General features: G+C 75.0%; 100 protein-coding genes, 4 pseudogenes and 2 riboswitches (1 of these 106 only partly in view). Of the genes and pseudogenes, 46 read left to right on the forward strand and 58 right to left on the reverse strand.

What is annotated here, in order from left to right; translation table 11 throughout:
• Positions 1-345: 345 nt before the first annotated feature.
• Complete coding sequence (locus ACY34I_RS19875) at positions 346-1,209, reverse strand: alpha/beta hydrolase family protein (RefSeq protein WP_462756476.1); 864 nt, start codon at positions 1,207-1,209, stop codon at positions 346-348.
• Between the two features lie 118 nt (positions 1,210-1,327).
• Between ACY34I_RS19875 and ACY34I_RS19880 the strand changes: the two genes are divergently transcribed.
• Positions 1,328-1,876 carry a CGNR zinc finger domain-containing protein gene (locus ACY34I_RS19880; RefSeq protein ID WP_462756477.1) on the forward strand — a complete coding sequence of 183 codons (549 nt, stop codon included), beginning with the start codon at positions 1,328-1,330 and terminating at the stop codon, positions 1,874-1,876.
• Positions 1,877-2,013: 137 nt separating this feature from the next.
• Here the strand turns inward: ACY34I_RS19880 and ACY34I_RS19885 are convergent, their stop codons facing one another.
• Together ACY34I_RS19885 and ACY34I_RS19890 are read right to left on the reverse strand one after the other, a co-directional pair.
• On the reverse strand, positions 2,014-2,784 hold the full coding sequence (locus ACY34I_RS19885) for a DUF5995 family protein (RefSeq protein WP_148801079.1): 771 nt from the start codon (positions 2,782-2,784) through the stop codon (positions 2,014-2,016).
• 106 nt (positions 2,785-2,890) lie between these two features.
• Complete coding sequence (locus tag ACY34I_RS19890) at positions 2,891-5,833, reverse strand: helix-turn-helix transcriptional regulator (RefSeq protein WP_462756478.1); 2,943 nt, start codon at positions 5,831-5,833, stop codon at positions 2,891-2,893.
• Positions 5,834-6,023: 190 nt separating this feature from the next.
• Between ACY34I_RS19890 and ACY34I_RS19895 the strand changes: the two genes are divergently transcribed.
• Complete coding sequence (locus tag ACY34I_RS19895; protein WP_462756479.1) at positions 6,024-8,258, forward strand: adenylate/guanylate cyclase domain-containing protein; 2,235 nt, start codon at positions 6,024-6,026, stop codon at positions 8,256-8,258.
• Between the two features lie 832 nt (positions 8,259-9,090).
• Here ACY34I_RS19895 and ACY34I_RS19900 read toward each other — a convergent pair.
• From ACY34I_RS19900 to ACY34I_RS19920, 5 genes are all read right to left on the reverse strand, one after another.
• Positions 9,091-9,657: a dienelactone hydrolase family protein gene (locus tag ACY34I_RS19900; RefSeq protein WP_462756480.1), complete on the reverse strand. Its 567-nt coding sequence runs from the start codon at positions 9,655-9,657 to the stop codon at positions 9,091-9,093.
• 55 nt (positions 9,658-9,712) lie between these two features.
• On the reverse strand, positions 9,713-10,819 hold the full coding sequence (locus ACY34I_RS19905) for a nucleotide disphospho-sugar-binding domain-containing protein (RefSeq protein ID WP_462756481.1): 1,107 nt from the start codon (positions 10,817-10,819) through the stop codon (positions 9,713-9,715).
• Positions 10,820-10,867: 48 nt separating this feature from the next.
• A complete protein-coding gene (gene paaI, locus ACY34I_RS19910; protein WP_462756605.1) occupies positions 10,868-11,260 on the reverse strand; it encodes a hydroxyphenylacetyl-CoA thioesterase PaaI in 393 nt (130 codons plus the stop codon).
• A gap of 37 nt (positions 11,261-11,297) precedes the next feature.
• The gene (gene paaK, locus ACY34I_RS19915) at positions 11,298-12,620 is read right to left on the reverse strand and encodes a phenylacetate--CoA ligase PaaK (RefSeq protein WP_462756482.1); all 1,323 of its coding nucleotides are present in this window, start codon (positions 12,618-12,620) and stop codon (positions 11,298-11,300) included.
• A 94-nt stretch (positions 12,621-12,714) separates the two neighbouring features.
• Positions 12,715-13,164 carry a MarR family winged helix-turn-helix transcriptional regulator gene (locus ACY34I_RS19920; RefSeq protein ID WP_462756483.1) on the reverse strand — a complete coding sequence of 150 codons (450 nt, stop codon included), beginning with the start codon at positions 13,162-13,164 and terminating at the stop codon, positions 12,715-12,717.
• Between the two features lie 137 nt (positions 13,165-13,301).
• Here ACY34I_RS19920 and ACY34I_RS19925 point away from each other — a divergent pair, with 137 nt between their 5' ends.
• The 3 genes from ACY34I_RS19925 (at position 13,302) to crcB (ending at position 15,551) form a co-directional block, all read left to right on the forward strand.
• Positions 13,302-14,525 carry an MFS transporter gene (locus ACY34I_RS19925; RefSeq protein WP_462756484.1) on the forward strand — a complete coding sequence of 408 codons (1,224 nt, stop codon included), beginning with the start codon at positions 13,302-13,304 and terminating at the stop codon, positions 14,523-14,525.
• Between the two features lie 184 nt (positions 14,526-14,709).
• The gene (locus tag ACY34I_RS19930) at positions 14,710-15,192 is read left to right on the forward strand and encodes a FluC/FEX family fluoride channel (protein WP_462756485.1); all 483 of its coding nucleotides are present in this window, start codon (positions 14,710-14,712) and stop codon (positions 15,190-15,192) included.
• Positions 15,189-15,551 (forward strand): fluoride efflux transporter CrcB, encoded by a 363-nt coding sequence (gene crcB / locus ACY34I_RS19935; RefSeq protein WP_462756486.1) that lies wholly within the window; start codon positions 15,189-15,191, stop codon positions 15,549-15,551. Before ACY34I_RS19930 ends, crcB begins: the two co-directional genes overlap by 4 nt.
• Positions 15,552-15,607: 56 nt before the next feature.
• Here the strand turns inward: crcB and ACY34I_RS19940 are convergent, their stop codons facing one another.
• From ACY34I_RS19940 to cobN, 13 genes and pseudogenes are all read right to left on the reverse strand, one after another.
• The gene (locus ACY34I_RS19940; RefSeq protein WP_462756487.1) at positions 15,608-18,667 is read right to left on the reverse strand and encodes an AfsR/SARP family transcriptional regulator; all 3,060 of its coding nucleotides are present in this window, start codon (positions 18,665-18,667) and stop codon (positions 15,608-15,610) included.
• 434 nt (positions 18,668-19,101) lie between these two features.
• Positions 19,102-20,769: a uroporphyrinogen-III C-methyltransferase gene (gene cobA, locus ACY34I_RS19945; protein ID WP_462756488.1), complete on the reverse strand. Its 1,668-nt coding sequence runs from the start codon at positions 20,767-20,769 to the stop codon at positions 19,102-19,104.
• Positions 20,766-21,359 carry a precorrin-8X methylmutase gene (locus tag ACY34I_RS19950; protein WP_462756489.1) on the reverse strand — a complete coding sequence of 198 codons (594 nt, stop codon included), beginning with the start codon at positions 21,357-21,359 and terminating at the stop codon, positions 20,766-20,768. The genes cobA and ACY34I_RS19950 overlap by 4 nt, the downstream gene beginning before the upstream one ends.
• A gap of 131 nt (positions 21,360-21,490) precedes the next feature.
• Positions 21,491-21,667, reverse strand: a pseudogene (locus tag ACY34I_RS19955) (4Fe-4S binding protein); the annotation flags it as partial.
• Positions 21,655-23,484, reverse strand: coding sequence for a precorrin-3B C(17)-methyltransferase (cobJ, locus tag ACY34I_RS19960; protein WP_462756490.1), 1,830 nt, complete (start codon positions 23,482-23,484; stop codon positions 21,655-21,657). The pseudogene ACY34I_RS19955 and the gene cobJ, both read right to left, overlap by 13 nt.
• Entirely contained in the window at positions 23,481-24,749 is a 1,269-nt protein-coding gene (cbiE, locus tag ACY34I_RS19965; RefSeq protein WP_462756491.1) for a precorrin-6y C5,15-methyltransferase (decarboxylating) subunit CbiE, read from the reverse strand. The genes cobJ and cbiE overlap by 4 nt, the downstream gene beginning before the upstream one ends.
• Positions 24,746-25,891 carry a cobalt-precorrin-5B (C(1))-methyltransferase gene (locus tag ACY34I_RS19970; protein WP_462756492.1) on the reverse strand — a complete coding sequence of 382 codons (1,146 nt, stop codon included), beginning with the start codon at positions 25,889-25,891 and terminating at the stop codon, positions 24,746-24,748. The genes cbiE and ACY34I_RS19970 overlap by 4 nt, the downstream gene beginning before the upstream one ends.
• On the reverse strand, positions 25,888-26,796 hold the full coding sequence (gene cobM, locus ACY34I_RS19975; RefSeq protein ID WP_462756493.1) for a precorrin-4 C(11)-methyltransferase: 909 nt from the start codon (positions 26,794-26,796) through the stop codon (positions 25,888-25,890). Before cobM ends, ACY34I_RS19970 begins: the two co-directional genes overlap by 4 nt.
• Entirely contained in the window at positions 26,793-27,551 is a 759-nt protein-coding gene (gene cobI / locus ACY34I_RS19980; protein WP_462756494.1) for a precorrin-2 C(20)-methyltransferase, read from the reverse strand. Before cobI ends, cobM begins: the two co-directional genes overlap by 4 nt.
• The gene (locus ACY34I_RS19985) at positions 27,548-28,924 is read right to left on the reverse strand and encodes a cobyrinate a,c-diamide synthase (protein ID WP_462756495.1); all 1,377 of its coding nucleotides are present in this window, start codon (positions 28,922-28,924) and stop codon (positions 27,548-27,550) included. Before ACY34I_RS19985 ends, cobI begins: the two co-directional genes overlap by 4 nt.
• Complete coding sequence (cobO, locus tag ACY34I_RS19990) at positions 28,918-29,529, reverse strand: cob(I)yrinic acid a,c-diamide adenosyltransferase (RefSeq protein WP_462756496.1); 612 nt, start codon at positions 29,527-29,529, stop codon at positions 28,918-28,920. Before cobO ends, ACY34I_RS19985 begins: the two co-directional genes overlap by 7 nt.
• A 71-nt stretch (positions 29,530-29,600) precedes the next feature.
• Positions 29,601-31,880 (reverse strand): annotated as a pseudogene (locus ACY34I_RS19995) (VWA domain-containing protein); the annotation flags it as partial.
• A 29-nt stretch (positions 31,881-31,909) separates the two neighbouring features.
• Positions 31,910-35,584 carry a cobaltochelatase subunit CobN gene (gene cobN, locus ACY34I_RS20000; RefSeq protein ID WP_462756497.1) on the reverse strand — a complete coding sequence of 1,225 codons (3,675 nt, stop codon included), beginning with the start codon at positions 35,582-35,584 and terminating at the stop codon, positions 31,910-31,912.
• 424 nt (positions 35,585-36,008) lie between these two features.
• Positions 36,009-36,138, reverse strand: a riboswitch (cobalamin riboswitch).
• A gap of 344 nt (positions 36,139-36,482) precedes the next feature.
• Here cobN and ACY34I_RS20005 point away from each other — a divergent pair.
• Positions 36,483-37,172, forward strand: a complete 690-nt coding sequence (locus ACY34I_RS20005) for an MBL fold metallo-hydrolase (protein WP_462756498.1) — start codon at positions 36,483-36,485, stop codon at positions 37,170-37,172.
• A 56-nt stretch (positions 37,173-37,228) separates the two neighbouring features.
• Positions 37,229-38,824 (forward strand): glycosyltransferase 87 family protein, encoded by a 1,596-nt coding sequence (locus ACY34I_RS20010; protein ID WP_462756499.1) that lies wholly within the window; start codon positions 37,229-37,231, stop codon positions 38,822-38,824.
• 17 nt (positions 38,825-38,841) lie between these two features.
• Here the strand turns inward: ACY34I_RS20010 and ACY34I_RS20015 are convergent, their stop codons facing one another.
• Together ACY34I_RS20015 and ACY34I_RS20020 are read right to left on the reverse strand one after the other, a co-directional pair.
• Positions 38,842-39,174, reverse strand: a complete 333-nt coding sequence (locus tag ACY34I_RS20015) for a hypothetical protein (protein WP_148801083.1) — start codon at positions 39,172-39,174, stop codon at positions 38,842-38,844.
• Between the two features lie 122 nt (positions 39,175-39,296).
• Positions 39,297-40,526: an MFS transporter gene (locus tag ACY34I_RS20020; RefSeq protein ID WP_462756500.1), complete on the reverse strand. Its 1,230-nt coding sequence runs from the start codon at positions 40,524-40,526 to the stop codon at positions 39,297-39,299.
• A gap of 158 nt (positions 40,527-40,684) precedes the next feature.
• Between ACY34I_RS20020 and ACY34I_RS20025 the strand changes: the two genes are divergently transcribed.
• Together ACY34I_RS20025 and ACY34I_RS20030 are read left to right on the forward strand one after the other, a co-directional pair.
• Positions 40,685-41,674 carry a LacI family DNA-binding transcriptional regulator gene (locus tag ACY34I_RS20025; protein ID WP_462756501.1) on the forward strand — a complete coding sequence of 330 codons (990 nt, stop codon included), beginning with the start codon at positions 40,685-40,687 and terminating at the stop codon, positions 41,672-41,674.
• A gap of 214 nt (positions 41,675-41,888) precedes the next feature.
• The gene (locus ACY34I_RS20030; RefSeq protein WP_462756502.1) at positions 41,889-42,584 is read left to right on the forward strand and encodes an alpha/beta hydrolase; all 696 of its coding nucleotides are present in this window, start codon (positions 41,889-41,891) and stop codon (positions 42,582-42,584) included.
• A gap of 8 nt (positions 42,585-42,592) precedes the next feature.
• Here the strand turns inward: ACY34I_RS20030 and ACY34I_RS20035 are convergent, their stop codons facing one another.
• From ACY34I_RS20035 to ACY34I_RS20045, 3 genes are all read right to left on the reverse strand, one after another.
• The gene (locus ACY34I_RS20035; RefSeq protein WP_462756503.1) at positions 42,593-43,687 is read right to left on the reverse strand and encodes an FUSC family protein; all 1,095 of its coding nucleotides are present in this window, start codon (positions 43,685-43,687) and stop codon (positions 42,593-42,595) included.
• A 264-nt stretch (positions 43,688-43,951) separates the two neighbouring features.
• Positions 43,952-44,368: an NUDIX hydrolase gene (locus tag ACY34I_RS20040; RefSeq protein ID WP_462756504.1), complete on the reverse strand. Its 417-nt coding sequence runs from the start codon at positions 44,366-44,368 to the stop codon at positions 43,952-43,954.
• 31 nt (positions 44,369-44,399) lie between these two features.
• Positions 44,400-45,296, reverse strand: a complete 897-nt coding sequence (locus tag ACY34I_RS20045) for an aminoglycoside phosphotransferase family protein (protein ID WP_462756505.1) — start codon at positions 45,294-45,296, stop codon at positions 44,400-44,402.
• A gap of 288 nt (positions 45,297-45,584) precedes the next feature.
• On the opposite strand from ACY34I_RS20045, the gene ACY34I_RS20050 reads away from it, so the two are divergent.
• From ACY34I_RS20050 to ACY34I_RS20130, 17 genes are all read left to right on the forward strand, one after another.
• Positions 45,585-46,418, forward strand: a complete 834-nt coding sequence (locus ACY34I_RS20050; RefSeq protein WP_462756506.1) for an LppM family (lipo)protein — start codon at positions 45,585-45,587, stop codon at positions 46,416-46,418.
• A 100-nt stretch (positions 46,419-46,518) separates the two neighbouring features.
• On the forward strand, positions 46,519-46,863 hold the full coding sequence (locus tag ACY34I_RS20055; protein WP_462756507.1) for a hypothetical protein: 345 nt from the start codon (positions 46,519-46,521) through the stop codon (positions 46,861-46,863).
• A gap of 15 nt (positions 46,864-46,878) precedes the next feature.
• On the forward strand, positions 46,879-47,487 hold the full coding sequence (locus tag ACY34I_RS20060) for a glycine zipper family protein (RefSeq protein ID WP_462756508.1): 609 nt from the start codon (positions 46,879-46,881) through the stop codon (positions 47,485-47,487).
• Positions 47,484-48,164: a carboxypeptidase-like regulatory domain-containing protein gene (locus ACY34I_RS20065; protein ID WP_462756509.1), complete on the forward strand. Its 681-nt coding sequence runs from the start codon at positions 47,484-47,486 to the stop codon at positions 48,162-48,164. The genes ACY34I_RS20060 and ACY34I_RS20065 overlap by 4 nt, the downstream gene beginning before the upstream one ends.
• A gap of 22 nt (positions 48,165-48,186) precedes the next feature.
• Entirely contained in the window at positions 48,187-49,404 is a 1,218-nt protein-coding gene (locus ACY34I_RS20070) for a phage tail sheath family protein (RefSeq protein WP_462756510.1), read from the forward strand.
• A gap of 1 nt (position 49,405) precedes the next feature.
• Positions 49,406-49,888: a phage tail protein gene (locus ACY34I_RS20075; RefSeq protein WP_148801047.1), complete on the forward strand. Its 483-nt coding sequence runs from the start codon at positions 49,406-49,408 to the stop codon at positions 49,886-49,888.
• Positions 49,863-51,326 carry a hypothetical protein gene (locus ACY34I_RS20080; RefSeq protein WP_462756511.1) on the forward strand — a complete coding sequence of 488 codons (1,464 nt, stop codon included), beginning with the start codon at positions 49,863-49,865 and terminating at the stop codon, positions 51,324-51,326. The genes ACY34I_RS20075 and ACY34I_RS20080 overlap by 26 nt, the downstream gene beginning before the upstream one ends.
• Entirely contained in the window at positions 51,326-52,084 is a 759-nt protein-coding gene (locus ACY34I_RS20085; RefSeq protein ID WP_462756512.1) for a CIS tube protein, read from the forward strand. The genes ACY34I_RS20080 and ACY34I_RS20085 overlap by 1 nt, the downstream gene beginning before the upstream one ends.
• 115 nt (positions 52,085-52,199) lie before the next feature.
• Positions 52,200-53,771 carry a phage baseplate assembly protein V gene (locus ACY34I_RS20090; RefSeq protein ID WP_462756513.1) on the forward strand — a complete coding sequence of 524 codons (1,572 nt, stop codon included), beginning with the start codon at positions 52,200-52,202 and terminating at the stop codon, positions 53,769-53,771.
• Complete coding sequence (locus ACY34I_RS20095; RefSeq protein ID WP_148804535.1) at positions 53,771-54,109, forward strand: hypothetical protein; 339 nt, start codon at positions 53,771-53,773, stop codon at positions 54,107-54,109. The genes ACY34I_RS20090 and ACY34I_RS20095 overlap by 1 nt, the downstream gene beginning before the upstream one ends.
• Positions 54,106-54,540, forward strand: coding sequence for a GPW/gp25 family protein (locus tag ACY34I_RS20100; protein WP_148804536.1), 435 nt, complete (start codon positions 54,106-54,108; stop codon positions 54,538-54,540). Before ACY34I_RS20095 ends, ACY34I_RS20100 begins: the two co-directional genes overlap by 4 nt.
• Entirely contained in the window at positions 54,537-57,281 is a 2,745-nt protein-coding gene (locus ACY34I_RS20105) for a putative baseplate assembly protein (protein WP_462756514.1), read from the forward strand. The genes ACY34I_RS20100 and ACY34I_RS20105 overlap by 4 nt, the downstream gene beginning before the upstream one ends.
• A complete protein-coding gene (locus ACY34I_RS20110; RefSeq protein WP_462756515.1) occupies positions 57,262-57,807 on the forward strand; it encodes a phage tail protein in 546 nt (181 codons plus the stop codon). The genes ACY34I_RS20105 and ACY34I_RS20110 overlap by 20 nt, the downstream gene beginning before the upstream one ends.
• Positions 57,804-58,727, forward strand: a complete 924-nt coding sequence (locus ACY34I_RS20115; RefSeq protein WP_462756516.1) for a carbohydrate-binding protein — start codon at positions 57,804-57,806, stop codon at positions 58,725-58,727. Before ACY34I_RS20110 ends, ACY34I_RS20115 begins: the two co-directional genes overlap by 4 nt.
• Before the next feature lie 22 nt (positions 58,728-58,749).
• Entirely contained in the window at positions 58,750-59,229 is a 480-nt protein-coding gene (locus ACY34I_RS20120; RefSeq protein WP_462756517.1) for a hypothetical protein, read from the forward strand.
• 42 nt (positions 59,230-59,271) lie between these two features.
• On the forward strand, positions 59,272-60,042 hold the full coding sequence (locus tag ACY34I_RS20125; RefSeq protein ID WP_462756518.1) for a hypothetical protein: 771 nt from the start codon (positions 59,272-59,274) through the stop codon (positions 60,040-60,042).
• A gap of 92 nt (positions 60,043-60,134) precedes the next feature.
• Positions 60,135-61,142, forward strand: coding sequence for a LacI family DNA-binding transcriptional regulator (locus ACY34I_RS20130; protein ID WP_462756519.1), 1,008 nt, complete (start codon positions 60,135-60,137; stop codon positions 61,140-61,142).
• A 26-nt stretch (positions 61,143-61,168) separates the two neighbouring features.
• Here the strand turns inward: ACY34I_RS20130 and ACY34I_RS20135 are convergent, their stop codons facing one another.
• Positions 61,169-61,843 carry a response regulator gene (locus ACY34I_RS20135; protein WP_462756520.1) on the reverse strand — a complete coding sequence of 225 codons (675 nt, stop codon included), beginning with the start codon at positions 61,841-61,843 and terminating at the stop codon, positions 61,169-61,171.
• A complete protein-coding gene (locus tag ACY34I_RS20140) occupies positions 61,840-63,030 on the reverse strand; it encodes a sensor histidine kinase (RefSeq protein ID WP_462756521.1) in 1,191 nt (396 codons plus the stop codon). The genes ACY34I_RS20135 and ACY34I_RS20140 overlap by 4 nt, the downstream gene beginning before the upstream one ends.
• A 131-nt stretch (positions 63,031-63,161) precedes the next feature.
• Between ACY34I_RS20140 and ACY34I_RS20145 the strand changes: the two genes are divergently transcribed.
• Positions 63,162-63,869: a hypothetical protein gene (locus tag ACY34I_RS20145; protein ID WP_462756522.1), complete on the forward strand. Its 708-nt coding sequence runs from the start codon at positions 63,162-63,164 to the stop codon at positions 63,867-63,869.
• Positions 63,870-63,923: 54 nt separating this feature from the next.
• Here the strand turns inward: ACY34I_RS20145 and ACY34I_RS20150 are convergent, their stop codons facing one another.
• Positions 63,924-64,574: a DedA family protein gene (locus ACY34I_RS20150; protein WP_462756523.1), complete on the reverse strand. Its 651-nt coding sequence runs from the start codon at positions 64,572-64,574 to the stop codon at positions 63,924-63,926.
• Between the two features lie 125 nt (positions 64,575-64,699).
• Here ACY34I_RS20150 and ACY34I_RS20155 point away from each other — a divergent pair, with 125 nt between their 5' ends.
• On the forward strand, positions 64,700-65,470 hold the full coding sequence (locus ACY34I_RS20155) for an HD domain-containing protein (protein WP_462756524.1): 771 nt from the start codon (positions 64,700-64,702) through the stop codon (positions 65,468-65,470).
• Positions 65,471-65,596: 126 nt separating this feature from the next.
• Here the strand turns inward: ACY34I_RS20155 and ACY34I_RS20160 are convergent, their stop codons facing one another.
• The 3 genes from ACY34I_RS20160 to ACY34I_RS20170 all read right to left on the reverse strand — a co-directional run bounded on the left by ACY34I_RS20160 (position 65,597) and on the right by ACY34I_RS20170 (position 68,433).
• A complete protein-coding gene (locus ACY34I_RS20160) occupies positions 65,597-66,880 on the reverse strand; it encodes an RNA-guided endonuclease InsQ/TnpB family protein (protein ID WP_462756525.1) in 1,284 nt (427 codons plus the stop codon).
• Between the two features lie 177 nt (positions 66,881-67,057).
• Entirely contained in the window at positions 67,058-67,606 is a 549-nt protein-coding gene (locus ACY34I_RS20165) for an NERD domain-containing protein (protein ID WP_462756526.1), read from the reverse strand.
• Positions 67,607-67,677: 71 nt separating this feature from the next.
• Positions 67,678-68,433: a hypothetical protein gene (locus tag ACY34I_RS20170; protein WP_462756527.1), complete on the reverse strand. Its 756-nt coding sequence runs from the start codon at positions 68,431-68,433 to the stop codon at positions 67,678-67,680.
• Positions 68,434-68,731: 298 nt separating this feature from the next.
• Between ACY34I_RS20170 and ACY34I_RS20175 the strand changes: the two genes are divergently transcribed.
• Positions 68,732-69,790, forward strand: coding sequence for a hypothetical protein (locus ACY34I_RS20175; RefSeq protein ID WP_462756528.1), 1,059 nt, complete (start codon positions 68,732-68,734; stop codon positions 69,788-69,790).
• Here ACY34I_RS20175 and ACY34I_RS20180 read toward each other — a convergent pair.
• The 4 genes from ACY34I_RS20180 to ACY34I_RS20195 form a co-directional block, all read right to left on the reverse strand.
• Complete coding sequence (locus ACY34I_RS20180) at positions 69,772-70,482, reverse strand: VOC family protein (RefSeq protein WP_462756529.1); 711 nt, start codon at positions 70,480-70,482, stop codon at positions 69,772-69,774. The genes ACY34I_RS20175 and ACY34I_RS20180 overlap by 19 nt on opposite strands.
• A 143-nt stretch (positions 70,483-70,625) precedes the next feature.
• Positions 70,626-73,709: an NACHT domain-containing protein gene (locus ACY34I_RS20185; protein WP_462756530.1), complete on the reverse strand. Its 3,084-nt coding sequence runs from the start codon at positions 73,707-73,709 to the stop codon at positions 70,626-70,628.
• A gap of 105 nt (positions 73,710-73,814) precedes the next feature.
• On the reverse strand, positions 73,815-75,029 hold the full coding sequence (locus ACY34I_RS20190) for an RNA polymerase sigma factor (RefSeq protein ID WP_462756531.1): 1,215 nt from the start codon (positions 75,027-75,029) through the stop codon (positions 73,815-73,817).
• A 3-nt stretch (positions 75,030-75,032) separates the two neighbouring features.
• Positions 75,033-75,383, reverse strand: coding sequence for a YciI family protein (locus tag ACY34I_RS20195; protein ID WP_462756532.1), 351 nt, complete (start codon positions 75,381-75,383; stop codon positions 75,033-75,035).
• Between the two features lie 212 nt (positions 75,384-75,595).
• Here ACY34I_RS20195 and ACY34I_RS20200 point away from each other — a divergent pair, with 212 nt between their 5' ends.
• The 7 genes and pseudogenes from ACY34I_RS20200 (at position 75,596) to ACY34I_RS20230 (ending at position 81,267) form a co-directional block, all read left to right on the forward strand.
• On the forward strand, positions 75,596-76,279 hold the full coding sequence (locus ACY34I_RS20200; RefSeq protein ID WP_462756533.1) for a carbon-nitrogen hydrolase family protein: 684 nt from the start codon (positions 75,596-75,598) through the stop codon (positions 76,277-76,279).
• Entirely contained in the window at positions 76,273-76,770 is a 498-nt protein-coding gene (locus ACY34I_RS20205) for a 2-thiouracil desulfurase family protein (RefSeq protein ID WP_462756534.1), read from the forward strand. Before ACY34I_RS20200 ends, ACY34I_RS20205 begins: the two co-directional genes overlap by 7 nt.
• Before the next feature lie 266 nt (positions 76,771-77,036).
• Positions 77,037-77,783 (forward strand): lysozyme, encoded by a 747-nt coding sequence (locus tag ACY34I_RS20210; RefSeq protein ID WP_462756535.1) that lies wholly within the window; start codon positions 77,037-77,039, stop codon positions 77,781-77,783.
• Between the two features lie 117 nt (positions 77,784-77,900).
• Positions 77,901-78,575: a peptidoglycan recognition protein family protein gene (locus ACY34I_RS20215; protein ID WP_462756537.1), complete on the forward strand. Its 675-nt coding sequence runs from the start codon at positions 77,901-77,903 to the stop codon at positions 78,573-78,575.
• A gap of 70 nt (positions 78,576-78,645) precedes the next feature.
• Positions 78,646-79,221 (forward strand): annotated as a pseudogene (locus tag ACY34I_RS20220) (NADAR family protein); the annotation flags it as partial.
• Between the two features lie 151 nt (positions 79,222-79,372).
• The gene (locus ACY34I_RS20225; RefSeq protein ID WP_462756538.1) at positions 79,373-79,888 is read left to right on the forward strand and encodes an NUDIX domain-containing protein; all 516 of its coding nucleotides are present in this window, start codon (positions 79,373-79,375) and stop codon (positions 79,886-79,888) included.
• Positions 79,889-79,977: 89 nt separating this feature from the next.
• On the forward strand, positions 79,978-81,267 hold the full coding sequence (locus ACY34I_RS20230) for a sulfite oxidase (protein WP_462756539.1): 1,290 nt from the start codon (positions 79,978-79,980) through the stop codon (positions 81,265-81,267).
• Positions 81,268-81,396: 129 nt separating this feature from the next.
• Here ACY34I_RS20230 and ACY34I_RS20235 read toward each other — a convergent pair whose 3' ends face one another.
• From ACY34I_RS20235 to ACY34I_RS20245, 3 genes are all read right to left on the reverse strand, one after another.
• Positions 81,397-81,936 (reverse strand): RNA 2'-phosphotransferase, encoded by a 540-nt coding sequence (locus ACY34I_RS20235; protein ID WP_462756540.1) that lies wholly within the window; start codon positions 81,934-81,936, stop codon positions 81,397-81,399.
• 242 nt (positions 81,937-82,178) lie between these two features.
• On the reverse strand, positions 82,179-83,228 hold the full coding sequence (locus ACY34I_RS20240; protein WP_462756541.1) for an aldo/keto reductase: 1,050 nt from the start codon (positions 83,226-83,228) through the stop codon (positions 82,179-82,181).
• A 92-nt stretch (positions 83,229-83,320) separates the two neighbouring features.
• The gene (locus ACY34I_RS20245; RefSeq protein WP_462756542.1) at positions 83,321-85,288 is read right to left on the reverse strand and encodes an ABC transporter ATP-binding protein; all 1,968 of its coding nucleotides are present in this window, start codon (positions 85,286-85,288) and stop codon (positions 83,321-83,323) included.
• Between the two features lie 246 nt (positions 85,289-85,534).
• Between ACY34I_RS20245 and pgi the strand changes: the two genes are divergently transcribed.
• Positions 85,535-87,169: a glucose-6-phosphate isomerase gene (pgi, locus tag ACY34I_RS20250; protein WP_462756606.1), complete on the forward strand. Its 1,635-nt coding sequence runs from the start codon at positions 85,535-85,537 to the stop codon at positions 87,167-87,169.
• Positions 87,170-87,272: 103 nt separating this feature from the next.
• Here the strand turns inward: pgi and ACY34I_RS20255 are convergent, their stop codons facing one another.
• The 3 genes from ACY34I_RS20255 to ACY34I_RS20265 form a co-directional block, all read right to left on the reverse strand.
• Positions 87,273-87,683, reverse strand: coding sequence for a type II toxin-antitoxin system Phd/YefM family antitoxin (locus ACY34I_RS20255; RefSeq protein ID WP_462756544.1), 411 nt, complete (start codon positions 87,681-87,683; stop codon positions 87,273-87,275).
• A gap of 56 nt (positions 87,684-87,739) precedes the next feature.
• Positions 87,740-88,300: a GNAT family N-acetyltransferase gene (locus ACY34I_RS20260; protein ID WP_462756545.1), complete on the reverse strand. Its 561-nt coding sequence runs from the start codon at positions 88,298-88,300 to the stop codon at positions 87,740-87,742.
• A gap of 86 nt (positions 88,301-88,386) precedes the next feature.
• A complete protein-coding gene (locus ACY34I_RS20265; RefSeq protein ID WP_462756546.1) occupies positions 88,387-89,715 on the reverse strand; it encodes a hypothetical protein in 1,329 nt (442 codons plus the stop codon).
• A gap of 175 nt (positions 89,716-89,890) precedes the next feature.
• Here ACY34I_RS20265 and ACY34I_RS20270 point away from each other — a divergent pair, with 175 nt between their 5' ends.
• The 5 genes from ACY34I_RS20270 (at position 89,891) to ACY34I_RS20290 (ending at position 94,343) form a co-directional block, all read left to right on the forward strand.
• Positions 89,891-91,441, forward strand: a complete 1,551-nt coding sequence (locus tag ACY34I_RS20270) for an NAD(P)/FAD-dependent oxidoreductase (RefSeq protein ID WP_462756548.1) — start codon at positions 89,891-89,893, stop codon at positions 91,439-91,441.
• 82 nt (positions 91,442-91,523) lie between these two features.
• Positions 91,524-91,635: riboswitch (SAM riboswitch) on the forward strand.
• Between the two features lie 32 nt (positions 91,636-91,667).
• Positions 91,668-91,793 (forward strand): hypothetical protein, encoded by a 126-nt coding sequence (locus ACY34I_RS20275; RefSeq protein WP_255472008.1) that lies wholly within the window; start codon positions 91,668-91,670, stop codon positions 91,791-91,793.
• Between the two features lie 104 nt (positions 91,794-91,897).
• A complete protein-coding gene (locus ACY34I_RS20280; protein ID WP_462756549.1) occupies positions 91,898-92,761 on the forward strand; it encodes an ABC transporter substrate-binding protein in 864 nt (287 codons plus the stop codon).
• A 41-nt stretch (positions 92,762-92,802) separates the two neighbouring features.
• The gene (locus tag ACY34I_RS20285; protein ID WP_148797632.1) at positions 92,803-93,600 is read left to right on the forward strand and encodes an amino acid ABC transporter permease; all 798 of its coding nucleotides are present in this window, start codon (positions 92,803-92,805) and stop codon (positions 93,598-93,600) included.
• Positions 93,597-94,343 carry an amino acid ABC transporter ATP-binding protein gene (locus tag ACY34I_RS20290; protein WP_462756551.1) on the forward strand — a complete coding sequence of 249 codons (747 nt, stop codon included), beginning with the start codon at positions 93,597-93,599 and terminating at the stop codon, positions 94,341-94,343. Before ACY34I_RS20285 ends, ACY34I_RS20290 begins: the two co-directional genes overlap by 4 nt.
• Positions 94,344-94,419: 76 nt before the next feature.
• On the opposite strand, the gene ACY34I_RS20295 is transcribed toward ACY34I_RS20290, so the two are convergent.
• The 6 genes from ACY34I_RS20295 to tnpA form a co-directional block, all read right to left on the reverse strand.
• Complete coding sequence (locus ACY34I_RS20295) at positions 94,420-95,133, reverse strand: RibD family protein (RefSeq protein ID WP_462756553.1); 714 nt, start codon at positions 95,131-95,133, stop codon at positions 94,420-94,422.
• The gene (locus tag ACY34I_RS20300; RefSeq protein ID WP_462756554.1) at positions 95,130-95,783 is read right to left on the reverse strand and encodes a GTP cyclohydrolase II; all 654 of its coding nucleotides are present in this window, start codon (positions 95,781-95,783) and stop codon (positions 95,130-95,132) included. Before ACY34I_RS20300 ends, ACY34I_RS20295 begins: the two co-directional genes overlap by 4 nt.
• A gap of 70 nt (positions 95,784-95,853) precedes the next feature.
• Positions 95,854-96,735 (reverse strand): lysylphosphatidylglycerol synthase domain-containing protein, encoded by an 882-nt coding sequence (locus ACY34I_RS20305; RefSeq protein ID WP_462756608.1) that lies wholly within the window; start codon positions 96,733-96,735, stop codon positions 95,854-95,856.
• Positions 96,736-96,929: 194 nt separating this feature from the next.
• Positions 96,930-97,739, reverse strand: coding sequence for an SAM-dependent methyltransferase (locus tag ACY34I_RS20310; RefSeq protein WP_462756555.1), 810 nt, complete (start codon positions 97,737-97,739; stop codon positions 96,930-96,932).
• Complete coding sequence (locus ACY34I_RS20315; RefSeq protein WP_462756556.1) at positions 97,736-98,773, reverse strand: glycosyltransferase family 4 protein; 1,038 nt, start codon at positions 98,771-98,773, stop codon at positions 97,736-97,738. The genes ACY34I_RS20310 and ACY34I_RS20315 overlap by 4 nt, the downstream gene beginning before the upstream one ends.
• Positions 98,770-99,237 (reverse strand): IS200/IS605 family transposase, encoded by a 468-nt coding sequence (gene tnpA, locus ACY34I_RS20320; RefSeq protein WP_462756557.1) that lies wholly within the window; start codon positions 99,235-99,237, stop codon positions 98,770-98,772. The genes ACY34I_RS20315 and tnpA overlap by 4 nt, the downstream gene beginning before the upstream one ends.
• A gap of 15 nt (positions 99,238-99,252) precedes the next feature.
• Between tnpA and ACY34I_RS20325 the strand changes: the two genes are divergently transcribed.
• Positions 99,253-100,545 carry an RNA-guided endonuclease InsQ/TnpB family protein gene (locus ACY34I_RS20325; protein WP_462756558.1) on the forward strand — a complete coding sequence of 431 codons (1,293 nt, stop codon included), beginning with the start codon at positions 99,253-99,255 and terminating at the stop codon, positions 100,543-100,545.
• Between the two features lie 20 nt (positions 100,546-100,565).
• On the opposite strand, the gene ACY34I_RS20330 is transcribed toward ACY34I_RS20325, so the two are convergent.
• Positions 100,566-100,964 (reverse strand): 6-pyruvoyl trahydropterin synthase family protein, encoded by a 399-nt coding sequence (locus ACY34I_RS20330; RefSeq protein ID WP_462756559.1) that lies wholly within the window; start codon positions 100,962-100,964, stop codon positions 100,566-100,568.
• A 3-nt stretch (positions 100,965-100,967) separates the two neighbouring features.
• Positions 100,968-101,945 (reverse strand): zinc-dependent alcohol dehydrogenase, encoded by a 978-nt coding sequence (locus ACY34I_RS20335; RefSeq protein ID WP_462756560.1) that lies wholly within the window; start codon positions 101,943-101,945, stop codon positions 100,968-100,970.
• 93 nt (positions 101,946-102,038) lie between these two features.
• Between ACY34I_RS20335 and ACY34I_RS20340 the strand changes: the two are divergent.
• Positions 102,039-102,740: pseudogene (locus ACY34I_RS20340) on the forward strand (CDP-alcohol phosphatidyltransferase family protein); the annotation flags it as partial.
• Positions 102,741-102,892: 152 nt separating this feature from the next.
• Positions 102,893-104,701: a sulfatase-like hydrolase/transferase gene (locus ACY34I_RS20345; RefSeq protein WP_462756561.1), complete on the forward strand. Its 1,809-nt coding sequence runs from the start codon at positions 102,893-102,895 to the stop codon at positions 104,699-104,701.
• Between the two features lie 56 nt (positions 104,702-104,757).
• On the opposite strand, the gene ACY34I_RS20350 is transcribed toward ACY34I_RS20345, so the two are convergent.
• The 6 genes from ACY34I_RS20350 to ACY34I_RS20375 all read right to left on the reverse strand — a co-directional run bounded on the left by ACY34I_RS20350 (position 104,758) and on the right by ACY34I_RS20375 (position 110,309).
• Entirely contained in the window at positions 104,758-105,039 is a 282-nt protein-coding gene (locus ACY34I_RS20350) for a hypothetical protein (protein ID WP_462756563.1), read from the reverse strand.
• A gap of 110 nt (positions 105,040-105,149) precedes the next feature.
• Entirely contained in the window at positions 105,150-106,211 is a 1,062-nt protein-coding gene (locus ACY34I_RS20355; RefSeq protein ID WP_462756564.1) for an ABC transporter ATP-binding protein, read from the reverse strand.
• Positions 106,208-107,008 carry an ABC transporter permease gene (locus tag ACY34I_RS20360; RefSeq protein WP_462756565.1) on the reverse strand — a complete coding sequence of 267 codons (801 nt, stop codon included), beginning with the start codon at positions 107,006-107,008 and terminating at the stop codon, positions 106,208-106,210. The genes ACY34I_RS20355 and ACY34I_RS20360 overlap by 4 nt, the downstream gene beginning before the upstream one ends.
• Complete coding sequence (gene modA / locus ACY34I_RS20365; protein WP_462756610.1) at positions 107,005-107,772, reverse strand: molybdate ABC transporter substrate-binding protein; 768 nt, start codon at positions 107,770-107,772, stop codon at positions 107,005-107,007. The genes ACY34I_RS20360 and modA overlap by 4 nt, the downstream gene beginning before the upstream one ends.
• Before the next feature lie 11 nt (positions 107,773-107,783).
• A complete protein-coding gene (locus tag ACY34I_RS20370) occupies positions 107,784-108,185 on the reverse strand; it encodes a TOBE domain-containing protein (protein ID WP_462756566.1) in 402 nt (133 codons plus the stop codon).
• Positions 108,186-108,278: 93 nt separating this feature from the next.
• Positions 108,279-110,309, reverse strand: a complete 2,031-nt coding sequence (locus ACY34I_RS20375; RefSeq protein WP_462756567.1) for a heavy metal translocating P-type ATPase — start codon at positions 110,307-110,309, stop codon at positions 108,279-108,281.
• An 82-nt stretch (positions 110,310-110,391) separates the two neighbouring features.
• Here ACY34I_RS20375 and ACY34I_RS20380 point away from each other — a divergent pair, with 82 nt between their 5' ends.
• Positions 110,392-110,775 carry an ArsR/SmtB family transcription factor gene (locus tag ACY34I_RS20380; protein WP_462756569.1) on the forward strand — a complete coding sequence of 128 codons (384 nt, stop codon included), beginning with the start codon at positions 110,392-110,394 and terminating at the stop codon, positions 110,773-110,775.
• Between the two features lie 4 nt (positions 110,776-110,779).
• Here ACY34I_RS20380 and ACY34I_RS20385 read toward each other — a convergent pair whose 3' ends face one another.
• Both ACY34I_RS20385 and ACY34I_RS20390 read right to left on the reverse strand, forming a co-directional pair.
• The gene (locus ACY34I_RS20385; RefSeq protein WP_462756570.1) at positions 110,780-111,082 is read right to left on the reverse strand and encodes a GNAT family N-acetyltransferase; all 303 of its coding nucleotides are present in this window, start codon (positions 111,080-111,082) and stop codon (positions 110,780-110,782) included.
• A 21-nt stretch (positions 111,083-111,103) separates the two neighbouring features.
• Positions 111,104-113,088 carry the 3' portion of a heavy metal translocating P-type ATPase gene (locus ACY34I_RS20390; RefSeq protein WP_462756571.1) on the reverse strand. The gene runs 79 nt beyond the window's last position, so 1,985 of the gene's 2,064 nt are visible here — the last part of the coding sequence; the start codon falls outside the window, past its right edge; its stop codon occupies positions 111,104-111,106.

Consider the following 113,088-nt stretch of genomic DNA (forward strand, 5'->3'; position numbering starts at 1 on the left):
GCGGACAGGTGGCGCCCGTCAGCGCGTAGCCGTCGGATGGGGGCCTCGCGGGACAGCGGTGTGCATGAGCGGTCAACGCGTGGGCGGCGGTCCGGGCGGCCGGGACCAGAGCGACGATCTGCGGGCCTCGGTCCCGGACCAGAGCGACGATCTGCCGGCCTCGGTCCCGGACCGGTGTGTGTCGCTCGCCCGCCGGTCCGGGACCGCCGAACGCGGTCCGGGACCGCCGAGCGCTGGTCCGCTGAGGCGGGACCGCGGCGGTGGCGTCCCGGACCGCGGGCAGGCCCGCCCACCCCGCGGGCCGGGACCGGCCGGCACCCCCCGGGCCGGCCGGTCCCCCTTCGGTCAGTCCCGCAGGTCCAGCCGATCGGCGAGCCAGGCGAGCCGGTCGTCGCGGACGCTGGTCGCACCCAGGTCGTGCTCCTCACCCGGGTAGAGCGACACCCGGGCCTGCGGCGCGGCGGCGGCGAAGGCCGCGCGGGCCGCCGGACCGACGAACCGGTCCCCGCCCGCGAACTGCAGGTACGCCCCGGCGCCGAGCCGCCCCACCAGGTCCACCGGGTCCAGCCCGGCGAAGACCGCCCGGTACGCCGCCCGCTCCCCCTCGGGCAGCTGGAGCCAGTACAGGTCGAACCAGTTCGCCCAAGTGGCGTCCGGCGCGAGGAGCACCGCCGTGCGCAGCCCCGGCTCCCCGGCGGCGAGGTTGGCGGCGTACATGGCGCCGTAGTCGTGGCCGACCACGGCGGTGCGGGCCCGGTCGACGCCGGGCTCGGCGAGCAACCGCCGGTAGGCGTGCCGCACCGCGTCGAGCTGGGCGGTCACCGCCGCCCGGTCCCGGGCGTCGCCGACCGGGTCGCCCGCCCACGGGAAGGTGAGCTGGGGCAGCACCGAGACCACGCCGCGCCCGGCCAGGGCGGTCGCCTCGGCGAGGAACTCCGTCCGGTCCTGGTTGACCCGGCCCGGCTCGAACCAGTGCAGGTCCAGCACGCCGGCCAGCCCGGCGCCGGACTGCTGCGGTCGCACCAGGTACGCCCGGACGGCCGGCTGCCCGGGCACCGGGATCTCGATGTCCCGGACGAGCACGGCGTCCCGGTGTCCCCCGGCGGTCGCGGCGGCGGCCGGCGCCTCCGCGTGCGCCCCGCCGGCACCGACGAGCGCGCCGGTGACCAGCAGCACGGCCGTGGACACGAGTGCGGGCAGTCGTCGCACCACATACCTCCATAAGTTTTTAAAGGCGTTTTACAGATGATGACGCTAGGATGGCGGGCGACGATCGGTCAAGCGGAGGGGCAGGCGTGTCGGCAACCGGACGGCGGAGCGGGCGCGGATGAGCGCGGTGCCACCCCTGGAGCCGGCGCTGCGGCTGGCCGTCGCGCTGCTACACAGCTACTGGGTGCTCCAGGACCCGGTCGACCAGCTCTCCGTGGCCCGACTCCGGGCCGCCGGCCGGGAACTCGGCCTTACCGAGGTGACCGACCCGATCGGCGACGCCGAGCTGCCCCGGCTGCGGGAGCTGCGGGCCCGGCTCTACGAGGTCTTCGCCGCACCCGACCCGGCCGCCCGGGTGGCCACCCTCAACGACGTGCTGACCGAGGTCAGCGCCGGCACGGTGGTCGAGGCCACCCCGGACGGCGCGCTGCGGCTCACCCCGCTGCCCCGGCCCGGCCCGATCGGGCCGTTCGCCGCCGCGGTCACCGGAGCTCTGGCCCGGGCCGCCGCGACCGGCGGGGCGGAGCGGTTCGGGGTGTGCGCCGCCGACCCGTGCCGGGCGCCCTACCTCGATCGGACCCGGGCGGGCCGGCAACGGTACTGCTGCGAGCTGTGCAACAACCGGGCCGCCGCGGCGGCGTACCGGAGCCGGACCCGGCGCGGCTGAGGCGTCCGGCCGACGCGGCGGGCGGCGGTGCGGCCGACCTCGGACAGGTGGGTCGGCTGGGCGTCGAAGGCGCCATACGACGGCGTCCCCGCGCTCCGCCCCCCTGAACCCCGGAGCGCGGGGACCCCCCGTCCCGGCTACTGCAGGAACGCCCCGAGGGGCGAGAGCAGCAGCCGGCCGAGCAGCGCGGCGTTGTCGTCCAGCCGCGTCCGCTCACACTCGCGGGCCTCCGGATCGTGCCGGCAGCGCCAGATCTTCTGCGCGTTGCGCCAGGCCACGTTCCGGGTGTACTCCACCAGTTCGCCCTGGTACCAGTCGTCGATGTCGCCGTTCAGCATGTCGATCATCAGCTGCCAGTTGTCCAGGTAGCCACGGCGCAGCCCCGGGATCTTCTCGGCGAAGATGTTGTTGATCTCCAGGTAGTCGCGGTGCTGCTCGCTGCCGTCGACCGGCTCGGACTCCAGGCTGTCGAACGTGGTGACCAGCGCGAACGGCAGGTCGTAGTTGATGTGCGCGTTGACCCCGGCCGCGGCGGACGGCAGCGGCCGGGCGTCCGGACCGCGCATCCGCTGGAACAGGCACGACCACGCCTTCGGGGTGTTGGGGCTGGACTCGGTCCAGAACCGCAACGCGTCGAAGTAGCGGGTGGCGAACTCCACGTCCAGCCGGGCCAGGAAGACCGGGTCGGTGAACCGCTCGTCGTACAGGCCGTTCAGGACGCTCGTGGTGATGGTCAGGTAGAGCTTGTTGAAGTCGGCGAGCGGGCAGCTCTCCTCCAGCGGAGGCAGCCGGACCAGCAGGTCCTGGAGCTTGGTGAGGTGGTCGACGACCGCCGGCACGTCGGCGGGGTGGTCGGCGAGCAGCCCGACGATGTCCTGGTGCACAGGACCCCAGACCGGTTCAGTCATCTCTCCTCCACGGTGGCCGGGACGCCCGCGGGCGCCACGGTGACGCTGGACAGCCTTCCAGCCGGCGTACGCCGGCCGGATCAGTAGAACGACGTATTCGGCGCGTCTACTCCGGGCGGTTGCGCAGGAAGATCGCGCTCGCCTGCACCCGGGTGCGGACCTGGAGCTTGTCGAAGATGTGCGACACGTGCACGCCGATGGTCCGCTCGCTGATGAACAGCCGCTGACCGATCTCCCGGTTGGTCAGTCCCTCCGCGACGGCGGCGAGCACCTCGCGCTCCCTAGCGGTGAGCACGGCCAACTCGTCCACCGCCGGCCCGGCCTCCGCCGCCGCCTTCCGGGGCCGGGGCACCGGGCGGGCGGCGGCCGAGCTCTCCTCCAGGGTCACCCGGGCCCGGCCAGCCAGGGTACGGATCTCCGAGCTCAGCGGCACCGCGCCCAGCCCCTGCGCCATCTGGTACGCCTGCCGCAGCAGCCTGCCCGCCGTGGCCGGCTTGCTGCGCCGGGTCAGCAACGCCTCGGCCTGCCGCAGCCGCGAGTACGCCGCCGGGTACGGGTGGTTGCGGTGGTCCCACAGCTCCGCCGAGCGGGCCCACAGCTCCGGGTCGCCCTTGCCGTCCAGCCGGCTCACCTCGGCGTCGCACAGCGCCAGGAACCCGTCGGCGACGTAGCGCACCGGGGCACCGGCCTTCTCGCTCTTGCCGGCCACCCGGTCGGCCACCTCGCGCAGCCGACGCACCGCGGTCGGGTCCACCTCGACGGTCCGGCTGGCGTGTGCCTCCGCCTCCGCCCGCAGCCCGTGCCAGGCCAGCGTGGCGAGCACGATGACGTCGTCCGAGCGGCTCTCGGTGAGACCCCGCTGGACGGCCTGCCGGGCCAGGTCGTGCCGCCCCTGCCACATGGCCAGCCCGGCGCGCAGGATCAGCATCGGCAGCACGTGCCGGGCCCCGCCGCCGGCCAGCACCGTGGCCACCGCCTCCAGATCCCGGTCCGAGGCCTCGACGTCGCCGTACCCGACGGAGAGCCGGCAGCGGGCGAGCAGCAGCTCCACCGCGTCGGCGCCGGAGGGGCGGTGCCGCAGCGCCGCCGCAACCACCTTCTCCGCCTCGGCCCACTGGCCGACCCGGAACAGCCCGTTGGTGGCGATGGCCAGCAGCCGGGTCTCCCAGGTGCGGCCGAGCCCCAGCTCGGCGACCCGCTCGGCACCCCGGCGGGCGACCACCACCCCCTCCTCCAGGATGTTCAGCGGACCGGTGAGCAGCTCCGCCAGATGCAGGTACGCGCAGGCGACATCCTCGGGGCGGCCGGACCGCTCGGCGATCGCCAGCGCGTTGCGCATCACCGCCAGCCCGGCGTCCGGGTCCTCCAGGAAGGCCTCGCTGTAGCCGAGCGCGGCGCTGGCCAGCACCAGTTCCGAGGTGGAGCCCTCGACCGCGGCGGCCAGCTCCAGCGCCTCCCGGGCCTGGTCGCCGGCCTCGCCGTACCGGCCGAGGTGCAGCAGCAGCTCGGCCAGCCGGGCGGCGGCAGTGGCCCGCTCGCGGGGGGTGCAGTCGGCGGCCGCCAGGGCCCGCCGGTACTCGGCCTCCGCCGGGGCCGACCGGCCGGCGGCGGCCAGGTAGCGGGCCCGACGGATGTGCAGGTCGCAGGTCGCCGGCCCGGCCGGATCCGCGGTCAGCTCCTCGAGCAGGGCCAGGGCTCGGGCGTGCTCGCCGCAGTGGTGCGCCGTCTCGGCCGCGTGCTCCAGCAGCTCGGCGCGGCTCACCTCGACCGGGTCCGGCCGGTCGCCGTCCGGCGTGACCGCGGCCGGGGCGTCGGCCAGCTGCAACGCCGCCGACCAGTGCCGGTGCGCCTCGGCGTACCCGTGCAGCCGTTCGGCCTCGCGGGCGGCGGCCATCGCCGCCGGCAAGGCCCGGCCCGGCTCGCCGGCCAGCCGCCAGTGGTGGGCCAGCCGGGCCTGGTGCAGCTCGGCGGTGGCCGAGGTCAGCGCCTCGGCGTAGCGCCGGTGCAGCGCGGCCCGCTCGGCGGGCAGCAGCTCGTGCGCCAGCACCTCGGCCACCAGCCGGTGCCGCAGCCGGTAGCCGTCATCGGCGCTGACCAGCAGCCGGTGCGCCACCGCGGCCCGGACCGCGTCGATCAGCTCCCCCTCCGGCAACCGGACCACCTGGGCCAGCAGCCAGTGCTCGACCGGTTCGACGCCCGCGGCGACGGCGTGCACCACCGCGTGCGCGTGCTGCGGCAGCGCATCCACCCGGGCCAGGAAGACCTCGCGCACCGTGTCGGAGAGGCCGTCGCGGCCGTCGCGCAGGTCCCGGGCCAGTTCCTCGACCACAAAAGGGTTGCCGCCGCTGCGCCGCCACATCTGGTCGGCATCGTCGGCGGTCAGCGGCGTGCCGACGATCGCGGCGGCCAGCTCGTCGGTGCCGGCCCGGTCCAGCGGTGCCAGGTCGACCACCCGGACCGAGCGCAGCCGACGCAGCTCGGTGAGCACCCGACGCAACGGGTGCGCGCCCTGCAACGACTCGGCCCGGATCGCGGCGAGCACCGACAGCTGCAGGTCGCCGAGGCCGGCGAGCAGATAGAGCAGAAGCTGGCGGGTGCTCCGGTCGACCCACTGAAAGTCGTCCAGCACGAGGACCAGCGGACGTCCGCCGGCGACCAACTGCAGCCCGCGGGAGACCCGTTCCAGCAGCACGCCCGCGCCGTCCGGGCCCGGGGTCTCCTCGTCGAAGACCTGGAGCAGGCCGCGGACCGCCGAGGCGGTGCGGGCCTCGGCCGGCTCGGCGTCGAAGCGGCGCAACGCCTGGCGCAGCGGATGCAGCGGGGAGGCGTCGCCGATGTCCAGACAGGAGCCGGTCAGCACCAGGGCGCCCGAGTCCCGCAGCCGCTCGCTGGCCTCGGCCAGCAGCCGGGTCTTGCCCACCCCGCTCTCACCGGTGAGGAAGACCGCCGCGGTGTGCCCGGGCGCGACGTCGTCGAGCAGCGCCGACCGGAGGGCCCTCACGGTGTCGGCACGACCGACGAGCGGTGCGGTGTCCACATCGCTGGCCATGGCTCGCAGCCTAGTCACACGCTCCCGCACCGTTCTACGGCCGAGAGGCGACCGTGGTACATCTCGCGTCGACATTGCGACTAAAGGTTGCGGGTGGTCGACATACGTCGTCCTACCGATCCCCCGAGAACCCGGTGGTGAAAGTCTTCGGAGGCCGTCAGGCACCGGGCGGGGGGAAAGGGTGGGTGCGATGCCAATGACCACGATCGTGGGGAGTCGGGAAGCCGTCACCGCCGCGCGCTGGTTGGTGCCCGAGGAGAGACGCACGGTCACCGTGCTCTTCGCCGACATCGTCGGTTCGACCGGTCTGGTGGAGCGGCTCGACCCGGAGGACGTCCGGGAGCTGCAACGCGCGTACTTCGGCACGGTCGCCGGTGTGCTGCGGCGGTGGCACGGCGTGGTGGAGAAGTACGTCGGCGACGCGGTGATGGCGCTGTTCGGGGCGCACGGGACGGACGGGTTCGACGCGTACCGGGCGGTGCGGGCCGGACTGGAGATCCAGGAGGCGCTGGACCGGCGGGCGCCGGCGGGCCTGCGGCTGCGGGTGCGCGTCGGCGTGGCGACCGGCGAGGCCCTGGTCGACCTGGCCGCCACCCGCGACGGCGGGCACGGCACCGCCAGCGGCGCCGTCATCACCACCGCGGCCCGCATCCAGGAGTACGCCCCGCCGGGCGGGGTGGTGGTCTGCGCGGCCACCCGACGGGCCACCGACGGGCTGGTCGACCAGCGCCCGCTGGCCGCGTTGACGGTGGCCGGGAAGGCGCTGCCGCTGGATGTCTGGCGGGTGCTCGGGGTGGCCCGGCCGCGGCCGGCCCGCCACCGGGGCCCGCTGGTCGGCCGGCGCCGCGAGCTGGCCGCCGCCGGCGAGGAGATCGCCCGTGCGGTCCGGGACCGGCGGCCGCGCTGGATCTCCCTGGTCGCTCCGGCCGGCAGTGGCCGCAGCCGGGTGCTGCACGAGCTGACCCGCGCGGTGTCGACGGTGGATGGTGCGCCGGTCCGCTGGTGCGTGGCGCACTGCCCGCCGTACCCGGAGGGGGACCTGGCGCCGCTGGCCGACATGGTCCGCGCGTTCGCCCGGGTCCGCGACACCGACCCGGCCCCGACCGTACGCCGCCGGCTGGCCACGGCGCTGGACGGGCTGCTGCCGCCGGCCCACCGCGGCGCGGCGGCGCACGCGCTGGCCGAGTTCGTCGCGGCGCCGCAGGACGCGGGCGCGGCGGGCCCCGGCGCCGAGGTGTGGCGGGAGGTCCTCCTCGACCTGGCCGCCGGTCAGCCCACCGTGGTGGCGGTGGACGACCTGGACCGGGCGGCCCCGGCGTTGAACCGCTTTCTGCACCGCCTCTTCGCCACGGCGAGCGAGCGGGGACTGCCCCTGGCCGTGGTGGCCACCCACGGTCCGGGCTGGGCCGACCTGCTGCCCGGGGCCACCGGCCGGCGGCGCCGGGTGCCGCTGCCCGCGCTGGGTGCGGTGGACACCGGGCGGCTGCTCCGGCACCTGCTCGACCGTGCTGGTCGACCCGCCGCGCTGGCCGGGGAACTGCTGCCCCTGACCGGCGGGAACCCGGCCGCCGCGCAGGCGTACGTCCGGGCGCTCGCCGAGGACGGCGACCCGGGTGCGGTGCCGGACGCCGTGCGCCGCCGGGTCGACGCCCGCCTGGACCGGCTCGAGGGCGACCAGCGGGCGGTGCTGATGGCCGGCGCGGCCCACGGTGCGGAGTTCCCGGCCGCGACGATGGACCGGTTGCTCGGCTGGACCGACGGTCGGGCGGAGCGGGTGCTGGGCAGCCTGGTCGCGGCCGGCCTGCTGCGCCGGACCGGCCTCGGCGGGTACGCCGTCGCCGAGCCCACGGTGGCCCGGGTGGCCCGGAACCGGCTGCCGCGGGCACTGCGGGCGGAGTTCGCGCGGCGGGGGCGGATCGCCCCGCAGCCGGCGGTGGCCGCACCGGCGGAAGCGGGCCGGGGACCGAACTCGCTGGCCGGCGCGGGGGCGCACCCGGACGCCGTTCCCACCACGGCCGGGCTCGCGAGCCGGTCGACTGCCGGCCCCCTCGCCGGCGCCCCGGCGGCCTGCCCGACGGTGGCGGGCCGCCCGGCGCGGCCGGGTTCCGGACGGTCTCCGGCGCCGGTCGAAACCGGTCCGGCCGTCCGCCGGAAGCCGGTCTTCGTTCCACTGCCTCCGCACCGCGCCGCGGAGGCCGCCCACCCACCGTCCCCGTCCCGGTACGCCGGCCTGCCGCAAACCGGGCCGTCCAGGGCGGGCGGCGCACCGGTGGACGGTCGCCGGCAGGCCCTCCCGGCCGTCGGGCCGCCGACCCTGGCGCGACGGGGCCGGGGACCGGCGGACGGGACAACCGCACGGTGGCGACCACGGGGGCGCGGTCACACCGGCACGTTCGCCGGGTCGCTGACGCTCGTGGCGGCGTGAGCCCGGGGCCGGGGCGGAGCGGGCACGGGGCCGCTCCGCCCCGGCGCCGCCCGGACGGCCGTGCCGTGCCGTGGCCGCTGCCCCACCTCGTCATGGGCGCCGGATGACCCTTCGCTGCTGTCTTCGCTGCCCCGCCTCGTCACCCCTGCCAGGCCAGGTTCACGGACCGCCCCTCCTTCTGTCGCCACTGGCACCGCCTTGTGCCCGCCACCAGACAGGGCGAGCCTTCATGGAGCGCCGGAACAGTTCCTCCGCACTCCCTACAGACCTGATGGCGTAAACGATTCAGGCCGTCCGTCATCGGCTGAGTCGTTCACGCCATCAGGTCGAAAGGGCCTGATGAGGACAACCTCCCGCCGGCCGATCCATTCACGTCATCAAGTTCGTAGCCTCGGCAGGAACACTCCGGCAGGCGGCGCCGCACGTGCACCCGGTGCTGCAGCGCCGGCCGGGGCGCGCAACCAGACCGAGCTGCGCAACCTGGCCAGCGAGCTGGACTCGGTACGCGCGTTCACCGCAGCCGCTCCGACAGCCCGGCATCGCAGCGCCAGGGACAGCGCCATGCCGGCGACCGGACGCGCGCAGGCCACCCCGGAACGGGCCGCGCAGCGGCACCGACCGGGCCGGGGCATCGGGCCGATCTGGCGGGCACTCATCGACGCCGGCCGCCGCCCTGCGCAGGTCGCCGCCGGGCACAGGTTGCGGCGCGGCGCAGGTTGCGGCGCGGCACAGGTTGCGGCGCGGCACAGGTCACCGCCCGGCACGGGTTGCGGCGTGGCGGGACCGGAAACTGGCGGCGGCGGTCGCCGCGGCGGTGACCCCGCGCCGAGGCTCAGCAGGCGGCGAGGAACGGCAGGGCGCGGTCCCAGGTCAGCGCCGCCGCCAGGGCGTCGTGGTCGGGCACCTCGGGGTCGGTGTAGAGGTGGCCAGGCCCCGGGTAGCGGTACACGGACAGCTCGGCGCCGGCGGCGGTCATCGCCCGTCGCCACTCGTCCAGCTCGTCCGGCGGCTCGTACTCGTCGGGGTCGGCGAGGTGCAGTTGCACCGGCAGGCCCGGGCGCACCGACTCGGGATCGGCGCCGGTGCCGTGCAGCAGGAGCAGCGCCGCCGCCTGCGGCCGCTCGCCGAGCAGCGCTCCGGCCACCCCGGCGCCCATCGAGAAGCCGGCGAGCACCGTCTCGGCCGGAAGGTCCCGCGCCGCCGCGCGAGCCCGCGCCAGCACGGTGTCCCGGCCGACCTTGTCGAGCAGCGCGAAGCCGTCCTCGACGATGTCGACGGCCGGCAGCCCGTACAGGTCCGGGGTGGTCACCTCGTGCCCGGCGGCGCGCAGCCGGTCGGCGGCGGCCAGCACGGCGGGCCGCAACCCGTAGACGGAGTGCAACAGCAGGATGTTTGCCATCGGCTCATCCTGCTGCCGGGTCGGCGGCAGATCGGGCAGCCGCGCCGGTGGCAGCTCAGCCCAGGGACTCGATCCGGGCCACCAGCTCGGCCGGCGGCGGCATCGCCGCGATCTCCCGGCTCACCTGCCGGGCAGCGACGGCGAGCTGGGTGTCGGTGACCAGCCGGGTCAGGACGTCGGCGCTGATCCCACCGGCCGGCGCGGCGATGCCGGCGCCCCGGTTCGCCGCCAGGGTGGCGTTGTACCGGCGGTCGCCCGGACCCGTGGTGGCGAGTTGCGGCACCCCGGCGACCAGCGCGCCGAGCACGCTGCCCGCGCCGCCGTGGTGGACCAGCGCCGCGCTGGCCGGCAGGGCGGCGTTGAGCGGGATCCAGTCGACGGTCCGGACGTTGGCCGGCAACGCCGAGCGGGCCAGCCGCCCGTGCGGCCGGACCAGGACGAACTCGGCGTCCACCCGGTCGGCGGCGGCGACCACGGCCCGCATCGGGCCCGCCCCGCCGGGACCGGCCACGGTGCTCCGGCTGACCAGCACGCGCGGCCGTTCCCCGGGCTCGCGCAACCAGGCCGGCAGCTCCCCGCCGCCGTACGGCTCGTATCTCATCGGCCAGCCGTCCTGGGTCACCACGCTGGGCGGGGCGACGGCGATCGCCCCGGCGGGTGGCGGGATCGCGGCGACGTGGTGCCGGCGCAGCGCCCGGGTCAGCCGTGCCGTGGTGACCCGGACCAGCTCGCGCCCGTCGAAGAGCGAGTTCTCGTGGCGTACCGCCGGGACGCCGACCCGGGCGGCCGCGAGCGCGCCGGCCGCCGCGAACGGCTCGTACATCACCACGTCGGGGGACCATTCCCGGGCCAGGGCGACCAGGCCGTCGGCCAGTTCGTCGTTGACCTGCCCGAAGAGGAGGGCGGCGCCGCGGGTGCCGGCCGTACCGGCCAGCTCGGCCCGCGCGATCAGCGGATGCCGCAGCAGGACGCCGCGGGCGATCCGTCCGAAGTCGAACGCCGGCGCGACGTCGCGGACCGGCAGGCCGGACCGGGCCGCGGCGAGGCCGTCGGCCGCCGTGGCGACCAGCACCTCGTGCCCGGCGTCGCGCAGGGCTAGGGTGAGCGGCAGCAGCGGGAACACGTGACCGATCAGGGGCGCGGACGCCACCAGCACACGCATGCCCCGATCTTAGGCCGGGTCCACCGTCCGGTGGGGACACGGCGGGGCTCAGCCGGCCGCGCCGCCCCGCGTCTCCCGGGACAGGGTGCGGCTGCGGCCGCGGAACTCGGCGACCACCTCGTCGTCCCGCCAGACCGTGACGTCGTAGATGCCGCTGCGGCCGTAGCGGACCCGCTCGGTGGCCCGGGCCTCCAACAGGTCGCCCTCGCGCACCGGACGGAGGAAGCTGATCTCGCCGCCGGCGGCCACGGTGGCCGGGCCGTGGCTGTTGCAGGCCAGCGCGAACGCGGTGTCGGCGAGCAGGAAGACGAAGCCGCCGTGGCCGATCGCGTGGCCGTTGAGCATGGTCGCGGTGACCCGCATCCGGGCCACCGCCGCGCCGTCGCCGGCCGAGACCAGCTCGATGCCGAGCCCTTTGGAGGCCACGTCGGCGTCGAACATGTCGTGGGCCGCCGTGCGGCCGTCCTGCTCCGCCACCTCAGTGCCCCCGCCGCTGGTCGACGATCCGGCGCATCTTGCCCATCGACCGTTCCACCCCGTCGGGCTCGATGACCTGCACCGCCACGCTCACCCCGATGGTGTCCTTGACCTGCTGCACCAGGGCCGCCCCGGCCCGCTCCGCCTCGTCGGCGGGCACCCCGGCCCGCCGCTCCACCTTGACGGTGAGGGTGTCCAGCCGGCCCTGTCGGTCCAGCACGCACTGGAAGTGCGGCGACAACGCGGGCGTACGCAGGATCAGCTCCTCGATCTGGGTGGGGAAGACGTTCACCCCGCGGACGATCATCATGTCGTCGGTCCGGCCGGTGATCTTCTCGATCCGCCGCATCGTCCGGGCGCTGCCGGGCAGCAGCCGGGTCAGGTCGCGGGTGCGGTAGCGGACCACCGGCATGGCCTCCTTGGTGAGCGAGGTGAGCACCAGCTCGCCCTGCTCACCGTCGGGCAGCACCGCTCCGGTGACCGGGTCGATGATCTCCGGGTAGAAGTGGTCCTCCCACAGGTGCAGACCGTCCTTGGTCTCCACGCACTCGACCGCCACCCCGGGCCCCATCACCTCGGACAGGCCGTAGATGTCGACGGCGTGCATGTCGAGGCGCTGCTCCATCTCGCGGCGCATGTCCTCGGTCCACGGCTCGGCGCCGAAGATGCCGACCTGCAGCGAGGTGGATCTCGGGTCGACGCCCTGGCGTTCCATCTCGTCCACGATCGCCAGCATGTAGGTGGGGGTGACCATGATGACGTCCGGCTCGAAGTCGCGGATGAGCATCACCTGCCGCTCGGTCATCCCGCCGGAGACCGGGATGACCGTGCAGCCCAGCTCCTCGGCGCCGTAGTGCGCGCCGAGCCCGCCGGTGAAGAGCCCGTAACCGTAGGCGACGTGCACCCGGTCGCCGGGGCGTCCGCCGGCGGCCCGGATGGAGCGGGCCATCAGCTTCGCCCAGGTGGCGACGTCGTTGCGGGTGTAGCCGACCACGGTGGGGCGGCCGGTGGTGCCGGAGGAGGCGTGCAGCCGGGCGATCCGCTCCCGGGGCACCGCGAACATCCCGAACGGGTAGTTCTCCCGCAGCTCGGCCTTGCCGGTGAACGGGAAGCGGGCCAGGTCGGCCAGGTCGCGCAGGTCGTCCGGGTGGGCCCCGGCCGCCTCGAAGGCCCGGCGGTAGTGCGGCACGTTGTCGTACGCGTGCCGCAGCGACCAGCGGAGCCGGTCCAGTTGCACCGCCCGCAGCTCGTCCACGGACGCCCGCTCGACGGGCTCCAGTTCCTCGGGACGAGGGGTGCGGTCCTGCACGGTTGCCTCCTGCACGACGATCCTCGACGCCGCCGAGCGCCGGGCGATGCCGCACACCGTACGCCCGTACCGTGGGCGCTGCCAGGTCAGGGGCCTGCCAGAGGACCGGTCAGGGGGCGGCGGGCAGCCGGTGCAGCGCGTCGACCAGGGGCGCCAGCTCCGGGGTGCGCTCGGCCTCGGCGAGCGCGTCGGCGAGCACCCGGTCGTGGGTGGGGCGGGCCCGGGCGAGCAGGTCGGAGCCGGCCGGGGTCAGCTCGGTGTAGATGCCGCGCCGGTCGTCCGCGCAGAGGACCCGGGTCAACAGCCCCCGGTCCTCCAGTCGGGTGACCAGGCGGGTAGTGGCGCTGCCGGAGAGCGCCGCGGCGCGGGCCAGCTGGCGCATCCGCATGTGCCAGCCGTCCTGGCGGGAGAGCGCGTCGAGCACCGTGTATTCGACGACGGAGAGGTCGTGCTCGGCCTGGAGGGCACGCTCCAGAGCGGTCTCGATCAGGCCGTGCAGCGCGGCGAGGGTGCGCCAGCCCTGCGCGCGGATCTCGACCGCGTCGTCGGCGATCCCCATGCCGCCCCCTCCGGTGTGATCTGGACGTCTCCCCAGGCTAGCACGCTTGCGCCGATAGGCAGCGCGTGCAACTATTTAGTTGCTCGCGCGGGTAGTTGCATACGCGCTTAATCTTCTGTCACACGGATGGGAACGGAATGTCTCACCGCTCGACCGCACTCCCCGGCGGTCTGCTCGCTCTGGCGATCGGAGCCTTCGGCATCGGACTCACCGAATTCGTGATCATGGGGCTGCTCCCTCAGGTCGCCGCCGACTTCGCGGTCAGCGAGTCGACCGCCGGCTGGCTGATCTCCGGGTACGCCCTCAGCGTCGCCATCGGCGGAGTCGCGCTCACCGCCGCCGTCACCCGGCTCCGCCGCAAGCACGTGCTGCTCGGCCTGATGGTGCTCTTCATCGCCGGCAACCTGCTCTCCGCCCTGGCCGGCGACTACGCCACCATGCTGGCCGGCCGGATCGTCGCCGCGCTCTGCCACGGCGCGTTCTTCGGCATCGGCGCGGTGGTGGCGGCCGGCCTGGTCCCGCCGGCCCGCCGGGCGGGCGCGGTCGCGCTGATGTTCACCGGCCTGACCATCGCCAACGTGCTCGGCGTGCCTTTCGGCACCTTCCTCGGCCAGCACTTCGGCTGGCGCGCCACCTTCTGGGCGATCACCGGCATCGGGCTGGTCGCGCTGGTCGGGCTGGCCCTGCTGGTGCCCGGGCGCGGGCCGGCCACCGAGGCGGCACCCACCGGCGGGCTGCGCGGCGAACTGCGCGCCTTCACCCGGCCACAGGTCTGGTTCTCGCTGGTGATCACCGTCCTCGGCTTCGGCGGCATGTTCGGCGCGTTCACCTACATCGCGTACACGCTGACCGAGGTGAGCGGCTTCGCCACCGCGACCGTGCCGTGGCTGCTGGTCCTCTTCGGTGTCGGGCTCTTCGTCGGCAACCTGGCCGGCGGCCGGGCCGCCGACACGTCGCTGTCCCGCACCCTGGTCACCGTGCTGGCGGTGCTCACCGCGGTGCTCGTCGGCTTCGCGCTGACCGCCACCAGCCCGGCGCTGGCCGTCGTCTCCCTGGTGCTGATGGGCGCGTTCGGCTTCGCCACCGTGCCGCCGCTGCAGATGCGGATCATGAAGTACGCCCACCAGGCCCCCACCCTGGCCTCCGGCGCGAACATCGCCGCCTTCAACGTCGGCAACGCCCTCGGCGCCTGGATCGGCGGGCTGGCCATCAGCGCCGGGCTCGGCTTCACCGCCCCGATCTGGGCCGGTGCCGGGCTCACCCTGCTCGGCCTCGCCGTGCTGCTGGTCGCCGAGCGGCACGCCCGCCGGTCGGCGGCCGGCGTCTCGCCCGCCCGCGAGCTGGTCGACGCCGCCGCCTGACCGTCACCCCGGTGGGACGGCGGCGAGCGGTCCCGGCCGGCGGAGCCGCCCGGGACCGGTCCGGCGGCGGGGTTATGCTCGCGGGGACCGGCGGTGGGGCCCGCCGTCCCGGCTGTGCCGGGAAAACCGCGACACGCTCGCCAACGGTCCCTGCCAGTGATGCCCGTCCTGGTGGGGAGGCACAGTGACACAACCACCCGAACGCCGCGTCGACCCGGACGTCGACCTGCGCGTACCCGCCGACCGCGGGGAACTGACCGCCCACCCGGCGGCGGTGCTGGGCGCCATCGCGGCCGGGGGCGTGCTCGGCGCGCTGGCCCGGGCCGGTCTCCAGGCGGCCTTCCCGCGCCCGCCCACCGGCTTCCCGTGGGCCATCTTCGGCCTCAACCTCACCGGCTGCCTGCTGATCGGCGTGCTGATGGCGGTGCTCACCGCCCGCCCGGCCGGCCCGCTGGTCCGGCCGTTCCTCGGCGTCGGGGTGCTCGGCGGCTACACCACCTTCTCCACCTACGTGGTGGACGTGCAGCGGGCGGTGGCCGCCGGGGCACCGGGCATCGCGCTGGCGTACCTCGCGGCGACCCTGGTCGGGGCGCTCCTTGCCGTGTGGATGGGGGACGCGGCGGCCGGCCTGGTGCTGGCCCGGGCCGGTGCCGGGGAGCGGCGGTGACCGTCCTGCTGATCGCGATCGGGGCCGCGCTCGGCGCCCCGCTGCGCTACCTGACCGACCGGGCGGTGCAGGCCCGGCACGGCTCGCCCTTCCCGTGGGGGACGCTGACCGTCAACGTGGCCGGCTCGCTGCTGCTCGGCGCGGTGGCCGCGGTGCCGGCGAGCCCGGCGGTGACCGCGCTGGTCGGCACCGGCTTCTGCGGCGCGCTCACCACCTGGTCCACGCTCAGCTACGAGACGCTGCGGCTGACCCGCACCGGCGCCCGCCGCCACGCCGTGGCGAACGTGCTGGCCAGCGTGCTCGCCGGGCTGGGCGCGGCCACCCTGGGCTACGCGCTCGCCCGCGCGTTCATCGGCTGACCGGCCTGGCAGGCCGCCGCGTGTCGCCAGGAGGAGCCAGCGCACTGCTCCGCCGGCTACCCGGTCTCCCGCGCCGGGCGCCCGGCCCGCTCGTCCGGCCGGGCCGCCCGCACCACGTCGCCGGACGCCTCCGCCACCCGGGCGAGCACGCGCGCGGCCCGGATCTCGATCAACCGGTAGCCGGCCCGCACCGCCAGGGCTGACGCGGCGCGGCCGTGTTCGCGGGCCGCGTCGAGGTCGCCGGCGGCCAGCCCGGCGTCGGCGAGGCCGGCCAGGGCGGTCGCCTCACCCCAGCAGAACCGGGTCCGTCGGGCCAGCTCCAAGGCCCGGCGGTGCTCCGCCGCGGCCTCGGCCGGCCGGCCCAGCGCCAGCAGGACCCGGCCGAGCGCGTCCAGCGTCCACGCCTCGGTGCCGGTGTCGCCGATCTCCCGGGTGAGCGCCACCGCCCGCTCGGCGTCGGGCCGGGCCTCCGCCGCCCGGCCCGTCGCGCACCAGAGCACCGCCCGGCCGGCCAGGGCGGTCGCCTCGCCATACCGGTAACCGAGCTCGCGGTTGGCCACGAGCGCCCGTGCGTACAGTTCCTCGGCGGCGTGGTGGTCGCCGAGGTCCCGGCGGGCGTTTGCCAGGTCGACCAGGAGGACGGCCACGTTGTACCGGGCTCCGGCCCGCTCGCCCCGCTCCAGCGCCGCCCGGAAGTGGTCGTCCGCCTCGGCCAACTCGCCCAGCTGCCAGTACGCGAAGCCGAGGTTGGCCAGGGACATCACCTCCCCGCCGTCGATGCCGAGCTGCCGGTTGAGTTCCAGCGAGTGGCGGGCGCAGGTGAGCGCCGCCTGCGGGTCGCCGAGGCGCTGGTGCACCGCGCTCAGGTTGTTCAGCATCCCGGCGCGCCCCTCCGGCCAGCCGTCCCCAACGTCGATCCGCAGCCCGTCGAGCAGGTGCAGCCGGGCCTCGTCGTACCGTCCGCTGGTCACGTGCACCAGGGCGATGCTGTGGTGCATGGCGGCCTGCGCCCGCGGATCGTCCTCGGCCCGGGCGGCCGCCAACGCGACCGTCGCCGCCGCCAGCCACTCCTCACGGCGCCCCCGCTGGTGGAAGTAGGCCCGCAGCGCGTCGGTGAGGTGCCAGGCGTACCGGCGGGGGCCGTGCCGGGCGGCCTGTTCCACCGCCGCGGTCAGGTTCGTCCACTCGGCGTCGAGCCAGGCCAGCGCCGCCTGCGTGGTGGGGAACGGGTCCGCCGGGACCGGGCGCGGCAGCCGGACGAAGTGCGGGATGAGCCGGCGGCCCGCCGCGTCCGCGGCCTCGAGGTAGTGGTCGAGGAGGCGCTGTCGGGCCCGGCCCCGCCGCGTGCTGTCCTCCTCCCGGGTGACCCGGTCGACCGCGTACCGGCGGAGCAGGTCGTGGCAGCGGTACCGCCCGCCGGGTTGCGCCTCGACCAGGTGGGCCGCGACGAGCGCTCGCAGCAGCCGTTCGGCCACGGCCGGCGCCGCCGCGACCAGGGCACCCGCCGCCCCGGCGGCGAAACTCGATCCGGGCACCAGCCCGAGCCGGCGGAACATCCGCCGCTGCTCCCCCGGCAGCGCCCGGTACGACAGCGCGAACGCTTTGGTCACCGCCCCTTCCTCGGCACCGTCGACGGTGAGCCCCGCCAGCGGGTCACCCTCGGCGAGTTCCCGGGCCAGCCCGGCGATCTGCGGCTCCCCGTCGGCCTGCAGGTTGGCGGCCGCGATCCGCAGGGCCAGCGGGAGGTGTCCGCAGAGCCGGGCGAGCTGGGCCGCCGCGGCGGCCTCGGCCTGGACGGCCCGGTCACCCAGCAGCGCGGCCAGCAGGCGTGCCGAGTCCGTCGGGGTGAGCACGTCCAGCGGCAGCGTCCGGGCGCCGGCCCGGACCACGAGTTCGCCGAGACGGTGCCGGCTGGTGACCAGCACGGTGCCGCCGGACGGGATCAGGGGCAGCACCTGGCCCGCGTCGCGGGCGTTGTCCAGCACCAGCAGGACGTCCCGCCCGGACAGCAGGGAGCGGAACAGCGCCGCCCGTGCGTCCAGCTCGTCGGGGACGGCCCCCGGGTCGACGCCGAGCCCACCCAGGAGCTGGGCGAGCGCGGCGGACGGCGGGACCGGCTCCCGCTCGGCGTCGAAGCCGCGCAGGTCGAGGTAGAGCTGGCCGTCGGGGAAGGCGTCGCGTACCCGGTGCGCCCAGTGCACCGCCAGGGCCGTCTTGCCGACCCCCGCCGTGCCGCTGACCACCCAGATCCGGGTGCCGGTGGACGGCTCGTGCAGGGTGGCGTCCAGCCGGGCGAGGTTGGCGTCCCGGCCGGTGAAGCCGGGCACGTCGTGGGGGAGCTCGGCGGGACGCACGGCACGGCCGGCGCCGCCGGGCAGGTCCAACACCGGGTCGGCCCGGAGGATGAGCTGCTGGAGGCGCCGCAGTTCGGGCGCGGGGTCGAGGCCGAGCTCCTCGGCGAGCAGGGCCCGCACCCGCTGGTAGGTGGCCAGCGCCTCGTCGGCGCGGCCCTCCCGGTGCAGGGCGAGCATGAGCCGGCCGACCAGCCGCTGCCGGCCGGGCTGTCGGGCGACCTGGTCGGTCAGTTCGCCGACCACCTGCCGGGCACGCCCCAGCCGCAGCAGCGCCTCCGCCCGGTCCTCCACGGCCGTCCACCGGGCCTCCGTCAGCCCGGCGCAGAGCCGGTGGCGTACGTCGTCGTCGGCGACGTCGGCGAGCGCCTCCCCCCGCCAGAGGCCCAGCGCCCGGTCGAGCAACTCGACCGCGGTCTCGTCGCCAGCGGTCCGGGCCCGCGCGGTCAGCGCGGTGAACCGGTGCGCGTCGACCGTGTCGGGGTCCACCCGCACGAGGTAGCCGGCACCGCGGCTCACGATCTCCACCGGCGCGCCGATCCGGCGGAGGACGGTACGCAGCCGGGAGACCAGCGCCTGCAGGGTGCCCCGGGCGCTCGGCGGCGGCGACTCGCCCCAGACCAGGTCGATCAGCCGGTCGACCGGTACGACCCGGTCCGGCTCCAGCAGCAGCGCCGCGAGGACGAGCCGCGGTTGTCGCCCACCGACGTCGACGCGGGTCTGCTCGGACCACACCTCCACCGCGCCCAGGATCCGGAACTCCATCGGCCAACCTCCCCGGTGCCGGAGTATGCCGGTCCGCGGTGCACCCGTTGCAAGCCGGTTGCAAGGAGGCTGCACGAGCGGGAAGGCAGGCTCGTGCCGCCGGCCGGGCGCCTGGGCCGTCCTGGGCGTATGCGCGGCCGGCAGGGACCGCTCCGGCGACCTCTGATGGGGGGACGGCGAGTGACGACGATCAGGCGGCCCGGCCCACGCCGGCCGGGCCTGGGAGCGGGCGCGGTCGTGGTGACCGGCCACGCGGCCACGGTGACGCTCGGGCGGGCCGACTCGGCGTGGGCATGACCCGGAACCGGGTCGCCGGTGCCGAGCGGATCGCGGTGTTCACCGCCGTGCTCCGCTCGGCGCCGGGTGTCCGTACCTGACCGGCGGGGACGGCGGGTGGGCGGCAACCCATCCGCCTCGGGGGCGGCCGGCCCGGACTACGGAACCGGGCCGGCCGGCCCGCCGGCCAGCCGCAGGTCGACCACCGGGCCGACGACGAACACCGCCGGCGGCGCGACGTCCTCCCGGGCGACGAGCCCGCCCACCTCGTCCAGCCGCGACGACCAGGTCCGCTGGCCGAGTTGCCCGGCGTCCCGGACCACCAGCACCGGGGTGTCCGGGGCGCGGCCGTGCTCGACCAGCGCCGCCGCGATCTTCGCTATGGTCTCCACCGCCATCAGCAGCACCACCGTGCCCCGGGCGCGGGCCAGCGCCACCCAGTCCACCAGGGAGTCCGGGTGCCCGGGCGGCAGGTGCCCGGAGACCACGGTGACGTCGTGCGCCACCCCGCGGTGGGTCACCGGCACCCCGGCCAGGGCGGGGGCGGCGACGGCGCTGCTCACCCCGGGGACCAGCACGGTCTGCACCCCGGCCGCCGCGCAGGCCAGCACCTCCTCGTGGCCGCGCCCGAAGACGTACGGGTCGCCGCCCTTGAGGCGGACCACCCGCTTCCCGGCCCGGGCGTGCGCGATCAGCGTGTCGTTGATGGTGTCCTGCGCCATCGACGGCCCGCGGGGCACCTTGGCCGCGTCCACCAGCAGCACGCCGGGGCGCAGCCGGCGCAGCAGCCCGGCCGGGGCGAGCCGGTCGGCCACCACCACGTCCGCGGCGTCCAGCAGCGCCTGCCCGCGTACGGTGATCAGGTCGTCGGGGCCGGGGCCGCCGCCCACGACGGCGACCTGGCCGGGACGCAGCGCCGGCTCGTGGTGGTGATCGTGATGGGGATGGTGGTGGTGGCCGGACCCGTCGGCCGGGTCGTCGGGGTGGTGGTGCGGGGTCTGCGGCCGGCCCACCTTGTCGACGAACCCGGGCAGCGCCACCCGGTACGCGCAGGTGTCGCAGTTCATCCGGATGTCCCCGCGCAGCGCCTCGGCGTGCCGTTCCAGCACCAGGTCCGCCAGGGGGTCGCAGTCGCCGATCAGGTCGGCGACGCGGACGTCCAGCCCCGGGTGGTCGACGGCGAACTCCCGGGCCTGCGCCGCGATCCGGTCCGGCAGCACCCCGGCGAAGAGGAAGTACGGGGCGACCACGATCCGGCGGGCGCCGAGCCGGCGCAACCGCTCCAGCACGACGGGCACGGCCGGCTCGGCGAGCGAGATGAAGCCCGGTTCGACGCCGGCATAGCCGCGCCCCTCCCAGAGCAGCCGGGCCACCTTCGCGACCTCGGCGTTGGCGTCCGGGTCGGTGGAGCCGCGCCCGATCAGGGCGACCCAGGTGCCGGCCCGGTCGGCGCCGGCCAGCGTCGCGTCGATCCGGTCGGCCAGGGTGTCGTGCAGCAGCGGGTGCGGCCCGAGCGGCCGGCCGTACGCGTACCGCAGGCCGGGGTGGCGCTGCCGCTCCCGCGCGAGGGCGGCGGGGATGTCGCCCTTGCCGTGCCCGGCGGCGGCCAGCACCAGGGGCAGCGCGACCAGGTGCCGGTGCCCCCGCCCGACCAGCGCGCCGACCGCGTCGGTGAGCGGCGGACGGGACAGCTCGATGAAGCCGCCGTCGACGTCGTCGACCACGCCCCGGCGGCGGATCCGCTCGACGAGCGCGGCGAACTGGGCGACACCGGCCACGCTGCGGGTGCCGTGCCCGACGATGAGCAGCGGGGTACGGTCCTTCACTCTTCCTCCTGATACAGCAGGGCGTTGACGGCGGCGGCGGCGACCGCCGAGCCGCCCTTCTCCCCCACGTTGGACACGGCGGGCAGGCCGCTGGCCCGCAGCGCCGCCTTGGACTCGGCGGCCCCGACGAACCCGACCGGCAGCCCGATCACCAGCGCCGGCGCCGCCGCCAGTTCGATCAGTTCCACCAGCGCGGTCGGGGCGCAGCCGACCACCCAGACCGCGCCAGGGCCGACCCGCTGGTACGCGATCCGCACCGCCGCCGCCGACCGGGTGAGGCCGGCGGCGCAGGCCAGGTCCGCGGTGGCCGGTTCGGCGACCGGGCAGACGAGGTCCCGCCCGGCCCGGGTGATCCCGGCGGCGACCATCCACACGTCGGTGACGATCGGCGCCCCGGCCCGCAGCGCGGCCAGCCCAGCGGCGAGCGCCTCCTCGGCGCAGACCAGGTCGGTGACGTAGTCGAGGTCGGCGCTGGCATGCACCACCCGCTCGGTGACCGCGCGGGTCAGCGGCGGCAGGTGGGACAGGTCCACCCGCGCGCGCAGGATCCGGTACGACTCCGCCTCGATCGGGTGCACGACCCGGCTCACCGCGCCACCCCGGTTCGGGGTCGCGTGGCGGGCCGCCCCGGCTCGCTCCACGCGCTCACGAGTCCGCCCTCCGTAGCGCCGGTCGTCGCCGGGTGGCCGTCGAGGTCATCGCTCTCCTCCGGGTCGGGGTCGACGCGGATGGCGTCCACCGGACAGATCTCCAGGCACTCCAGGCAGCCGGTGCAGCGGTCGGTGACCCGCAGGCCGTCGGGGGTGGGGCGGATGGCGTGCACGGGGCAGGTGAGCAGGCAGGCGCCGCAGCCCTGGCAGGCGCCGACGGTCACCCGGGCGGCGGTCACTCCCGCCACCGGTAGCCCCGCGGGGTGACCATCCGGCCGGCGACCACCCGGGTCTGCGAGCTGCCGACCACGACCACGCTGTACATGTCGACCAGCGCGGGATCGAGGGTGGCGAGGGTGGCCAGGTGGACGCGTTCGCCGGGCCGGCTGGCCTGGCGTACCACCCCGACCGGGGTGTGCGGCGGGCGGTGCGCGGCGAAGGTCTTCAGCGTTTCCCCGAGCTGCCAGTCCCGGGCCCGGCTGCGCGGGTTGTAGAGCACCGCCACGAAGTCCGCCTCGGCGGCGGCGGCCACCCGGCGGGCGATCACCGCCCACGGGGTGTGCAGGTCGGACAGGCTCAGGTAGGCGTGGTCGTGCCCGAGCGGCGCGCCGAGCAGGGCGGACGCGGCGAGCCCGGCGGTCACCCCGGGCACCCCGACCACGTTGATCCGGTCGTCGGCGTGGTCGAGGGCGGGGCTGGCCATCGCGTACACCCCGGCGTCGCCGGACCCGACCAGCGCGACGGCGTGGCCGGCGGTGGCCTCGGCGACCGCGGCTCGGGCCCGTTCCTCCTCCGCCCCGAGGCCGCTGGCCAGCACCCGGGTGCCGGGGCGGAGCAGGTCGCGCACCTGGTCGACGTACTGGTCGAGGCCGACGACCACGGCGGCCCGGCGCAGCTCGGCGACGGCGCGCGGGGTGCGCAGGTCGGCCGCGCCGGGGCCGAGCCCGACGAGCGCGAGGCGGCCGCGCGGGGCGTGCCGGGCGATCGCGACGGTGGCCATCGCCGAGGCGGTCTTGGGCACCAGCAGGGTGCCGCCGCCGCGCAGCGCCGCGGCCTCCGCGACGCTCGGTGTGCCGACGGCGGCGCGGACCACCTCGCTGGGGTGCGGCACGTCGACCGCCGCCAGCTCCGCCGCCGGCCAGGTCACCAGGGGGACGCGGTACACCTCGGCGGTGGCCCGGATGCCCGCCTCGTCGGCCTTGACGTCCACGCTGGCCAGGTGGCGCAGGCTGGCCGGACTCAGGCCGGCGTCGGCGAGCGCCCGGCGCAGCAGGCCGGCCACCTCGTCGGCGGGTACGCCCCGGCTGGACCCGATGCCGGCGACCAGGGACGGGGGCCGCAGCACCACGGTCCGGTCGTCCAGCGGCACCAGCCGGTCGGTGACCAGGATCCGCCAGCCCGCGTCGCGCTGCCGCCCGTCCGCCGGCCGGGCCGGGGCGGGGTGGGCGGGTCCGGCGGCGGCCGAGACCGGCGTCCCGATGCCGGCGGGCGGCTCGACCTGGACCCGGACGTTGGCCGGCAGGGCGGGCAGCGGCCAGGTGGCGTCGGCGACCAGCCGGACCGGCTCGCCGTCGAGGAGCGCCCGGGACACCGCGGCCACCGCCCCCTCCACCGGCCAGCCGAGGGTGTCCAGCCCGGGCAGGCCGACCGCGTCGGTGGCGGTGGTGACCACGGGCCGGGCGTCCAGCAGCGCACCGACCTGGGCGGCGAGGGCGTTGGCGCCGCCGGCGTGCCCGCCGAGCAGGGCCACCGCGTGCCGGGCCGCCTCGTCGACCACCACCACGGCCGGGTCGGTGCGCTTGTCGCCGAGCAGCGGGGCGAGGATCCGGACCACCGCGCCGGTGGCCAGGAACGCCACCACCGCGTCGCACTCCGCCCAGGCGGCCCGCAGCGCGTCGGCGGTGGTCGCCGCCTCGATGAGCCGGGCGTGCGGCCACGCGGCGGCGAGGGTGCCGGCGTGCCGGCGGCCGGCGGCGGTGGCCGCGACGAGTCCGACCAGGAGGGGCCCCCGCTCGACGTCTCCGGCAGCGGACGGGTCGGTGAACAGGTCCGAGTGTGTGGTCATGGCTTTCTCCAGGCGGACGGTTCCGGCAGCTCGCCGGTGAGCACGACGACCGGGTTGGTGGCGGCGAGCCGCAGGGAACCGCCGGGCAGGTCGGCGAGGCGGGCGGCGGCGAGCTGGCTGCCCTCGACCGCGTACCCGGCGGCGCGCAGCAGGTGGACGGCCGGGGCCACCCGGTCCAGGGCGGCGAGGGCGGCCACCACCCGGGGCGGGCGGCGGGCGGCCACCGCGGCGAGCACGTCCGTGCCGCCCCCGCCGACGAAGACGGCGTCCGGGTCGGGCAGGGCGTCCAGGGCCGCCGGGGCGGCGCCGGCCACCACCCGGACGTCGACGCCGTGCCGGGCGGCGTTGGCCCGGATCGGCGCGTCCGGATCGCGTTCCACGGCGATGACCGCCGCGCCGAGCAGGGCGCACTCGATGCCGACCGAGCCGCTGCCGGCGCCGACGTCCCAGACCAGCCGGCCGAGGCGGGGCCGCAGCCGGGCCACCACGAGGGCGCGCACCTCCGCCTTGGTGATCATGGAGGCGCGGTGGGCGTACGCGGACTCGGGCAACGCCCAGCCCGCGGCGGGCGCGGCGGCGGGCTGGTTGTCGGCCCGCATCCGGTCGGCCGGCACCGCGTCCGGGGCGAGGCTGAGCACGACGTGCGGGTCGGCCCAGACCGTCGCGGCGGCCTGCTCGGGAGTCGTCCAGGTGAGCCGCTCGTCCGGCGTGCCGAGTTGCTCGACCACGACCAGCCGGCGGGACCAGCCCGCCAGCCCGGCGCCGACCTCGGCCGCCCCGGCGCCGGGAGCGGTGAGCACCGCCACGGCGGGCAGCGCCCGGCAGGCGTTGAGCGCGGGCCGCAGGTCGCGCCCGTGCGCGCTGACCACGGCCGCACCGTCCCAGGACAGGCCGGCCCGGGCGAACGCGGCGGCGACGCTGGACACGGCGGGCAGCACGCGCACCGGGAGGCCGGCCGCCCGCACCCGCCGGACGATGCCGAAGAACCCGGGGTCGCCGCTGGCCAGCACGACGGCGGGGGTGCCGGCGGCGACGGCCGTGACGAGCCGCTGCAGCGCGGGGGCGAGCGGACCGAGGACGACGGTGACGCAGCCGGGCGGGACGGGCACCGCGGCCAGGTGCCGGGCCGCCCCGACGACCAGCCCGGCGCCGGCGAGGGCCTCGGCGAGCGCGGGATGGTCAGGCCGGCCGGTGGCGTCCATCCCGACGACGGTCACCACCGCCCCGGGTACGGCGTCCGCCGATGGTGTCGGCGGCGTGGTCATGCGGCCCACCGCCCCGAGCAGGCCACCACGCCGGCACCGGCGAAGTCCACCATGGCCACGTCGACGGTGACGGCGTGGCCGGCGAAGCGGCGCAGCACCTGCCGGACCCGGTGACACAGCAGGTCCCCGGCGGGCCGGAGCAGCCCGGCGGCCGCCCACAGCTCGTAGGCGTGCCGGCCGGTGTTGGCGGCGGCGACCGCGCCGACCAGTCCGGCGTCGCCGCCGGCCTCCGCGGTGATCGCGCCGAGCAGCGACAGGTCCACCTTCGACCGGGTGTAGTGGGTCATCAGGACGCCCGCGGCGAGCTTGGCCAGCTTGCCCGCCATGCCGACGAAGACCACCCCGGTCATCCCGTCGCCGACGGCGGCGGTGACGGCCGCCCCGGTGAAGTCGCCGACCTCCACGAAGCACACCTCGGGCAGCTCCGGCAGCAGCGCCCGGGCCGCCCGCTCGGTCCGCCCGCCGGTGCAGAGCACCACGGTCCGCTCCCCCTGGGCGGCCATCACGTGCACGGCCTGCACCACGCTGGCCCGCCAGGAGGCGGTGGAGAACGGACGGACGATCCCGGTGGTGCCGAGGATGGAGATGCCGCCGAGGATGCCGAGCCGCCGGTTGGTGGTCTTCCGGGCCATGATCTCGCCGCGCGGCACGCTGATCACCACGCGGACGCCGACCTCGGCCAGGTCGACCACCTCGGCGACGGCCTGGCCGATCATGCGGCGCGGGGTCTCGTTGATGGCGGGCCCGCCCACCGGCAGTCCCAGCCCCGGCCGGGTGACCGTGCCGACGCCGGGCCCGCCATCGAGGCGCAGCCCGGGCTCGTCCCGCCAGGCGACGGTGGCGGTGAGTTCGGCGCCGTGGGTGACGTCCGGGTCGTCCCCGGCGTCCTTGACCACCACCGCCTCGGCCCGCCGCGCCGGCTCGACGTCGCAGCGGGCCACCGCGAAGCTGACCCGCCGGCCGGCGGGCAGGCCGATCTCCACCACCCGCTGCGGCACGCCGGTGACCAGCGCGGTCAGGGCCGCCTTGGTCGCCGCGGTGGCGCACGCGCCGGTGGTCCAGCCGGTGCGCAGTGCGGTGGGCCGGACCTTCGCCGTACGAGGCAGGTCCGGCTCGCGCAGGGGCGGCTCGGCGTACGTCATCGACCGTCCCCGGCCGCGGCGGCGGGATCGGCAGCGGGCACGTCCTCGCCGCGGGCGGCGGGGCCGTCGGCGGATCGCGCGGCGGGGGCGGCGGGCTGGCCGGCGCGGGCGCGGCGCAGCGACGTGCGGGCGGCGGGTTCGGCCCGGCGGAAGGTGTGGAAGTGGCCGGGGTGGTAGAGGTGCGACCGGGTGCCCTCGGCGGCGAGCGCCGGCCCGACCAGGAACAGGGTGTGCTTCCACAGCTTGTGCGCCTTGACGGTCGCCGCCAGCTCGGCGAGGGTGCAGCGGACCACCAGCTCGTCCGGCCAGGTCGCCTGGTAGGCGACCACCACCGGGGTCTCCGGCGGATAGCCGCCGGCCAGCAGCTCGGCCTGCGCCTGCCCGGAGCGGGCGGCGGAGAGGAAGAGCGCCATGGTGGTGCCGTGCCGGGCGAAGTCCCGGACCCGCTCCCCCGGCGGCATCGGCGTCTTCCCGCCCTCCAGCCGGGTGAGGATCACCGACTGGGCCACCTCGGGGATGGTCAGTTCCCGGCCGGCCAGGGCGGCGACGGCGGTGAACGACGAGACCCCGGGGACGATCTCCACGGCCAGCCCGAGCGCGCTGCACAGGTCGAGCTGCTCCTGCACCGCGCCCCACAGCGCCGGGTCGCCGGAGTGGATCCGGGCCACGGTCAGCCCCTCGGCGGCGGCCCGCCGGTAGAGCGGCAGCACCCCCTCGATGGGCAGCTGTGAGGAGTCGACGAGCTCGGCGTTCGGGCGGGCGTGGGCGAGCACGTCGGCGTGGACCAGGCTGGCCGCCCAGATCACCACGTCGGCCGTGCCGATCACCCGGGCGGCGCGCAGGGTGAGCAGGTCGGCGGCGCCGGGGCCGGCCCCGACGAACCAGACCTTTCCGCTGGTGGTCACAGTTTTCCTCCCCGGCGGTCCCGGCGGGCCGGCACCAGCAGCGTCGACAGGTACGGCAGGTCGTCGGCGTCGGCGTCCACCGGCCCGACCCGCTCGTCGGGCAGGCCGAGCGCGCGGCCGAGCACGGCGTCGCCGAGCCGGCCCTGCCGGCGCAGCTCGTGGACGAGGTCGGGGTGGCGGCGCCAGCCCTTGTAGACGACGACGGTGCCGGGGCCGGCGAGCGCGTCGGCGACCGGCGCGAGCCCGGCGGTGGCGGGCAGCAGGGTCAGCGGTTCCCGCCCCTCGCAGAGCGGCACGCCGGCCCGGGCGGCCAGCTCCTGCATGGCGGTGATCCCGGGCACGGTGCGGATCCGGACCGCCGGCCGCCGGGCGCGGACCCCGTCGGCGAGGTAGCCGAAGGTGGAGTAGACGTTCGGGTCGCCGATGGTGGCGAAGGCGAGCGCGCGGGCGCCGGCGTCGACCGCGGCCAGCACCGCCCGCGCGGCGGCGTCCCAGGCCCGCTCCCGGCGGGTGGTGACCCCGCCCCGGTCGTCCAGCGCGAACGGCAGTCGGCGCAGCCGGTCCGCGGCCACGTGCGCCCGGACCACCGTCTCGGCCCGGCCGGCGGGGGCGTCCGGGTCCGCGGCGTGCCGGTCCAGCACGGGTACGAAGACCACGTCGGCCTCGCGCAGCGCCCGGACCGCCCGGAGGGTGAGCAGTTCCGGGTCGCCGGGGCCGACCCCGACCCCGGTCAGGGTGGCGGTGTCGGCGTTCACCGGCTCGCCGCCTCGACCAGCCGGCGGGCCGCGTGCGGGTGGCCGGCCCAGTGGGTGTGCAGGTAGGAGGCGTGCACCCGGCCGGCGACGAAGCCGTGGGCGGTGTCGTCCCAGCGCCAGGCCGGACGGTCGCCGTGCCCGGGGTCGGTGACGGTGCGGTGGAACTCGTGTCCGCGTACCCGGTCGCCGGCGCGGTGCACCGGGGAGTCGGCGGCGGCCACGGCGTCGCGGTAGCCCAGGGTGAGCCGGCCGGTCATCCGGGCGGTGTGGTCGAGCCGTCCGCACATCGGTACCCCGTCCAGGGCGCGGCCGAGGTAGAGCAGCCCGGCGCACTCGGCGACGATCGGACCGGCGAACCCGGCCAGCTCGGCGCGGAGCGCGGCGTTGCCGGCGAGGGCGTCGGCGTACACCTCGGGGAAGCCGCCACCGACCACCACGGCCCGGGTGCCGGGCGGCAGGGTCGGGTCGCGCAGCGGGTCGACGGTCACCACGTCCGCGCCGGCCGCGGTGAGCAGTTCGGCGGTCTCCGCGTACGAGAAGGTGAAGGCCGGGCCGCCGGCGACCGCGACGACCGGGCGGGCGGTGCCGGCGGGCCCGCCCACGGCGGCGACCGGGTCCCAGGCCGGCTCGGTCAGCGGCGGCGCGGTACGCGCCAGGTCGAGCACGGCGTCGAGGTCCACGGTGGACGTGACCAGGTCGGCGAGCGCGGCCACCACGGCGACGGACTCGGGCGCCCGTTCGGCCACCGGCACCAGCCCGAGGTGGCGCGCGGGGGCGCTCACCTCGGCGGCCCGGGTCACCGCCCCGAGCACCGGTACGCCCACCTCGGCGAGCGCGTCGCGCAGCAGGGTCTCGTGCCGGGGCGAGCCGACCCGGTTGAGGATCACCCCGCCGATCCGCACCTCCGGGTCGAAGGCGCGCATGCCGAGCACCAGCGCGGCGGCGGACCGGCCCTGCGCGGTGGTGTCCAGGACCAGCAGCACCGGCGCCGCGACGAGCCGGGCGACGTGCGCGGTGGAGGCGTACGCGCCGCGCCCCACGGCGCCGTCGTGCAGCCCCATCACCCCCTCGACGACGGCGACGTCGGCGGGGGTGGGGACGCTGGCGCCGTGGCGCAGCAGCGGGGCGATCCGCTCCGGCCCGACCAGCCAGGGGTCGAGGTTGCGGCCGGGGCGGCCGGCGGCGAGGGCGTGGTAGCCGGGGTCGATGTAGTCGGGGCCGACCTTGTGCGGGCTGACCGTGAGGCCCCGGCGGCGCAGCGCGGCGAGCAGCCCGGTGGCCACGGTGGTCTTGCCGTGTCCGCTGGCCGGGGCGGCGACGACCAGCCGGGGCAGCGCCCACGGGTCCGCCGGGCCGGGCGGCGGGGTCACCATTCGATGCCCTTCTGGCCCTTCTGGCCGGCGTCCATCGGATGCTTGACCTTGGTCAGTTCGGCGACCAGGTCGGCCGCCTCGACCAGCCGCGGGTCGGCGTTGCGGCCGGTGATCACCACGTGCTGGAAGCCGGGCCGGTTGCGCAGCGTCTCGACCACCTCGTCGACGTCGACCCAGCCCCACGTCATCGGGTAGGTGAACTCGTCGAGCACGTAGAGGCCGTAGCGCTGGGCGGCCAGGTCGCGCTGGATCTGCCGCCAGCCCTCCCTGGCGTCGGCGGCGTGGTCGGCAACCTCGCCGCGCTGGATCCAGGACCAGCCCTCGCCCATCTTGTGCCAGGTCACCGGGGCGCCCTGGCCGGTGCGCGCGTGCAGTTCGCCGAGGGCGCGGAAGGCGTTCTCCTCCCCCACCCGCCACTTGGCGCTCTTGACGAACTGGAACACGCCGATCGGCAGGCCGGCCGTCCAGGCCCGCAGCGCCAGCCCGAAGGCCGCGGTCGACTTCCCTTTCATCTGTCCGGTGTGGACGATGAGCAGCGGCCGGTTCCGCCGCTGCCGGGTGGTCAGCCCGTCGGCGGGCACGTGGGTCGGCTTCCCCTGCGGCATCAGCGGGCACTCCTGGTGGTCGGGGCGGCGGCGGCGCGGATCTTGGTCGGAAATGGCCCCTCCAGGGGCCTTTTCTCACCAAGATCTCCATTGGCGGCGAGGCCGACGAGCGGATCCGTGGTCACGGCGGCTAGGGGGTGGTGGGGGGCGCGGAGCTGGGCGGCGAGGCGGCGGGCCAGGCCGAGGCGGACCGGGCCGGACTCGCAGTCGACGACCACGCAGGGGGCGCCGGTCGCGGCGAGCACCGCGGCCGCCCGGGCGGCCCGGTCGAGCGGGCGCGCTCCGGCGGTGGCCCGCCCGTCGGTGACGACCAGGACCAGCGGGCGCCGCTTCGGGTCGCGCAGCCGCTCCACCCGGAGCAGCTCGGCCGCCGCGAGCAGTCCCTCGGCGAGTGGGGTACGCCCGCCGGTGGGCAGCTCGGCCAGCCGGGTCGAGGCGGCCAGCACCGAGGAGGTGGCCGGCAGCAGGGTGTGCGCCCCGGCGCCCCGGAAGGCGACCACGGCCACCTTGTCCCGGCGCTGGTACGCGTCGGTGAGCAGGGCGAGCACCGCACCCTTGACGGCGCTCATCCGCTGCCGGGCGCCCATCGACCCGCTGGCGTCGACCAGGAACAGGACGAGGTTTCCCTCGCGTCCCTCGCGGACCGCCTCGCGCAGGTCGTCCGGGTGCAGCCGCAGCGGCCCGTCGTGCCGGCCACGGGCGGCCTGGTGCGGGGCGGCGGCCCGGACGGTGGCCGGCAGGTGCAGCGCGCCGGGCCGTCCGGCGGGCACCCGGGCGCCCGTGGTCCGGCCGCGCCCGGTGCGCGCCGGGGAGCGTCGGCCGGGCACCCCCTCGCCCACTCCGGGCGCGGTCAGCAGCCGCGCCCGCAGCCCCCGATCGGGTACGGCCACCGTGCCGGGCCGCCCGGCGCCGTCCGGCTCCCCCGGCCGGCCGGCGGACCGGGCCCGCCGGGCACCCGGCCCGTTCCGGTCGGCGCCCTGGCCCGGGGCGTCATCACCCGCGCAGCCGCGCCGATCGGCGTCGGGGTCCCCGCCGAACCCGTCGGCGTCGCCCGCTCGGCCGGGCCCGTCGGAAGCGGACGCGTCGCCGCCGGACCCGCCCCAGCCGTTGCCGCCCGACCGGTCGAACCGGTCGTCGCACTCGACCCCGCCGTGGCCGTCGTCGCCGGACCCGCCGGGCTGGCCGTCCCGGCCGGTCCGTCGCCCGTCATCCGGCGCACCCGGGCGCTCGCCCGAGCCCCGCCCGTCGGGCGCCCCGCTCTCGGCTCCCCCGCCCAGGTCGTCGGTGGGGCCGCCGGCCGGCCCGCCGGGACCGCCGTCCGGGCGGGATCCGCCGCCCGGGCCGTCGTCGTCCGGGTCGTCGTCCGGGTGCTCGTCCCGGGCCCGGCGCAGCGCCTCGTCCAGGCGCTGCTCGTCGAGGCCCGGCGTGTCGAAGGGGTCCCGCCGGCGGCGGTGCGGCAGGGCGAGCCGGGCGGCGACCCGGACGTCCTCGGCGGTCACCCGGTCCCGGCCCTGCCAGGCGGCGTGGGCGACGGCGGTCCGCGCGGTGACGATGTCGGCACGCATGCCGTCCACGTCGAACGCGGCGCAGACCTCGGCGATCTGGCGCAGCGCCGCGTCGGGCAGCGCCACGGCGGGCAATCGGTGGCGGGCGGCGGCGACCCGGCGGGCCACCTCGGCGTCCTCGTCGGCCCAGCGGGCGGCGAAGCCGGCCGGGTCGGCGTCGGCGGCGAGCCGGCGGCGGACCACCTCGACGCGTACGGCGGGGTCACGGCTGGCGGCCACCTCGACGGTGAGCCCGAACCGGTCGAGCAGCTGTGGGCGCAGCTCCCCCTCCTCCGGGTTCATGGTGCCGACCAGCAGGAACCGGGCGGCGTGGCTGACCGAGACGCCCTCCCGCTCGACGTGGCAGCGGCCCATCGCGGCGGCGTCCAGGAGCAGGTCGACCAGGTGGTCGTGGAGCAGGTTGACCTCGTCGACGTAGAGCACGCCGCGGTGGGCGTCGGCGAGCAGGCCGGGCTCGTAGGCGCGTACCCCCTCGGCGAGGGCGCGTTCCAGGTCGAGCGAGCCGACCACCCGGTCCTCGGCGGCGCCGACCGGCAGCTCGACCAGGCGGGCCGGGCGGCGCTCGGCGGCCGACCCGGTCGGGTGCGGCCCGTCCGGGCAGCCCGGGTCCGGGGCGGCCGGGTCGCAGGCGAAGCGGCACCCGTCGACCCGGTCGACCAGGGGCAGCAGCGCGGCCAGGGCCCGGACGGCGGTGGACTTGGCGGTGCCCTTCTCGCCGCGGACGAGCACCCCGCCGATGGCCGGGCTGACCGCGTTGAGCAGCAGGGCGAGGCGCATCTCGGCCATGCCGAGCACCGCGCTGAACGGATATGCGGTCACTGTTGGTCCTCCAGGTCGCCCTCGCTGGCCAGGTATGTCTCGTGCAGCCGGTCGAGGGTGGCCGGCTCGGGCGCGGCCCACAGCCCACGCTCGGCGGCCTCGAGCAGGCGCTCGGCGATGCCGCGCAGCGCCCACGGGTTGGACTCCGCCAGGAAGGCGCGCGTCGTGTCGTCGAACAGGTACGCCTCGGCGAGCCGCTCGTACATCCAGTCGTCGACGACCCCGGCGGTGGCGTCGTAGCCGAACAGGTAGTCCACGGTGGCAGCCAACTCGAAGGCGCCCTTGTAGCCGTGCCGGCGCATCGCGGCGATCCAGCGCGGGTTGACCACCCGGGCCCGGAACACCCGGCGGGTCTCCTCGCCGAGGGTGCGGGTACGCACGTCGTGCGGCAGCGCCGAGTCGCCGACGTACGCGGCCGGGGCGGCGCCGGTGAGGTGGCGGACCATCGCCACCATCCCGCCGTGGTACTGGAAGTAGTCGTCGGAGTCGACGATGTCGTGCTCGCGGGTGTCCTGGTTCTTCACGGCGACGGCGATCCGGGCGAAGGAGCGTTCCATGTCGGCCCGCGCCTCCCGCCCGTCCAGCCCGGCCCCGTACGCGTAGCCGCCCCAGACCGCGTACACCTCGGCGAGGTCGGCGTCGGTACGCCAGTTCCGGGCGTCGATGAGCGGCAGCAGCCCGGCCCCGTACGCCCCTGGTTTCGAGCCGAAGACGCGGGCGGTGGCCCGCCGTTCGTCGCCGTGCTCGGCGACGTCCGCGTCCACGTGTGCCTTCACGTAGTTGTCCGAGGCCGGTTCGTCGAGCGCGGCGACCCGCCGGACCGCGTCGTCGATCAGGGCGACCACGTGCGGGAAGGCGTCCCGGAAGAAGCCGGAGATGCGGACGGTGACGTCGATCCGCGGGCGGCCGAGTTCGGCCAGCGGCACCACCTCGACGCCGGTGACCCGCCGGGATCCCTCGTCCCAGGTGGGCCGGCAGCCGAGCAGGGCGAGAATCTCGGCGATGTCGTCACCCTGGGTGCGCATGGCGCTGGTCCCCCAGACGGTGAGCCCGACCGAGCGGGGGTACGCCCCGGTGTCGGCGCGGTGCCGGGCGAGCAGCGAGTCGGCGAGCGCCACCCCGACGTCCCAGGCGTTGCGGCTGGGAATGGCCTTCGGGTCGACGGAGTAGAAGTTGCGGCCGGTGGGCAGCACGTTGACCAGTCCCCGGGTGGGTGACCCGGACGGGCCGGGCGGGACGAACCGGCCGTCGAGCGCGCCGAGCACCCGGCCGATCTCGTCGGTGGTGCGGTCCAGCCGCGGCACCACCTCGCGGGCGGCGAAGCGCAGCACCTCGGCGGCGTCGGGCACGGCCCCGCCGACCACCTCCTGGACCACCGCGTCCGCCTTGGCGCCGTCCCAGCCGAGCGTCTCCATGCCGAGGACCAGCCGGCGGGCGAGGGCCTCGATCAGGTCGACGGCGTCGGCGGCGGTGGCGGCCGGGCCGTCGACCGCCTCGGTGAGCGCCACCGGCACGGTGATCCGCTCCCCGGGCGCGGCGAGCAGCGCCGCCTCGTCGAGGCCGACGCGCCCGGCGAGGGCCTGGCGCAGCCCGGGCAGGGCGCGCACGCCGCCCCAGACCTGCGGGGCGCGCAGCACGGCGAGGACCAGGTTGACCCGCGCCTCGCCGGTCGGCGCCTCGGCCAGCACGTGCAGGCCGTCGCGGATCTGCACGTCCTTGACCTCGCAGAGGTACCCGTCCAGGTGCAGCACGAAGTCGTCGAAGTCGTCCTCGGCGGGCATCTCCGCCTGGTGCAGGTCGTGGTGCAGCTGCGCCTCCCGCACCAGGTCCCAGATCTGCCGCTGGACCGTGGGCACCTTGGCCGGGTCGAGGGCCTGCACGGTGGCGTACTCGTCGAGGAGCTGTTCGAGCTTGGCGAGCTCGCCGTACGTCTCGGCGCGGGCCATCGGCGGGACGAGGTGGTCCACGACGACGGCGTGGGCGCGGCGCTTGGCCTGCGTGCCCTCGCCGGGGTCGTTGACGATGAACGGGTAGACCAGCGGGAGGTCGCCGAGCACCGCATCGGGGGCGCAGTCGGCGGCCAGCCCGAGCCCCTTGCCGGGCAGCCATTCCAGGGTGCCGTGCTTGCCGAGGTGGACCACGGCGTGCGCGCCGAAGCCGCCGTCGGCGACCGGCGCGGCCAGCCACCGGTACGCGGCCAGGTAGTGGTGGCTGGGCGGCAGGTCCGGGTCGTGGTAGATGGCGACCGGGTTCTCCCCGAAGCCGCGGGGCGGCTGGATCAGCAGCACCACGTTGCCGAAGCGCAGCCCGGCGAGGACGAGGTCGCCGCCGTCGGTGTAGAGCTGCCCCGGCGGCTCGCCCCAGTGCTCCCGCATCCGCTCCCGCAGCCCGGCGGGGAGCGCGTCGAACCAGCGCCGGTAGGTTCCCCCCGGCACCCGGGCCTCGGCTGCGGCGAGCTGCTCCGGGGTGAGCCACTCGACGTCGTGCCCGCCCGCGGCGATCAGCGCGTGGATGAGCGCGTCCCCGTCGTCCGGCACCGGCCCGGCGCCGAGGTCGTAGCCGGCGTCGGCGAGGGCGGCGAGCAGGCGCACCGCCGAGGCCGGGGTGTCCAGGCCCACCGCGTTGCCGACCCGGGAGTGCTTTGTCGGGTACGAGCTGAGCACGACGGCCAGCCGCTTGTCGGCGTTCGACAGGTGCCGCAGCCGGGCCTGCCGGACGGCGATGCCGGCGACCCGGGCCGCCCGCTCCCGGTCCGGGTCGTAGACCGAGAGCCCGTCGGCGTCGATCCGCTTGAACGAGAACGGCACGGTGACGATCCGGCCGTCGAACTCGGGGATGGCCACCTGCATGGCCGCGTCCAGCGGGGACAGTCCGGCGTCGCTGGCCGCCCACCGGTCGCGGGTGCTGGTCAGGCAGAGCGCCTGGAGGATCGGCACGTCCAGGGCGGCGAGCGCGCCGACGTCCCAGGCGTCCTCGTCGCCCCCGCCGGAGGCGTCCGCGGCGACCGTGCCGCCGGCCGCCAGCACCGTCACCACCAGGGTGTCGCAGCGGGCGAAGAGGCCCATCGGCCCGTCGCCGGGGGTGAGCCCGCGCAGCGAGCCGCAGAAGATCGGCAGCGGGTGCCCGCCGGCGGCGGTGACCGCGTCGGCCAGGGTCTCGACGAACGCGGTGTTCCCGGCCAGGGCGTGCGCCCGGTAGAAGACGATCCCGACGGTGGGCCGCCCGTCCCCCGCCGGCCCGGGGTCGGGGCCGAGGAGGCCGAAGGGCGGGGTGGGGGCGGGCGGGGCGAAGCCCTCGCCGGTGAGCAGCACCGTGTCGGAGAGGAACCGGGCCAGCTCGGCGAGGTTGTCGGGGCCGCCCTCCACCAGGTAGGCGAGGGCCTCGGCGGCCACCCCGGCGGCCACCGTGGACGCCGCCATCAGCTCCGCGTCGGGCAGCGCCTCACCGCCGAGCACCGCGGTCGGCACGCCGGAGGCGAGCACCGCGGCCAGGCCGTCCGGCCACGCCTGCCGGCCGCCGAGCAGGCGTACGACGGCCAGGTCGACGCCGTCGAGCAGCGCGGGCACGGCGTCGGCGGCGACCCGCGCGGGGTTGGCCAGCCGGTAGTCCGCGCCGCTGGCGCGGGCGGCGAGCAGGTCGGTGTCGGCGGTGGACAGCAGCAGGATGCGCACGGACGGCTCCGGAGCGTGAGCCCGGCGGCGCGGCGGGGCCGGCGGCGGGCGGGGATGGCGGCGGGCGGGGATGGGCGCAGGTTCAGCGGGTACGCGGGCCCGGCGGGCGGTTCACCGACGGCGGATCGGCGGGGACGCCCGGCCGGGGGCGAAACCGGCGGGGCGGAACTCAGCGGTGGACGGCGCGGTCGCGTTCGGCGGCGGGCTCGGCGATGACGCCAGATGCCCCTGCGGCGCCCGGACGAGCGGCGGCGCGGCGAACGGTCGGGTACGCGGGACCGCCACCGGCCCGCGGCGCGGTGGGGTGAGCGGTCAGCGGCACGCGGGTGCGCCCCGGCCGGATACGACGATCACCGTCGATGGCGGAAAGGCCGTGCATCGGGTCCTCCTCGGGTGTCCACGCCCTGGGGTTCGCCGACGGCCGAAGTATCCTGGCTCCCGGATCGACGCTCTCCCCCGGCCTTCCAACCGCGCACGCACGGCCGTGACTCACGAGGGGGGATCGCTCCCCGGTGACAGTGGCGGGACCGCGCCGGATTCACACCGGCTTCCTTCACTGCCGTCTGGCCGCGAATGGTGCCACAGCCTCCGCCCCCCGGTCAACGGCAGGTCCGACCTGCCTCCGCACCCCTCGACAATGGACAGTCGTCGATCAGTCGAACTGGCGGGCAGCTCCGATCACAATGGCGGACATCGACCGACGGCGCGAATTTCCGGTCGCCCGGAACCCGTCACCGGAAGCGTTTCCGCCCATTGACCCCGCACCGTTCGGGAATCACGTCCGCGCTGGCAGGAGCGGCCGGGAACGGATCGGGCCGATAGCATCGCGGTCGACTGCGGACCGGAGGTCCGCCCGGGCGAGAGGAATGGCGCCATCGACACCCTGACGCCCCGACCGTTGGCCGGCCGGGTCTGGTTGTTCCCCGGCGATCCGGACCCGTACACGGTCCGCCCGACCGTGGCGGTCGTCGCCGACGAGCGCGGAAGTGTGATCGTCGACGCGGGGCAGAGCCCGGCCCACGCCCGCGAGATCCGGGCCGGGCTGCGCGCGGCCGGGCTGCCGGAACCCCGCTGGCTGGTCTACACCCACCACCACTGGGACCACGTCTGGGGCGCCTGCGCCTGGCCCGGCGTCGAGATCGTCGGGCACGAGGCCGGCGTCGCGCCGCTGCGCGCCGAGGCGGCCCGGCCGTGGAGCCACCGCCACCTGCGCGAGCAGGTCCGCGAGAACCCCCGGCTCGGGCACAGCTTCCGGGCCCGGGCCCTGGCCGTCGACTCCTGGGAGGGCTTCACCGTCCTGCCACCGACCCGCACCTTCACCGACGAGCTGACCCTGCCCACCGGGGTCGTGGTCCGGCACGTGGGCGGCCGGCACGCCCCGGACTCGTCGGTGGTGCTGGTGCCGGACTCGGCGGTGCTGCTGCTCGGCGACTGCTGGTACCCGCCGCCGGCCCATCTGCGTACTCCGGAGGACGAGCCCGATCTGGCGATGGCGCGCGGCCTGCTCACCGACGACGTCGAGTGGTACGTCTCGGCGCACGACGAGCCGGTGCGGCTGGCCGAGGCGCGGGCTGCCCTGGCCGGCTGACCGGCATCGCGCCGCACGGGGTCCCACGACGCAGCGGCCCGGCCTATCCTCGGTCGATGCGGGACCGCCGGGTGATTCTGCTGTGGACCGGGTTCGCGCTGGCCGCCGCGGTCTCCGTCGCGCTGGTGGCACGACGCCCGGACCACCTCTCCGACCTGCACATCTACTACGGGGCGCTGACCGACCTGCGGGCCGGGCGGCCGCTGTACGGGTACGTCGCGGAGAACGGGGGCCCGTTCACCTATCCCCCGTTCGCGGCGCTCGTGCTGGCCCCGATCACCGTGGTCCCGGAGTCCGTGCTGGGCGTGGCCTGGCTGCTGCTGACGGTCGCGGCCGTGGTCGCCATCGCCGTACCGGTCGGTGGGGTGCTGGCGCCCGAACGGTCCCGGCGGCCGCTGGTCATGGCGGCGGTCGCCGCGGCGCTGATGCTCTCCGCGCCGGTGCAGAGCAACCTGCGCTTCGGCCAGGTGAGCATCTTCATCGTGCTGCTGGCCCTGCTGGACGGCATGGGGGTGGTTCCGCCCCGCTGGCGCGGGGTGCTGGTCGGGCTGGCCGCGGCGATCAAGCTGACCCCGCTGCTCTTCGTGGCGTACTTTCTGGTCAGCGGCCGTTACCGGGACGCCGGTCGGGCGGTGGCCACCTTCCTGGCGGCGGCGGGGGTCGCCGCGGCGGTGCTGCCCGCGGAGAGTTGGACCTACTGGACCGGGACGGTGTTGCAGACCTCCCGGATCGGCGACCTCGCGTCGCTGGGCAACCAGTCGCTGCACGGGATGCTGCTCCGCGTCGGCGTCGCCCCGGCCACCCTGCCATTGCTCTGGGCCGCACTGGTGGGCGTCATCTGCGCGGTGGCGCTGCTGCGGGCCCGGCAGCTCGCCGGGCACGGCCGGCCGGGGCACGCCGCCGTGCTGGTCGGCTGCGCCACCGTGGCCGCCTCCCCGGTGTCCTGGACCCACCACCAGATCTGGCCGGTGCTGGCCGCCATGCTGCTGGTCGGCGCGTCCGGGGTGGCCCGCCGGGTGGCCGGCGCCGCCCTGCTGGTGGCCATGGTGGTGTCCCTCGGCGCGGCGCTGGGCCCGGTGTCCGCCCGGCCCGGCGTGCAGTTCCTGCTGGAGAACGCCCGGGCGCTCGGCGTCGGCGCGCTCTGCCTCCTCGGGTTCGGCGGCGTCGCGGTCACCGCCACCCGGGCACACCGCCGCACCGCCGGCCGGGCCTGGCTGCGGGTGGGCGTGGCCGCCGCCACGGCGCTGGCGTTCTTCGCCGTGCAGCCGCTCCCGGCGGGCGCGGACCCCACGTTCAAGGCGTACGACCTCGACGACGTGGCGAACCCCCGATACTTCTTCGTCTGCCAGGGGCCCGCCGAGTGCGCCGCGTACGGCGGGGACGCGGCGGTCACCTTCGGCACGGCCGTCGAGCCGACGAAGGTCCGGGTCAACGGGGTGGTCTCCGCGCGGGTGGCTCGGTTGGCCTACTACTCGGCGCCGGGCGGGGCGCCCCGGGCCATCCCGCTGCTCGACGCCTACCCAGGGTCGCGGATCTTCTCGTTCCGCGCCGCGACCATGACGCATGGCCGGCTCGTCGCGTACGCGGCCGACGGTCGCCCGATCGCCACCTACGACGACGAGCTGGCGGCGGCGTTCCGCGTGCGCCGCTGACCCGGCCGGCAGCCGGGTCAGCGGGCCCGGCGCTCGGGGTGGGCCCGGTTCCAGGCCCGCATCCGCTCGGGGTAGCCGGTGCGGGCCGCCTCGTACAGCGGGATCGCGTGCCGCTGGGCGATCTTCCCGGCGGCCCGGGGCGAGCCGGTGCGGCGGCGGATCCACTCGCCGTCGTGGGCGATGGCGACCACCGTGGTGTCGGTGGCCGTGGTCTCCGGCTCCAGGTAGAACTCCACCCCGCGGCGGCTGGTCACGAAGGCCTCCAGCGCGGCCAGGTCCTCCGCGGTGGCCTCGCGGTCGAGCTTGGTCGGGGTCGTCCGGTCGGCGCCCCGTCGGCGGAACCAGCCCATGCCGGTCTCCTCTCCTCGGCGTCCCGCCCAGTGCAGCACCGTCACCTGGCAGCCACCTGGGAGCGCCGTGGGAGTCCGCTGACCGGCGGTGATCCGCCGCGACCTGCGGTGGCCCGAGCCGATCAGTCCTGGCTCGTCGGGGACGGTGGGCGGAGCACCGGGACCAGCGCCAGGGTGGGCAGCAGCAGGAGCGGCACGACGCCGAGGGCGTGCAGGATGCCCAGGTGGTCGCCGAGGAAGCCGAGCAGCGGCGGCCCGCCCAGGAAGGCCGTGTAGCCGATCACAGCGACCACACTGACCCGGGCCGGCGCCCGGTCCTCGTCGTCGGCGGCGGCGCTCATGCCGACCGGGAAGCCGAGCGACGCCCCGATCCCCCAGAGCGCCACGCCGACCACGGCCAGCGGCCCGGAGCCGGCCAGCACGGCCAGGGCGGCGCCGGCGGCGGCCAGCCCGATGGTGCCGAACAGCACCCGCACCCGGCCCCACCGGTCGATGGCGATCGTGCCGGCGGTCCGGCCGAGCGTCATACCAACCACGAAGACGCCGAAGACGGTGGCGCCGACCGCCTCGCTGACGCCGTACCCGTCAACGAACGCCACCGCCAGCCAGTCGTTGGCGCTGCCCTCGGTGAAGGCCATGACCAGCACCAGCAGGCCGATGAGCAGGGTGCGCGGCTCCCGCCAGGTGGCCAGCAGCGCCCGCCGCCGGGCCGCCGGGTTTGCCGTACCCTCCGCCTCCGCGGGGGCGGGCAGGAACGCGCGGGCGCCGAGCAGCGTGCCGACCAGGACCACGGCGGCGAGCACGGGCAGGTGCGCCCCGACCGGTACGCCCAGCCGGGCGGCCCCGGCGCCGATCCCCGCCCCGGCCACCGAGCCGAGGCTCCACGCCGCGTGGAACCGGGGCATGATGGTCCGGCCGAGGCGCTTCTCCACCGCCGCGCCCTCGACGTTCATCGCCACGTCGCAGGTGCCGGAGCCGTAGCCGAAGGCGAAGAGCCCGATCGCCACCCCGGCCATCGAGCCGAGCAGGCTGGCGGAGACCCCGGCGACGACCGTGCCGAACGCGACGAGCAGGACCGACGCCGCCACGGTCCGGGCCGGTCCGAGCCGCTGGGTGACCAGCCCGGCGGTCGGCATCGCCAGCACCGCGCCGAGCGACAAGGTCAGCAGCAGCAGGCCGAGCCGCCCGGTGCTGAGCCCGAGCGCCTCCCGCACCGCCGGCACCCGGGAGAACCAGGTGCCCACCGCGAGCCCGTTGAGGGCGAACACGACCGCCACCCCGGTCCGGGCGGCCAGGACCGCCCGGGGCACGACCGGCCGGTCGACGGCCGATGCGTCGATGGTGCTGCTCACCGCATTGTCTCCCTCTCCCCTGGGCTGCCCGACGACCATCCCACCTCTGAGAGCGCTCACACGACAAGCGCTTTCACCCTTAACGGTGGCGGCCCGGACCCGGCATGATGGCCGACAGTGGCCGGGCGCGGGGGCACGGCCGGGCAGGAGGCAGCGACATGGGTACGCCGACGGCACGTCCCGCCACCCTCGACGACGTCGCCCGCGCGGCCGGGGTGTCGCGGGCCACCGCCTCCCGGGTGCTGGGCGGCTACGGGTTCGCCTCGCCGGCCGCCCGGCACCGGGTCACCGCCGCCGCCGAGGGCCTCGGCTACGTGCCGAACACGGCCGCCCGCGCGCTGGTCCGGGGCGCCGGGGTGCGGCTGGTGGTGGCCGTGGCCGGCACCGACGCCACGATCCTCGACGACCCGTACGTGGACCGGGTGGTGAGCGCGGCGGCCCGGGTCTGCGCCCCGCAGGGCGTGGGGGTCGCCCTGGAGTGGGTGCAGCGGAACGCCCCCGCCAACCTGCGCCGCCTCGGCGACGACCGCAGCGTCTGCGGGGTGCTGCTGATCAACACCACCGAGCGGGTGCTCGACGCGGTGCCCGCCACGCTGCGCGGCCGGATCGCCTCGATCGGCATCGGCTCGGCCGCCGTCCCCGCCTTCGACGTGGACAACGTCGCCGGCTCCGACGCGGTGCTGCGCCACCTGCACGCCGGCGGTCGCCGCCGGATCGTCATGGTCACCGGTCCCCGCTGGCTCAGCTGCGCGGAGCGGTCGGTGACCGCGTACCAGGCGTTGATGCGGGCGGCCGGGCTGCCGGTACGCCTGGTGACCGGCGACTTCACCGCCGCGCGGGGCGGCCGGGCCGCGCTGGAGGCGCTCACCCGCTGGCCGGACACCGACGCGATCTACGCGGCGAGCGACAGCACCGCGCTGGGCGCGATCGCCGCGCTGCGCGGGCGCGGGATCCGGGTGCCGCACGACGTGGCGGTGGCCGGCTTCGACGACATCCCGTACGCGGCGGTCAGCAGTCCGGCGTTGACCACCGCCACCCACCCGGTCGGCCGGATCGCCACGGCGGCGGCCACGGCGGTGCTGGAGGGTGGGCGGGTGCCGCCGGTCACCGCCTTCCCGTCGACGCTGGTCGCCCGGGAGAGCGCCTGACCCGGCGGGCCCGGGCAGCCCCGGCGCCGAGCCGACGGGACCGAGTGGCCCGGCGGGAGCGGGTGGTTCCGGCAGGAGCGGGCGGGCCGACGGGAGCGGGTGGCCCGGCGGGTGCGGGCGGGCCGGCGGGAGCGGGCGGGGCGGGTGCTCAGCGGTTGAGCCGGCACCAGCCGGGTATGCGCCGCCGGACCGACCGACGACAGAGGGGCGAGCATTGACCGAGCCCGCGCCGCCGCACCGGCAGCCCGAGGAGGGGCACCGGCACGGCCGGCTGACCGCCCGCGCCGCCGCGGTGGCCGTGCCCGGTCCGACCGGGCTGACCGCGGTCCCCGATCCGGAGGGCGGGGCGGCGGCCCTGCGGTACGCCCCGGCCGACGGCGCCGGGCCGTACCGGGTGGTGGTGCTGCTGCACGGCGCCGGCGGCTCGGCTCGACAGGGGCTGGACCTGCTGCTCCCGCTGGCCGACGCGCACCGGCTGCTGCTGGTCGCGCCGCAGGCCACCGCCAGCAGCTGGGACCTGATCGCCGAGGGGTACGGCCCGGACGTCCGCCGGATCGACGCGCTGCTGGGTGAGGTGCTGCAGGCGTACCCGGTGGCCGGGGTGATCCTGGGCGGCTTCTCCGACGGGGCGTCGTACGCCCTCTCGCTGGGCCTGACCAACGGCGACCTGGTCGACGCGGTCCTGGCCTTCTCCCCCGGGTTCGCCGCGCCGCTGGTCACCCACGGCCGGCCGCGGATCTTCGTGTCGCACGGCGCCGACGACCGGGTGCTGCCGGTGGACGTGTGCAGTCGGCGGCTGGTGCCTCGCCTGCACAGCCTCGGCTACCCGACCGAGTACGCCGAGTTCCCGGGCGGCCACGAGGTGCCGGCGGAGATCCGGCAACGGGCGGTGGACTGGCTGGTGGGCTGAGCGCGGAGTCAGTGCGGGGGCCCGGTGACGGCCGTGTCGACCCGGGTGAGCACCGACGCGTCGTCGTCGGCGCCGACCCCGCGCATCAGGTCGATCGCGGTGGCCCGGACCTGGCCGATGATCATGGCGAGGGGCAGCGTCTGCCCCGGGGTGAAGAGCCGGCCGGCCGACCGGACCGCCTCCAACGCGGCCGCGTCCACCCGCTCCGCGTGCCGGTCGGCTATCTCGTCCTGCCCGGTCAGGTCGGCGGCGAGCGCGTCCCCGGCCGAGCGGACCGCTTCGGCCAGGGTCCGCACGGCGGCGCCCAGCTCGGCTGGCACCGGCGCGGGGCCCCGGGTGAGGGTGACCGCGGCGCGGGCCAGCACCCGCACGTTGCGCACCGCGTAGTCGATCTGTCGGATCGAGCTCTCCACCGAGCGCAGCCGCCCGAGGTGCTGGCGGCGCCGTACGTGGAGCCAGAGCGCCTCGCCGGCGGCCTGCACCGCCCCGCGCAGCCGTTCCACCCCGGCGTCGGCGTGCCGGGCCCGCTCCAGCGCGGCCAGCGCCGCCTCGTCGTCGCTCCCGTCGAGCGCCGCCGCGATCTCGTCGAGCACCCCGGCCAACTCCTCGAAGGTGTGCCGGAACTCGGCGACCAGCGGGGCGAGCGGGCGGCGGGCGTCGATGAGCTGGCTCGCCACGATGGCCACCCCGCCACCGATCAGCGCGTCGACGAACCGGAACGGGACCAGCGTCTCGGTGGGCGGTGCCACGACCACCAGGTAGAGGGCGGACACGGCGGCCTGCACCACGGTGACGGAACTGGCGCCCACCGCCACCGCGAGGGCCACGGTGAGCAGGATGACGGTGAACACGGTCCAGCTGGTGTGCGGGCCGAGCGCCTGCACGACCACGTCGGCGACGAGCACCCCGGCGGCCACCCCGAGCACCACCTCGACGGCCCGGCGCAGCCGTTGGCCGCGGGCCTGGCCGAGCACGATCAGCGCGGCGGCCGGTGCGAAGAACGGCTGCGGGTGGCCGACCAGCCGGGTGGCGAGGATCCAGGCGACGGTGGCGGCGAGAGTCGCCTCGAGCGCCGGCAGCCAGCCCCGCCGCAGTCGCCCCACGGCCTCCCGGACGGCTGCTCGGGGTCGTGGCGTGGCGTCAGACCCGCCGAGCCGGAGTGCTCCGGCCCTGCCCCACCACGCCATCGTCGCCTCCCGTCGCCGCCTCGACCCACCTATGGTGCGCCGCGACCGGACCGGCCGCAGCGGCCGGGCTCACCCGCGGCAAGTGGCCTCTTTCACGAACGGAGAGAATGGCGTGCTGCGCGAGCGGGCCGCTCTTCCCGTGATCTGCTCCCACGACGCGCCTACGGAGGCGGCGAGCGCTCAGGGGATGACGCGGGCCCCTTCGGGGGAGGCCAGGAAGCGGGCGAGGACGTCGGCCGTGCCCGGGGTGTAGGGGCGGCCGTCCAGGACCTCCGCCGGGGCGGTGAAGACGAGCGCGGCGCCCTCGCCGAGCACCACGTCCTCCTGCCCGGCGGTGGTCACGCCGCAGAAGTAGTGCTTGATCCGCCCGATCTCCGGCAGCTCCTGGGTGGCGAAGAGCCGCAGCGGTCCCGCTGGCCGCAGGCCGGTCTCCTCCCACAGCTCGCGCAGCGCGGTCTCCTCGATGGTTTCGCCCGGCTCCCAATGCCCGCCGGGCAGGCCCCACACGTTCGGGTGGTGCGGGGCGTGCGCGTCGCGGAGTTGCAGCAGCAGCCGGCCGGCGCGGTCGACCAGCAGGACACAGGCGATCGGGTGCATCCGGCCAACCTAGTACGCCGCGCCCGGCCGCTCACTCCCCCGTGGATTCGGCGTACTCGGTGAGGACGGCGTCGAGCATCTGCCGGGCCTCGGCGGCGCGGACCGGATCGGGATTGTCGAGGGTGATGAGGGCCTTCCAGAGCACCCAGCCCCGCCCGCGGGCCCAGGTCGCGTCGTCCACGCCGAGGGTGGCGCGGAACGCCGCCCGGCTCGGGCCCGCCAGCAGCGTCCAGGCGATGGCCAGGTCGCAGGCCGGGTCGCCTATCCCGCAGCAGCCGAAGTCGATGACCGCGGCCAGCCGGCCGTCCCGTACGAGCAGGTTGCCCCAAGCGACGTCGCCGTGGAACCAGACTGGCGGGCGGGTCCAGGTCGACCGCATCGCGGTGGCCCAGATCCGGTTCACGGTGTCGGCCGGGATTCGGTCGCCGAGCAGCTCGACCGCCCGTCGGGTCTCCCCGTCGTAGGTGGCCAGCGGGGCGCCCCGGAACGCGCTGTGGGCGCCGGCCGGCGGGCCGCCCGCCGGCTCGGTGCGGTGCAGGGCGGTGAGGAAGCCGGCGAGGTCGGTGGCGAACCGGACCGGGTCGCCGATGCGCGCGGCGGTGGCGGTCTCGCCCTCGATCCAGCGGTGGACCGACCAGGGGTACGGGTAGCCCGCGCTGGGCTTCGCCTCGGCCAGCGGGCTGGGCACCGGCAGCGGCAGCCGGGGCGCGAGGACCGGCAGCCACCGCTGCTCCTTCGCCACCTGGGGCACGTACCCCGCGGCGCTGGGCAGGCGCACCCTCATCTCGTCGCCCAGGTGGAAGGTGCGGTTGTCCCAGCCACCGACCGCGACCGGCCGGACCGGGAGGTCGGCCCAGCGGGGAAACTGGCTGGCGACCAGCCGACGGACCAGCGCCACGTCGATCGGGGGGACGGGTCGCACCGTCACCGGTCCGACGCCTCGTGCTGTCGGGTCATCCCGGCATCCTCACTGCCGGTCCCGGCGTGGGCAACCGACTTCCGGAGGGATTGTCCCCCGCGTTCCCACGCCCGCCAGACATACCTGACGCGGGGAAAAGGATCACCGCGGAAACTGCGAAATGGTCAACCTTTCAGAATATCGATCACCCGACTTTTCGGGGTCGGCCGAATGGGAGAAGCGGCCGGTAAGATCGGCGACAGCCTTGTGACTGATCGCTGACTGCTGTATGTGATAGCGATCACACACACTGTGCCCATGAATACGAGACTTCCCCGCGGCCGGCCCTTCCGCCTCGCGGTGTGTCTCGCCCTCGTGGCGGCGCTGACCGGCTGCACGCAGCTCAACCTGGGGCTGACCGTGACCAGCGACGACACGGTCACCGGCCAACTCCTGCTGACCGTCGACAAAGCCGAGCTCACGTCGGTGGACCCCGGGCCGGTGCTCACCCCGCTCGACCCCCGATGGCCTGCGTTCAAGCGGTGGCGGAACAACGTACCGGCAGCCTTCGCCGAACTCCGGCGGAACCTCCCCGCGCTACCTCCCGGGGACGAGACCCCGTACGACAACGACAAGTCCTACGGCGTTCTGATCTCCTATCACGAAAAGCCGCTGTCGCATTTCAACAGCGCGGGCGTGAATCTGGTCCGGGACGGCGATCTCCATCGCTTCACTCTCTCGCTGGACCCCGCCAAATACGGTGAGAAAGCGACCCAGTACGACCCGCAGACCCAGCAGAAGGCACTGCAGACGATGTCGATCGACATATCGGTGACCTTCCCCGGTCGGGTGATCGAGACCAACGGCACGCTCGTCGGCCGGTCGGTGAGCTGGAAGCTGATCGCCAACCAGCCCAAACCCGCGGAGCTGCGGGCCGTCGCCGAGGTGCCGGCGACGCCGTCCGCCGCGGCCACCCCGGCCTCCAGCCGCTCCTTCCCCTGGCTCCTGATCGTCGGCGGGGTGGTCGTCCTGCTGCTGGTCGCCGGGGTCGTCGTACTCCTGCTCCGGCGCCCGCACGGCCCGGTCGCCGCCGCCCCCACCGCCACCACCCCCGCTCCGGCGCCCCCGGCCGACCATCCGGGGCCGGTCTGACCGGCGCGACCCGCCACCCTGGGCGGCCCAACCCGCACCATTCGGCCGCCGCACCACCCACCCCGACCGCACCACCGCACCATCCCGAAGGGAGATCGCCATGAACGATCTCTTCACCTTTGCCGCCCTGGGCACCCTGACCGGCGCCACCGCCGCCACCCTGCTGGCCACCAACGTCGTCGGCGGCCTGATCGGCCCGAACGGCGACAAGGCGCGCAAGTGGATCGCGCTGGGGATCGCCCTGGCGCTGTCGTACCTCACCGCGGCGTTCGCCGACGACGCCGGCCCGGAGAAGTGGATCGTCGCGTTCTTCAACGGGCTGGTCATCTTCTCCGCCGCGCTCGGCGTCAACCAGCTGCCGCCGGGCAACCGGCAGGCGACCAGCGCGTCGCCCACCCAGCTCGCGCAGGGACGCGAGCCCCGCTACATCCGCTCGTGGGTCTGAGGGAGGTGACCGGAGATGGTCTTCGGCATCGTCAGCGCCGCCGTCCACATCGTCCTCGGCGCCCTGCTCGGCCAGTGGGCCGGCGGCACCCTCGGCCTGGTGATCGGTGCGGTGGTGGGACTACTCGTCGGCGTGCCCTTCAGCTGGGCGGTCGCCGCGGCCGGCAGCTACGGCACGGATCCGAAGGGGATCTTCCTCTTCGTGGTCGACCACACCTGGAGCCTGCTCAACACGGTGGTCGGGGCGATCTACCTGGCCCTGCACCTGGTGTTCGGGCACCAGCTCGACCGGGTCGTCTCCGCCGCCAGCGGCCGGGTCAACGTGGTCGAGGGGGTCTCGCCCCGGTACGCCACCACCATCGGCACGGTCTGCGCCGGATCCAGCCCGGGCATCCAGCGGCACGAGGACGTGCACATCCTCCAGGCCCGGCTGCTCGGGCCGCTCTACCTGCCGCTGGTCGTGCTCAACTACGTGCTGTTCACCATCGCCCCGGTGTGGCTGCTCTGGCACGACCGCACCAACGCGCCGATCAACGGGTTCACCCGGTACTTCGAGATCGGCGTCTACCCGCACGTGTGGAACGAGGCCATCGCGTACCGGATCCAGGGGACCCCGCCGCGATGACCGGCGCGATCGAGGCGGCCGTCGCGGACCTGGCGGCCTGGCTGACCGGGGCGGCGGGCGACCCCGTCCCGGTCGGCCCGCCCCGCGACGACCCGGCGGACGGGCTGACCGTCTGGCCGCTGGAGCTGCGGCCGGCGCGGCAGACCATGGGCAGTGGCGGGGCGCGCGAGCCGTACCGGTTCGTGGTCCGGCTGCTGGTCAGCGGCGCCGGACCGGCCGCGCTGCCCGCGCTGGACCGGGTGCTCGCCGCCGCCGCGACGGCCGGCGCGCCGGAGGTGGTGCTGACCGCCGGCGACCCCGCCCTGTGGCGGGCCTTCGGCGTGGCGCCCCGGCCGGCACTGCTGGTCGACGTACCCGCGCAGATCGCCCGGCCGCGGCCGCCCGCGCCGCCGGTGCGGCACCCGCTGCGGCTGCGCCAGCTGGACATGCGCACCCTCGACGGCCGGGTGGTCGGGCCGGAGCGGCAACCGCTCGCCGCCATGCGGGTCGAGCTGGTCGGCACCCCGTACGCCACGGAGACCGACCACGCCGGCCGGTTCCGGCTGGTCGGCGTCCCGCACGACCCCGACGACCCCGGCCGGCCAGTCCGGGTCCGGCTGATCGGCCGGGGCCGCACCCTCACCGCCGACCTCGATCCCGCCGACCCCGACCTCGTCATCGTCTGCGCCCCCGACTGAGCCGTCTCCTCAAGGAGGACCGATGCCCACCTACTTCTCCCCCGGCATCTACGTCGAGGAGGTGCCCAGCGGCGCCCGCCCGATCGGGCCGGTCGGCACCAGCACCGCCGCCTTCGTCGGGGTCGCGCCGAACCGCACCGCCCACGTCGACCAGGCGCTCGCGGTGAACAGCTGGTCGGAGTTCCTCCGGCTGTACGCCGACGGCGAGGACCTGGCGAGCACGCCCCTCGCGCGGGCGGTGTTCGGCTTCCTCGACAACGGCGGCACCCGCTGCTGGGTGGTCAACGTCGGCGAGGGCGGCCAGCTCACCGGCACCGGCGGGCGGCGCAGCGGGCTGCAACTGCTGGAGGCCGTCGACGAGATCTCCATCCTCGCCGCCCCCGGCTACCACGACCCGGTGTCCCACGAGGCGCTGATCAGCACGGCCGAGCGGCTGCGCACCATGGTGGCGATCTGCGACCCGCCGCCGGACGTGGACGACATCTCCGGGCTCACCCGGGTCGCCACGCCGGGCAAGCCGCCCGGCAAGCCCGCCGACGGTACGCCGAAACCCGCCGACGACGACGGGCCAACCGCGTACCGGCCCCGGCAGTCGGACTTCGCCACCTTCTACTTCCCCTGGATCCGGGTGCGCGACCCGCTCAGCGGCGAACTGGTGCTCACCCCGCCCAGCGGGCACGTGGCCGGCATCTGGGCCCGCACCGACGCGCTGCGCGGCGTGCACAAGGCCCCGGCCAACGAGCCGGTACGCGGCGCCGTCGACCTGGCCTGTCTGGTCACCCGCCCCGAGCACGACGTGCTCAACCCCAAGGGCGTCAACGTGATCCGCTACTTCGCCGGGGAGGGCATCCGGCTCTGGGGTGCCCGGACGCTCGCCGCCGAGGCCAGCGAGTGGCGCTACCTGAACGTGCGGCGGCTCTCCATCGCCATCGAGCAGGCCATCGCCAACGGCACCCGATGGATGGTCTTCGAGCCGAACGACTACACGCTCTGGCGCTCGATCCGGCGGGACATCGGGGCGTTCCTCACCCGGGTGTGGCGCGACGGCGCGCTGCTCGGGCGTACGCCGGAGGAGGCGTTCTTCGTCAAGTGCGACGAGGAGACCAACCCGGCGGACGTCCGCGACGCCGGCATGGTGGTCGCGCACATCGGGATCGCGGTGGTCAAGCCGGCGGAGTTCGTGGTGTTCAAGCTGAGCCAGTGGGCCGGCGGCACCGAGACCGAGACGATCGGAGGCTGACATGCCGACCACGGCCACCCCGCAGCCAGGCGCCCCCGTCGACCCCTACCGGGCGTACCACTTCAAGCTGCTCATCAACGGGATCACCAACGGGCACTTCACCGAGGTCAGCGGCTTCGAGGTGAACATCCCGTCGCTGGCCTACCGGGAGGCCGGCAACGAGCGGATCCGGGCCGTCCCCGGGCAGGTCGAGTACGCCCCGGTCACTCTCCGCTTCGGGCTCACCTCGTCGCGCGAGCTGTGGGACTGGGTGAACGCGGCGGCGAAGGGGACGGTGAGCCGGCGCAACGTCTCGGTGGTGCTGCTCGACCCGGCCGGCACCGCCGAGGTGCTGCGCTGGAACATGATCAACGCGTGGCCCACCCGGTGGCGGGGCGCGCACCTGAACACCCTCGCCCAGGAGATCGCCATCGAGGCGCTGACCCTGGCGTACGAGGGGCTGGAACTGGAGTCCGGCAGTGCGGCCGCCCCGACGACCCCGTGACTGGCTGGCCCGGGCGCTGCGCGCGACCGCCGACCGCCTCGCCGCCCCCGACCGCCACACCACCCCCGTCCTCGACCGCCACGCCGCCCCGACCGTCGACCGGCTCGCCTCGGTGGCGGTGGACCCGCCCCCGCCCCGCCGCCCCGGCGAACCCCCCGAGCACTGGCTGCGCCTGGTCGCCGCCCACGCCCCCGGCCTCCTCCGCGACCTCCCCCCAGCCGCACTCCCCCTGGCCGACCTCGCGGCTGTTGATCAAGAAGTTTCGGTCGAATCCGCCGCATCGGACGACGCAAACCTCTTGATCGACGGGCCCGAGGACGGGCTGGGTGAGGGCGGGGCGGCGGGGGAGGAGGGGCGCGATGGCGGCCGGGCCGTGATCGGAACGCGGGGCGGCCGGCGGTGGCGGGCGCGGTTCGGGCGCGGCGTCCGGCGCCCTGACGCGGACCCGCCGGCCGGGTCGGACCGGCTGGCCGGGTCGAACCTGGACGCGGCCTCCGGCCAGCACCACGGCGGGGAACGGCTGGCAACTGCGGGTGGCCCGCATCTCCGTGCCGAGACCGCCGGGCAGCAGCGGGTGCCCCCGGTCGGCTACCGCGGCGCCAACGCCCAACTGCCCTCGGCTTCCCGGACCGACCTGGACCCGGCGTCCACCGGCGTCCCGGACCACATCGATGCGACACCTGGTCAGCGGGGATCAGGCGGCATCGCCGGGGCCGGGCATGACGGCCGCAGAACGGACGAGGAAGTCACCACGGCACCCGGCACCCACCCGGGGCGCGCCCGGCAGGCCCCGCCCCGGCCCGGCGAGCCCAGCGCCGGTACCGGGTCCGGCGGACACATCGCCCGGACCGGGCCCAGCTTGAGCACCGGGCCCGGCCCGCGCCCCGAGTGGTCCGGCCACGGCGACGACCCGACGCTCCCCGGGTACGGCGAGCGGGCCGCACCCATGGCGGGCCGGCGGCCCGACGGGGATGCGCCGGTCGCACCAGGCCGCCCCGACCCGCGCGACGGTGGGCATCTCGACCGGGCCGGCGGTTTCGGCGCCGACCCGACACGGGTGGCGGACCTTCGGGTGCAGCTGTCGTCGCTGGAGGGACAACAGCTGCACCCGAACTGCGGCGAGGCCGGATCGGGAACGCGGACGGGCGGTTCCGGGGCGGCGGGCGGGCCGGCCACCGCCGGTCCGGAGTGGAGCGAGGAACCCTCGGCGTCCGTCCCGGCGCAATCGCCGCCGCTCGCCGCCGCCGGGTTGTGGCCGGCGTTGCCGGACGAGGTCCGGACCGCACCTCGTGCCGAGGCCCGGGGCGTACCCGGAGGCCGGCGCCGGCGGGACCCGTGGCCGGCGCTGCCCGACGACCGCAAGCTGTGGCTGCCGGCGGCGACCACGGTCGACGCCGCGCGGCTGCGCCGGCTGGAGCGGGAACAGGCGGGCGAGTGATGGAACGCGTGGCCTTCCTCGTGGACGACTCCGGCACCCGGGTGGACTGCCTGCTCAACCCGGAGGCCGTGCAGGTCACCCGGCTGGCCGGGGTACGCCCCCGGGGCGCCGCCGACGGCCAGCTCACCGGGGCCGGCCTGGCCGACGACCCGCTGGTCTTCACCGGCGGCGGGCGCACCGAACTGGTGCTGGACCTGCTCTTCGACACCGACCTGGTCGAGTCCCAGGTACGCCCCGAGGACGTCCGCGCGCTCACCCGGCCGCTGTGGCTGCTGGCGGAGAACTCGGCCACCGAGCACGGCTGGCTGCGACCTCCGCTGGTCCGGCTGGTGTGGGGCAAGACCTGGAACGTGCCCGGGGTCATCGTGGCGATCGCGGAACGCTTTGACGGGTTCACCCTCACCGGCACGCCCCGCCGCTCCTGGCTGCGGCTGAAGCTGGTCCGGGTGGCCGAGTCCGCCGAGGCGGCCCAGGCGGGCTTCGCGGAGGAACTGGCCGCGGCGAGCACCCCGTTGCCGCCCGGGTCGGCGGTGGTCGCCGCGGCGGACGGCGCGGCCGAGCCCGGCTGGTCCGGGGTGCGCTTCGACCTGCTCGCCCACGACGCGCTCGGGTCGCCGCTGCGCTGGCGGCTGCTCGCCGAGCACAACCGGATCAGCGACCCGCTGGCCGTGCCGGCCGGCACGGCGCTGGCCGTGCCGGCGGCCACCGCGACGGCCGCGACGCCGACCGGCGACGGAACGGGAAGGACCACGCCGTGACCGCACCGCAGCCCACCGGCCCGAGAGAACCCCGCGCCGTTGCCGCACCCCGGCCCGCCGGCCGGGCAGGACGCCACGCCGCGCGGGAACGCGGCGACGCGACGGGTGGTGCGGCGTGAACCGGGCCGCCACCGTGACGATCGACGGCACGCCGCTGGCCGACCCCCGCCGGCTGCGCGGCGTACGGGTGGCCGCCCGCCTCGACCAGCCGACCCAGTGCGAGCTCACCCTCGCCACCGGGCCGGGCGCCGCCGCCCTCGACCCCCCGGTGCGCCCCGGCGCCACCCTCGACCTGCGGCTGGACGGTCAGCCGGAGGCCCTGTTCACCGGCGAGGTCACCGCCGTCGAGGTGGACTACGCCGCCGACGGGGTCGCCCTGCTGCGGATCCGCGCGTACGACCCGTTGCACCGGCTGCGCAAACGGCAGGAGCTGCGGGTCTTCGAGGCGGTGACCGCCTCCGACCTGGCCGGGGCGCTCTGCGCCGACCTCGGGCTCACCGTCGACGCGGAGACCGACGGGCCCCGGCTGGACCGGCTGCTCCAGCACCGGCACAGCGACCTCGACCTGCTCCGCGAGGTCGCCGGCCGGGCCGGCCTGCACCTGGCCGTCGACGGTGACCGGCTGCGGCTGCTGACCCTCGACGGCTACGGCGAGCCGGTCCCGCTGACCCTCGGCGACACCGTCCACGCGCTGCGGATCGCGGAGAACCTGGACCGGGCCGGTGCGGAGTGCGCCGCTCTCGGCTGGCATCCGCAGCGCGCCGAGCCGCTGCGCCAGCAGGCCGACGCGGCCCGCTCCGGGCGGCGTATCCCGCTGCGGCCCGAGCCGGGAGAGGTGGGCGCGGACGGGGTGCGGACCGCGGTGGACCAGCCGGGACGCAGCGACGACGAACTCGCCGCCCTCGCTCAGGCCGGGCTGGACGCCCGGGTCGCCGCGCTGGTCACCGCGGCGGGGACGGCCGAGGGCGACCCGGCGCTGCGGCCCGGCCGGCAGATCGCCCTGGCCGGCGTGCCCGCGCCGGTCGCCGGGGTGTACGTACTCACCGAGGTGGTGCACACGGTCGACGCGAACGGCCACCTGACCCGGTTCTCCACGGTCCCGCCGGAGCCGCCGCCGGCCGCCGCGCCCGCTCCGGCCACGGTCACCCTGGGCACGGTCACCGACGTCGACGACCCCGACCGGCTCGGCCGGGTCCGGGTGACGCTGCCCGCGTACGGGGATCTGGACGCGGGCTGGCTCGCCGTGGTCTGCCCGGGCGCCGGCCGGGGCAAGGGCATCGTGGCGCTGCCCGACCCGGAGGACACCGTGCTGGTGGCGCTGCCCGGCGGCGAACCGGCGGCGGGCATCGTGCTCGGCTCGCTCTTCGGGGCCGTCGAGCCGTACGACGCGGGGATCGTGGACGGCCGGTCCCGGCGCTGGTCGATGCGGACCGGCACCGGCCAGTCGATCGTCATCGACGACGACGGGCGCACCCTGCGGCTGGCCACCGACGCGGGCAGCTTCGTGGAGCTGCGGCCCGAGCTGACCACCGTGCACGCGGCCGGCGACCTGGTGCTCTCCGCGCCGGGCCGGGCCATGGTGGTCCGCGCCCGGACCGTCGACTTCCGGCATGCCGAGGCGGCCGAGGACGCCGACACCGCCGCGGCGCAGGCCCGCGCCCTCGCCCGTGCCCACGGAGGTGGCTGATGCGCTGGATCCACCGCGACTCGCTGATCACCTGCGACCACGACGGCCGGGTCGCCAACCGCGCCTCCCAGCAGTGGGTCACCGTCGAGGGTGTCCCGGTGCTGGTGGCGACCGACCCGGAGGGGCGGGACATCACCGCCTGCCCGAACTACGGCCCCGTCATCAAGCCCTGCGCCAAGACGCTGCAGGTGACCGTCGGCTACAGCACCTGGCTGCGGGTCGACGGCCACCGGGTGGTGCTGTCGAACCTGGACGGCCTGACCGACGGCACCCCGCCCGGGCTGGTCCACCACACCGTCCGCGACCCGCGGCAGAGCTTCCTGGAGGCGGACGTATGAGGGCCTTCCGCTTCGTCGGCGCCGGCTTCGACGCGGGACGCACCGGCGGCCTCGCGCTGACCGCCGCCGGCGGGCTCGCCATGACCGAGGGCGACGAGACGGTACGCCAGGCGCTGTACCTGCTGCTGTCCACCACGCCGGGCGAGCGGCTGATGCGCCCCGGGTACGGCTCCCGGCTGCACCGGCTGGTCTTCGCGCCCAACGACGACACCACCGCCGGCCTGGCCATCCACTACGTGCGGCAGGCGATCCGGCGCTGGGAGCCCCGGGTCGAGGTGATCGACGTGGACGCCGGACCCGACCCGGACGACCCGTGGCGCCTGGTGATCCGGCTGGACTACCGGGTCCGGGCCAGCCTCTCCCCCGGCCAGCTCGTCTTCTCCGTCGATCTGCTGCCCGCCGACGACCCCGGCGAGGAGGGAACGTCATGACGCTGCCCGTGCCGCACCTCGACGACCGCGCCTTCCTCGACCTGGTCACCGAGGCGCGGGAGCGGATCCGCCGGTCCTGCCCCGACTGGACCGACCTCTCCGCGCACGACCCCGGCATGGCGCTGCTGGAGGCGTTCGCCTACCTGACCGAGGTGATGATCTACCGGCTGAACCAGTTGCCGGAGAAGGCGTACGTCGCGTTCCTCAACCTGCTCGGGGTGGCCCGGCACCCGCCCACCGCGGCCTGGGCGGACGTCCGGTTCAGCCGGACCGGCCCGGACCGGGGCACGGTCCGCGTCCCGGCCGGCACCCGGGTCGCCGCCGCCCGCGGCGCCGACCCCCGGCCGGTCGTCTTCGTCACCACCGAGCCGGCCCTGCTCCCCGAGGGGGAGACCGAGGTGACGGTACGCATGCACCACTGCGAGCCGGTCGAGGCGGAACTGCTCGGCGTCGGCACCGGCCAGGCCGGCCAGGTGTTCCGGGCGGCCCGGGCGCCGCTGACCCGGACCGCCGAGGCGCTCGACCTGCTGCTCGGGGTGGAGGTGCCGACCGGCTCGGTGGAGCTGGGTGCGGCCGCCCGGGAGCACGAGGGACGCACATACGAGATCTGGCGGCCGGTGGACAGCTTCGCCGGCGTCGGCCCGCAGGCCAAGGTCTACCTGGTCGACCGCGCCTCCGGGGTGGTCACCTTCGCCCCCGCGCTGGACCTGCGCCCGCCGGACGGGCCGGAGACCGGGCCGGGCGACCGCCCGGACGTCGAGGGGGCGCCCGGCCCGGGGACCGACGGCCCGGCGACCGGAAGCGGCCCAGCGACCGGCGACGCAGCGGCCGGGGGCGGCGCGGGGCCGGCGGCCGGCGGCCCGGGCGAGGCGGCACGGGCGCCGCGCGGCCTGGTGACCGTGGCGGCGGTGCCGCCGGCCGGACGGCAGATCCGGCTCTGGTACCGGTGCGGCGGCGGGCCGGCCGGGAACGTGGCCGCGGGGACGCTCACCAGCCTGCGGGACCCGCTGCCCGGGCTGCGGGTGGACAACCCCGAGCCGGCCGGTGGGGGCCGGGACCTGGAGTCGCTGGAGTCGGCCCTCACGCGCGGGCCGTACGAGTTCTTCGCCCAGCAGCGCGCGGTCACCGCCCGCGACTACGAGATCCTCGCCGCCGGTTCCGGAGCGGTGGCCCGGGCGCGGGCGTTCACCCGGGCGGCGGTCTACAGCTTCGCCCGGCCCGGCGAGGTCGAGGTGGTGCTGGTGCCGTACGTGCCGGAGCAGGCCCGCCCCGGCGGCCGGCTGCCGGTGGGCGTGCTGCGCGAGCACGAGGTGGAGGAGGCCCGCCGCCGGGTCGAGGCCGACCTGGACCGGCGGCGGGCCCTGGGCACCGCGGTCCGGGCCGGCTGGGCCCGCTACAAGGCCGTGTCGATCCGGGCCCGGGTGGTGGTCCGCCGGGAGGAGGACGTCGACGCGGTCCGCGGCCGCATCCACGACCGGTTGCACCAGACGCTCAGCCCGCTGCCCACCCCGCTCAACCCGACCGGCTGGGCGTTCGGCGAGCCGCTGCGGGCGTCCAACGTGTACCGGATGCTGGAGCACGCCGAGCCGGGCGTGCGCTACGTCGAGTCGGTCCGGTTCGTGGTCGACGAGGCGCCCGACGCGCAGGTGCGCACCGTCGCCGTCGACCAGTACCAGCCCGGCACCTGGTACGCGGGCCGCGGCCCGGTGCTGTTCCGCTCCACCAACGCCGGGGCGGGCTGGGAGCCGGCCGGCCGGTTCGACGCCGAGACCGTGGTCCGGGTGGTCCCCGCCCCCGCCCCGGTACGCCCCGGCGTCGTGCCCCGGGCCGGCTCGGTGGCCGTGGTCACCGCCCGCGACGCCGGCGGCTCCCGGGTCCGGCTGAGCACCGACCTCGGCGAGACCTGGACGCTGCTGACCGACCTGGACTCCCGGGTGCAGGATCTGGCCTGGATCGACCGGGACGGGGCGGGCGCGCTGCTGCTCGCCACCGACGCCGGCCTGTACGAGGTCTCCCTGCTGCCCGGGTCGGTGCCGCTGCAGATCCTGGTCGACCCGGCCGACGCCGACCGGGGCTTCTACGCGGTCCGCGCGTTCGTCTCCGAGCGCGGCGCCCCCGGCGTGGCGGTCGCCGCCCAGGCCGGCTTCGGCGTCTACCTGTCCACCGCGGCCGGCCGCCCCGGCACCTTCGCCCACGTGGGCCTGGCCAACGTAGACAACCGGGTCCTCGCGGTGCAGTACGACGGCCCGGCGACCCTGCTGTGGTGCGGGGCCGGCGAGCCGGACCCGAAGAAGCCCGGGCAGGGCTGCCACCGCACCCGGCTGTTCGAGTCGGACGTCAAGTGGCAGGCCGTGCAGGCCGGCTGGATCGGCGGCACCTGCCGGGACCTGGCGTTCAGCGGCACGCTGGCGGTCGCCGCCACGCAGAGCGGCGGCGTGGTCCGGCTGGACACCCTGGCCGCCCAGCCGCAGTGGCAGCCGGTGATGGTCAACTGCGGGCTGCCGCTGCGGGACCGGACCCGGTTCGTCCCGGTCGACGCGATCGCCGCCACCGGCGGGCCGGACCGCCTGATCCTCGCCGGCGGGGAGCGCGGCGTGTATCGCACCGGCGACGCGGCCGACTGGACGGCCAGCGCCAACCAGGCCACCGCCGACGTGGTCACCGTCCCCGGCACCTGGCTGCTCTGCTCCGGCGAGCACGACATCGAGGTGGTGCGGCAGGATGCGCCGAACGGCGATTGAGCGGCTGCTGCCCGCCGCGTACCAGCGGGCCGCCGGCCCGGGCAGCGTGCTGGGCGCGCTGCTGGACGTGATGGAGGCGCTGCACGCCCCGGACGAGGCGGTGCTCGCCGACGTCGACGCGCTCTTCGCGCCGTACCGGACCCGGGACGGCTTCGTCGCGTACCTGACCCGCTGGGTGGCGATGGACCACGTGGTCGCCACGCCCCGGGCGGACGCGCCGCTGCCGCTGCCGCTGGGCCGGCTGCGGGACCTGGTCGCGCACGGCGCGCTGCTGGCCCGCTGGCGGGGCACCCCGTACGGGATGCGCACCGCACTGGAACTGGCCACCGGGGCGACCGGTTTCCTGCTCGAGGAGCCGGCGGACCGGCCGTTTCACGTGGTGGTCCGGGTGCCACCGGCCGCCGCCGACCAGCTCGCCGTGATCACCCGCATCGTCGAGGCGGAGAAACCCGCCGCCGTCACCGTCGAGATCGTCACCGCCGTCCCGTCCCCGCCGTCCGTGCCGTCCGCAGAGGAGCCGTCATGACCACCGAATGGGCGGTCGTCGCCGCCGCCGAGCAGTTCACCCTGGACGTGCGCAACAGCGGTGAGCTCACCTTCACCGTCTCCAACCCGGGCGCGGCGCCGGACATCGTGGTCTTCGACGTGGCGCCCGGCGAGGGCAGCCAGCGCGCCTGGTTCACCGTCGCCGAGCCGCAGCGGGTGGTGCCCGGGCAGGGTTCGGTCTCCTTCCTGGTCCGGCTCACCGTGCCACCCGGCACCCCACCCCGGCGCTACGACATGACCGGGTTCGCGTACTCGGCGAACACCGCACCCGAGGAGAGTTCCCGGTCCAGTGGGCGGGTGACCTACGACGTGCAGGCCGTCGTACCGCCCAAGCGCACGCCGTGGCCGTGGCTCGCGGCCGCGGCGGCGCTGGTGCTGGTGGTGGCCGGGGTGGTCGGGTGGCTGGTCACCCGCGGCGGTGACGCGCCGCCTCCGCCGCCCCGGGCCCAGGTGGTGCCCCTGGAGGCGGAGAGCCTCGTGCCGGGCGCGGTGGTCCAGTCGGCCGGCCCGGTGGCGGCGACCGTGATCGAGCAGCGGAACTGCTGCCTCGTCACCTGGTCAGGCGACGCCCAGCTGTTCTTCCAGGGCCGGACGATCGGCGACCGGGTGACCGTCACGGTGAACCTCCCGGTCGACGGGACCTGGCGCTTCGCCACCGTGCGCACCACGTCGTACGACTACGCCAACACCATCTTCTTGGTGGACGGCCGGCAGGTCGGCAACACCTTCTTCGGCTTCACCCCGACCGTGGTGAAGACCGACTGGATCGACGTCGGCACCGTCACCCTGAACCGGGGAACCCACCAGGTCACCCTGGTGGCGGTGAGCAAGACGCAGGCCACCGACCTCTACTACGCCGGCGTCGACCAGCTCCGGTTCACCCAGCTCATTCAGCCGTGAGCGCCATGAGCGGAGATCGGCCATGAGCGGGTGGCAGAAGCTGCTGCTGGCGGCGCTGGGCGGGCTGCTGGTGGCGCTCTATCTGATCGCGGTCGGCGGGGGCCGGCACGACCGGGGGGACCCGACCGCCCGGCCGGGCTGGCTGAGCGGGCTGGGCGGCGGCACGGCCACGGTCGACCCGGCCACGGTCACCGTCGCGTGCGCGCCGCCCGCCGCACCGCCGACCGCCTCCGCCGACGGCACGGTGGTCACCTTCCGCACCGGCTGCCTGCTGCGGGTCGCCGACCCGGGCGGCCTGCGCACCCTGGTGCTGCGCAGCCCGGCGGCGTTCGAGGTGACGGCGCCCGCACCGGGGGACGCCGAGGTCACCGTCCACGACGAGGTGAGCCCCGGCGACGACGGTACGGCGGCGGTGGCGAAGGTGGCCGTCGACCGGGCCACCGAGGTCACCCTGCGCTGCCCGGGAGGTGACGGATGCACGGTCACCGTCGCCCGGTCCTGATCGGACGGACGCGCCGGGCGGGACCCGGGAGGGAGGCACGTCATGGGTGAGCTGCGCAAACCGTTCCTGCTGCTGGCGCTGCTCGCGGTGGCGCTGGTGGTGGGGCTGGAGCTGGGGGCGGCGCTGCTCACCGGCGGCGGGGACGCGGGTGGCGCGCTGCGGGACAGCGCCGGGCAGTTGGGCGTGGAGCTCGGTGAGGTCGGGATGGTCACCGAGCCGGCCGGCCGGGGCACCGGCTACCTGGCGCTGATCGACGTGGTGGCGCTCTGGACCACCGGGCTGTTCAGCCTGAGCCTGGTGGTGCCGGACCGGATCCAGGGCCGGGTGCAGGGGGTGGCCACCCTGGTCTTCGCGATCGTCCTGCTGATCGTCTCGGTGGTCCTGCTGATCGTGGCCTTCGTCGAGCTGACCGTGATGGTCTCGCTGTTCCTCGCGGCGCCGTTCGGCACGCTGGCGTACCTGGTGGTGTGGGGGTTCTTCCCGGTCGGCGACGCGGCCGTGCTGCTCGGCCTGGTGCTGCTGCTCAAACTGGTCTGGGCCGGCCTGCTGCTGCTCGCCCAACCGCGCTTCCTGCAGAACAAGGGCCTGGTGCTGCTGGCGCTGACCACCCTGGTCTGCACGGTGGTGCTGGAGTTCCTGCACCGGCTGGTGCCGGTGATCCTGGTCAGCATCACCGACGACCTCGGCGCGCTGGTCTTCGCCGTGGTGGCGGCGGTGTGGGCGCTGGTCCTGCTGGTCGGCTCCGTCCCCGCCATCGTCAAGGCGGTGCGGACCACCGCCACCACCTCCCGACCCACCGTCCCGTCGCGGTGAGGCGGGGGTTGGGGGAGAATGACGTCCGCCGATCCAGCCTCCTTGCGGTGCTGCGATAACCTCTCGGCGACCGGGTGAGAAAAGGGGGTGGCATGGCGACGCTGGCCGACGTCGCCCGCCGGGCGGGCGTCTCTCCCGCGACCGCGTCGCGGGTGATCAACCGCAGCAGCAAGCCGGTGGCCGACGAGCTGCGCGAGCGGGTGCTCAGGGCCGTCGCCGAGCTGCGGTACGTGCCGAACGCGCACGCCCAACTGCTGGCCCGGCCGCAGCGCAGCGTCGTCGGCGTGGTGGTGCACGACGTCTCCGACCCGTACTTCGCCGAGGTGACCCGGGGGCTGCAACGGGTCGCCACCGAGCAGGGCCGGCTGGTCATCATCTGCAACAGCTACCGTGACCCGGAGCGCGAGCTGGAGTACGTCGACCTGCTGCGCGCCCAGCAGGTGGCCGCGATCGTGCTGGCCGGGTCCGGCTACCACGACGCGGGCGTCAACGCGCTGCTCGACGAGCGGCTGAATGCGTACGTGGCCACCGGCGGGCGGGTGGCGCTGGTCGGCCGGCACCGGCATCGGGGCGACGCGGTGCTGCCGGCCAACGAGGAGGGCGCCCGCCTGGTCGGGGCGGAACTGCGCCGGCTCGGGCACCGGGTGGTCGGCGTGATCGCCGGCCCGGACGCGTTGACCACCACCACCGACCGGCTCACCGGCCTGGCCGCCGGCCTCGACGGGGCGCTCCCCGCCGACCGGATCCGATACGCCGACTTCACCCGTGACTCCGGGGCGCGGGCCACCGCGGAGCTGCTGGACGGCGTACCGGGGCTGACCGCGGTCGTGGCGCTGAACGACTCGATGGCGGTCGGCGCCCTGTCCGTGCTCCGGCAACGCGGCGTACGCGTGCCGGAGGAGGTTTCCGTGGTCGGCTTCGACGACATGCCGATCGCCGCCGACGTGACGCCCACCCTGACCACGGTCCGGCTGCCGCTGGCCGAGCTGGGCGCCCGGGCGATGGCCCTGGCCCTGGACCCGGCCGCCGACCGGGACCGGATCGAGACCCTCCCCGCCGAACTGGTCCGCCGGGACAGCCTCGGCCCCGCCCCGTCCTGACGGCGGCGGGCCGGCGGCCGCGGGGATCAGCCCTGCGGCGTCACGAGCCCCGTCTCGTACGCGAGGATGACCAGTTGCGCCCGGTCACGGACGTCGAGCTTGCTGAGCAGGCGTCCGACGTACGTCTTCACCGTGCCATGACTGAGACACAGCTCCGTCGCCAGTTCGGTGTTGGATCGGCCCCGCGCGATGAGGGTCAGCACCTCGCGCTCGCGCACCGTGAGACGGTCGAGGAGCGGAGACGCCCCGGCCCGTTCCGGTGGCCGCGCGGTGAACGCGGCGATGAGGCGGCGGGTGACGGTCGGCGCGAGCAGCGCCTCGCCCGCCGCGACGACCCGGATCGCGGCGAGCAGGTCCGCCGCACTGGTGTCCTTGACCAGGAACCCGCTCGCGCCCGCCCGGAGCGCGCCGAACACGTACTCGTCGAGATCGAAGGTGGTGAGGATGAGCACCCGGCTGCCCCGGGTGTCCGGGCTGGCGCAGATCCGCCGGGTGGCCTCGATGCCGTCCACGTCGGGCATCCGGATGTCCATGAGCACCACGTCGGGCCGTTCCCGTCGGCACACCGTCACCGCCTCGGCGCCGCTGGCCGCCTCACCCACCACGCCCAGGCCGGGAGTGCTGTCGATGAGCATCCGGAAGCTGTTCCGCAGCAGGGTGTGGTCGTCCGCGATCACGACCCGGACGGCGGAGCCGGTCACTCCGCCTCCCCGACCGGCGAGTAGGGCAGCAGCGCGCAGACCCGGAATCCGCCCTCGGGACGCGGTTCGGCGATCATGCTGCCACCGTAGATGGCGACCCGCTCCCGCATGCCGGCCAGTCCCCGCCCGGCGCCCGGCATAGCCCCGGTCGGGTCCGGCGGTCCGTCGTCGGTCACCTCGATGCGCAGGGTTCCCGCGCTCCCCTCGACATCGACCCGGCACGTGGTGGGTGCGGCGTGCCGGATGACGTTGGTCAGCGCCTCCTGCACGACGCGGTACGCGGTGAGGCCGAGCGCCTGCGGCAGGTCGTCGACCCCGTCGACCCGCAACCGCACCCGTACGCCGGCGCCTTCGGCGTTGCTGACCAGGTCCGCCAGTTGCGCCGGCCCCGCCGTCGGGGCGAGCTCGACGCCCGGCTCACCGGCGCCCTCCGTCCGGAGGATGCCGACCGCGCGTCGGAGATCGGCCAGTGCCGTCCGGCTGGTCTTCTCGATGACGGCGAGGGCGGCGCGGACCTCATCCGGCCTGCTGTCGGCCAGGTGGTTCGCCACGGTGGCCTTCACCGAGATCAGGCTCATGCTGTGGCCCACGATGTCGTGCAGTTCCCGCGCGATCCGCAGTCGCTCGTCGACGACCGCCGTGTGGGCCTGGGAGCGGGCCAGCCTGGCGGCCAGGTCCCGGCGCCACCCGACGAGACGCCCGACCGACCAGCAGATGGCGAGCAGGGCCCCCGTCACGCCGATCTCCCCCGGCGCCCAGAGGGGGACCTCCGAGCCGGCGGCGGTCGGCAGCGAGGGCAGCCGTGCCGCGTAGAACACCGCGATCGCGGCCGCCGGGACGGCCAGGGCGGCCAGCAGCGCGGGAACGGACCGGCGCGGCGGAAGATCGGCCGCAACCGTGTAGAGGGCCGTCGCCGCCGGCACGAACTCCATCATCAGCATCCCCGCACCGGCCACGCCTCCAGCGGTCGCCGACGCCGCCGCCACGAGCACGGCGGCCAGCACGGCGAGGGGCCACCGCCGCCGGGCGACGACCGGCAGCGCGACGAGCCCGGCGGTGGCCCAGACCGCCCACCAGGGTCCCGGGTACGCCGGGCCGGGCGGGTCGGTGACGGTGTAAGCGACCAGCAGCAGGAGAACCAGCGCCCAGACCAGGTCGGTGATCAGGAGGCGGCGGGAGGCGACCACCCGCCCAAGCTATCCGTCATACCCGGCGACGGCGTCCCCCCGTGGCCATCGGACCGTGATCCCATCCCGACCCATCGGGTGCCGGCCGTGGTCCGATGTGCCGGCCAGCCCGCTGCGGAAGCGTCGGGGCCATGACAAGCTACTCCTTCCCCGGCCGCTGGGTCGGCGGCCTCGCGTTGACCCTCGGCCCCCTGCTGGTCCTCGCCGGCATCCTGCTCCGGATCCGGTTCCACTACTTCTTCCCGCAGCAGCTCGCGGCGTACGCGGCGCACCCCGCGTTGCTGGTGGCCGCGTACAGCCTCTTCACCGCCGGCATGGTCGTCCTGGCCCCGGCCGTGGCCGCGCTGGCCCGGATCATCGGCCGAACCCACCCGGTCTGGGCGGCCTGGGGCGCCGGCCTGGTCATCCTCGGCCTGTTCACCCGGACCTTCCACGGCGGCATCGACCACCTGGCGTTCCAACTCGTCCGGGTCCAGGGCCTCGACGCGGCGACCCGGGCCGTGTCCGACAGCTATGGCGCCTGGCACCTCTTCCGTACGCCGGCGCTGGCCATCATGACCGGCTGGGTGGTGCTGGCCGTGGGGGCGTACCGGTCGCGTGCCCTGAGCCGGCCCCGGGCCGTCGCCCTCGGCCTGATGTCGGCGCTCGCGCTGGGCACGTTGAAGGGCACCGAGGTGCCGCAGTCGCTCATCGCCGTCGGCGGTCTCTGCTACGCGCTCGTGCCGCTCGGCGTGGCGGTGCTGCGCGACGGGCCGAGGCCGACCCGGCGAGCCGTCATCGGGATGGTGTCGCTGACCGTGGCGCTGGTGCTGCTGTTCTTCTTCGGCCCCACCGGCTGACCGTCACCGGCCGGGTGACGCGGCAAGCGCGGCGAGGTGGACGGCCCGGGGTCGTTACCGACCTACTGGCGGCTCTGGCCCGGTCGACGACTCCCGGGCGCGGCGGGCGGCGCGGCGGGCCCGGATCACCCGCACGAGGACCAGCAGCACCACGACGGCCAGCACCACCTCGCCGCCCCAGCCGAGCCGCCGTTCCAGCAGCCGGAACGACGCACCGGCCAGGTAGCCGAGCACGGCCACGGTCGCCGCCCAGAGCGCGCCGCCGGCGATGTTCGCCACGGTGAACGTCCGATGCGGCATGTGGCTCGTCCCGGCCAGCCCGGGCACCAGCGCGCGCAGGGCTGCCGCCCACCGGCCCAGCACCACCGCCAAGGCGCCCCGGCGGCGCAGCAGGTCCAGCGCCCGTTGCAGCTCGCCGGAGCGGACGAACCGCCGGGGCGCCCGGTCCAGCAGCCGCTGGCCGTAGCGGCGGCCGACCAGGTAGCCGACCTGGTCGCCGACGGCCGCCCCGGCGATCGCGGCCACGATCACCGCCCAGAGCGGTAGCCGCCCCTCGTGGGCGAGCACGCCACCGACCAGCACGGCGATCTCACCCGGTACGACCAGCCCGAGAAAGGTGGACGCCTCCAGCGCCGGCAGCAGGAAGACCAACGCCAGGACCAGCGCGGGCGGCAGCGCCACCAGCAGGTTCAGCAGCCGGTCCATCCGCCGATTGTCGCGCGCCGCTCCCGCCGTACGCCGGGTCAACCGGCTTTTCGACGGCGGGTGCCGGCCGTCGGGTGGCCGACCACGCACCCACGGCAGCAGCGAAGATCAGCTATAAGTGGACCATGGAGTTCCCCGCGTACCTGGCCACCATGCCGATGCACGCGATCACCGAGATCCACGGCGAGCCGGGCCTGCTGGCGCGGTTCCGACTGGAGATCCGCGCGTTCGACGACGCCGCGCAGGAGCGGCTGACCGAAGCCCTGGACCTCGCCGCCGACCTGCACCGCGACGACCGGCGGGTCCGCGAGCCGTACCTCAACCACCTGCTGCGGGTGGCGATCCGGATGATGCACCACTACCAGGTACGCGACGTGGACGTGATCGTCGCGGGTCTGCTGCACGACGCGGTGGAGGACCACCCGGCGGAGCTGGCCGGCCTGGACCTGCAACAACTCCAGCTCGGCGCGCCTACCGCCACGCAGCGAGCTGGAGCCGTCGCCGGCGACCCGACGGCGGCGGCGCTGGCCGTGCTCGCCGACCGGTTCGGCCCGCGCGTCGCCCGCCTAGTCGGCGCGGTCACCAACCCCGTCTACGACCCGGGGCGCGACCGGCACGTCCAGTACCGGGAACACGTCGCGGCGAGCCTGGACCGGGAACCCTGGGCCCGGGTGATCAAGGTGTCGGACTTCACCGACAACGGAGTGGGCGTGATCCACACGGTGGGCCCGAAGGTGGCCCGGTCGGCCGCCAAGTACCGGCCCCTGGTGCCGGTGTTCCGGGACCTCATCGCCCGGCCGGACACGCCGCTGTCCGCGCCGGTCAAGCAGCACATCTTCGCCCAGCTCGACCTGGCCGAGGAACGCTTCAGCGCCATCCTCGACCACGCCAATTGACCGTTGTGCAGGGCAGGTGAGCGCCCGCAGTCAACGGGCTACCGCCGAGGGTTCACCGGAGCCGTCCCATGCCGGAGGCAGCGGCCCACCCGGGATAGACGTCGTACTCTTGACATCCTCTCCCGCCTAGAGGCGGGAGAATCCCGCTTCCAGCGTCGTACGTCGCCGACGCTGGGTGGGTGGTCGACAGGGCACCTTTCGGTTCCTGTCCCGGACTGCCCGCCCGGTGAGTGGGGGCACCGCCTCGGCGGTGTCCCTAATGTTGATCGCCGCGTTCACGTCGGCGTTGGCCTGGTGTCCGCAGGACCCGCACCGGAACACCGCTTGGCTGTCGCGGTTGTTCGGGTCGGTGTTCCCGCAACGGCTACACCGCTGGGAGGTGAATGCGGCTGGCACCCTCACGATTCGGGTGCCGGTGGTCCGTGCCTGGTTAGCCAGGGCTGCCTCGAACAGTCCCCAGCCTTTGTCGAGGATCGCCCGGTTCAGCCCGGCCTTCTGCCGCACGTTTGTGCCAGGCTCGGCGACGGTGCCCTTCGCGGTGGCGGTCATGGCCTTGGTGTTGAGGTTTTCGAGCTTGACGGTCGCATGCTGGGCGCAGATCCGGTTGGCGGCCCACATCACGAAGTCGCGGCGGCGGTTGCGGATCTTCGCCTCGGCCCGGCCGATCTCCGCACGGACCTTACGGGCACGGTTCGAGGTCTTCAGGCCGCGCTTACGGCGGGCGGTTTCCTGCCGGCCGGCCTTCGACTTGAGTCGGGCCAGGTCGCGTTCCTGGCCAGAGGTCGTGAAGGCTCTGTTCCACATGCGGCCATCGGACATCGCTAGGGCGACCTTCACTCCACGGTCAACGCCCACGACGGTGCCGGGCCGGGCGTGTGCCTCGGGCGTGGTGATGCCGGCCCGGATGCCGAACCCGACGTGCCAGGCGACGCCATCGAAGGACACCACCGCATTGCGGACCGTGCCGCCCAACGGGCGGGACCAACGGAACTTGACCTCGCCAACCTTCGGGAGGCTGACGGTGCCCCAGCGGCGGTTGAGGCGGCGGACGTGGACCGCCTGGCCGGGGAACGGAATCGACAACCGGGCACACCGACGTTTACGGGTCGGCACCCCGGCCGGGTGCTGCGGATTCCACCAGTTCTGGTACGCCTGATCCAGTTGGCGCAGCACCTGCTGACCGGACTGCGCAGGCAGGTCGGCGACCCAGTCGAGTTCCTTGCGCGCCTCGGTCAGAGACGCGCACTGCGCGGCGACCCCGAGAGTGACCTTGCGCTGCTGCCAGGCGAACTGACGCTGCTCCAAGGCAATGTTGTACAGCCAGCGGCACGTGTGCCCCCACGAGACTAGGCGCTGCGCCTGCTCGTCGGTGGGATACAGCCGGTATCGTCGGCCGGTGTCCGCTTTCACACCCCGAATCCTAACTTGCTTCCATAACTGTCGATGACCCGGTTCGTAAGAGCAGGCACTGCACCTTTTGCTTCACGCCCATTTGGTTTTCGTCACGAGTGCCGGGCGCGCGTCTTCACCGACGAACACCTGCGCTACCTCGAACAGGTGATGCGCGAGGTGTGCGAACGGGCGGTGCTATGGCAGATATGCCATCCGTACCGGCTCAGCGAGCACTGCCTGCGCTGCGGGCACGTCGGCCAGTCGAGCGGCTAGGGTGGCAACCGCGAGACGGTGTGGCAGGGCAGCGTTGAACTTGAGACCGTCCAGGGCCCTCTCGTTGACGTCCGGCAGGCAGATCCGTCCGGCCGCGTCCGCCACCGCCCCGCGCACCATCTCCCGGTCCAGGCCCGGGCGCAGCCGGATCGAGGCGTCGTCGTACCGCTGGGTCGGGTCGGCCAGTTCGCTGAGCGTGGAGATCAACGTGGCGTTCGTGCGGTAGCCGGCCCAGGTCCACCACCGCACCAGCCGCCCCGTCAGGCTCTTGATCTCGATGAGGTAGATCCCGCCCGGTCCCGCGACCAGCAGGTCCACCTCATAGGGGTGGCCGGTCTGCGCGGTGAAGGTGAAGTTCGACCAGGCCCGGTAGGGCTCGGTGTCCGGCAGCAGCGCCTGGACATGCGCCAGCGCCTCCCGCTCGTGCGCGAACTGCGACGGCGTGATCGTCGTCCACCGGCCCTCCTGCATGCGGAAGATCCTAGGCCCAGGTCGCGGAACGGTGGCCGCCCGGCAGGCCGGCATCGGCCGGTCTCACCGGATCACCGGCCCAGTTCCTGGTACGCCCTGGGCAGGTCGTCCACCGCGAGCACCTGGACCGGGGCTGTTCCGCCCTTGCCGGTCACGAGGACCAGCGGATACCCCTGCTCGGGCTGGCGCAGCGCAGCCTCCAGGGCCGCCACGGCGCTTGCCAACGAGGCCGACGCGTCGAGTTGTCGCGGTCGCACCGGGCCGACCTCGGGATGGTCGGCCAGCTGGGACACCGGTACACGCAGGTCGAGCAGGGCTAGGCCGTCCGCTTCGGCTTGCGCCTCCGCCCACCGTCCGACCTGTTCGCGCGTCACCAGGAGCCAGCCGCGCTGCTCGTCGTGGTAGGGCAACTGTGAGAAGTCGTCCCGGTGCATGGTCTGCAACGCCTCGCGCAGCGGCGTGCTGGGAAGGCAGGTAAGTGCCTTGTTGGCCAGCTCGCTGACCTTGCGTGGATGCTGCAGCCCGGCCTGGATCTTTTCCAGCCGCTCGACGACTTCCTTCGGAGGGGACGCGATCGGCCCGGAGTACCCAGGGAACGACACGTGCGCGTACGCGTTGCGGACGCTGCGACAACGGTCGAGAAAGCGCTCCTGGTCGGTGGTCAGGAGCCGCTGCTCGCGGGCCCAGGCGAGGAGGTTGAAAGCGCTCTGCTGCTGCCCCCAGCTGTCGCCGTTCCGCTCCCGCCAGCGCTGCTTCAGATCCGACTCGAGTCCCCTCCAGGCCACGTCGAAACGGTCGGCGAGCGATCCCCTGTCCTGCTTGGCCATCCCCGATCCTTCGTCTGCGCTGGTCGTCCACTGCCGGTTGCCGCGCCAGCAGCCGATGATCATAAAGCCATGATCACGTTGACGAAGGATGCGCCCGCCGCGGAGAGCTCATGGGCGATGAGCGGTCCGCCCGCGCGGCTGCGGGCCGTTGCGTCCCCGCCTTGTTAGCGTGGGCTGACGTTCGCCACCGTCCACACGTCCCGGCTGGTCCGCGCCGACGGCGCGATACCCCTCAACCAGTCACCGCAAGGCGGACAGTGGCACCGGACCGCCCGGCCCGGTGCGGAGGAGGGGTGAGATGACCGACGCGTCGGGCGGAAACGCGCCCTCGTCGGGCCGGCAGCCGCCGTGGGGCGACCGGGGATGGGAACTGGCCCGTGGCCTCGGTCCCGGTCTGCTGGCGGGCACGAAGGCACTGTGGGCGCGGCTGCGGCCGGTGCTCCAGAAATTGTGGGCGGCGGCGGACGGGGACGTGCCGTCTCCCCCGCTCGACGAGACGCTCGAGCACCGGGAGCTGTCCAATCCGATCGTCGTGGCGGCCAAGGGGCACGTCTTCACGTTCACCGTCCGGGCCCTGCTCACCTGGTCGGCGACGGGCGAACGGCCGGAGGCGTTGATCTGGTGCGCGCGCCATTTCACGTCCAGGGCGATTCAGCAGTTGCGGCGTACGGCCGCGGACTGCGCGCGCAATTTCGCCCCGCACCGGGCGGGCGACCTCGAGGTGGCCCTGCAGAAGGCGCTGACCGAGCAGGATCCGAAGTTGTGGCGCTACACGCGCGGCGGCGTGACGGTCCAGTGCCGGCCGGAGGTGTGGTGGGTGCGCCACGACGACCGGGTCCGGGAGGCGCTGCGGCCGCACTGGGACCGCCTGATCGAGTTGGAGTGCGAGTACGAGCTGTACCTGGCTCGGGCCCGGTACGCCGAGGAGCTGAACCGGCGGTGGATGACGATCCTCGACGAAATGGTCGACGATCCCCCGGGCGCCGAGGAGACGGAGGCGATCAACGAGGAGTTGTCCCGGGCGCGGCGGCACATGGCCGCGGAGCAGCGGGCCGCCGCCCAGTGGAGCGCGGAACTCCTGCGGGACCGGCGGAACTTCGACAAGATCTTCGAGCCGTTCACCGCCATCCCCGTCGTCCCGCAGCAGGCAGCCGGCGCCGCCCGGGACTCCTCGGGCGGCGCACCGAAGGCGACCTCCGGCGGCGAGGCCACTGCGAATGCGACATCGACCGAGGCCACCGCCCCGAAACCGGCGTCAACTGAGGCCGCCCCGACGGCGACGTCAACCAAGGATGCCGTCCCGAAGGCGACGCCCGAGGGGACACCGCCGGAACGAGGTCAGGATGATCGGCGCTGACGCCGCACCGCTTTGGTCTGGGCATGCGGGCCTGCCTGCCGGTTGCGCAGGTACGGGCCCAGCCCCTGCCCGTCCTCGCTGGCCAGGAACGCACCGTGGGCGTTGAGCAGCGTTTCGTCGGCGTGGGCCAGGCAGCCCCACACCGTGTCGCCCCACGAGTCGGCCAGCTTCACCTCGGCCGGCTCCGGGCACGCCTCGCCGCGTGGACCGCCGATCTGGCAGCGGGCCGGCGCGCTGCCGTGCCGACTGACCCGCTCGGCGGCCTCGCGGATCAGGGAGAACCGGGCCTCCTTGTCCGCTTCCGGGCTGCGGGCCTGCTCGGGTACGGCCCGCCGCTGTCCGAACACGACGACGTTGCCGTCCGGGTCGGTGGTGCGGCACTCGCCGCCCGGGGCGTGGTCCGGGTACCCGGCCCGCTCGACGGGGTAGCCGGCGGCGGTCAGCCGGTCGATCGTGGCGGCGAGGTCGTCGACGTAGAGGTAGATGAGCAGGGGCAACTCGACGGTGACCAGGCGCGGCGTGACGGCGGCCAGCAGCAGGGTCAACTCCCCGCATTGGAGGTAGGACCAGCGGGACTCGCCGTCGCCCCCGGTGCGCAGCTCGGAGTAGCCGAAGACCTCGTAGAACCGTCGCGCGGCGTCGGCGTCCGCGACGTACAGCACCGGCACCTGGGCCTGCACACCGTTTCGCACCGCGCCACTGTACCGGTAGCGGAACTCCAAATCACGTTCTGCAAATCCGGTATTTGCGCGACCTGTTTCGCCGGCCTGTCAAGGCCGAGGAGCCGCCGATCACTCCACCCCCGTCTCCGGGAAACCGCGGTCGGGCGGACCCGTCAGGCGTCGTGCCACATGGGCACCGGGCGGTGCAGGGTACGGGCCACGATCTCCGGGGCTCGGAGCACCTCGGCGAGCCGGTAGGCCGCCCCGAGCGCCAGCGGCGCGAACATCGGATGCCCGATCAGCCGGTGGCAGCCCTGCAGCCCGATCTCAGCGAACTCACGGCGGGTCAGCACCGGCCGGTTGCCGCGCCCCCGCTCGGCGTGGGCCGCGAGGCGGATCCGTCGCAGCGTCTCGGCCGCCTCGTCGGTGACCCGGCGCAGCACCGCCGCCGACCACGCCCACGTTTCGACGAGCGGGAGCAGGTCCGATCGGGTGGGCAGCACGTCGGCGAGGGCCAGGTCGTACCGGCAGATGGCCACCGCCTCGGTCGGGCGGCCGTCGGTGACGACCAGCCCGGCCAGCAGCCCGGCGGCCAGCGGGGCGGACCACTGGGCGTCGACGTCGGCGGACCGCACGGAGGCGACCAACCGTTCGCACGCCTCCCGGGCTGCCGCGACGTCACCGGCGGCGTACCGGAGCATCGCCTGTAGCTCGACGGTGGCCGGGTCGCGCCGCCCGCTGCGTTCCTCCCGCGCGGCCAGTTCGTCGGCGGCGGCGAGCAGGTCGCGCACCGGGGCGTCCCGGCCGACCAGCTCGGCGATCACCCGCCGCTGCTCCGCCACCGGGGTGCGGGCCGCCCCGGACACCGGCGGCGCCGGGAGCTGGGCGAGCAGGTCGGCCAGGTCGCTCCAGTGCCCGGCCGCCGCCCCGACCAGGACCGCCCGCCGCAGGGCCACCCCGGTCCGATCGTCGTCGAGCCCGACGTTGGCTGCCCGGGTGCCGGCGACGGCGGCCAGCGTTTGGAACGCCTCCGGCCAGTAGCCGGCGCCGGCGAGTTCGACGGCGAACTCCTCGCGCAGTTGGCTGCCCCGCCGGCCGGCCACCGACCCAGCGGCCAGCCGGGCCTGCAGCCGGCCATGCCGGAACCGGTAGGCTCCCGCGCCGCGCCGGAGCAGACCGACCGCCTCGACGTGGTCGAGGAAGGCCAGCAGGGGGTACGGGAGCTGATTGCGCACGGCGAGCACGAACCGGGCCACCCCGAAGCGGAACCAGGCGCTGCCGCCCCGCCGGTACAGCCACCAGCCCAGACCGAGGCCGAGGCCGGCGTACCCCTGTGCCGCGAGCGGCGGGAAGGCGGACACCACGCCGGCCAGCCAGAGGGCGGCTAGGCCGACGAACCACACCACCACGGCGCGGACGGCGGTCAGCGGCAGGGCGGCTAGCGTCGCGGCGCGATCCGCCCGCAGCGTCCCCGCCGGACTGAGCGCGCTCAGCTCCGCCGCTGGCGCGGACAGGTCGACCCGCAGCGCGGCGCGGACGACGTTGAACACGCACCAGCCGACGCCCACGGCGAGGGCGCACTGGGTCGGTGCCGACCAGTGCTCCAGGACGGGCACGGTGCCGAGCACCGTGACGAGTCGTGGTGGCGGCCCGATCCCCGCGAACAGCGGCCAGGCCAGGGCGCCCCAGAAGGCGCCGCCGAGCAGTCCCGTGGCCAGTCCCTCGAGGAGTGGCCGGAACCCGCCGGTGAAGACCGGCCGCACCGGCGGCGCGCCGTGGTGCGGGTCGCCGCGCAGCGCCGATCGGAGGGCCGCCGCCAGGGCCACCAGGACCACCAGTTCGGACGGCCGGGCGGCGACGCCGTGCAGCAGGTCCCGGACCTGGGTTGGACCGGTCACGGCAGCGAGGGTGCCGAGCGCGTCCCCGAGCGGTGACAGCGCGATCGCCGCCGCGAGACCGGCCCGAAGCCCGTCGAAGCCGACCCAGAACGGGCGCGGGAGCGCGACGGCGAGCTGCCACCAGCGGAACTCGCGACTGTCCAGTGACTCCAGGTGGCTGGCCAGGTAGGTCAGGTAGTGGCGGGACCGGGCCGGCTCCCAGCGGCGCAGGCCCTGCCCGCCCCGCCGCGACCGCAGTGCCGCGTCGACCGAGCGGCACAGCACCTCGTCCTCCACCGATCGCCGGCCGCGCTCGGTGGCCAGCGGGAGCAGGTCGCGGGGATCGGTGCCGGGCTGGTCGAACGCGGTCCGGGCCAGGGCCACCAGCAACGGGGTGGACAGCGCCGCGGCCAGTTCGGCGTCGGCGTCGAGCCGGTCGGCCACCGTGGACCAGTTCGTCACCTGGTGCAGCGGTGCGGCGTCGCGTAGGTACCGGCCGACCTGCGCGGCGGTCAGCGGCGCGAGGGTCACCACCGCGGTCGCCCGCAGCCGCTCCCCCTGGATGAGGTACTTCTGGTAGTCGGCGGAGCGGCAGGTCAGCACGAACCGCTGGGTCGGCAGCTCGTTGAGCTCGTCCAGGCACGCGCTCAGCCGGTCGTCGGGCAGCTCGTCCAGGCCGTCCAGCACCGGCACCACCAGGTCGGCCACCAGCAGGTCCCGCACCACCGCCGAGCGGCGCGGATGGCCGGCGGCCAGGTACGGGTACCGCCGGGTGATCCGGTCGACCAGCCAGTCGTGGAACCCTTCCGCGCCCGGGTCCCAGGAATCCACGGGCAGGAGCACCGGGATCGGGGCCTCCGGGTCGCGCCGGGCGGCGAACTCCCGGACCAGTCGCAGCGCGATGATCGACTTACCGGATCCGGGTGGTCCCAGCACCAGCAGGCGCCCGGAGGGCACGGACCGGTAGCACTCCCACAGCGCCCCGTCCCGCCCGGCGAGGTCGATGGGGCCGGCCTCGGCGGACCGGCCGATCGACCGCCAGGACGGCAGCAGCCGGTCCGGGGCGGTGTGCCAGGCCACCGGCAGCGGATACGGCTCGTCGATCGCGCGCAGCAGGCCCTGGTCGGTGGGCTCCCGCCGGATCAGCTCGGCGAGTTCGTCGGCGGCGGCCCGCCGGTGCGCCCAGGCCGTCGGCGGGGCCACCTCCCGGTCGGCGAAGAGCTGGTCCACCACCACGTAGACCGCGATGACCCCGGCCACCACGCCCCAGAGCCAGTTGACCTTCTCGAAGTCGTAGCGGAGCCAGACCCAGGCGGTGCCGCCGGCGCCCAACAGGGTCATGACGGTGACGAGACTCCACTTCCACACGCCGCGCCGCACCGGACGATTCTGCAGGCTGGGGATTCCCGACGCAGCCCCGCCCGCCCGCCGGTCCGGGCGGCCGGGGCCGTGACCAGCGGACGGCGAAAACCGGGGTGGCCCTGCTCACCCGCCCAGCCGGTCCCGGGCGCGCCGCAGGTGGGCCCGCTCGGCGTGGTTGTCGGTCCGGGCGATCGCCGCGTCGTACGCCGCGACCGCCTCACCCGCGCGGCCGAGCCGGCGCAGCAGGTCGGCGCGGACCGCGTGGAAGACGTGGTAGCCGGCCAGGTCCAGGCCGTCCACCTGGGCCAGCGCGACGGCCGGGCCGGCCACCTCGGCCAGCGCGACCGCCCGATTCAGCGCCACCACCGGCCCGGGAGCGTGCCGCATGAGCTGGTCGTACAGGGCGAGGATCTGGGCCCAGTCGGTGTCGGCCGCCGTCGGCGCGTCGCTGTGCACGGCGTTGATCGCCGCCTGGATCTGGTACGGGCCGGGCCGGTCCCGCCGCAGGCAGCGCCGCACGAGGGCCTGCCCCTCGACGATCAGGGTCCGGTCCCAGCGGCCGCGGTCCTGCTCGCCCAGCGGCACCAGGTCGCCGTCCGGCCCGGTACGCGCGACCCGCCGCGCCTCGGTGAGCAGCATCAATGCGAGCAGCCCGAGCACCTCCGGCTCGTCGGGCATCAGCTGGGCGAGCATCCGGCCCAGCCGGATCGCCTCGGCGCACAACTCGTCCCGGACCAGCCGCTCCCCCGAGCTGGCCGTGTACCCCTCGTTGAAGATCAGGTAGACGACGTCCAGCACGGCCCGCAGCCGGTCCGGCAGGTCGGCGTCACGTGGCACCCGGTACGGGATCCGGGCGTCCCGGACCTTGGCCTTGGCCCGGACCAGGCGTTGTGCCATGGTCGGCTCGGGCACCAGGAAGGCCCGGGCGATCTCGGCGGTGCTCAGCCCGCCGAGCAGCCGCAGGGTCAGCGCGACGCGGGCGGCGGTGCCCAGCGCCGGGTGGCAGCAGGTGAAGATCAGGCGGAGTCGGTCGTCGCCCACGGGTCCCTCCTCGGCCAGCGCGTCGGGGGCGTACAGGAGGGCGGCCTGCGCGTGCCGGTCGGCGCGGGACGCCTCGCGGCGCAGCCGGTCGATGGCCCGGTTCCGCGCGGTGGTGATGATCCAGCCGGCCGGGCTGGGCGGCGGCCCTTGCCTGGCCCAGCGGTCGACCGCCGTGGTGAACGCCTCCTGGACCGCCTCCTCGGCGAGGTCGATGTCGCCGAGGAGCCGGACCAGGACGGCGACCGCGCGGCCGTACTCCGCGCGGAAGACCCGCTCGATGTCGGTCGGGTCGGGCACGCGTCAGGCCTCGCCCTGGAACGGGCGCACCTCGATCGGCAGGGTGGTCGCCAGCGCGTACCGGCGGCCCCATTCCAGGGCGGCGTCCAGGTCGGGGGCGGTGATGATGGTGAACCCGCCCAGGTACTCCTTGCCCTCCACGTAGGGCCCGTCGGTGATCAGCACCTCGTCCCCCTTCGGGCGCAGCACCGTGGCGGTCTCCGGGGCGTGCAGGCCGTTGCCGAAGACCCAGGACCCGGCCTCGACCAGTTCGTCGTGGATGACGTCGAGCTTGCGCATCACGTCGGCCAGGAACTCCGGCTCCGGCAGGCCCTCGCCGGCCGGCTGGTACATGCTGATCAGGTACTGCTTCACGTGCTTCTCCTCGCCCGTCCCGGGCCGGCCCGGCGCCGGTCCCTCCACCCTCCACACGGACGGGCGACGCCGGAATCGACACGCTGGCCGCAGCCTATTTCGTCGTATCGGCCGGGTCGTCTGCTTGATCACATCCGGGGTCACGCTTGTCGGGTGCGGGTGGTGGCGGCCGTAGACTGCGCATCTTGCGGTCGGTTGAGCAGGGAGAACATGTGCGTATCGCGGTCGCTCAGCCTGGTGTGGTCGCCTACGACGTCGCTGCCAACGCGGCGGAGCACGCGAGGGTCATTCGTGCGGCGGGCGCGAGACTGGTCGTGTTCCCGGAGCTGTCACTGACCGGATACCACCTGGACGCCCCGGCGGTGGCCGGTGACGACCCGCGGTTGATGCCGATCATCGAGGCGTGCGCCGGCACGGGTTCGGTCGCGCTGGTCGGCGCGCCGGTCATGGCCGCTGATGGGCGTGAGTTCATCGCGACGCTGCTGATCGACGGCACGGGTGCACGGGTGGCCTATCGCAAGATTCACCTGCACCCGCCGGAGGACGAACGTTTCTCCCCCGGACCCAAGCACGTCGTCCTGGAGCTCGACGGATGCCGACTCGGGCTGGCGATATGCCGGGATGCTTCGCTTGCCGAACACGCCGCCGCCACGGTCACCGCGGGCGCGGAGATGTACGTCGCGAGCACACTGAACTCCCCGACCGACCCACGCGACGAGCGGATGCACGCGCGGGCGACCACGCACCGGATCCCTGTGGTGCTGTCCTGCGGAGCGGGGCCGGACGGACCGCTGCTCGGCGCGGGGGGGTCGGGATTCTGGCGACCGGACGGCACGGTCATCGCGCAGGCCGGAGACGGTCCGGGCGAGGTCGTCGTCGCCGACGTGTCATGTTGAAGGTGCTGGTGAGCGGCTGCCTGGGCGGCGCCGCGATCCGGTTCAACGAGACGGGCGTGCCGGTCAGCTCCCCGATCTGGCAGCAGTGGACAGCCGAGGGACGGCTCGTGTCGCTGTGTCCCGAGCTGGCCGTCGGGTTTCCGGTGCCTCGACCGCCGGCGGAAATCGTCGGCGGCAGCGCTGCGGACGTACTCGACGGCAGGGCTCGGGTGCGGGAGGTGTCGGGTCGTGACGTCACGGAGCTGTTCCGTACGGCGGCGGGCCGGGCGATCGACCGGGCGGTGCATGCTGCTGTCGGGCTCGCCGTCCTGGTGGACGGCAGCCCCACGTGCGGTAGCACCTACGTCCACGACGGAACGTTCACCGGCGTGACCGTAGCCGGCCGCGGCGTCGCCGCGGAGGCGTTACGCCGCCACGGCATTCCCGTGTTCCATCATCGCGAGTTGGAGAAGGCAGCGGCCCTGCTCGCGCAACTGGAACGTCGCAGCTGACCCGACCTGACCGGCCGGCGAGTTCGAGCTGATCACGGACCGCGAGCGGCTGGCCGGCGGTGTCGAGCAGGTGGGTACGCCCGCGTGGATCTTCGGGCGGCCGTCCGGGCCAGTGATGCGGGACATGTCCGCCAACCACCGCCATGACGATTCGAAGATGATCTTCCATGTATCTATTGAAATTTGTCTCCAACCTGTGACGTAATACTGACAGTTCCTTTCACCGACTCCCGCCGCCACGAGCGGCAGACCCCCCGGGAGGAAAGATGAACCGTCCCCTGCGAACGGCGCTGCGTACGGCCGCCACGGCCGCGCTCGCCACCGTCACCCTCGCCGCCTCGGCCCTCCTCGGCGCGACGCCCGCCAGCGCCGCACCGGCCGGCCTGCCCGGCATGGACGTCTCCAGCTGGCAGGGCAACGTGAACTGGTCCGCCGCCTGGAACAACGGCGCTCGGTTCGCGTACGTGAAGGCGACCGAGGGCACCGGTTACACCAACCCGTACTTCGCCCAGCAGTACAACGGCTCCTACAACGTCGGCATGATCCGGGGCTCGTACCACTTCGCCCGGCCGGACGTTTCCAGCGGCGCCACCCAGGCCAACTACTTCGTGGACCACGGCGGCGGCTGGTCCAAGGACGGCAAGACCCTGCCGGGCGCGCTGGACATCGAGTACAACCCGTACGGCTCGACCTGCTACGGGCTGAGCCAGGCCTCGATGCGCAGCTGGATCGCCTCGTTCGTCAACCAGTACTACGCCCGCACGGGCCGGTGGGCCACCATCTACACCACCACCGACTGGTGGACCACCTGCACCGGCAACACCTCCCAGTTCGCCGCCAACAACCCGCTCTGGATCGCGCGCTACTCCAGCAGCGTCGGCACCCTGCCGGCCGGCTGGGGGACGTACTCGTTCTGGCAGTGGGCCTCCTCCGGCGTCTTCCCCGGTGACCAGAACGTCTGGAACGGCACCCTGGACCGGCTCAAGGTGCTGGCCTGCAACGGACCCTGCTGACCGGCGTCCGGTGGCGGGCCGTCCCCTTCCGGCTACTCGGCTCGGCGTCTGACGCCACGCCGCGACCCGGAGCAGCCGCCCGCCACCGGCCGCGTCCGTACCCCTGAGGAGGCCCCGATGTCCGTCCCCGTCCCCCGGCGGGCCGTGCTGCGCGGCGCGGTCCTGCTCGGCGCCGCGGCCGGCGCCACGGCGTTCACCCAGTTCGGCGGCGATCGCGGCGCGCGGGCCGTCGCCACCCGGGTCGACCAGCCCGTGATCGCCAACTGCGCGACCTGGGGCGCCCGCCCGCCCTCGTCCAACGTGACCGTGGTGCAGAGCCGCCCCAACAAGATCATCATTCATCACACGGCGTTCCCGAACACCACCGACTACAGCCTCGCCTACGCCTACCAGAACTCGCGCGACATCCAGAACCTGCACATGGACACCAACGGCTGGCTCGACTCCGGGCAGCACTTCACCAACAGCCGCGGCGGCTACCTCACGGAGGGCCGGCACGGCAGCCTGTACGCGCTGCTGCACGGGCAGACGATGGTCCAGGGCGCGCACTGCGTCGGGCAGAACAGCCAGGCCATCGGCATCGAGAACGACGGAACCTACCTCGACGTGCAACCGCCACAGGCGCAATGGGACAGCCTGGTGTGGTTCTGCGCGTTCACCTGCCAGCAGTACGGCATCCCGTCCAGCGAGATCTACGGGCACAAGGATTTCAACAACACCCAGTGCCCTGGCCTGCTGCACGACCGGCTGCCCGAGCTGCGCAGCGCGGTCGCCGCCCGGCTGGGCGGCTAAGGGCTCGGCCCGTCGCGGGGCGCCCGCGGGCGCCCCGCGACCGCCGGAGCGGGCAAAACGCGGACGCGGATTGTCGGTGCCCTCGGGCACACTGTCGATCGTGTCGCCCCGATCCGTCGCCGAGCTCGCCGCCACCGTCCGGTCCGGGCGGCGGGTCAAGTACCTGCACTTCTGGGGTCACCGTCCGCAGCGCGACGGCAGCATCGGCGCCGGCTGCCTGAGCCAGTGGTGGCCGGCGCCGTTCACGGTGGACGGCCGGACGTACGCCACCGCCGAGCACTGGATGATGTGGCAGAAGGCCACCCTGTTCGGCGACGCGGAGGTCGCCGAGCGCGTCCTCGCCAGCGGGCACCCGCAGCGGGCCAAGGCGCTCGGCCGGCAGGTCCGCGGCTTCGACGAGGCGACCTGGGCGGCGCGCCGCTACGAGATCGTCGTCGCCGGCAGCGTGGCCAAGTTCGGCCAGCACGAGGAGCTGGGCCGCTTCCTGCTCGGCACCGGGGAGCGGGTGCTCGTCGAGGCGAGCCCGGTGGACCGGATCTGGGGCATCGGCCTGGCCGCCGACGACCCGCGCGCCGCGGACCCGGCCCGGTGGCGGGGCGAGAACCTGCTCGGCTTCGCCCTGATGGACGCCCGTGTCGCCCTCGCGGCCGAGGCGTCGCTCGCGGTGGCCCAGCCGACCGGGATGACCATGGCCGACGTTCAGCGGATCGCGGAGCGGCTGCGCCATCCGGAGACACACCAGGCACCGGCCGGATGACGGGGACGAGCTGCCCGCCGGGCGGGTAACGTGCTGCGGCGTGACCGTCACACCGTATTCGCACTGCTCATACTGCGGCGCCGCCTACCCGGCGGCGGCCGGCTGGCCGCGGGTCTGCGCGGCCTGCGGCGGGACGGTGTGGCGGAACCCGCTGCCGGTCGCGGTGGCGGTGCTGCCGGTCCGGACGCCGACCGGCCTGGGTGTGGTGGCGGTCCGCCGGGACATCGAGCCGGCCCGCGGGCAGCTCGCCCTGCCCGGCGGTTTCATCGAGTACGGCGAGGAGTGGTCGGAGGCGCTGGTCCGCGAGCTGCGGGAGGAGACCGGCCTGCTGGCCGACGCCGAGCAGGCGCGGCTGTTCGCGGTGCACGGCGCGCCGGCGGGCGGCACCATGATGGTCTTCGGCGTGCTGCCCGAGCGGGCGGTCGGCGACCTGCCGCCGCCGGCGCCGACCGAGGAGGCCACCGAGTGGCTGGTCCTCACCGAGCCGGTCGAGCTGGCCTTCTCCACCCACACCCGGGTGCTGGCCGACTTCCTCGCCGAACGGTGGGCGGCCTGACCCTGGTCGGCGCCGCCGACCTCCGCCCACCCTGCGCAAACTCCTATTGATTGAATAGGAATGCAGCGTCGCCGAGCCGGAGGTCAGCCGTGTCCCGTTCCCCTTCCCCCGAGGAATCCCAGCACGACGACCGCCGGGCCCGGCAGTGGCTCGCCGGGCAGGCCAGGTGCGCCGGCGTCGACCGCGACGAACTGCTCGAACTGGGTTCCGCGATGGCCGCCCTCACCGCCGCCGCGGCGGAACGGGAACCGGTCGCGGTGACCCCGGCGCCGGTGGGTGTCGACCCCGGCGCGCCGTCGCCGATCGCGAAGCCGCTGCCGCCGGAGCTGCTGTGCCCGGTCGAGACCAACGCCGAGATGCGCTGGGAGGCGATGGCCGGGCAGGGATACGTCGTACCGAACGACCGCTTCTTCGTCCGCAACCACACGATGACGCCGCGCCTGGACGCCGACGCCTGGCGGCTGCAGCTGTTCGGCACCGGGCTCCGCGACGCACCCACCCGGGACGCGCCGGTCGAGTTCAGCCTCGCGGACCTGCGGCAGCTGCCCGCCGAGGAGACCACCGCGCTGATCGAGTGCGCCGGCAACGGGCGACGCTTCTTCGCCAGCCAGCAGAACGACCCGGCACCGGGCGTGGCCTGGAGCCTCGGCGGCGTCGGCGTCGCCCGCTGGCGGGGCGTGCGGCTGGGCGCGGTGCTCCGGCTGGCCGGGCTGCGGGACACCGCGGTCGACGTGATGCCGGAGGGCCTGGACCCCGACTACGTGACCGGCGGGGTCAACCTCGGCCGGGTACGCCGTCCCCTGCCGATCGCCAAGGCCCTCGACGACGTCCTGCTGGCGTACGAGATGAACGGCGAGCCGCTCCCCGCCGACCACGGATTCCCGGTCCGCCTCGTGGTGCCCGGCTGGATCGGCATCTCCTCGATCAAGTGGGTGGGCCCGGTCGAGGTCTCCACCACACCGTTGTTCTCCCCGTGGAACACCCGGTTCTACCGCATGTTCGGCCCCGGGCACCCGGCCGATGGCGGGCCACTGGCGACCCAGTCGGTGAAGAGCGCATTCGAACTCGCCTGGGACGCCCGCGTGCCGGCCGGCACGGAGGTGCTGCTGCGTGGCCGGTCCTGGTCCGGGGCCGGGCCGATCGACCGGGTCGAGGTGTGCACCGGCGACGGCTGGCACCCGGCGGAGCTGGTCGCCGCCGACCGGGGCGGCCCCTGGCAGCGCTGGACGGCCGTCTGGCGGCCCCCGGCGCCCGGCCCCTGGACGCTGCGCGCCCGCGCCACCGACGTCACCGGCGCCGGCCAACCCGACCGGGCCGCCCACAACGACCTCGGCTACCTCTTCGACGGCGTCGTCCGCCACCCGATCACCGCCACCTGACCACCCCACCACCCCCCACCCCCGCCCCCGCGGCACCCTCTGGTTGATCATGAAGTTGTTGCCCTCGACATCGGCGTGTCGGGGCAACAACTTCATGGTCAACGCGCGGGGCTGGGCGAGGCGGCGGCGTCAGGTGGTGAGGTAGGGGGCGGGGACCACGTCGGTGAGCCACACGCCGTTGGCGCTGCGATAGAAGACGTAGCCGTTGTCGGCCATGGCGGCCGCGTCCACGGTCAGCACCACCACCGCGCCGCTTCGGCGCGCCCCGACCCGGCGGGCGGTCTCCACGTCCGGCGACAGGTGTACGTGGTGCCGGCGCCCCCGGCGCAGCCCCTCGACGCGGATCGCGGGCAGGACGGTCTCGCTGGTGCCGTGATAGAGCCGGTCCGGCGGCGGGGTCGGCGTCAGACCGAGGTCGACCGGGACGGAATGGCCCTGGTTGGCCCGGATCCGGTCGACGCCGTCGGGTCCGCGTTCGACGGCGAAGCGTTGCTTGTCGTTGCCGGCGACCACGGCGTCGAGGTCGACGCGGCTGATCCGCAGGGCGGCGAGCAGTTCGGCGACCGGCACCCAACCGGCCCGGTCGAGCGTCAGGCCGAACCGGTCCGGGCGGTGCCGCAGCGCCAGCGACATCCGCTTGCTCACCCGGACCAGGTCTCGATGATCCACACCCGTCAGTGTGGCGCACGCCGGGACACCGGTCGACGGATATCAGGCGCTACCTTCCCCGCGCACGCACGTTCACGGAAGAGTGGCTCGTCCCCACGGAACAGCCACTCTTCCGTGACGGAGTGCGGAACGCTGAACAAGTGGCCGCGGTCAGCGCGAGCGGACGGACTCGGGCGGCAGCATCGCGGGCATCCCGTGATCATGCCAGCGGACCCGCCGGGGCGATGGCCGCGGTCTGGCGGTCAGGCGGCAGCGCGCTCCGCGAGGGGGCGGCGACGGCGGCTCGGGTCGGTGAGGACGGGCGGCGCCCAGGCGCCGTCCGGCTGGTAGAGGTTGGTGCCAGGCGGGACGATCTCGTCGATCCGGTCCAGCACCGCGTCGTCGAGGGTGACCGACGCGCCCTTGAGCAGCCCCTCGAGCTGCTCCATCGTGCGCGGCCCGATGATCGCCGAGGTGACCGCGGGATGCGCGACGGTGAACGCGACGGCCAGCTCGGGCAGGGTGCAGCCGACCTCGTCGGCGAGCGCGACGAGTTGCTCGACGGCGGCGTACTTCGCCGCGTTGCCGGGCAGCGCCGGGTCGAAGCGGGCCGGGGTGAGCGCCGGCCGACCGGTGGTGAGGTCCACGGACTGGCCATGCCGGTAGCGGCCGGACAGGAAACCGGAGGCCAGCGGGCTCCAGACCAGCACGCCCATGCCGTACCGCTGGCAGACCGGGAGCACCCCGGTCTCGATCCCGCGGGCCAGGATGGAGTACGGCGGCTGTTCGGTGCGGAACCGGCCGAGCGCCCGCCGCTCGGCGACGTGGTGCGCCTCCACGATCTCCTCGGCCGGGAAGGTCGAGCAGCCGAACGCGCGGATCTTGCCCGCGCGGACCAGGTCGGTGAGCGCCCCGAGGGTCTCCTCCACGTCGGTGGTGTGGTCGGGACGGTGCACCTGGTAGAGGTCGATCCAGTCGGTGCCCAGGCGGCGCAGGCTCTCCTCCACCTCCCGGACGATCCAGCGCCGGGAGTTGCCGCCCCGGTTGGGCCCCTCCCCCATCGGGAAGTGCACCTTGGTCGCGAGGACCACGTCGTCCCGTCGGCCGCGCAGCGCCTTGCCGACGATGACCTCGGACTCGCCGGCGGAGTACATGTCGGCGGTGTCCACGAAGTTCACGCCCTGGTCGAGGGCGGCGTGGACGATGCGTACGCAGTCGTCGTGGTCGGGGTTGCCGACCGCGCCGAACATCATGGTGCCGAGGCAGTGGGTGCTGACCTGGATGCCGGTGCCGCCGAGAACGCGGTAGCGCACAGGGTTGTTCCTTTCTGAGGGGTACGCCGCGTTGACCGGGCGGCGGCCGGTCCGGCAACTCTAGGAGTTCGAGTGCACTCGAGGTCAACCGGTCAGCCCGGCCCCTCCCTCGCCTCGGCCAGGTAGCCGGCGGCCTGGAGTTCGAACAGCTCCCGGTAGGGCCCGTCCTGCGCCATCAGCTCGTCGTGGTTGCCCTGCTGGATGAGCCGGCCGTGGTCCAGCACGAAGATCCGGTCGGCGTGCCGGACGTTGGCCAGCCGGTGGGTGATCAGGACGACCGCGCGGTCGGGGTGGCGCCGCAGGTGCTGGAAGAGGGCGTGTTCGGCCCGGGCGTCCAGGGCCGCCGACGGTTCGTCGCAGATCAGCAGCCGGGCGTCCCGGTAGAGGCCGCGGGCGGCCACCAGCCGCTGCCACTGGCCGCCGGAGAGGTCCTGTCCGTTTTTGAACTGCCGGTCGAGCAGCGTGTCGTACCCGAACGGCAACCCGTTGATCATGTCGTGGGCGGCGGCGCCCCGGGCGGCGTCCTCGACGGTCGGGCCGGCGCGGTCGGCGGCCCGGTCGTACCGGCCGATCCGGATGTTCTGCCGGGCGGTGAACGGGAACTTCCGCCAGTCCTGGCTCATCACCGCCACCTGGGCGCCGGCCTGCCGCGGGTCCAGCTCGGCGAGGTCCACCCCGTTCCAGCGGATCACCCCCTCGGTGGGCCGGTAGAGGCCGGCGATGAGCTTGGCGAGGGTGGTCTTGCCGGACCCGTTCTCCCCCACCAGGGCGACCACCTCCCCCTGGCGGATGGTGAGACTGACGCCGTCCACGGCCGGGACGTCGGTGTCCGGGTAGCGCATCGTGACCTGGTCGAGTTCGACGTGCTCGACGGCATCGAGCTCGATGTGCTCGACGGCGTCGACGCCCCGCGCGCCGCCGGCCGGCACCCGCTGCCCGGCGCGATCGACGAAGTCGCGGTAGTCCTGGTAGTAGAGCGCGTCCTCGTAGAGCGAGTTGGTGGCGAACACGGCGGTCCGGAGCCCGGCCCGGGCGGACTGCAACGCCAGCAGGGCGGTCGCGGCGGCCGCGAGGGCCACCACGCCGGTCAGCAGCATGCCGCCGAGGACCGCGTAGAGGGCGAACGCGGCGACCCCGGTGACCGACAGGCCGAGCGCGCGGGTGGTGCTCTGCGCGCGGGCCAGCCGCAGCTCGGCGCGGGTCTCCAGGCCGATGACCCGGCGGTACTCGGCGAGCAGGAAATCCCGCATCTGGTATGCCCGGATCTCCGGTGCGGTGTGCCGGTCGGCCATTAGCTCGGCGAGCATCCACATCCGACGGCGTCGGGTGATCCGGCCCAGCCAGTCGAGGTGCCGGCGGCGGGCCATCCGCACCGCGGTCACCGCCTCCGGCGCGGCGGCGAGCAGCAGGCAGGGCAGCAGCACCGGCTGGATCACGGTCACCGCGGCGGCGGTGGCCAGCACCCCCACCACCCCGGTGAGCAGGTTGACCGTGTCATCGACGATCGACGCGGCCTCCACCATGCCCCGGTCCCGGGCCCGGTCCATCTCCTCGGCGAAGCCGGCGTCGTCGAAGGCGGCCAGCTCGACCGCCGTGGTGGCCTCGAAGAGCCGCAGCTCCACCTGGTAGTTGATCTGCGGAATGAGCCGGGCCTGCGCCCAGCCGGCGGCGACGGTCAGCGCGCCGCGTGCGGTCACCGCCAGCGCGGCGAGGACCAGGGACGGCAGGGCGGCGCGGATCCGGTCGGGGGTCGGACCTGCGGCGAAGAGCTGCCGCAGCACCCCGGTGGTGGCGAGCAGCCCCAGCGTGGTGAGCACACCGGCGGCGACGTTCAGCCCGATCGAGGCGACGGTGTCCCGGCGGCTGGTCGCCCAGGCCAGCGCGACGGCCTCGCGGAGCAGGGCGGGCAGCCGGCGGGCCACCGACCCGAAGCTGGTGTGGGCGAACTCGGTGGCCCGGTGCATCCAGTGGCCGTCCTCCAGCTCCGGCAGCGGCTCCGCCGCGCCGTCGGCCGGCTCGTCCTCGTCGGACGGAGGCCGGGGCCCGATCACCGTCGTCATGGACCCTCCTCACCGGTACGCCCAGTGATCGGAGCGTACGGTCCGCTACCTCACGCTGTCTCCCCGTAGTCGGCGTGTCGAACAGGTGTCGCAACCGGCGTGCCGGCCGCCGCGCGTTCCGCGGGGACGGGTGATGTCCGGTCCCGTCGCGCCCACCGTCGGCGGGTGGCAGGCTGGTGGGGTCGCCGGCAGCGGGGCAACGACGGCCCGCTGGCAGACCACGTCGTGAAGGAGAAGATCAACCCGATGGCTGTGGACGTCACCACCACCGACGAATGGCAGGCCCTGCGCAAGCACGCCGAGGAACTGCGCGGCACCCACCTTCGGGACCTGTTCGCCGCCGACAGGCAGCGGAGTGACCGGCTCACCGGCGACGTCGCCGACCTGCACGTGGACTACAGCAAGAACCTGGTCACCGACGAGACCCTGCGCCTGCTCGCCGCGCTCGCCGAGCGGGTCCGGCTGACCGACCGAATCGCCGCCATGTTCGCCGGGGAGCACATCAACTCCACCGAGGACCGTGCCGTCCTGCACACCGCGCTGCGCCTGCCCCGCGACGCGTCGCTGGTGGTGGACGGGCAGGACGTGGTCGCCGACGTGCACCGGGTGCTGGACCGGATGTCGGCGTTCGCCGAGCGGGTCCGCTCGGGCGCCTGGCGCGGCTACACCGGCGAGCGGATCACCACGGTGGTCAACATCGGCATCGGCGGCTCCGACCTCGGGCCGGTGATGGCGTACGAGGCGTTGAAGGCGTACCGGGACGCCGGGATCAGCTGCCGGTTCGTGTCCAACATCGACCCGACCGACATCCACGACAAGACCACCGACCTGGACCCGGCCAGCACGCTGTTCGTCGTGGTGTCCAAGACCTTCTCCACCCAGGAGACCCTCGCCAACGCCGACCAGGCACGGCGCTGGCTGCTCGCCGGGCTGGACGCGGACGACTCCGCGATCGCCCGCCACTTCGTCGCGGTCAGCACCAACGAACAGCGGGTACGCGACTTCGGCATCGACCCGGAGAACATGTTCGGCTTCTGGGACTGGGTCGGCGGCCGATACTCGCTGCCGTCGGCCGTCGGCCTGTCGGTGATGCTGGCGGTCGGGCCGACCCGGTTCCGGGAGATGCTGGCCGGCTACCACGCCGTGGACGAGCACTTCCGTACCACGCCGGTGGAGCGGAACGTGCCGGCGCTGCTGGGCCTGCTGAACGTCTGGTACACGGACTTCCTCGACGCGGAGACCCACGCGGTGCTGCCGTACGCGCAGTACCTGCACCGGTTCCCGGCGTACCTGCAGCAGCTCACCATGGAGAGCAACGGCAAGTCGGTGACTGTCGACGGCCGGCCGGTGACGTACCCGACCGGGGAGATCTTCTGGGGCGAGCCGGGCACCAACGGCCAGCACGCCTTCTACCAGCTCATCCACCAGGGGACCCGGCTGATCCCGGCCGACTTCATCGCGTTCAGCCAGCCCAACCACGACCTGGGCGACATGCACGACCTGTTCATGTCGAACTTCTTCGCGCAGACCGCGGCGCTGGCCTTCGGCCGCACCCGCGAGCAGGTCGAGGCGGAGGGCACCCCGGCCGAGGTGGTGCCGCACCGGGTGATGCCGGGCAACCACCCGACCACGTCGATCATCGCGCCGAAGCTGACCCCGTCGACACTCGGCCAGCTGATCGCCCTCTACGAGCACATCGTCTTCACCGAGGCGGCGGTCTGGGGCATCAACGCGTTCGACCAGTGGGGTGTGGAGCTGGGCAAGGTGATGGCCAACCAGCTCGCGCCCAAGCTCACCGGGTCCCACCCGGACCTCGGCGACGTGGACTCCTCCACCGCCGCGCTGATCCGCCGCTACCGCGCCCAACGCGGCCGGGACTGACCCGTATCCCGACGCGGTGACCGCCACGCTTCAGCGCATCTGGCGTGGCGTCGCGGTCCGGCGGCCGGTGGATCCGCACGAACCCGTGACCCGGCGGCGCGGATCAGTCGCGGAGGAACTCGGCGTGGGCGGCGCGGAGCCGGGCCAGCGCCGGATCACCGGGCGGGATGCGACGGTCCAGCTCGGCCCACACCTCGGCGAGGGCGTCGGTGAGGGCGCGCAGCTCGGCCGCGTGCCGCCGGCTGCTCTGCCGGTGCAGCTCCTCGAGGCGACGGGACCAGCCGGCGGTGATCGCGGCGATGCGCTCGGCGTCGGCCCGGGCCTGCGCCGCCGTCCGGGCGGCCGGGGCGGGCACGATCGCGGCGACGGGACGGGGATCGCCGTCGCGGGTGACGACGGTGATCGTGTCGGTCAGCTCGGCGAGGGCGACGAGTTGGGTGAGCCGAGTGCGGACCTCGCGCAGCGGCAGGGCGCGCGGCTGGGGGGACCGGTCGGCCAGTGCGGGGGCAGCCATGGACAGATATTCACGTATGGGTACGACAGAACCGCACCGCGTGGCGGTGCCACGGGTCAGCGGGCGGGCGGTGGCTCCGCCGTCCACTCTGGAGCCAGCACCGACCAGACCTCCATGTCGGCCCGACCGGTCGGCCCTGGGGCGGCCGCGCGCAGGACGCCGTCGCGGCGCATGCCCAACCGCCGGGCGACGGCGATGCTGCGCTCGTTGCCGGCCTTGGTCACCCACTCCACTCGATGGATGCCCCGCTCCCGGATCGCCCAGTCGATGATCACCCGGGCGGCACGGGTGACCAGGCCCCGCCCCTCGGCGGTGGCCTCCAGCCAGCAGCCGGCCTCGCAGACACCGGTGGTGGTGTTGAGCGACACGAACAGCACGCCGCCGACCAGCGTGCCGCGCTGCCAGATGCCCCAGATCCCGCCGTCGTCCCGGGCCCACCGGTCGGCGTAGTTCTGCAGGACCCGGCGGGCGGAGTCGGCGTCGGTGGCCACGAAGGACGCGCCCACCCAGGGGGCGATGTGCTCCCGGCACCGGTCGAGATTGGCGAGGAACTCGTCGGCGTGCCAGGGCTGGAGCGGCCGCAGCTCGGCGTCGTCGGTCAGAGGCAGGGCGAACACTGGAGCAACCTAGCAACCGGCAGGCGGGTCACGCCGGGCACCTCGGGCGAGCGGAGATCGGGCGTCCCGCCGCCGGTGCCGCCACCTCAGATGATGAAGTGCGTCCAGTAGGTCAGCCACACCACGAACAGCGCGCCCTGGGTGAGCGCCAGGGCGGCGGTCAGCCAACTGTCGAGGGTGGCTCGCTGCGCCCAGCGGGCCAGCACCAGCGCGACCGGGAAGGCGGCGAGCAGGTAGCGGAGCAGGCTCCGGTACACCAGCGGTCCCATCGACAGCGGCACCAGCACCACGATCACCGTGTAGACCAGGTACGGCAGCTCGGCCCGGCGCAGGCCGACGAGCGCCATCACCAGCACGGCCACGGCGACCCAGGCACGCAGGGCGTCGCCCGGCGAACCGGTCAGCCCGTGGATGATCACCCCCAGCGGATTCTGCACGCTGATGCCCCAGCCCTCTTCCTGGGCGTGCTTGTACGCGTACCAGTCGCCGCTCTGCCACTTGCCGAACGCCATGAACGTCAGCCACCCGGCCGGTACGAGCAGCAGCGGCCAGCCGATCGTCAGGTACCGACCGATCGTCCGGAGCCCGAGGTGGTAGCCGTGCTGGCGCAGCAGGACCAGGGCGAGCGGGACGACCACTAGGAAGCCGATCGAGCGACTCAGCGCGAGGAAGTAGCCGACGATCCCGACCAGCGGCCAGCGGCCCCGCTCGGCGTACCAGAAGGCGGCCAGGGCGAGGCAGAGGAAGAGCGACTCGGTCAGCGCCGCCTGAAACAAGAAGGCGGCCGGCAGGAGCAGCAGGTAGCGGGTGAACCGACGCCCCGAGGCGCCGGCGGCGTCCGCTCCGTCGTCGCCGAGCAGGCGGCCGCCGAGCTGATGGGCGTAGTAGAGCTGGAACACGAGGGCGACGTTGCTGACCAGCAGCAGCGCCCACGCGGTGTGCCCGCCGAGCAGCACGGCGAACGGCCGGGCGAGGAACGGGTAGAGCAGCGGGAAGCCGAAGTCGCGCCAGGGCCGGTCGAGCGGCACTTGGGCCAGATGGTCGTAGAGGAACGAGTCCCACGCGAACCAGAGGGAGATCCACCGGTGCGGTGAGACATCGTGCTGCTGGGCGCGCATCAGCGTCTCGTCCGGGGGTGGCGCGCCGGGCACCCCGTCCCAGGCGGCCAGCACGGCCACGCCGATCAGGCTGAGCACGACCTTCGACCCGACGAAGACCGCGAGCACGAAGCCCCAGGGGGTGGGCACCCGGGCGGCGAGCCCGGAAGCCGCGCGGACCAGCGCCCGCAGCCGGTCGCGGCGGCGGGAGCGCCGCGCCACCAGGGCCGCTCGGCCCGTCCGCAGCCCGTCACCCATCCGTCCCCCACCGGTCGTCGCGGCCGCGACCGACCGCCGGACCGCGGAGGTCCCCGGCATCCCCGTTGGCACCTCGCCCAGCCGTGGTCGTCGCCGAACCGAGGGGATTGTGTCCACGGGCGAAGCCCCGGCGGACCGGATGCGGGTGAGATTCGCCCGGCCGGCACAGGTGAGACGGGGCGCCGGACGGGTATGCGCGCTGCCGCATCAGACACGGCGGGGGGTTCCGGGCAGCATGGGCGACGACAACGGCACCGTGATCATCGGCGCGGGACCGGCCGGTCTGACCGCCGCGTACGAGCTGCTGCGCCACGGCGAGCCGGTCCGTGTCTTCGAAGCCGACGACGTCGTGGGCGGCATCAGCCGCACGGTCGAGCGGGACGGCTGGCGCTTCGACATCGGGGGGCACCGGTTCTTCACCAAGGTCGCCCGGGTCGAGGCGTTCTGGCACGAGATCCTGCCGGACGAGGATTTCCTGCTCCGGCCCCGGATGAGCCGGATCTACTACCGCGGCGCGCTCTTCGACTACCCCCTGAACGCCGGCAACGCGCTGCGCAACCTGGGCATCGCCGAGGCGGTTCGCTGCGTCGGCTCGTACGCGTGGGCGCGGCTGCGGCCGCCGAAGGACCAGTCGCACTTCGAGGGCTGGGTCTCGGCCCGGTTCGGGTGGCGGCTCTACTCGATCTTCTTCAAGACGTACACCGAGAAGGTCTGGGGGATGCCCGCCGACCAGTTGCAGGCCGACTGGGCGGCGCAGCGGATCAAGAACCTCTCGCTTGCCAAGGCGCTGCGCAACGCCCTGCTGCCCGGGCGCAGCCGCACTGACGTGACCAGCCTGATCGAGGAGTTCCAGTACCCGAAGTTCGGGCCCGGGATGATGTGGGAGCGCTGCGCCGAGGAGGTGGAGAAGCGGGGCGGATCGGTGGCTACCCGCGTCCGCGTGACCGCCGTGCACCGGGATCCCGCGGCCCGGCGGGCGACCGGCGTGACCGTGGCCGACGCGGACGGGGAACGCACCGAGCGGGCCGACCATGTCATCTGCTCGATGCCGATCTCCGCGCTGGTCCACGCCATGCGCCCGGAGGCCCCGGCCGAGGTCCGTGCCGCCGCCGACGACCTCTGCTACCGGGACTTCCTGACCGTCGCCCTGGTGGTGCCCGCCGAGTTCTCCTTCCCCGACAACTGGATCTACGTGCACGATCCGGCCGTGCGGGTGGGCCGCATCCAGAACTTCGGCTCCTGGTCGCCGTACCTGGTCAAGGACGGGCGTACCTGCCTCGGGCTGGAGTACTTCGTCTTCGAGGACGACGAGATGTGGCGTACCCCGGACGAGGAACTCGTCGCGCTCGCCACCGCGGAGCTGGAGCGGCTCGGCCTGGTCCGGCCGGAGTGCGTGGAGGCCGGCCACGTGGTGCGGATGCCGAAGGCGTACCCGGTCTACGACGAGCGGTACCAGGGGAACCTGGACGTGATCCGCGACTGGCTGGCCCGCGAGGTGCCGAACGTGCACCCGGTGGGGCGCAACGGGATGCACCGCTACAACAACCAGGACCACTCGATGCTGACGGCGATGTTGACCGCCGAGAACATCGCCCGCGGCACCCGGCACGACGTCTGGACGGTCAACGTTGAGCAGGAGTACCACGAGCAGCGGTCGTCCGGCGACGGCCGGCACGGCACCGGCCGGGACGCCCCGATCGTGCCCGCCCGCCCGAGCGGCCGCGTCGGGCACCGCCGGATCGGGTCGGTCCGGACCGTCCGGCCCGCTCCGGTACGGCGCCCCTGAGCCGGCCGGGTAAGGCCTGTGACGTGAGGGTGGTCATAACGGCTGGACGTCCCGGGTGGGGCGGCTGCTAGCCTCTTCGCCAGGTCATGAGCGCCAGCGCCAAGCCCCGGCTCGCTGGCCGGCAACCCTCCTCCGCGGTGGGGTGCCCCGGGTGAGGACCAGGCACCGGCAGGACGTCGGTGCAAGCGTGGCCTGGTACCCAGGTCATCACCGACCAGGGAGAACCATGTCTGCTCAGCTCCGCACCCCGCCCGCCGACGGCGTGGCCTACCCGGCCGACTTCGCGCTGGTCAAGCGCCGGCACGTCGACCTGATGCGGGTGTGCAGCGACGCCTGTCGCCGAATGCGCTGAGCACCACCTCCACTTCCTTCCGCACCATCCCCTTCCGGCTCGCCCGTCCCGGGCGCGCCGGCGGCGGCGTGCGCCCACGTCGCCATTCGACCCTGGAGACACCTGTGCGATTCCTTCCCACCCTGACCCGCGTCGCCGCGCTCGGCGCCGCCGCCGTGCTCGCCGCCACCGGCCTCACCGCCTGCGGCGGCGACGGCGGCGGCTCCACCAGCGCGGCCGCCAACCCGTACGGCCTGCTCCAGGCCGGCGTGCTGCGGACCGGCACGCTCACCGACGCCCCGCCGAACGTGTACCTGAAGGACGGCAAGTTCACCGGCTTCGACAACGACCTGCTCACCGCGGTCGCCGCGAAGATCGGCCTGAAGGTCGAGTTCGTCGGCACCGACTTCTCGGCCCTGCTCGCCCAGGTCAACAACCACAAGTTCGACGTGGGCAGCTCGTCCATCACGATCACCGAGGCCCGCAAGAAGACCGTCGACTTCGGCAACGGCTACGACTTCGGCTACTTCGGGCTCGACGTGCCGGCCGGCTCGTCGATCACCAGCTTCGACCAGCTCGCCGGCAAGCGGGTGGTGGTCGTGCAGGGCACGGTGCAGGACGACTACGCCACGAAGCAGAACCTGAACCCGGTGCGGGTGCCCGACTACAACGGCGCGATCAACCAGCTGAAGGCCGGCACCGCCGACGCCTGGATCGCCCCGGCCGAGATCGGCGACCAGTCCGCCGCTGACAGCAACGGCAAGATCAAGGTGGCCGCCAAGCAGCTCAGCCCGGCCCCGACCGCGTACGCGGTCGCCAAGGGCAACGACAAGCTGCGCGAGGCGCTGAACAAGGGCCTCGACGAGGTGATCGCCGACGGCACCTGGAGCAAGCTGCAGGCGCAGTACTACCCGGGCCGGCCGATCCCGGCCGACTTCAAGCCGGGCAGCGGCACGGTCGCGGTGCCGTCGCCGTCGGCTGCTTCCTGACGTACGACGACGAGCGAGCGGGGCGGTAGGAGAGACGTCTGATGGATCCGTTGAGCACCCTGTGGGAGACCTTCTTCGACTGGGACTCCATGCGCGAGGCGCTGCCCGAGATGCTGACGGTTGGGCTGCCGAACACGCTGATCCTGGCGGTCTCCGCCGCCCTGCTCGGCTCGGTGCTGGGCATGCTGCTGGCGATCGCGGGCATCTCGCGTACCCGATGGTTACGGTGGCCGGCCCGGGTCTACACCGACGTGTTCCGCGGCCTGCCGGCCGCGGCGACCATCCTGCTCATCGGCGTCGGCCTGGCGCCGCTCGGCATGCAGGTCTGGGGGCCGAACCCCTACCCGCTCGGCGTGCTGGCGCTGTCGCTGATCGCCGCCGCCTACATCGGGGAGATCTTCCGCTCCGGCATCCAGAGCGTGGAGGCCGCCCAGCTGGAGGGGGCCCGCGCGCTCGGCTTCTCCTGGGGCGAGGCGATGCGGCTGGTCATCGTTCCGCAGGGGGTACGCCGGGTGCTGCCGGCGTGGGTCAACCAGCTCATCGCCCTGATCAAGGACTCCAGCCTGGTCTACTTCCTCGGCCTGGTGGCCAGCCAGCGGGAACTGTTCCGGATCGGCCAGGACTACGCGGCCACCACCGGCAACGAGTCGGCGCTGCTGCTGGCCGGCCTGTTCTATCTGGTGCTGACCGTGCCGCTGACCCACGCGGTCAACTGGATCGACCGGCGGCTGCGCCAAGGCCGGGCGGTTGCCGTCGCCCCGGAGGACGCCGACGACGTCGAGCTGTCCCTGGCCGGGGAGACCGCCCTGCCCACCACCGGACGGAAGGACCCGCGATGACCACCACCGCCACCGCCACCTCGGTCAGCCTCGCCGTCCGGGACGTGCACCTGGCCTTCGGCGCGCACCAGGTGCTGCGCGGCGCCGACCTGGACGTGGCCCGGGGCGGCACCGCCTGCGTGATCGGCCCGTCCGGGTCCGGCAAGTCGACCCTGCTGCGCACCATCAACCGGCTCATCGAGCCGGACCGCGGCGACGTGCTGCTGGACGGCCGCAGCGTGCTGCGCGACGACCCGGACGCGCTGCGCCAGCGGATCGGCATGGTCTTCCAGCAGTTCAACCTCTTCCCGCACATGACCGTGCTGCGCAACATCACCCTCGCCCTGCGGAAGCTGAAGAAGCTCCCCGAGGACGAGGCGGTGCAGGTGGCCCGGGCCCAGCTGGACCTCGTCGGGCTGGCCGCCAAGGCCGACGCCCGGCCGGCGCACCTGTCCGGCGGGCAGCAGCAGCGGGTGGCGATCGCCCGCGCGCTGGCCCTGCGGCCGCAGGTGATGCTCTTCGACGAGGCCACCTCGGCGCTCGACCCGGAGCTGGTCAAGGGCGTGCTCGGGGTGATCGCCGACCTCTCCGCCGCCGGCATGACCATGGTGGTGGTGACCCACGAGATGGGGTTCGCCCGCGAGGTGGCCGACACGGTGGCGTTCATGGACCGGGGCATCGTGCTGGAGGCCGGCGAGCCGGCCGCCGTCTTCGAGGCGCCGGAGCACCCGCGGCTGCGCCGGTTCCTGTCCCAGGTGCTCTGACGGCCGGTTGCGCCAGTTCGCCGAGCCGGCGGTGTCCAGCGCGTCGAGACACCGCCACCTCGCCGATCTCGCGCCGCTACACGCCGCCGTGCACGTCACCGCGCCCGTCGCAGCGGTCGGAAAGGGCGTAGCGGGTGAGCACCACGTCGCCGATCTGGCGTACCTCGACGACCCGGGCGCGACGGCCCGGGTGCCACGGATAGTGGCCGTCCGCGACGAAGCGGGGCGCCCGGCCGTCGCCGACGAAGAACGGCGCGACCACCAGGTGCAACTCGTCGGCGAGGCCGGCGGCGAGGAACTGGGCGTGCACGCTGCCGCCGCCCTCCACCATCAGCCGACGTACGCCCCGGGCCGCGAGGTCGGCGAGCACCGCCTCCGGGGTGACCGGGTCGCCCGCGTCGACCACGGTGGCCACCTCGCCCACCTGCTCCCGGGTCTTCTCCGCCGCGCCGCCCGGGCAGTAGACCAGCTTCGCCCCGTCGCCGAGGGTGAAGAAACGGGCGGCCGGGTCGAGGTCACCGCTGCCGGTGACGGTGACCTTGACCGGCGACGGGGGCAGGCCGCGCGCCACCCGGTCGGCCCGCCGCCGCTCGGAGCGCACCAGCAGCCGCGGGTCGTCCCGGCGGACCGTGGCCGCGCCGACCAGGATCGCGTCGCACCCGGCCCGGACCGCGTCGATCCGGTCGAAGTCGGAGTCGTTGGAGAACAGCAGCCGCTCGGCGGAGGCGTCGTCAATGTAGCCGTCGATCGACATCGCGCAGCTGAGCAGCACGTACGGCCGGCCGGTCACGGCACGAACGGCAGGTCGAGGGCGTGGTCGGCGCGGGTCGCCTTCGCCGCCAGGTAGTTGGCGTTCGCCGGGGACAGGTGCACCCCGGTCGACACCCGGTCGACCACCGTCACGCCCAGCCGGTCGAGCTGCGCCGCCTTGTCCGGGTTGTTGCTGAGCAGGTTCACCCGGGTCACGCCCAGCGCCGCGAGCATCTGCGCGGCCACCGTGTAGTCGCGCTCGTCGGCGCCCCGGCCCAGCGCCACGTTCGCCTCGTACGTGTCGAGACCCCCGTCCTGGAGGGCGTACGCGTCGAGCTTGGCGTACAGGCCGATGCCCCGGCCCTCCTGGCGCAGGTAGAGCAGGTATCCGCCGGCCTCGGCGATCCGCTCGACCGCCTCCCGCAGCTGCGGCCCACAGTCGCAGCGCTGGCTGCCGAACACGTCCCCGGTGAGGCATTCGCTGTGCGGGCGCACCAGAAGCGGGGACGTGTCCCCGGCGGCGCGCTCCCCGGCGCCCGCCCGGTCGCCGAGCCCGAAGGCGAGGTGCTCGCGGTCGTCCACCAGGCCGTGGAAGGAGTAGACCCGGGCGGTCGCCACGTACCCGTCGGGGAACCGCAGCGGGACCGTGACCTGGGTCCGGACCGTCGCCGTCGGCAGCGCTTCGTCCATCCGTACTCCTTCGTCCGCGGCAGCCGGACACGCCGGCACCGCACACCTCGCACCCTCACCGTAGGCGGGATCACCGACAGTCGCCCGACACCCGGAAAGGGAACCGGCCGACCAGCAGCACCGCCGCGCCGGGCAGGCTGGCGGCCAGGACCAGCGCCCCGTACACGGTGGCGGTGGCGACGCCCTGGGCGGCGGTGAGCCCCGCGGCGGCGAACGCCCAGGCGGCCACGCCCTCGCGCGGCCCGAAACCGCCCACGTTCGCCGGCAGCCCCATGGCGAGCAGGGCCAGCAGGGTCAGCGGCAGCAGCCGGGACAGCGGCGCGTCGGCGCCGGCGGTGCGCGCCGCGATCACGAAGGTGGCCAGGTGGCCGGCGACCACCACGGCGGAGGCCAGCACCACGCCGAGCCAGGTCCGCCGGGCGAGCAGCCCGGCCCGGACGTCGACCACCGCGGTACGCGCCGCCCGGGCCCACCGGGACGCGCCGGAGCGGGGCACCGCCCTGGCCAGCAGCACCAGTCCCAGCCCGGCGGCGGCCAGCCCGGCCACCACCGCCGGCAGGTACGGCCGGACCGGGGAGGGCAGCACGGCCAGTACGGCCACCGCGATGACCAGCTGCACCACCTGCCCGGCGGTGCGCTCCCAGACCACCGCCCGGACGCCCCGGACGACGTCCCCGGCGTCGCGGCCGTGCCGGATCGCCCGGTGCACGTCGCCTAGCACCCCGCCGGGGAGGGTGGCGTTGAGGAAGACCGCCCGGTAGCAGTGGGCGACGGCGCTGGTCAGCGGCAGTCGGACGCCCAACCCGCCGGCGACCAGTGACCAGCGCCAGGCGCAGCAGACCGTGGTGAGCGCCCCGATGGCGAGCGCGGCGGCGAGGGCCGGCGCGTCGATCAGCCGTAGCCCGGCCAGGAACGGGCCGGTGCCCACCGACCAGACCAGGACGGCGAGCACCCCGAGCCCGCCGAGCGCCCGGACCCACGGCCAGGGCGACCGGGCCGCCGGGGTCGGGCCGGCCTCGACGGCGGCCGAGCCGGAGTGGCCGGAGGGAGGGCCCGCGAGCGCCTTGGTGGGCGCGACGATGGTGGCATGTGACAACCGGTCCTCCCTGGGTCTACCTGTTGCCACGTGCCGCAGTGCTGCGCGGTTCACCCGGCCAGCAGGTCGGCGTGGTGCAGCACCACGCGCAGCCGGCCCGTCGCCGCCTCGGCCAGCCGCCGGTCCCGGTACGCCCCGGCCGCCCCGGCCAGCTCCGGCCGCTCCGCCACGGCGGCGTCCAGCCAGCCGACCAGCCACTCGGCGGTGAGCGCCGCCTGGTCCCGGCCGAGCCGCCACGGGCTGGCCCGGACCCGGACGTCGACGCCCCGGCGGCGGAAGGCCGCCACGGTGGCGGCCACCGCGTCCGGGCCGAGCAGGGTCCGACCGTCGACGGTCCGGCGCTGGTGGGCGTTGAACGCGGCGGCGAACTCGGCGTCGAGCGGGTCGGCCGGGGTGAACTCGACCCGGCCGAGCACGGTGATCGCGAACAGGGTGGGGTGGCCGGCGCAGGCGGCCGTCATCCGCTCGATCTCCTCGGCGGTCAGCATGTCCAGCAGCGCCGACGCGGTGACCAGGTGGGCGTCGGCGAGGTCGGCGGCCCGCAACCGGGTGATGTCGGAGCCGCAGGTCCGCACCGTGACCGGAGTGCCATCGGCGGCGGCGACCAGGTCGACGGCGGCGAGCGCCCGCAGGTCGCCGTCCCGCTCGTGCAGCACCCAGTGCTGCGGTCCGGGCAGCCGGGGCGCGAGCCAGCGGGCCATCGAGCCGGTGCCGCTGCCCAGGTCGTGCACGATCACCGGCCGGTGGGCGGGCAGCCGGCGGCGGACCGCGTTGACCAGTTCGGCCGATCGGGCCGCCGCGTCGGCGGGCTCGCGCAGCCGCAGCCAGTCGGCGAAGTCGGGGGGAAGTAGCGTGGTCATGCCGCCGTCGTCTCCGTGAGGGCCGCCGCCAGGCGCTCCGCGGTGACCGTCCAGCCGGTCAGCGTGTCCCGCCGCTGCCGGACCGCGCCGCGCAGCCGGGCGCGCAGATCCGGTCCGGTGAGCCAGCGGCGCAGCGCCTCGGCCAGCGCCGCGGGGTCCTCGGGGGGTACGAGCAGGCCGGGACAAGCGCCGTCCGGGGCATGCCCGAGCGCCTCCGGCAGCCCGCCGGTCGCGCTGCCCAGCACCGGTACGCCCCGCGCGAGCGCCTCGGTGACCGCCATGCCGTAGGTCTCCTGCCGGGACGGCAGGACCAGCAGGTCGGCGCCGGCGTACGCGGCGGCCAGGGCGGCGCCGGAGCAGGGGCCGGACAGCCGGACCCGGTCGGCCAGGCCGGCGCCGGTGAGCTGCCGCCGGAGCCGGTCGACGAAGCCGGGATCGCGGGTGAGCGCGCCGACGCAGTCGCAGGTCCAGGGCAGGTCGGCGAGCGTGGCCAGAGCGGCGGCGAGCACGTCGTGCCCCTTGACCGGGGTGACCGCCGCGACGCAGAGCAGCCGGCCGCCGCCCGGCGATGCAGGGGCGACCGGGGCCGGGTCCACGCCGGGCGGGGCCGCCCACACCCGGTCGGCCGGGAACGGGTACCGGTCGAGCAACCGGCGGCGGGTCCACTCGCTGGTGGTGACCACGCCGGCCGCCGCGGCCAGGGCCGCCCCCTCGACCTCGTCCTCCAGCGGCAGGTGCACCAGCACCACCAGGCGCAGCCGCCGGGCGTGCGGCGCCAGCACCTCGGGCACCACCGACGCGACCAGCCCGTCGAGCAGCACGAGCGCGCCGTCGGGCAGCCCGGCGAGCACCGCGGCGAGGGCGGCCCGCTCCCCCGGCCCGGGACTCGGCCAGCCGCCGGGCACCGGGTGCTCCCGCACCGTCCAGCCGAGGGCGGCCAGGCCGTGGCAGACCCGCCGGTCGTACGCGTTGCCGCCGCTGGGGGTGGCCGGGTCGTCGATGTCGCCCGGCAGCACCACGTGGACGACGCTCATCCGGCTACCGAGACACGCCGCAGTTCGCCGCCCTTTAGTGCAGTGGTGAAGCGGCTTTCCGATTCCGAGCGGCCGAATGCCGCGAGGGTTCCTGGAGTCATCCTGGTTAGTCGGGGTGGTTCTGCTGTTCGATGTACAGGCGCAGTACCGACAGTGGCCCGCCGGCGGATTTCGGGGAGGTCGCGGCGTAGGTAGCGCGAGGCCACGCCCTTGAGGGAGTTGGCCAGCTTGGACAGTGCCACCTTGGGTGTAAAGTTGACCAACAGGTGGACGCGGTTGTCTCCGCCGTTGAACTCGACCAGTTCGCACTCGAACTGTTCGCACACGTCCCGCATCACCTGTTCGAGGTGGCGCAGGTGTTCGTCGGTAAAGACGCGCGCCCGGTACTTCGTGACGAAAACCAAATGAGCATGAAGCACAACAGCGCAGGGCCTCCAGGTACGAACCGGGTCATCGACGGTCATGAGCCCAAGGGTAGGATGCGGGGTGTGAAAGGGGACACCGGCCGGCGATACCGGCTGTACCCCAGCGACGAGCAGGCCGGGCGTCTGGCCTCGTGGGGGCACACGTGCCGCTGGCTGTACAACACTGCGTTGGGGCAGCGCCAGTTTGCCTGGCAGCAGCGCAAGACGACACTCGGGGTCACCGCGCAATGCGTTTCCTTGACGGAGGCGCGTAAGGACTTCGACTGGGTGGCGGACCTGCCGGCGCAGTCCGGTCAGCAGGTGCTGCGGCAACTGGATCAGGCGTACCGCAACTGGTGGAACCCGCAGCACCCGGCCGGGGCGCCGACCCGTAAACGTCGGTCTGCCCGGCTGTCGATTCCGTTCCCCGGTCAGGCGGTCCACGTCCGCCGCCTCAACCGCCGCTGGGGCGCCGCCACCCTCCCGAAGATCGGCGAGGTCCGGTTCCGCTGGTCCCGCCCCTTGGGCGGCGCGGTCCGCAACGCGGTCGTGTCCTTCGACGGCGTCGCCTGGCACATCGGTTTCGGCATCCACACCGGCGTCACGCCGCCCGAGGCGCACGCCCGGCCCGGCACCGTCGTGGGCGTCGACCGCGGAGTGAAGGTTGCCCTGGCGATGTCCGACGGCCGCATGTGGAACCGAGCCTTCACGACCTCTGGCCAGGAACGCGGCCTGGCCCGGCTCAAGTCGAAAGCCGGTCGGCAGGAGACCGCCCGCCGCAAGCGCGGCGCGAAGACCTCGAACCGGGCCCGTAAGGTCCGTGTGGAGATCGCCCGGACTGAGGCGAAGATCCGTAACCGGCGCCGCGACTTCCTGATGTGGGCCGCAAATCGACTCTGCCGCCAGTCCGCGACCGTCAAGCTCGAAAACCTCAACACCAAGGCGATGACCGCCACCGCGAAGGGCACCATCGAGGAACCCGGCACGAACGTCCGCCAGAAGGCCGGACTGAACCGGGCGATTCTCGACAAGGGCTGGGGCATGTTCGAGACAGCCCTGGCCAACCAGGCACGCATCACCGGCACCCGAATCGTGAGGGTGCCAGCCGCGTTCACCTCCCAGCGGTGCAGCCGCTGCGGGAACACCGATCCGAACAACCGCGAAAGCCAAGCGATGTTCCGGTGCGGGTCCTGCGGACACCAGGCCAACGCTGACGTGAACGCCGCAATCAACATCAGGGACACCGCCGAGGCGGCGCCCCCACTCACCGGGCGGGCAGTCCGGGACAGGGATCGAAAGGTGCCCTGTCGACCACCCACCCAGCGTCGACGACGTACGACGCTGGAAGCGGGAACCTCCCGCCCTTAGCCCTTCGGCGGGAGAGGATGTCAAAGCGACCGCTCGTAGCTGGCCCAGGCGACGTGCGACTCGTGCAGGGTGACGGTGATCCCGGCGAGACCGCGGGCGCCCGCGCCGAGACGGCCAGCGTGCACCGCCTCGGCGAGCCGGTCGGCGACCGTGCGGGCCAGCACCTCCGTGGTGGTGTTCACCCCGGCGAAGGCCGGCTCGTCGTCCAGGTTGCGGTAGGTCAGCTCGCCGAGCACGGCCTTGAGCTGCTCGGTGGCCAGGCCGATGTCGACCACGATCCCGTCGGCGTCGAGCTCCTCCCGGCGGAAGGTGGCGTCGACGACGAAGGTGGCGCCGTGCAGCCGCTGGGCCGGCCCGAACACCTCGCCCCGGAAGCTGTGGGCGACCATCATGTGGTCCCGGACGGTCACGCTGAACACGGATCACTCCTCGTCGTAGGTGATGAGGTGGCAGAGCGCGGGGAGCCGGCCCGAGGCCAGCCGGTCGAGCACGTCGGGCAGCTCGGCGAAGCGGGACGGGCCGGTGAGCAGCGCGTCGAACACCGGGTCGGCGAGCAGCTCCAGGGCCAGCGCCAGCCGGTCGGCGTAGCTCCGGTCGCCGCGCCGGGGCGAGACGGTGCCGACCTGGCTGCTGCGGATGCGGAGCCGGTTCGAGTGGAACGCGCCGCCCAGGGCCAGGGTGACCGGGCGGTCGCCGTACCAGCTCAGCTCGAGCACGGTGCGCTCCGGGCGGAGCAGGTCGAGCGCGCGTTGCAGCCCCTCGGCGGTGGCGCTGGCGTGCACCACCAGGTCCCGTTCGCCGGTCGCGTCGGCGGGCAGGGCGAAGTCGACCCCGAGCGCGGCGGCCACCTCGGCCCGCGCCGGGTCCGCGTCGACCAGCTCGGTGCGTACGCCGGGGAAGCGGGCCAGCAGGGCGGCCACGCAGCAGCCGACCATGCCCGCGCCGACCACGGTCACCCGGTCGCCGACCAGCGGCGCGGCGTCCCAGAGGGCGTTCACCGCCGTCTCCACCGTGCCGGCCAGCACCGCTCGGGCCGGCGGCACGTTCTCGGGTACGGCCACCACGGCGTCGGCCGGCACCACGTACCGGGTCTGGTGCGGGTGCAGGCAGAAGACGTTCCGCCCGCGCAGCGTGTCCGGGCCCTCCTCGACGGTGCCGACGCTCAGGTAGCCGTACTTGACCGGGGCCGGGAAGTCGCCCTCCTGGAACGGGGCGCGCATGGTGGCGTACTGGTCGGTGGGGACCCGGCCGGTGAAGACCAGGGTCTCGGTGCCCCGGCTGACGCCGGAGTAGCGGGCGCGGACCAGCACCTCGTCGGGGCCGGGCGGCGGAAGGTCGACCGGGCGGAGCTCACCCTCGCCGGGGGCGCGGAGCCAGAAGGCGCGAGCTTTCCGGGTCACCAGTTCTCCTCTTCTCCACGTCCGGACCGAACCGGGCGGCCGAGTTCTCCGTGTTGATGAACAGGGGTTGTCGATCATAGACACGGAGGCAGGGTGTCCACGGTTCGAAACGGCCCACTGGTCGGGCTGATCGTCCAGTTCGTCCTGCTGGCCGGGCTCGCCGGCACGGTGGGCATCGGCGTCGCGGGCTGGGCCGCTGGCCTGGCGTACGGCGGGGTGTTCTGCGGCTTGCTGTGGCGTGGCCTGTGCGCGAGCGGCGCGCGGCGGCTCGGTCCCGCCGACCGGGTGACGCTCGCCCGGGCGCTGCTGGTCGGCGGGGTGCTGGCTCTCGTGGTGCCCGGCGGGGCCGGGCCGGCGCCGGCGGTGCTGGTTCCGCTCACCGCCGTGGCGCTGGCGCTGGACGCGGTCGACGGCCTGGTGGCCCGGCGCACCGGCACGGCGAGCGCCCTGGGTGCGCGGTTCGACATGGAGGTCGACGCGTTCCTGATTTTCGTGCTCAGCGCCCACCTGGCGCCGTCGGTCGGCGGCTGGGTGCTGGCCATCGGCGGCATGCGGTACGCCTTCGTCGCGGCGAGTTGGGCGCTGCCCTGGATGCGCGGCAGCCTGCCGCCCCGGTACTGGCGCAAGGTCGTCGCGGCGGTCCAGGGCGTGGTGCTGGCGGTAGCGGCGAGTCACCTGCTGCCGCCGGTGGCGGCCGCCGCGCTGGTCGCCGGCGCGCTGGCCCTGCTGGTCGAGTCGTTCGGCCGTGACGTGGCCTGGCTGTGGCGGCACCGCCCGGCCCGCGCCACCACCTCGGTCGGGGCGCTTGCCCCAGTGCGGCGGGCACCGTCCGCGGCCGTTCCCGTCGATGCGGTCGGTCCGGCCGCGCAGGGCGGTCGTCCCGCCCGGATGGCCGCTCACCAGCCGGTCTGACGTCCCCGCTCACCCCCGCAGGGAAGGACCTCGCCGTGTCACCCCTCATCTCCCGGCGGCGGCTGGCCGCGGGCCCGCCCGTCCCGCCGGCCCGCACCCCGGCCTCGGCAACCTCACCGGACGAGGTCGGACCGTCGGAGGAGCCGACGTTGCCGGGCGAGGCCGGCCTGCGGGAGGAGCCGATGTTGCCGGGCGGGGCGATCACGCCGGAGGAGGCGACCGCGCCACGCGAGGTGGCGGCGTCGCGGGGGCGCCGGATCCTGGCCGGGGCTGGCAGCGGGCTCGCCGCGGTGCTGGTGCTGGCGGCGCTGGTCGTACCCGACGAGCCGCACCGGCTCGGACTGGGCGCGTTCCTGCGGATCCCGCTGGAGGGGCTGGTCGCGGCGGGACTGCTGCTGGTGCTTCCGGCCCGGGTCCGCCGGCCGGTCGCGCTGCTGCTCGGCGGGGTGCTCGGGCTGCTCGTCCTGCTCAAGCTGCTGGACATGGGCTTCTTCGTGGCCCGCGACCGCCCGTTCGACGTGCTGCTCGACTGGGGGCTGTTCGACGACGGCTTCGGGTTCCTGGCCGACTCGGTCGGCCTGGCCGGCGCGGTCGCCGCAGCGGCCGGGGCGCTGCTGCTCGCCGTCGGCCTGCCGGTCCTGGTGGCCCGGGGTGCGCTGCGGCTGGCCCGGGTTGTCGCCCGGCACCGGGCCGCCTCGGTACGGGTGGTCGCGGCGCTGTCGGTGCTGTGGCTGGGCTGTGCCCTGTTCGGGGTCCGGCTCGCCGGCGTTCCGGTCGCCGACCGGGACGCCACCAGGCTGGTCGCGGCGCACGCCGGGCAGTTCCGCGCCGGGCTGCGGGACCGTGTCGCGTTCGCCCGGGAGGCGTCCGTCGACGCGTACCGGGACGTCCCCGGCGACCGGCTGCTGACCGGGTTGCGCGGCAAGGACGTGCTGGTCGCGTTCGTGGAGAGCTACGGCCGGGACGCCGTCGAGGCGCCCGGGCTCGCGCCGGGCGTCAACGCGGTGCTCGACGACGGCTACCGCCGGCTGCGCGCGGCCGGGTACGACGCCCGCAGCGGCTTCCTCCGCTCGCCCACTTTCGGCGGCGGCAGCTGGCTGGCGCACGACACGCTGTTCTCCGGGCTGTGGGTCGACAACGACCAGCGTCACCGCGCCCTGCTGGCCGGCGATCGGCTCACGCTGGGCGGCGCGTTCCACCGGGCCGGCTGGCAGACGGTCGGGGTGATGCCGGCCGCCACCCAACCGTGGCCGGAGGGGAAGTTCTTCGGCTTCGACCGCTACTACGACGCCGAGCGGCTCGCCTACCGCGGTCCCAGGTTCAGCTACGCGCCGATGCCCGACCAGTACGCGCTGGCCACCTTCCAGCGGCTGGAGCGGGCGAAGCCTCACGCCCCGCTGATGGCGGAGATCCCGCTGATATCCAGCCACTCGCCGTGGTCGGCGATCCCCCAGCCGGTGCCCTGGACGGCGGTCGGCGACGGCACGATCTACCACCAGGCCCGGATCGAGGGCCCGGTACAGCGGGACAGCGTGGCGATCCGCGCCGGCTATCGGCAGTCGATCGAGTACACCCTGCGCACCCTGGTCTCGTACGTGCTGACGTACGGCGGGGACGACCTAGTGCTGGTCTTCCTCGGCGACCACCAGCCGGCGGCGCCGGTGACCGGCGAGCACGCCAGCCGGGACGTGCCGATCACCATCGTGGCGAAGGACCCGAGGGCGCTGGACCGGGTGGCCGGCTGGGGCTGGCAGGATGGCCTGCGCCCCGGTCCGCAGGCCCCGGTGTGGCCGATGGACGCCTTCCGGGACCGTTTCCTCGCCGCTTTCGGCCCGACCCACTGAGCCCGCCGCTCCACGGCGAGTGCCGGCGACCCCGCGGGTCGCCGGGCGCACCGTCGTCAGGCGGCGTCGCGCCGCTGGTCGCTGGCCATCGGGTCGGGCGTCTCCCGGGTCGCGGGTCGCCGTCCGCCGCCGCGGGCCACCCGCATCGCCCGGCGGGCGTAGACCATCGGCGCGCAGGGCGCGCCCTGGTCGACGCAGAGCAGGCTGGTGCAGGCGCCCGTGGCGTCGGGTCGGTGAGCGGCGGCCACGTCGTACGCCACCCGCCACAGCAGCGGGTCGGTCACGTCGTCCGGCAGTACGGCGTCGTGACTGGGCCGAATGCGGGTCGTCTCGGGCACCCCTTCCCCTTTCGTCGTCACTCCGTCGTCCGATGACCGAGCAGTTTGACGTCAAACCTGCCCTGGCCGACCGGTGACCGTCCATGAGGCGTCCGTCACTCAGGGGTTTCTCAGGCCGGGTACGCCCGCGTCTCCGCCGCTTTGACCGCCGCCCAGACCGGCTGGCCGGGGTGCAGCCGCAGTTGGGCGGCCGCGGCGGGGGTGACGTCGGCGGCCACCGCGACCGGCCCGTCGAGCTGGACGCGCAGGTTGTCGCCGTGCCGCTGCACCCCGGTCACGGTGGCCGGCCAGACGTTGCGCGGGCTGCCGTCGGGGCGGACCGGGTGCAGCGCGACGGCGGCGGGTGGGAAGGCGACGAAGGCGTCCCCGTGCACCGTGTCCGCCGCGGTGAGGGTGAGCCCGCCGACGGTGACCCGGTGCCCGTCGGCCCGGCCCCGGTGCAGGTTGAGGCCGACCAGCCGGGCGACGTAGTCGGTGCGCGGGCGGGCGGTGACGCTTGCCGCGTCGCCCTCCTGGACCACCCGTCCGTGCTCGACGATGACCAGCCGGTCGGCCAGCACCAGGGCATCGAGGGGGTCGTGGGTGACCAGCAGGGTGGCGCCGGGGTGGTCGCCGAGGTGCCGCTGGAGTTCGGCGCGGGTGTCCAGCCGGGTACGCGCGTCCAGCGCGGCGAGGGGCTCGTCGAGCAGGAGCAGGGTCGGCTCGACGGCGAGGGCCCGGGCCAGGGCGACCCGCTGGGCCTGCCCGCCGGAGAGCTGCCGCGGCTTGTGCCGGGCCTGCCCGCCCAGGCCGACCCGGTCCAGCCAGTCCCCCGCCCGGGCTCGGGCGGTACGCCGGTCGGCGCCGTGCCGGCGCGGCCCGAACGCGACGTTGTCGAGTGCGCTCAGGTGCGGGAAGAGCAGATAGTCCTGGAACACCACGCCCACCGGCCGCCGCTCGGGCGGCACCCACACCCGCCGGTCGGGCCGGTCGAGATCGACCTGGGCGAGGGTGAGGTGCCCGGCGGTGAGTGGGTGCAGCCCGGCCAGGGCACGCAGGGCGGTGGTCTTGCCGGCGCCGTTCGGGCCGAGCAGGGCGACCACCTCCCCCGCCGCGATCCGCAGCCGGATGTCGAGGTGGAAGGCGCCCCGGTCGGCGACCAGGTGCGCGTCGAGCAGGGGCGGGGTGGTCACGGGGCGCTCACCCACCGGTCGCGCAGGCCGGCAAGGATGGCGACGGAGACGGTGAGCAGGATGAGGCTGAGCACGATCGCGGCCTGCAGGTCGGTCTCCAGGGCCAGGTAGACGGCGAGCGGCATGGTCTGCGTCCGGCCGGGATAGTTGCCGGCGAAGGTGATCGTCGCGCCGAACTCGCCGAGCGCGCGGGCCCAGCACAGCACCGCCCCGGCCGCGACACCGGGGGCGACCAGCGGCAGCGTGACGTGGGTGAAGGTGGTCCAGCGCCCGGCCCCGAGGGTGGCGGCCGCCTCCTCGTACCGGGGGTCGGCCCCGCGCAGCGCGCCCTCCACGGCGATCACCAGGAACGGCATGGCGACGAACGCCTCGGCGAGCACCACCCCGGCGGTGGTGAACGGCAGGGTGACCCCGAAGGTGGCGTCCAGCCAGGAGCCGAGCAGGCCGCGCCGGCCGAACACCAGCAGCAGCGCCACCCCGCCGACCACCGGGGGCAGCACCAGCGGCACGGTGACCAGGGCCCGGATCAGCCGCCGGCCGGGGAACCGTACCCGGGCCAGCAGCCAGGCCAGGGGTACGCCGAGGGCGACGCAGAGCAGCGTGGCGAGGGTGGCGGTCTCCAGCGACAGCCGCAGCGCGGTGAGCACGCCCGGCTGGGCCAGCCGCCGGGGCAGCGTGCTCCACGGCGTACCGGCCAGCAGCCCGACCAGCGGCAGGACGAGGAAGAGCAGCCCGAGCCCGGCGGGGAGCAGCAGGGCCAGCGGTACCCGCTGCCGGGGGCGCGGGGTACGGGTCACTGGTCCGGCGGGGCCTGGAAGCCGGCGGCGGTGAGCACGGTCCGGCCCGCGGCAGAGCGGACGTGGTCGACGAAGGCCCGCGCGCCGGCCGGGTTGCCGGCCCGCTTGAGCACCACGATCGGGTAGTCGTTGACCGCGCGGGTGGACTCGGGGAACTCGACCGCGTCCAGCTCGGCGGCGGCCGCCCGGACGTCGGTGCGGTAGACCAGCGCCGCGTCGACCTCGCCGAGCTTGACCTTGGCCAGCGCGCCCTTGACGTCCTGTTCGAGCGTGGCCGGGGTGAGCTCGACGGCGGCGGCTTCCAGCGCCGTCTTCGCCGCCGCACCGCACGGCACCTGCTCGGCGCAGAGCGCCACCTTCACCCCGGGCCGGGCCAGGTCGGCCAGGCCCGCGATCCGGTGCGGGTTGCCCTTGGGTACGGCGATGACGAGCTGGTTGCGGACCAGGGTGACCGGGGCGCCGGCGGCGTCGCCCGCGTCGGTGACGGTCTTCATGGTGGCCGGCGAGGCGGCGGCGAAGACGTCGGCCGGGGCGCCCTGGGTGATCTGTGTGGCGAGCGCCGAGCTGCCGGCGAAGTTGAAGACGACCGTGGTGCCGGGGTGCGCGGCCTCGAAGTCCCGGCCGAGCGTCGTGAAGGACTCGGTGAGCGAGGCGGCGGCGAAGACGGTCACCCGGCCGCCGCCGTCCTGGGCGGTCGGCTCGTCGCCGCCGCAGCCGGTCAGGCTGAGGGCCAGCGCCGCCACCCCGGCGAGGGTGGCGCGGATCCACCGCAGGGTCATGGGCTGGTCCTCCCCTTCGTGGTGGGGGCGCGTTCCACCACGACGGTGGTTGACTTGATCACGGCGACGGCCACCGAGCCGACCTGGAGGTCGAGGTCGTCGACCGCCTCGCGGCTCATCAGCGACACGATCCGGAACGGCCCGGCCTGGATGTCGACCTGGGCCATGACGGTGTCCTTGATCACCGCGGTGACGATCCCGCGCAGCCGGTTGCGCGCGGAGGACAGCTCCGGGTGCCCCGGGGCGCGGACGAACGCGGCCAGGTCAACTCCGTCGATCACCCGGTGGCCGTGCTCGTCGCGGCTCGCCGCCAGCCGGCCGGCGTCGATCCAGCGGCGGACCGTGTCCGCGCTGACCCCGAGCAACTCGGCGGCCTCGCCGATCCGGAACACCGTCACGCGGTCACCCTAGCCGCTCGCACCTGCGGCAGGGAAGACCGCAGAGCTCCCGCAGATTCCAGGAATGAGCCCGCAAGTGGGTTGTGCCTGCGGTCAGCGGTCGGCTGCCGGCCGGACGCGACGAAGCCCGCTGCCGGCCGGTCCGGTACGCCGGCCCTCCCCGGCTCGCCGCCAGGCCCGCGAGTGCAGCAGGCGCAGCCCGTTGAGGCCGACGAGGACGGTGGAGCCCTCGTGGCCGGCGACGCCGAGCGGCAACGGCAGGTGCCCGACCAGGTCCCAGGTGACCAGCACCGCAATAAAGGTCCCCGCGATCACCAGGTTCGCCACCACCAGCCGGCGGGCCCGCCGGGCCAGCGCGACCAGCGCGGGCAGCGCGGCCAGGTCGTCGCGGACGAGGACGGCGTCGGCGGTGCGCAGGGCCAGGTCGGAGCCGTGCCGGCCCATCGCCACGCCGGTGTCCGCCGCCGCCAGCGCCGGCGCGTCGTTGACCCCGTCGCCGACCAGCAGCACCCGCCGGCCGTCGCGCTGGTAGGCGCGGACCCGGTCCACCTTGTCGGCGGGAAGCAGGCCCGCGTGCACCTCGGCGAGGCCGGTGTCGGCGGCGAGCCGGGCGGCGGCGCCGGCGTTGTCGCCGGTGAGCAGCGCCGGCGGTGCGTCGGTGATTGTGCTGAGGGCGGCGATCGCCTCCGCCGCACCGGGCCGAACCCGGTCGGCGAGGCCGAGGATTCCGGCCACCGCGCCATCCACCACGACCACCACGGCGGTACGCCCACCCGACTGCACCGCGTCGACCAGGTCCCGCGCGGTGCGATCCGTGCCGGCGGTGCCCTCGTCGAGCAGCGCCGGGCTCCCGACCAGCACCCGCCGGCCCTCGACGGTCGCGGCCACACCGCGCCCCGGGGTGGCGGTGAAGTCGTCGGCGGCGGGCAGCGCGAGCCCGCGGTCCCGGGCGGTCGCCAGCAACGCCCCGGCGAGCGGGTGTTCGCTCGGGTGCTCCGCGGCAGCGGCCAGCCGCAGCAGCTCGTCCTCGGCCGGCCCGCCGGGCACCGGGTGGACCTCGGCGACCCACGGCGTGCCATCGGTCAGGGTGCCCGTCTTGTCGAACGCCACCAGGTCGGTGCCGGCCAGCCGCTCGACCACGACGGCTGACTTGACCAGGACGCCGTGCCGCCCGGCCAGCGCGATGGCGGAGAGCAGCGGCGGCATGGTGGCGAGCACCACGGCGCAGGGCGAGGCGACGATCATGAAGGTCATCGCCCGCAGCAGCGTCGGCTGCAGTGCCGCGCCGAAGGCCAGCGGTACGGCGAAGAGGGCGAGGGTGGCGACCACCACGCCGACGGAGTAGCGCTGCTCCACCTTCTCGATGAAGAGCTGGGTGCGCGCCTTGGTCGCGGACGCCTCCTCCACCAGGGCGACGATCCGGGCGACCACCGACTCGGCCGCCGGACGGTGCACCCGGGCCAGCAACGTCCCCGCGCCGTTGACGGTGCCGGCGAAGACCTCGTCGCCGGGGCGCTTCGGCGCCGGCAGCGGCTCACCGGTGATGCCGGCCTGGTCGACGTCGCTGAGGCCGTCGACGACCACCGCGTCGGCGCCGATCCGCTCGCCTGGCCGGACCCGGATCACGTCCCCGACGTCGAGGTCGGCCGTGGGTACGACCTCCTCGGTCCCGTCGCCGCGGACCCGGCTGGCCCGTTCGGGGGCGAGATCGAGCAACGCGCGGACGGAATCGGCCGTGCGGGCGGTGGCGAACGCCTCCAGGGCGCCCGAGGTCGCGAAGATGACGATCAGCAGGGCACCGTCGAGCACCTGGCCGATGCCGGCCGCGCCCAGCGCGGCGACGATCATCAGCAGGTCGACGTCGAGGGTCCGGTCGCGCAGTGCGCGGAGGCCGGCCAGAGCCGGTTCCCAGCCCCCGGCCGCGTAGCAGGCGAGGTAGAGCGTCCACCAGACGGCGGCGGGCGCGTCGGCGAGCTGGGCGATCCCGCCGAGGGCAAAGAGCAGCAGCGCCGCGGCCGCCCAGCGCATCTCCGTCAACGCCCAGAGCCGGGCCGCCAGGCCCGGGCGGCGTGCGGCGGGAGCGGTCGCCGCCCCGGCGGGCGCGGAACGCGTGGTCACGGTCACGAGGACGCACATTACCTGCATGAGTTCGCAGGTATTCAGTCAGCTGGGCAGTCGAGCAGTCGGGGACGGCTAGGCTGGGCCCGTGCACACCTCGCTACCGGACTTCCAGATGCCCGAGGACGAGCAGGTCCACCTGGCCGCCGAGAGCTTCCGGATGCTCGCCGACCCGACCCGCATCAAGATCCTCTGGGCGCTGCTGCAGGGCGAGTCCTCCGTCGCCTGCCTGGCCGAACTGGTCGGCGCCGCACCCACCGCGGTCAGCCAGCATCTGGCCAAGCTCCGCCTCGCCGGGCTGGTACGCGGCCGGCGTGAGGGCACCTTCGTCTACTACTCGGCGGCCGACGTGCACGTGCGGGCACTGCTCGCCGAGGCCCTCTTCCACGCCGACCACACCGACCGCGACCTGCCCGACCACGCCAGTGGCGACCTGGCGGCACACGCGCCGACCGGACGCGCGACGCGCTGACGACCTATTTGATCTTGCGGGTCGACCGAACCACGATGTTCTCGTACTCGGGGTGCTTCTCGAGCCACCCGCTGAGGAACGGACAGATCGGCACCACCGTCCGGCCCTTGGCCCGCGCGTCCTCCATCACCGTCCGAGCCAGGGTCGAACCCACGCCCTGGCCCTCGAACTCCGGATCGACCTTCGTGTGGGTGTAGGCGATGATGTTGCCGGTCAGCTGGTAGGTGACCAGCCCGGCGAGCTTGCCCGCCTCGTCCCGCGCCTCGAAGCGCTCCCGCTCGGGCACGTCTGTCACGGTGAACTGCACGCCACCATCCAACCACGGCGGTCAGCGGGCCCCCGGGTCCCCGGGGGTCAGCCGCACCCACCGCAACGTCTGGGCGTTCAGGGCGACGACGATCGTCGACGCGGACATCAGCACGGCCGCGGCGGCCGGGCTGAGCGATACACCGGCCCAGGCGAAGACACCGGCGGCCACCGGAATCGCCACCACGTTGTAGCCGGCCGCCCAGATCAGGTTCTGCACCATCTTTCGGTAGGACGCCTTGGACAGCCGGACCGCGGCCGGCACACCGCGCGGGTCGGAGGAGGCGAGCACCACCCCGGCCGACTCGATGGCCACGTCCGTGCCGGCGCCGATGGCCAGCCCGACATCGGCGCGGGCGAGCGCCGGCGCGTCGTTGACACCGTCGCCCACCATCGCCACCCGGTGGCCGCGCTCCCGCAGGCCAGCCACGATCTCGTCCTTGTCGGCGGGCAGCACCTCGGCGAACACCTCGTCCACGCCGGGCCGGAACCCGAGGTCGGCCGCGACCGCCTCCGCCACCGCGCGGGCGTCGCCGGTGATCATCGCGATCTTCCGGACCCCGAGCCGGCGCAGCTCGACGATGGCCTCGCGGGCCTCGGGGCGTACCTCGTCCTCCAGCGCCAGCGCACCGACGACCCGCGCGGCGTCGTCGAGGCGGACCAGGTAGAGCACGGCGGCACCCCGCGCCGCCCACTCCGCGTCGGCGCGGCGCAGCCCGTCCGGAACCTCGGCGGGCAGTTCCCGCAGCAGGGCGGGCCCACCCACCGCGTACGCCGTCCCGGCCACGGTGGCCCGCACCCCGCGTCCCGGCAGCGAGCGGAAGTCGGTGCCGGCGGCCGGGCCGACCCGCTGGGCCGCCGCGACGATGGCCCGCGCGAGCGGGTGCTCGCTGTCGGCCTCCACCCCCGCGGCCAGCCGCAGCACCTCGTCCTCGGCGACGCCGTCGGCGGCGGCGACGCCGGTCACCGTGTGCTGGCCCTTGGTGAGCGTGCCCGTCTTGTCGATCAGCACCGCGTCCACGCTGCGCATCCGCTCCAGCGACAGGCGGTCCTTCACCAGGATCCCGACCCGGGCCGCCACGCTGGTCGACAGGGCGATGACCAGGGGGATGGCCAGGCCCAGGGCGTGCGGGCAGGAGATCACCAGCACGGTGATGGTGCGTACCACGGCCTCGTCGACCCGACCCAGCGCGGCCCAGACGACCAGGCTGACCAGCGCGGTCGTGGTGGCGACGTAGACCAGCCACGCGGCGAACCGGTCGGCGAGCGCCTGGGCCCGGCCGCCGGCCTGCTGCGCCTGGGCGACCAGCCGCTGGATGCCGGCCAGCGCGGTGTCCTCCCCCACCGCGTCGACGCGTACCCGCAGGGCCGAGTCGGTGGCCACCGTGCCCGCCACCACCCGGTCCCCGGTCCCACGCGGCACCGGCCGCGACTCCCCGGTGATCATCGATTCGTCCAGCTCGGCGGCGCCCTCGACGACGTGCCCGTCCGCGGGTACCCGCCCGCCGGGGCGGACCAGCACCAGGTCACCCGGCCGCAGCTCGGCCACCGCCACCCGCTGCCCGGCGCCGTCCGGCCCGACCCGCTCGGCCTCGTCGGGCAGCAGGGCGGCCAGCGCGGCCAGGGCGCCGCGCGCCTGACCGATCGCCGTCATCTCCTGCCAGTGGCCGAACAGCATGATGGTGACCAGCGCGGCGAGCTCCCACCAGAAGTCGAGGTGGAAGACGCCGACGGTGGTCGCCACCGAGGCGAGGTACGCCACGGTGATCGCCATCCCGATCAGGAGCATCATGCCGGGCGCCCGGTCCCGCACCTCCCGGACGGCCCCGACCAGGAACGGCCAACCGCCGTAGCCGAACACCACCGAGCCGAGCACCGGGCCCACCCACGACACGCCCGGGACGTCGAGCGAGTAGTGCAGCCAGCTCATCACCAGGTGACTGGTGACCAGGATCGGGACGGTCAGCGCCAGGCAGAGCCAGAACCGGCGGCGGAACATCGCCGGGT

Source organism: Micromonospora sp. RTBAU3-60, from assembly GCF_054963695.1.

What these genes read in the sequence shown, in the direction of transcription:
- ACY34I_RS20120 (WP_462756517.1), top strand. Translation starts at nt 58,750, where the DNA reads ATGAGCGGGTGGCAGAAGCTGCTGCTGGCGGCGCTGGGCGGGCTGCTG.
- ACY34I_RS20210 (WP_462756535.1), top strand. Translation starts at nt 77,037, where the DNA reads ATGAACCGTCCCCTGCGAACGGCGCTGCGTACGGCCGCCACGGCCGCG.
- ACY34I_RS20255 (WP_462756544.1), bottom strand. Translation starts at nt 87,683, where the DNA reads ATGGCTGCCCCCGCACTGGCCGACCGGTCCCCCCAGCCGCGCGCCCTG.
- ACY34I_RS20155 (WP_462756524.1), top strand. Translation starts at nt 64,700, where the DNA reads ATGGAGTTCCCCGCGTACCTGGCCACCATGCCGATGCACGCGATCACC.
- pgi (WP_462756606.1), top strand. Translation starts at nt 85,535, where the DNA reads ATGGCTGTGGACGTCACCACCACCGACGAATGGCAGGCCCTGCGCAAG.
- ACY34I_RS20075 (WP_148801047.1), top strand. Translation starts at nt 49,406, where the DNA reads ATGCCGACCACGGCCACCCCGCAGCCAGGCGCCCCCGTCGACCCCTAC.
- ACY34I_RS20070 (WP_462756510.1), top strand. Translation starts at nt 48,187, where the DNA reads ATGCCCACCTACTTCTCCCCCGGCATCTACGTCGAGGAGGTGCCCAGC.
- ACY34I_RS20285 (WP_148797632.1), top strand. Translation starts at nt 92,803, where the DNA reads ATGGATCCGTTGAGCACCCTGTGGGAGACCTTCTTCGACTGGGACTCC.
- ACY34I_RS20125 (WP_462756518.1), top strand. Translation starts at nt 59,272, where the DNA reads ATGGGTGAGCTGCGCAAACCGTTCCTGCTGCTGGCGCTGCTCGCGGTG.
- ACY34I_RS20130 (WP_462756519.1), top strand. Translation starts at nt 60,135, where the DNA reads ATGGCGACGCTGGCCGACGTCGCCCGCCGGGCGGGCGTCTCTCCCGCG.
- ACY34I_RS20050 (WP_462756506.1), top strand. Translation starts at nt 45,585, where the DNA reads ATGAATACGAGACTTCCCCGCGGCCGGCCCTTCCGCCTCGCGGTGTGT.
- ACY34I_RS19940 (WP_462756487.1), bottom strand. Translation starts at nt 18,667, where the DNA reads ATGGAGTTCCGGATCCTGGGCGCGGTGGAGGTGTGGTCCGAGCAGACC.
- ACY34I_RS20105 (WP_462756514.1), top strand. Translation starts at nt 54,537, where the DNA reads ATGACGCTGCCCGTGCCGCACCTCGACGACCGCGCCTTCCTCGACCTG.
- ACY34I_RS19900 (WP_462756480.1), bottom strand. Translation starts at nt 9,657, where the DNA reads ATGGCAAACATCCTGCTGTTGCACTCCGTCTACGGGTTGCGGCCCGCC.
- ACY34I_RS20310 (WP_462756555.1), bottom strand. Translation starts at nt 97,739, where the DNA reads ATGACCACGCTACTTCCCCCCGACTTCGCCGACTGGCTGCGGCTGCGC.
- ACY34I_RS19895 (WP_462756479.1), top strand. Translation starts at nt 6,024, where the DNA reads ATGCCAATGACCACGATCGTGGGGAGTCGGGAAGCCGTCACCGCCGCG.
- ACY34I_RS19925 (WP_462756484.1), top strand. Translation starts at nt 13,302, where the DNA reads ATGTCTCACCGCTCGACCGCACTCCCCGGCGGTCTGCTCGCTCTGGCG.
- paaI (WP_462756605.1), bottom strand. Translation starts at nt 11,260, where the DNA reads ATGTTCGACGCCGACGTGGCCTCCAAAGGGCTCGGCATCGAGCTGGTC.
- ACY34I_RS20290 (WP_462756551.1), top strand. Translation starts at nt 93,597, where the DNA reads ATGACCACCACCGCCACCGCCACCTCGGTCAGCCTCGCCGTCCGGGAC.
- ACY34I_RS19905 (WP_462756481.1), bottom strand. Translation starts at nt 10,819, where the DNA reads ATGCGTGTGCTGGTGGCGTCCGCGCCCCTGATCGGTCACGTGTTCCCG.
- ACY34I_RS20015 (WP_148801083.1), bottom strand. Translation starts at nt 39,174, where the DNA reads ATGGGCTGGTTCCGCCGACGGGGCGCCGACCGGACGACCCCGACCAAG.
- ACY34I_RS20150 (WP_462756523.1), bottom strand. Translation starts at nt 64,574, where the DNA reads ATGGACCGGCTGCTGAACCTGCTGGTGGCGCTGCCGCCCGCGCTGGTC.
- ACY34I_RS20065 (WP_462756509.1), top strand. Translation starts at nt 47,484, where the DNA reads ATGACCGGCGCGATCGAGGCGGCCGTCGCGGACCTGGCGGCCTGGCTG.
- ACY34I_RS20275 (WP_255472008.1), top strand. Translation starts at nt 91,668, where the DNA reads ATGTCTGCTCAGCTCCGCACCCCGCCCGCCGACGGCGTGGCCTACCCG.
- ACY34I_RS20085 (WP_462756512.1), top strand. Translation starts at nt 51,326, where the DNA reads ATGGAACGCGTGGCCTTCCTCGTGGACGACTCCGGCACCCGGGTGGAC.
- ACY34I_RS20040 (WP_462756504.1), bottom strand. Translation starts at nt 44,368, where the DNA reads ATGCACCCGATCGCCTGTGTCCTGCTGGTCGACCGCGCCGGCCGGCTG.
- ACY34I_RS20175 (WP_462756528.1), top strand. Translation starts at nt 68,732, where the DNA reads ATGACCGACGCGTCGGGCGGAAACGCGCCCTCGTCGGGCCGGCAGCCG.
- ACY34I_RS19880 (WP_462756477.1), top strand. Translation starts at nt 1,328, where the DNA reads ATGAGCGCGGTGCCACCCCTGGAGCCGGCGCTGCGGCTGGCCGTCGCG.
- ACY34I_RS20055 (WP_462756507.1), top strand. Translation starts at nt 46,519, where the DNA reads ATGAACGATCTCTTCACCTTTGCCGCCCTGGGCACCCTGACCGGCGCC.
- ACY34I_RS20245 (WP_462756542.1), bottom strand. Translation starts at nt 85,288, where the DNA reads ATGACGACGGTGATCGGGCCCCGGCCTCCGTCCGACGAGGACGAGCCG.
- ACY34I_RS20325 (WP_462756558.1), top strand. Translation starts at nt 99,253, where the DNA reads ATGCGGGGTGTGAAAGGGGACACCGGCCGGCGATACCGGCTGTACCCC.
- ACY34I_RS19920 (WP_462756483.1), bottom strand. Translation starts at nt 13,164, where the DNA reads ATGGGGATCGCCGACGACGCGGTCGAGATCCGCGCGCAGGGCTGGCGC.
- cbiE (WP_462756491.1), bottom strand. Translation starts at nt 24,749, where the DNA reads ATGACCACGCCGCCGACACCATCGGCGGACGCCGTACCCGGGGCGGTG.
- ACY34I_RS20100 (WP_148804536.1), top strand. Translation starts at nt 54,106, where the DNA reads ATGAGGGCCTTCCGCTTCGTCGGCGCCGGCTTCGACGCGGGACGCACC.
- ACY34I_RS20300 (WP_462756554.1), bottom strand. Translation starts at nt 95,783, where the DNA reads ATGGACGAAGCGCTGCCGACGGCGACGGTCCGGACCCAGGTCACGGTC.
- ACY34I_RS20095 (WP_148804535.1), top strand. Translation starts at nt 53,771, where the DNA reads ATGCGCTGGATCCACCGCGACTCGCTGATCACCTGCGACCACGACGGC.
- ACY34I_RS20165 (WP_462756526.1), bottom strand. Translation starts at nt 67,606, where the DNA reads ATGCAGGAGGGCCGGTGGACGACGATCACGCCGTCGCAGTTCGCGCAC.
- ACY34I_RS20110 (WP_462756515.1), top strand. Translation starts at nt 57,262, where the DNA reads ATGCGCCGAACGGCGATTGAGCGGCTGCTGCCCGCCGCGTACCAGCGG.
- cobO (WP_462756496.1), bottom strand. Translation starts at nt 29,529, where the DNA reads ATGCCGCAGGGGAAGCCGACCCACGTGCCCGCCGACGGGCTGACCACC.
- ACY34I_RS20205 (WP_462756534.1), top strand. Translation starts at nt 76,273, where the DNA reads ATGTTGAAGGTGCTGGTGAGCGGCTGCCTGGGCGGCGCCGCGATCCGG.
- ACY34I_RS19890 (WP_462756478.1), bottom strand. Translation starts at nt 5,833, where the DNA reads ATGGCCAGCGATGTGGACACCGCACCGCTCGTCGGTCGTGCCGACACC.
- ACY34I_RS19885 (WP_148801079.1), bottom strand. Translation starts at nt 2,784, where the DNA reads ATGACTGAACCGGTCTGGGGTCCTGTGCACCAGGACATCGTCGGGCTG.
- ACY34I_RS20315 (WP_462756556.1), bottom strand. Translation starts at nt 98,773, where the DNA reads ATGAGCGTCGTCCACGTGGTGCTGCCGGGCGACATCGACGACCCGGCC.
- tnpA (WP_462756557.1), bottom strand. Translation starts at nt 99,237, where the DNA reads ATGACCGTCGATGACCCGGTTCGTACCTGGAGGCCCTGCGCTGTTGTG.
- ACY34I_RS20265 (WP_462756546.1), bottom strand. Translation starts at nt 89,715, where the DNA reads ATGCCGGGGACCTCCGCGGTCCGGCGGTCGGTCGCGGCCGCGACGACC.
- ACY34I_RS19970 (WP_462756492.1), bottom strand. Translation starts at nt 25,891, where the DNA reads ATGACGTACGCCGAGCCGCCCCTGCGCGAGCCGGACCTGCCTCGTACG.
- ACY34I_RS20010 (WP_462756499.1), top strand. Translation starts at nt 37,229, where the DNA reads ATGCGGGACCGCCGGGTGATTCTGCTGTGGACCGGGTTCGCGCTGGCC.
- ACY34I_RS20025 (WP_462756501.1), top strand. Translation starts at nt 40,685, where the DNA reads ATGGGTACGCCGACGGCACGTCCCGCCACCCTCGACGACGTCGCCCGC.
- ACY34I_RS20115 (WP_462756516.1), top strand. Translation starts at nt 57,804, where the DNA reads ATGACCACCGAATGGGCGGTCGTCGCCGCCGCCGAGCAGTTCACCCTG.
- ACY34I_RS20170 (WP_462756527.1), bottom strand. Translation starts at nt 68,433, where the DNA reads ATGGCCAAGCAGGACAGGGGATCGCTCGCCGACCGTTTCGACGTGGCC.
- ACY34I_RS20145 (WP_462756522.1), top strand. Translation starts at nt 63,162, where the DNA reads ATGACAAGCTACTCCTTCCCCGGCCGCTGGGTCGGCGGCCTCGCGTTG.
- ACY34I_RS20270 (WP_462756548.1), top strand. Translation starts at nt 89,891, where the DNA reads ATGGGCGACGACAACGGCACCGTGATCATCGGCGCGGGACCGGCCGGT.
- ACY34I_RS20060 (WP_462756508.1), top strand. Translation starts at nt 46,879, where the DNA reads ATGGTCTTCGGCATCGTCAGCGCCGCCGTCCACATCGTCCTCGGCGCC.
- cobJ (WP_462756490.1), bottom strand. Translation starts at nt 23,484, where the DNA reads ATGACCACACACTCGGACCTGTTCACCGACCCGTCCGCTGCCGGAGAC.
- ACY34I_RS20215 (WP_462756537.1), top strand. Translation starts at nt 77,901, where the DNA reads ATGTCCGTCCCCGTCCCCCGGCGGGCCGTGCTGCGCGGCGCGGTCCTG.
- ACY34I_RS19985 (WP_462756495.1), bottom strand. Translation starts at nt 28,924, where the DNA reads ATGGTGACCCCGCCGCCCGGCCCGGCGGACCCGTGGGCGCTGCCCCGG.